Origin of the sequence: Parasphingorhabdus sp., assembly GCF_048269865.1 — a bacterium.
In the GTDB taxonomy this organism is placed as follows: Bacteria; Pseudomonadota; Alphaproteobacteria; order Sphingomonadales; family Sphingomonadaceae; genus Parasphingorhabdus.
The window spans coordinates 230,687-341,780 of sequence record NZ_JBLWUA010000004.1 but is presented as its reverse complement, the minus strand read 5'-3'; the positions used below and the strand labels follow the sequence as shown (position 1 = coordinate 341,780).

Below are 111,094 nucleotides of genomic sequence, written 5' to 3'. Positions count from 1 at the left end.
GGTGCTGTAGGTCCAGCCGGCCCTGTCGGTGCGACAGGCGCCAAGGGTGCTGATGGTGCCGATGGCGCAACCGGTCCTGCTGGTCCTGTCGGCCCTGCGGGTGCCGATGGTGCTGTAGGCCCCGCCGGTCCAGTCGGAGCGACGGGTGCAAAGGGTGCTGACGGTGCCGATGGCGCAACCGGTCCCGCTGGTCCTGTCGGCCCTGCGGGTGCCGATGGTGCTGTAGGTCCAGCCGGCCCTGTCGGTGCGACAGGCGCCAAGGGTGCTGATGGTGCCGATGGCGCAACCGGTCCCGCTGGTCCTGTCGGCCCTGCGGGTGCCGATGGTGCTGTAGGCCCCGCCGGTCCAGTCGGAGCAACGGGCGCGAAGGGTGCAGACGGTGCCGATGGTGCCACGGGCCCCGCTGGTCCTGCAGGTGCAGATGGCGCAGAGGGTCCTGCCGGCAAAGACGGTTCGGACGGTGAAGACGGGACGGATGGTCGAGACGGCGGCGATGGAGCAGATGGCAAGGACGGCAAGGACGGGGCCGATGGTGCGGTTGGTCCGCAGGGACCCGCCGGCGCCGACGGCAAGGATGGTGCTGACGGTGAAAGAGGCCCTGCCGGTCCGCAAGGTCCCGCTGGCCCCAGCGGTCTTTCACCGGCGCAGATGGAGAGCATCACCTCGGCGATCGCGGCTAATGCGCAGGCCATCGCCAATGTTCAGGGCAGCGTGGGATCCATCAGCGATCGGGTCGGCAATGTGGATGACATTCAGGTTCTGCAAGGCTCGAACACCGCTGCTGCAATGAATAATGCCAACTCTGCGATCAATTCAAACTTGCTGGTCGGTCCGCCACGAACCAACGGGGTGACCTTCACCTCGACCAATAATGTGGCGCGCCCGTTGGCAGCGACGGTCAGTGGCCCGACGATTGTGGATGGTATCAATCTCAACACCCAGCTGATCACGCAGAACAGTGCGGACATTCAGATCAACCGGTCGGCAATCACGCAAAGTGCGATCGAGATATTGGATAATCGACAGCGCGTGGAATCGCTCAGCGTCAAGCTGGATCAAATGGGGGCGGTGCTGGCGGCCAATACCAAAGCGATCGAGGAGCTGAATGGGGGGCTGGCAGCCGTTGTCGCTTTGCCAAATGTAACCCTTGGCAAGGACGAGGATTTTGCCCTGAGCGGCGGCTTCAGTCTTTATGGCGAGAAGATCGGCTTTGGCGGTGCCATTGCGATACGCGCCAGTGAGAACTGGAGCATCGGCCTGACCGTCGGCCATGGCGGAAGCAAAACGACCGGTGCAATCCGCTTCCGCTTCGCGAAATAGGCAGAATAGCTCCGGGATACGGACGAGGATGTCTGTCTCCCGGAGCATCGCTTATCGATCATGACAGGTGCGTAAAAGAGTATGGCAATGAGGCAATTGTGGCAAATGTGGCCGGGCGGTTTTCCGAGTGCGTCCATGGAACATATTGAAAAGGTCGCCGCCGAAAATGGCCGCCAAGACGGAATTGCTCTCAACGGAGGCGCTCTGCTGAATAACCATCGCCGAAGCAAAATCTGCTGGCTGAGCGAGCAATATTGGCTCCGGGATCAATTATACTGGTATGTGATGGAAGCCAATCGTGCCGCCTTCGGAGTTGATGTCTGCAATGTCGCTGCCTTGCAGTTTACCGAATATCACGGCGAAAACAAAGGCGGTTACGGATGGCACAGGGACGTTATCTACAGAACAGACCAGGCCTTTGACCGAAAAATAAGCATCGTCGTACAACTCAGCGATTCGGACGAATATGAAGGCGGCGATTTTGAATTTAGCGAGTGCGAAAACCCGTCCAATATCCGCCAGAAAGGAGCCGTTCTGGTATTCCCCAGCTATGTGACACATCGCGTAACACCGGTCACAAAAGGCGTCAGGAAATCACTGGTTGCCTGGTTCGAAGGGCCAAAATGGCGATGACGTTCTGAATGTCGCCGATGGAAGATTATGGACCATTTTCCACCGTTGCTGGAATGAGTCCGTCGCTCTCGACTTGGCATTTAATCGCAAGTCGTGGTGGCTAGATCCTGACCAATAGCTTGCCGGTATTGCCGCCGGTGTAAAGCAGATTTAGTGCTTTGGGAGCCGACTCCAGCCCATCGACAATATGCAGCGGCATGGTCAGCTTGCCTTCAGCAAGCCATCCCGCAAGCGCGGCCATGGCATCCGGAAAACGGTCTTCATGATCGAGGATCACGAAGCCGCGAACGGTGAGCCGGCGCATGATCAGGTTGCGAAACATATATGGGCCGGGGATCGGTTCGTTGCTGTTATAGGATGAAATCAGCCCGCAGATGACGACATGGCCGAAATCCTTCATATGGGTCAGCGATGCGTCCAAGATGTCGCCGCCAACATTTTCAAAGCACAGGTCGATGCCGTCAGGGCAGAGCGCGCCCAGCCGTTCGGTGACATTCTCGTTTTTGTAATTGATTGCGCCGTCAAAGCCGAGATCGTCGGTCAGCATCGCACATTTCTCGTCGCTTCCAGCAATGCCGATGACCGTGCATCCTTCATTCTTTGCAATCTGGCCAACCATCGTACCGACTGCGCCGGCCGCACCGCTGACAACGACCGTGTCACCGCTTTTGAGATTTCCGATATCGTGGAGGCCGACATAGGCTGTGGGTCCCGCGACGCTGAGGATGGCAAAGGCTTCAGCGAGGTCGATGCCGTCAAGTGAGGGAAATACAGAAAATCCCGCTCCATCCGTGACGATATAGTCCGACCAGCTGTGCAGCCCTGCGGCGTGCGCGCCGACCGGAAATGCGCTGTTTTTGCTCTCGACGATCTCTCCGAAGACAAAGCCGCGCATCGGTTCGCCAATGCGGACCGGCTCCATATAAATGTCCCAGTCGCTAAGCCAGACGCGATTGGTCGCATCGAGCGAGAGATAGAGGGTGCGGAAGAGGATTTCGCCTTCTTTCAGGTCAGGCACCGGCTCTTCGCGCAGGACAAGCGTGTTGTCTTCGATCATCTCTTCGGGGCGTTCGTTGAAATACCAGCGCCGTGCCGTCATTCCGCTCATCTCTGCTCTCCTGATCCTGTCGCCCGGGTTCAACGCCCGGCTCTATTTTCGTATAATGTGACGACGCAGGCGCCGCCGAGTCCGATATTGTGCTGCAGCGCCAGCCGCGCATCCTCGACCTGCCGTGCACCGGCGTCGCCGCGCAATTGCGTGGTTAGCTCGAAACATTGTGCGAGGCCAGTAGCGCCGAGCGGGTGGCCCTTCGATAATAGTCCTCCGGAAGGATTGGTAACGACTTTCCCGCCATAGCTATTGTTGCCGTCGCGGATGAACCGTTCCGCGGTGCCCGTTTCGGTCAATCCCAGAGATTCATAGCTGAGTAGTTCGTTGGCCGTGAAGCAGTCGTGCAATTCGACCACATCGAGATCATCTGGACCGATTCCGGCTGCTTCATATACCTGGTTTGCGGCGTTGCGGGACATGGTTGCACCAACGGTTGCGGCTAGATTCTCGCCGTCGAATGAATCCGGCCGGTCCGTGGTCATTGCCTGCCCGGCAATAACGATGTCGGTGCTAATGCCGTGACGGGCGGCGAAAGACTCGCTGCAGAGGATTGCGGCTGCCGCGCCGCAGGTTGGCGGGCAACATTGCAGACGGGTGAGAGGACCATACATAAGAGGCGATTCCAGGATCTCATCGGCAGACAGCACCTCCCGAAATACCGCGAGAGGATTATTTGCTGCATGGCGGCGCGCCTTTTCGGCGATCAGCGCAAAAGTGCGGTCTTCCGCGCCATATCGCTCCTGATATTCCAGAGCAGCACCGCCGAACAGACGCAGCGCCATCGGGCTATCGGAAGGGCCCAGCCGCGCTTCGCATGTATCGAGAAAATCGTCCAGCGGGTCTGGCCGGTCATCATATATGCTGACCAAAGCGCCGCGCTTCATCTGTTCGAAGCCCAGCGCAATGACGCAGTCCGCAGCGCCGTTGGCAATCGCCTGACGGGCCAGCCAAAGGGCCGTCGAACCGGTCGCGCAATTATTGTTGACGTTGATGATCGGGATACCGCTCAACCCGCTCGGATAGAGCGCGGCCTGACCGGAGGTGCTGTCGCCATAGACATAGCCAACATAGGCCTGCTCGATCAGCGGATAAGCGATGGTTGCGTCCGCTAGCGCGTCTGCGACCGCATCGGTCGCCATCGCGCGATAGTCACGGGCTTTGCCCGGCGTGGCAAAGGGGGTCATCGCTACGCCGGCAATGATCACGGACCGGGACATCATGCTCTCCTGTCAAACTTGGTCTTTAAACTATGGCCGGACTTTATGGCGACCTTGACCCTTGCCTGTGACCGGACCTAAGCCATCACACCACCCAAAAGGGTGGGGCACAGATCGGGCTGACCGCTAATATGGGTAGGAACGAAAAGAAAATCGGCCAAAAATGGCCGGAAATGGAGAGTGGGCCGGTGGATCTGCGGCGTGAGAGCCTTCTTGATCGTATCCAGTCGAGCAGCGCGCAACTGATCCTCGCGCAGGCACCGGCCGGCTATGGAAAATCGTCGCTGTTGCGCCAATTGGCGGCAACCGAAGTGGAATCCGGCGGCGCGGTCGGCTGGATTACGCCGGTTTCGCAGGACGGCGACCTGTCTCGCTTCGTGCAGATGTTTATCAGGACCTGCGAACGCCTGATCGAAGATACGGGTGGCAAGCTGCGGCGGACCACTCGCGATATTCCGACATTGATTTCCGCCATCAATGGTCCTGCTTTGCTGCTGCTGGACGAGTATGATCAGTTCGCCCATGGCCAGGCCGACGCGTTGCTTGGCAAGATTATCGAGCAATTGCCGCCGGGAAAACGGATCGCGGTTGCGACGCGGACAATGCCCGATCTCTCGAGTGCGCGGCTCAAACTATCTGGCCGGGCCATTGTGCTGGGGAGCATCGATTTGCGCTTCGATCTGGGTGAATCCTATCAGTTCCTGTCGGAGCGCTGCCGATTGGGACTCGAGGAAGTGCGCGAACTGCACAGCCGGATAGATGGCTGGCCGGCAGCGCTCCAGTTCATCAATCTTTCGCTCGCCTCACAGAAACAGGGCGCGGCAAAGGCGCTGAGAAGTGGCATGACGCAAGAGGTTGTCGATTACCTTGCTCAGGAAGTCTATCTTTTGCAAAATGCCGAAACGCGCAAGGCGTTGCTCGGTATCTGCCTGGCCGATCGGCTCTGTGCGGAATTGGTCAACCACAAGTTGGGCGGTACGAAAGGCCGCGCCCTGCTTAATCGTTTGTCAGAGGGCGGGCTGTTCCTCGATCCGGTGGACGGAGACCGGTACTGGTTCCGCTTTCACCCGCTTTTCGGCGATTTTCTGCGAACCCAGGTGCAACAGGAAAACAGCTCCGATGCGTTGACGAAGCGCCATGTCCGGATAGCGGACTGGTTCGCGGCGAAAGATATGCGCGAGGTTGCGATCAGCCATTATCTTGCGGCAGGGCAGCAGGAAAGCGCTGCTGCCTGTCTGGAGCAAGTGGCCGAGCAGCTTGTCCGGGAAGAGCGGCTGGGTCTGCTGGTTTCGCTGTTTGAGCAGCTCGACCAGGACGTGCTGATGGGAAGCACGAAGCTGCTCGACGCAGCGGTGATCGCCTATGGTTTCCGCCGCCAGTTCGCCAAGGCCCACCGGCTGCTCAATCACTGCGAGGCGGCGCTTGCCGGCTCCGATGCGGATCCGGTGGTTGCGGCGGAGCTCGAGGTCCGCCGGTGTTTCGTGCTTGCGGCTGAGGACCGGGTCGTCGAGATGGGCGAGCGCGCCCGGGATGCCGAAAAGTGGCTGGGCGAGGACCAGTCTTTTTCCAAGGCGGTGGCCTTTAACGCTTATGCGTTTTGGCTCGGCGCGCAGAGCGCGTTTCCGGAAGCGCACGAACTGCTCCTGCGCGCCCGCCCGCTCCATGAAAAAGCGCGCAATTATTTCGGCCGCTCCTACGCAAACGCCATCCATGCAAGTTTGAAAATTTCGCAAGGACTTCTGGGTGAAGCGATTGATGACCTGCGCCGCGCCTTGCGGGAGCTGGATGTCGAAGGGCCGGGCGGTATCATGGCCGGTGGCGTCGTCGCCGCGCCACTGGGCGAAGCTTTATACGAGCGCAACGAAATAGACGAAGCCGAACGGGTGATTACCGACTATCTTCCCCTGATCCAGCAGCAGTGCATTGTCGATCCGCTCTGTTCAGGCGTGGTGACGCTGGCCCGGATAGCCAGACTGAAAGGAAAGCCGGAATATGCCCATGAACTTTATGAGTATCTGATTGATTCGGGGCACAAATATGGCTTGAGCCGTCTTGTCGATTGCGGCCGGGCAGAACTGGTTCGCGAAGCCGTTTTGCTGGGCGACATCAGCACCGCCGAACGCCGCTTTGGAGCGCTGGGTCAAGAAGCGCGGCTGCCGACCGAGGGCCAGCTGATTTATTCCAGCGGTGAGCTTGAGGTGCAGCGGATCACCTATATACGTCTGCTCGTCCACAAGGGAGAGCATGCCGAAGCCCGGGCGATGATCCAGTCGGAAATTCGCACAGCCACGGTCAAGCACAGAGTCCGCCGGTTGATTCGTCTCAAGACATTGCTGGCGATCAGCCTGGAGATGGACGGACAGCTGGGCCATGCCAGGCGGGTGATGATGGAGGCCGTTGCGCTCGCCGCACCAGCCCGAATGTACCGGATTTTCCTCGACGAGGGTCCTGCGGCCATCCGTATGCTCAACCATCTGGCGAGCGACAATTTTACCCATGACCCCGATTGGGCCGTGGATGATGTTGCGCGCTATGTAAAACTGCTCGTCAAAGCCGCAGAGGGCGGAGGCAGTGAAGATGGCGCTCCGTCCGATCCAGACGAAGAGGAGACTATGGTCCCGGCGCGGCCGCACGAAAATCTGACCCCGCGCGAGATCGATATCCTACATTTCCTGGCCAAGGGGCATTCCAACAAGGACCTGGCTGATCGGCTGGCGGTATCCCAGAATACCGTCAAGTTTCATCTGCGGAACGTTTTCGCCAAGCTCGATGTCGGCAATCGCATGCAGGCGGTTCAGGCAGCACGGCATTTCAAATTGATTGAATAAGCCAAACCTACCCACTCGGGTGGGGTGGGGGGTAGTAGCGTTGTCCTAGGGATTCTCTCGAACGGCAGAAAAGGGTGGGATGACTCACCGGAGCCGCAAGGGAGGATGAGTGCATGGGTCTGTTGGTCAATATCGACAATGGCGGTACTTTAACCGATATCTGTGCTTTTGATGGGGAAAAGGTGGTTCACGCCAAAACCGTGACGACGCCCCACGACCTCACCGAATGCCTGATGAACGGTCTTCAGGCGCTGGGCGAGCAGCTTGGCCAGAACGAGGATTTGACGCGTCTGATCGCGTCGATCGATCATCTGCGCTATTCCACGACACAGGGTACCAACGCGATTGTTCAGCGCAAGGGGCCGCGCCTCGGCTTGCTGGTGTCCAGCGATGCGCAGATTGATGCAGCCCGGACTTCGGCCCCGGACCTGTTTGAGGCATTGGTCGGGGACCGCGTCGCGACACTGGGCGGCGCAACGGATGCCGAGGTGATCCAGGCTGTCCGCACGTTGATCGCGAAGGGTGCGAGCCGCCTGGTCCTGTGCCTCGACGGTGCGAGCGCCGCGCAAGACGAAGGCGCGTTGCGCCGCGCGCTTTACACCGCGTTCCCGCGCCATCTGCTCGGTGCCGTGCCCTTGCTCTTCTCGACCGACCTGGCACCCGGAGCTTCGTCGGACCGGCGTATCTGGTCAGGCCTGATCAACGCCTTCCTCCATCCTTCGATGGAACAGTTTTTGCACCATGCTGAGGATCGGTTGCGCCAGCATCGGACGCGCAATCCTCTACTGGTTTTCCGTAACGATGGCGGGTCGACCCGAGTGTCGCGGACCATCGCGCTGCACACCTATTCATCCGGCCCGCGCGGTGGGGCGGTCGGGGCGGCGATTCTGGCCGGACACTATGGCTTTGACCGGTTCACCTCGATCGATATTGGCGGCACAACGACAGACCTCGCCCTGTTTGAGGATGGCGAGGTCGCCGAACATCGTTTCGGCGATGTCGAAGGCGCACCCATTGCCTTTCCGCTCGCCGATGTACCAAGCGTAGCCGCAGGGGGCGGCTCCATCCTTCGCGTTGTGGACGGCGCGATTCAGGTCGGGCCTGAGAGCATGGGGGCATTGCCGGGTCCGGCCTGTTTCGGTCGCGGTGGCACCAATGCGACGCTGACCGATATCATGTTGCTCGCCGGTATTCTCGATCCTCACAGCTTCTTTGGCGGCAAGCTCACGCTTGATGTGGAACGCGCGAAAAACGCGGTGCGCACCCATATCGCCGAGCCGCTCGACATAGATCTGGATGCCGCGATTGTCGCCGCGAATGATGCCTATGAGGCCAAGGTAGCGAGTGCCATCACCGGCCTGGCGGGTGAGCAGGCGCTGGATGCCATGCTGGCCTTTGGCGGTGCCGGGCCGATGAGTGCTTGCGGAATCGCCGAGAAAGCCGGCATCGATCGCGTTCTTGTGCCGCGTTTCGCCGCTGTGTTCAGCGCATTCGGGATCGGATTCAGCCCGATCCGGCACGTCCATAACCAGGCCGTTTCGGCGTTCAGTTCCGATGCGGTGGGTCAAGCGAAACGACTGCTGGAAGAGCGGGCGGGCCGCGCGATGGAAAGCGAAGGCTTTGCGCTGCAAGATTGTCAGATCGAATGGCAGGCGGTGGTCGGTGAGGGCGATGACGCAAAAACGCTGCCGCTGGCCGACGTTCCCGCCGATGCAGCCGGATTTGTCGAAATGAATGTGGTCTGCGACATGCCTTCTATCGGCCTTGGCGCTGTCTCTGGCGATAACAGCCATGACGCAACCAGCGCAAACACCCGCGATGCGATGGGCGGGATGCCGCTCTATCGATTGGAAGAGCTTGAACCCGGCGCGACCGCGGCCGGCCCCTGCCTGGTCGAAGAGCAGTTTTTCACCGCCTGGATCCGCTCCGGCTGGCATTTCACCATCACCGGCAATCACGACCTGCTCATTGAGCGCAAGGGAGCTTGAATATGCATGTTTTTATCACAGACGCGCTGGTTATCGATCTTGAAAAAGAGACTTGGCAGTGCCGGGGCTGCGAGGCCGAGCTCGGTTCTGCGCGGGAAAATTACAAATCCTTCCTGCGGGTCCGTCCGCGCAACCCGCAGGATATTCATGCGCCGATCATTGACAAGGATCGCTATGAATTCACCTTCGCGCCTGATCCTGAATGGACGCGTATCGTTGAATATTATTGCCCGCACTGCGCGCGTCAGATGGAGGCGGAGTATCTGCCACCCGGCCATCCGCCCGCCCATGACATCGAACTCGATATAGACGCGTTGAAAGCGCAATGGGCGGACCGCGAAGCGCTGAGTGAACCGGCCATTGGCCCGGCCTTTGTCCCGCCACAGCATCATCATCGCAAGGGGGGCGAATAATGGAGCGGGTTTCGGTCGATATCGGCGGTACCTTCACCGATTGTTTCCTCGTCTGGGGCGATGACTACGTGTCCGCCAAGGCGCTCACCACGCATCAGAATCTGGCGCTCGGCTTTAACGCCGCGCTGGGACAGGCGATCGAGCAACTCGACCTCACGCTGGAACAGGTGATGGGCGAGGTAGACAGCGTCCGCTACGCCACCACGCTTGGCACCAATGCGCTGATCGAGCGCCGCGGGCCGACCATCGGGGTCATCACCACCGCGGGCTTTGAGAGCAGCGTCCCGCTCAGCCGTGGGCGCGGCTATGGCGAGGGCTTGCCCGACCGCTTCCGCAAGGATCTGCCGATGGCGCAGCGCCCTGAGCCAATTGTGCCCATTCCGTTGATCGCAGGGGTCCGGGAACGCCTGTCGGAAAAGGGCGAGGTCATCATGGCGCTGGACGAAGAAGATGTCCGTGCCCAGGTACGCAAGCTGGTCGATCGCGGGGCGCAGGCCTTTGTTGTCAGCCTTGTGAATTCTGTCGTCAATTCAGCCCACGAACTGCGCGTCGAGGAACTGATCCGCAGCGAATATCCCGAGCATATGCTTGGTTCCGCGCCAATCATCCTCGCCCATCTCGTGGCAGGTCGGAAGGGCGAATATGCGCGGACATCGTCCGCCATCGTCGACGCGTTTCTGCATAAAGCGATGTATCTTGGCCTTTCGACGCTGGAACTGAACCTGCGGGACAATGGCCATGAACGGCCGATGCAGGTTGTCCATAATTCGGGCGGCATGGCGCAGCTCAATTCCACCGATGCGCTACAGACATTGCACTCGGGTCCGGTCGCCGGGATCGGTGCTTCCGAGCATCTCGCGGCTGAGACCGATCTGGGCAATGTCGTGTGCAGCGATATGGGCGGCACGTCTTTCGATATCGGTTTGGTCGTTGAAGGCGGGGTGAAATTCTACGACTTCAATCCCGTCATTGACCGCTGGATGGTCAATATCCCGATGGTCCACCTTGTGACATTGGGCGCGGGCGGCGGTTCTGTTGCGCGCTATGATCGCCTGCGCCGAACAGTTGCGGTCGGCCCTGAAAGTGCTGGCTCCGATCCGGGTCCGGCTTGCTATGACAAGGGCGGCCGCGATGTGACGGTGACCGATGCCGATCTGGTGCTCGGCTATCTTGAGCCCGATAATTATGCGGGTGGGCAGATCGCGCTGAGCGAAAAGCGCGCGACCAACATGTTCAAGCGCAATATCGGCAAGCCGCTCGATATTGATGCGGTGGCGGCGGCGAAGCTTGTGAAGCAGAAGGTCGATAACGACATGGCCAATGGCATTGCGCAGGAATTGCGCGCCAGAGGCTATGAGCCGGCCAATTTCACCCTGCTCGCCTATGGCGGAAACGGCGCTCTCCACGCCTGCGGGATAGCCGATGCGATCGGGATCAAAAAGGTTCTCGTCCCGCCGTTCAGTGCGATTTTCTCGGCGGTCGGCGCGGGCAATATGGACCAGCTCCATATCCATGAACGCTCGGTCTATCAGCAAATCTATGACAGCGTGACGCGCGAGCTGATGTCCGATTTCGATGGCTTCAACGCCATTGTCGAACAGCTGGAAGAGCGCGGCCGTCTCGATCTCAAGCGGCAGGGCTATGGCGAGGACGAGATCGAGCACCGGCTGGAGCTCGATATGCGCTACGGCAATCAGCTCGCCCAGACCGCCGTTGTTGTCGGCCAGAACCGGATTACGCGCAGCAGCGAATTGCTGGAGCTGATTGCGCTGTTCGGTCGCGATTATGGCAAACGCTTTGGTGAAGGCAGCCAGGCGCCGGAAGCCGGCATCCGCATCAATACCGTGCGCGTGGCCAGCTTTGTCCGGGCACCGAAGTTGGCGTTCTCAAAAGTGTTGCCGGATCCCGAAACGCTGCGTCCGGCACCCGAACCGGCGGAGCGCAAGATCTGCCACTTTATCGGCCGGGATGAACCGACCGAGACCGGATTTTATCGACTTGAGTCGCTCGAGCCCGGCCATGTGGTCGAAGGGCCATCGGTCGTGATCTCGGAATCAACGACCTTCCTCGTGGAGCCCGGCTGGCGGCTGTCGGTCGGCGAATATGGCGCAGGCTGGCTGGAGCGTCAGGACATAGTTGGAGAAGCAGAATGACCCTCGACCAAAACGACGCCCAGAGCGGCGAAACACCTGAAGCCGGGGAGGATGAAGGCGTCAGCGAGTTCTTGCGCGACACGAGCCTGTTTCTCGCGCCCGATCCCGTGATCATGAACAATCACGGTGTCGAAGATCGCACGCCACTGGAGGAGGAAAGCCTGGCCGCCGAAAACGATCCGGCGCGGCTGGAAATCGTCCGCGAACGCCTGCTTGCCGGGGCCAATGAGAGCTTCGACATGCTGGAAAGCATGGGCGCGGCGCCGGGGGCCAAATGGGGCGACTGCGTTTCGGCCATCTTTACCGCCAGCGGCGATCTCAGCCTTGCCAGCACCGGCGGCGTCGTGATCTTCTGCAACCTCGTCCAATATCCGATCAAGTTCATCAACAAATATTGGACGAACGAACCGACCGTCGGCGTGCGTGAGGGCGACGCCTTTCTGGTCAATGACGCGCGCTATGGACAGGCGCATAATACCGACCAGTCGATGATGATGCCCGTCTTCTGGGAAGGCAAGCTCGTCGCCTGGGTCGGCGCGACCGTCCACGAGGGCGAGAATGGCGCGATCGAGCCCGGCGGCATGCCGTCCATGGCCGAACAGGTCTGGGATGAGGGGCTGAAAATGTCGCCCTTCCGCGTCGCCGAGAATTACACGCTGCGCCGTGATATCGTGACATTCCTCCAAAACTCCGTTCGCGAGCCCAAGCTGCAATATGCCGATATGAAGGTGAAGATGTTCACCTGTCGCCGGCTTGAACAGCGGATGCATGAGGCGATCAGCGAATTCGGGCTGGAAGCGGTCGTCGCCTGTCTGCGCTCGAACCTTGAGGACACCGATGTCGAGGTGCGCAAGCGGCTGAAGGAATGGCCGGATGGCACGGTCCGCCACAGCTGGTGGACCGACGGCACATTGCGCGAAAATGCGATGATCAAGATCAACCTGGCGCTGACCAAAAAGGGCGACCGGCTGATCTTCGACTATCGCGGCTCGTCACCGGAATTCACCAACCGTTCGAACAACTCGCTCGATATTACGCTGAAAGGGATGCTGGCGCAGCTTTTCCTCACCTATGTCTGGCCCGATCTCCCTCGCAACCAGGGGGTGCTCGCGCCGATCGAGTTCATCTTTGACGAGCGCTCGATCATCAAGCCGGATTTCGGCACGCCCAATGCACAAAGCATGATGTCGGTCTTCACCTCCTGGAGCGTCGCACAGGTCGCGGTGATGAAATATCTCTATTCGGTGCCCGACAAATATACCCGGGTGATCGCGCCCTGGTTCAACATGATCAACACCTTCCTGTTCGGCGGCGTGACCCAGCATGGCGAGATGGTCGGCAATGTCTGCGCCGATATCAACGGCATGGGCGGCGGTGCGCTCGCGGATCGGGATGGCCAGCATAGCTGCGCGCCGATCTTCGCGACCATGGCCGATCTGGGCGAGCAGGAATTCATGGAAGAGGAGATGCCGTTCGTGCAGCTCGTCTCCAAGAAACTGATGAAGGATAATCAGGGCTTTGGCCGCCAGCGCGGTGGCATGGGCTATCAGATGATCCTGGCGCTGCGCGACAGCCCGGTCTGGGGTTTCATGTTGACCGCAATCGGCGCGAAATTCCCCAACGTGCCGGGGCTGTTCGGCGGCTATGGTTGTCCGACCTATCCGCTCTGCCGCATTTCCAATGTCGATGTCTTTGACGCGATGCAGAGCGATCCGTCCCAGTTCCGCTATTCGATCGAGGAACTGATGAACGAGCGGCCTTTCCCGGAAGGCGAATATAGCACGCACCCGATGTTCATGCCCTATTCGCTGGCCGAACGCGGCGAGCTCTACATGATCGCGCAGGGCACCGGCGGCGGCTTTGGCGATCCGCTGGAACGTGACCCGGAAGAGGTCATGCGCGATTTCCAGGAAGATCTTGTTTCTGAGGATGTAGCTTGGCGCATCTATCGCGTGGTCTTTGATCCCGAAACGCGGATTGTCGATGAAGAGGCGACACAGTCGGCGCGGGATGAGGCGCGCAAGGAGCGGCTCGACGAGAGCGTGTCCTTCGAAGAGTATTGCGACGAATTCGTCACCGACGCGCCACCTGCGAACCTGCCTTACTATGGCTCATGGGAAGACCCGGCGATGGTCTATGCGGGATCGCCGGATCGCTATTATCCCGCAGGACAGGTCAACCCGCCGGTGGTGATGCCGAACCCGCTTGAGGTGAAGATCGCGAAGCTTGAGCGTCAACTCGCCGAAGCGCGTCAGGGCTGATCGATGGTGCGCACGCTGTGGCTGGATGCTTATGATTATGCCGTTGCCCTGTTGCGCGGCGGCGTGAATCCATGGTCGCAGCCAGACTCGATCGGGATATTCTGCGACGAGGCGATCACGCTGTTGGGGGCCGATTATTTGCTCTTGCCGCTTGCACCCTTGCTGGAGACCTATCTCGGCGAGGCGGGCGATGACGGGGAAGCGCGGGCAGAGGCTCTGGATGAAGCGGTCAGCGAGGGCGAATTGCCCGATACGATCAAGCGGGCGATGACCGCGTTGGCGGTGGCTTCTGGTGCTGCCAAAATCATTCCCGTCCTGCCGGGGCCAGCCGCGATTGGCGGTGATGATGCGGACGCACTCGACATCGCATCGATGGCACTGGGTGACATTCTCCGGGCGGTTGCGGCAGTCCAGTCCGGCATCGTGGGCATGGACGAACCCGATGAAGCGGGTCTCGAAGAATCAGGCTCGCTGTTCCGGATTGCCGAACATACGGGCTGCGCGATCGTGCTGCTCGGGCAGCCGGATCATGAGAGCGCGGCCTATTGCTTCCCGGCGGCGGAAACACTGTCGCCGCTCGGCAAGGGCGGGTGTCAGACCGTCGGTAGCGAGGCTTTTGCCGGCGATGCCGCACCAGATGTGTCCGCCGACCATATTCGCCTCCAGATCGCGCCCGATATGCCGCCAGAATATGTGCTCGAGCGCCTTGCTGCTCTGCGCGAGACGGAGGTGTGACAATGCAATCCGGCCTTCTTTTCCACGACATGTTTGACTTCCACGTCGCCAGCCGTCCGAACCAGATGTGCGTCGACGATGGAACGCGGGCGCTGAACTTTGCCGAGGCGGCGCAAGAGGTGAACCGCATCGCCAATGGGTTGATCGGCTTGAACCTCAAGAAGGGCGACCGGTTTGGCTATTTGTCCCGCAACTCTGCTGATATGTGGCTGATGTATCTGGCCGCATCGCGGACCGGCGCGGTGCCCGTCCCGCTCAACTATCGGCTCGCGCCCGCCGAATGGACGTTCATTTTGAACAATGCCGAGGCCCGGCTGGTCTTTGTCGGGCCGGGCTATGATGCGGCGATGGGCGAAGTCGTGGCCGAGCTTGCGACGGTCGAGCGGTTCATCTCTTTCGATGGCGGGTTGGATGGCGCGCTTGGCTATCATGACTGGCTGGCCGAACAGGATGCGTCGCCCGTGTCCTGCGATGTCCAGTCGGACGATATTTTCTACCAGATGTATACGAGCGGGACCACGGGCCTGCCCAAGGGCGTGATCGTCAGTCATGCCAATTATGCGGCCAATATTGCTCAGACGACGAACATGATCTCCCGGCTCCCCAATGCCGGGGATACGGCGCTGGTCGTCACGCCGCTCTATCATGCCGCTGCTGTCTGGATCGCGGCTTTCTGCACAGCACGCGGTATGTCGATCATTCTGAAAACCGATTTCGATCCGGTTGATGTAGTGGAGACGCTGGACCGGGAGCGCGTCGCTTTTACCTTCCTCGTTCCCGCCATGATCCAGGCATGCCTCACCAGTGTGCCGGACGTGACAGAGCGCGACTGGTCGGCTCTAAAAATGCTGATGTATGGCGCGTCCCCCATCGCCGAAGATGTGTTGCGCCGTGCCGTCTCCTGTTTCGGATGCGATGTTTATCAGGCCTATGGCCTGACCGAGACCACCGCGATCCTGACCCTGTTGGGGGCGGAGGAACACCGCCGGGCACTGGCCGGAGAAACCCATTTGCTGCTCGCCGCCGGCCGCCCCTTGCCGGGCACTCGGATGCGCATTGCCGATGACGAGGACCGCCCCTGTCCAGCGGGCCAGATCGGCCAGATCCTGGCGCGCGGGCCGCAGATCGTTCCCGGCTATTGGGCGCTGGAAAAAGCGACGGCGGATTTTCTCAAGGACGGCTGGGCGCACACAGGCGATGCGGGCGAGATCGACGCGGAGGGCTATCTCTATATCCGGGATCGGATCAAGGACATGGTCGTCAGCGGCGGCGAGAATATCTATCCGCGCGAGGTCGAAAACGCGCTGTTCGATCATCCCCGGATCGTCGATGCCGCAGTGATTGGCGTGCCGGATGAGAAATTCGGCGAAGCCCTGCTCGCCATTATCGTGACCGACACGGGCGAAGCGCTTTCGACCGACGAGGTCATTGCTTTTTGCCGGACAAAATTGGGCGGCTACAAGGTGCCGCGCCAAATCAGTTGTGTGACGGAGCTGCCGCGCAATGCGAGCGGCAAAGTGCTGAAACAGGAATTGCGCAAACCCTATTGGGGCGAAAGCGAACGGTCTGTCGGATAATGGCTGATGAAATGGTGCGGCAGCCTATCCGGCGCACAAGCTGATGGATTGCAAATGCCTACCCATCGGGGTGGGTTATTCCTCCCGCTACTGTTTCAATGAATAAATGCAGCACCGCCACATGGTGCAACAGAGCCCTTCTAGGGGCCGGATTATTAGGGAGGATTATTTGCAATGAGCACTATTCGCGCAGCACTTCTGGTCGGCACTACTTTGGCGTTCATGCCTGTGGCAGCACATGCCCAGGTCGAAGACGCTCCAGCAAAAGATGCTGGGCAGGAGGCGGAAACCGGTGGCCTCCGTCCGATCATCGTAACGGCCCAGCGCCGCGAGGAATCGCTCCAGGATGTGCCCCTGGCAATTTCTGCTCTTGATTCGCAGCGGATTACCGAAAGCGGTTTCAATGACGTCGAGGATCTTTCCTCAGCGGTCCCCAATCTGAACATCAGTGCGCTCTGGGGAACGTCCAGCCCGAAAGTCTTCATGCGCGGGATTGGCAATAACAATTTCAACCAGACGGCCGAGAGCAAGGTCGCGATCTATCTTGACCAGGTCTATCTGTCGGCACCGTCCGGCCAGTTGTTCCAGATGTATGATCTGGAGCGGATTGAAGTGCTGCGCGGTCCGCAGGGGACGCTTTATGGCAAGAACGCCACCGGTGGCGCGATTTCCGTCTATTCCAAGCTGCCCGAGGATTATCTCGAAGGCTATGTCCGCGCGGGCTACGGGAACTACGACGCGTTTGAAACCGAGGGCGCGGTCACGCTTCCGATGGGCGATACGGTGTCGATGCGCGTCGCAGGTACCTATCAGCGGCGCGACGGCTATGTGACAGATCTCGGAACAGGCGAAAAGGTCAACAATATTGACCAGTGGGCAGCCCGGGCCATCCTCCGCTGGCAGCCGAGTTCTGACGTCGATATTCGGCTGAATGTCCATGGCGGCGGTTCCGACACCACGCATAACAACAGTGTTCACCGCGGTATTTTTGACCCCGCGCAGCTTGCGCTCGGCAATACCGTAAAGCTTCCTGGCGATGCAATCGTTGACGGCCAGGGTGTCGATATATTTGGCTATCGAGATCCCAATCCGGATCCCTATGTAAACACCTATGAAGGCCCGACCTTCGCGAATATCGATCTTTTCGGCGTCTCGCTGGTTGGTGATTTCACCTTTGGCAGCGGCTATACGCTGACCTCGGTCACCGGCTATGAAACATCGCAGCGGAGCGTGTTGCAGGAAGGCAATGGAGCGCCGAGCACTATCTTCACCATCAACTGGGGGCCATCCGACTTCGAGTCCATCTCTCAGGAGTTGCGCCTGTCCTCGCCATCCGGCGATGCCTTTAGCTGGGTCATTGGTGGCTTCCTGTTCCACGAGCGCGGCGAGGTTGATAATTTCTACAATCTTACTGACGCCAGCTTTGCCTTGGGAGGGATTGAAGCCTTTGATCAATTTTATGTCCAGTCGACCGATACCTATGCGGCCTTTGCGCAAGCCGAACTGGAGATCACGGACCGGTTGAACCTTACCCTCGGCGGTCGCATAAACTATGAGAAACGCGATCTCGACCACAGCAGCTTTGGCACGGATCGCAATGGCACCAACCTGCTGCCCGGACCGCTGTTTGACATCAATTTGCAGGAAAGCTGGACCGAATGGTCGGGCAGGGCAGCCCTCAGCTTCGATTTCAGCGATGATATCATGGGCTTTGTTAGCATCAACCGTGGCTTCACCAGCGGCGGCTTCAATACCGGTGCATTCAACGATCCGGTCGGCGCGCTCAAGATCTATGATCCTGAAATTGTGATCAGCTATGAGGCGGGCCTGCGGACATCGCTGTTTGACAAGCGGGTCCAGTTTAACGTGACGAGCTTCCTCTATGACTATAGCGACCTGCAGGTTTTCACCTTCACAGCGGGCGGTCTCCAGTTCATCGAAAATGCTTCGGACGCCAGCATCATGGGCCTGGAATTTGAATTGCAGGCGCTGGTGACGGACAATTTTGAAGTGGGCGGCAGTCTCGGACTTCTCGATAGTGAATATAAGAATTTCATCCGTTCCAATGCAGGTGTCACCGAGGATCTGAGCGGCAACCGCTTGATCGGCGCCCCGAATTCGCAATTCAATCTCTATGGTCGCTATACCATTCCGACGGAAATCGGCGATTTCGTCCTCAGAGGTGATTTCACCTATACGGGCAATCGCTATTACGACGAGCGTGAACTGGTCGAACTCAGCAGTGAAGGCTCCACGGTCAATCTCGACGCCCGGCTTGCCTGGACGAGCAGGGATGAAGCCACCGAAGTTGCGCTTTGGGCCAAAAATCTCACCAACGAAGTAAATATCATCGACGTGGTGGAAGTGGGTCTCTTCGGATATCAGAATGTCTGGTATAACACGCCGAGAACCTACGGATTTTCGGTTGGATACCGGTTCTAGATAACGGAGTCCCTCGACCTGCGGCAAATAGTTTTGCATCGATTTGCACCGGGATTGTGTCGACCGTATCCAGCGCGTTCAAAGCCGTTCAGGGAAAGTCATTTTTCGCGGCAATGGTGCGCTGGATAACGGTGACGACGCACATTGCTGCGTAAATCATGGCGATCATGGCAAAATATTGCGGCAGGATGCACATCAGCACGAAGGTGATGATGGTCTCGGTTCCCTCGGCGAGTCCTGTATTGTAGAAAAAGCTCTTTTTGCCATGTGCTTCCGTCTCCCGGCCCTCTTTGGCCGCCATGACCGCATAGGCGAGAAAACTGATGCCGGTCAGGGTGAAGCTGCCCACCAGTATCAGTGCGAATGGGAGGTTGCCCGGTGCGGCAAAGCCAAAGCCAATCGGCATGGCAATGTAAAAGGCGAAATCGCTGACGATATCGAGATAGCCGCCAAAATTGGATTGCGTCGTTGCCCGCGCAACCGCGCCGTCCAGCCCGTCAAACAGCCGGCTGAGCAACAGCAGTGCCAGACCGAGCAGATAATAGCGAAATCCGATTGCCACGCCCGAGCCGATGCCGACTGTTGCGCCAGCCAGGGTGATCTGATTGGCGGTCACCCCTAGCCGGGCCAGTCGGGCACCGAGCGCATTGAGCGGCGGATCAATGATCGGACGGAGACGGGAATCAAGCATCTCTCATCTTCCCCAATCGCCGATCATCAGACAAGAGTGACAATACCGATGACCGCACCGGTCATCGCCGTGGCGCAATTGCCGGCGATCCAGCTTTTCATGCCGAGGCCCGCAACTTCGACCCGGCGCGATGGCGACAGGGTGCCGATCGTGGAGACCAGCAACCCGACACTGGCGAGATTGGCAAAACCGCAAAGTGCGTAAACGACAATCAGCTGGCTGCGCGGATCGAACGTGCCTTCCGGCAGCGAAGAAAGATCGAGATAGGCGACATATTCGTTGAGGATCGTCTTGGTGCCCATTAGTGCACCGGCTGCGGGCGCCTGGTCCCAAGGCACACCCAACGTCCACATCACTGGTGCGAACAGCCAGCCAAAGGCGCGTCTGACGGTCACAGCCTGACCGTCAACATAGGGCAATATCGTCAATATCTGGTCCATCAACGCGACCAGCGCGAACACCACCAGAATGATTCCGATCACCGCCAGAAAAACCTGTACGCCTTCCATCGTGCCGCGGACAATGGCGTCGATGCTGCCATCATATTTGAGGCCGGGTTCTTCCTCGTCGCTGGTCTCGGTCCTGTCATCGCCCGGCACCATCAGCCGCGCCAATAATATGGCGGCCGGCAGCGAGATAAGCGAAGCGGAGATCATATGGCCGACGGCGTTGGGAAAGGTGGCGGAAAGGGTGGACGCATAGAGGACGAGGATCGCACCGGAAATGGTCGACATCGCCAGCACCATTATCATGAACAGTTCCGCGCGGCTCATCTTTTCGAAATAGGCGCGCAATACCAGCGGGGATTCCACGACGCCGAGGAATATATTGGCCCCGCCGCTGAGACCCACCACGCCGCTGACTCCCATGGTCTTGCGCAAGCCCCAGGACAGACCGCGGACGATCCACGCCAGCACGCCCCAATGCCAGAGCAGGGCTGACAGCGCCGAGAAGACAATGACCAAAGGCAATATCTGGAAAGCGATGATCAGCGGTGGCTGCGCGCCTTCTTTCAGCACGAACGGCAATTCTGCCCCGCCAGCATAGCCGAACATATAGGATGATCCGACCAGAGTGGCTTTCTCAATCGCCATCACGCCCTGATTGGCGAGACCGATGAAATCCCAGACGAAGGGCACCCGGACGATCACCAGCGCGATGGTGAATTGCAGCAACAGCGCGCCGCCGATCCACTTCCAGCTTGGCCGCGCCTGCCGGTTTTCCGATAGCAGCCAGACAAACAGCAGAATCAGCGAGAGACCGATCAGGCCCTGGACTTGCTGCAGGGCGGCGATCATCCGCGCCTCCATCCATGGTAGCGCTCGACCCAGCGCAGCAGACCCTGCGGCGCATGGGCTCGTTTCCATTCGCCAGCGGCATATTTATTGGCTTCAGCCATGGTCGGATAGGTGTGAATGGTCCCCAATATCTTGTTCAGGCCAAGCTTGTATTTCATGGCCAGCACATATTCGGCGAGCAATTCTCCGGCATGATCACCAACGATGGTGACCCCCAGTATCTTGTCCTTGCCCGGCGGCGTCAACACTTTGACAAATCCCTGTGTAGCGCTTTCCGCGATCGCCCGGTCCAGTTCGTGCATCTGATAGGTCGTGACTTCATAGGCAACGCCCTGCGCTTTCGCGTCCTGCTCGTTGAGGCCAACCCGGGCGATTTCCGGATCAATGAATGTCGTCCAGGGAATGACCCTGTAGTCAGCCTTGAATTTGCGGAACTGCCCGAACAGGGCGTTTACCGACGCATACCAGGCCTGGTGTGAGGCGACATGGGTGAATTGATAGGGTCCCGCGACATCGCCCGCCGCGAAAATATTGGGATAAAGGGTCGCCAGATGTTCGTCGGTGACGACGGTGCGGTCGGTTTCGATACCCAGTTCTTCAAGGCCAAATCCAGACAATCGGGCGCTGCGGCCAACCGCGATGACCAGGGCGTCAAAGGCGATGCTCTTCTCTTCGCCATCTGCAGACAGGATCAGGCGCTTCTCGCCGTCGACCAGTTCGCAGCGGACCGCATCATGGCCGGTCAATATTGTGACGCCCGAGCTTTGCTGCGCTTCGAGAGCGAGTTGCGCCACCTCATCATCTTCCCGCGCCAGCAAACGATCGGCCCGTTCGATCTGCACGACCTTGGCGCCGAGCCGGGCAAAGGCCTGGCTCAGTTCGCAACCAATCGGGCCGCCGCCGAGAACGATCATGCGTTCGGGAATATCGTCCATCTGGCCGAATTCTTCCCACAGGGTGTCGCTGGTTACATAGCCGACGTCTTCAAGACCGGGAAGATCGGGTATAAAGGGCCGACCGCCGGTAGCGATCACAATGGAGCGCGTGGTCAGCCTTTGCGTCTCGCCATCTTCGCGCTTGATTTCGACCGTCCATGGATCGACGATGGTTGCATAACCTTTCACCACATCGACCCCGAGACCGGTATAGCGCTCAACGCTGTCATGGGGCTCAATGGTGGCAATGATATCGTGCACGCGCTGCATAACCGACTTGAAGCTATATTCGGGCTCGACCTTGTTCAGTCCGTAAACGTCCCCGTTGCGCATCTGCTCGGCGACTTTCGCGCTTTTGATCAGCGCCTTGCTGGGTACGCAGCCGTAGTTAAGGCAATCACCGCCCATTTTGGAACTCTCAACAAGCGTCACCTTGGCCTTCACCGTTGCGGCAATATAGGCGGAGACCAGACCGGCGGCGCCAGCTCCGATGACCACCAAATTTCGGTCGTATTTTTTTGGCTTGGACCAGCGCGCATAGACTTTTCGCCGCTTCATTCCCGACACGATCCATTTTCCAATCCAGGGAGTGACGCCGAGCGCAGCGAAAGAAAGCAGCAAAGCCGGTGAGCCGATATCGCTGACTTCATCGATATTGGCGAGCTGGGTCCCGGCATTTACATAGACCAACGTTCCCAGAAACATGCCGATCTGGCTCACGATATAGAAGGTCCGGGCCTTGATCGTCGTCAGTCCCATCAGCAGATTGATCAGGAAGAAGGGAAAAATCGGGACCAGACGGAGCGTGAGCAGGTAAAAGGGGCCGTCTTTATCGACACCCTTGTCAATCGCCTTCAGCCGCTCCCCGAACCGGGATTTGACGGCATCCCGAAACAGATAGCGCGATGACAGAAAGGCAATGGTTGCACCAATGGAAGATGCGAAGGACACAAGGATCGTGCCAGTGACCACCCCGAACAGCGCTCCGGCCGCAAGCGTAAGAATGAGGGCACCCGGTAAGGACGCTGCCGTTGTCACAACGTAAATGAGGAAGAAGATCGCGATGACCAGAACCGGATTCGCCTGATATTGCGCGTCAAAAGCCGCTTGCTGTTCTTTCAGATTGGCCAGTGTGAGCTGCGACCCGAGATCAAAATAGAAAAAGCATGCAATGGCGACGGCGAAGAGGACAAGTATCAGTAATTTTTTCATATGCTGCTTTCTGCCCGTTCGGCGCACCGTTGCACGGGGCCACCCGTCATGATCTTCTAGCGGGTTTTGCAATCGGCGCAATTGAACGATCGCCGATGGGGTCTATCGGCGATCCGCAAACCGCTTCTTCTTATGCGGATCAGCGAAGGGAAGCACCAGACTCCACCATAGTTCCGCCGGATGCTCCGACTGATATTCGGGCAGGCCGATGACCATAGCATCATGCCCGGCGATGGGCTGCGCCTTGTAGGTTCCGAATAATCTGTCCCATAACGCAATGCTGAAACCGAAATTGCTGTTGGTCTCTTCCGTGACCGTGGAATGATGGACGCGGTGCATATCGGGTGTCACCAAGAATCGCCGCAGGATGGCGTCGACCGGCTCCGGCAACCTCAGGTTGCTATGGTTGAACAACGCACACAGGTTGAGGATCATCGCAAAGGTAAACACAGCAAGGGGGCTAGGCCCGAGCGGCAACACCAGAGCGCATTTATACAGCATCGACAATATGATCTCGATCGGGTGAAAGCGCACGCCGGTGGTCACATCTATATCGCGATCGGCATGATGAACTTTGTGGATCGCCCAGAGCAACGCGATCTTGTGGGTCATAAGATGCTGCAGATAGAGCGCCAGATCCAACAATATCAGAGCCAAAGCGAACTCGAGCCAGCCGGGCAAGCTGGTCCAGTTGAACAGGCCGAAATCATTGTGCGCGGCAAACACCGCGGCAGAAATGGCGACAACCGGTCCCATCAGCCGGACGCCGACGCTGCCGATAAGGATGATGATGATATTTGTCCGCCAGCGCCCGCTGCGCGCCATTGATCGTTTCTTCCGTGGAAAAACCGTCTCCAGTAGAACCAAAAGGACGAACAGAAGCCCCGAACAGGCGAAGCCGTAGACTGCCAGATCATCGGTCATGGAAGATGTTTCTGCTGCGATATTGCTTTTTCTCGTTTCCAGAGTCTGATTGATCCGTTGGTAGCAAAAAGTGCGTCAAAAGAACATGAATTGAAAACAGCCTGCCGCCTTGCTTGCACGCACATCTGTTTTGCTGATTTTCCGCGTCTTGCTGTATGGGATGGGTTTGTGGGCCCGTTCCATAGACTGCCGTTGGCTACTCGCCGAAACCGGCTATTTTACCGCATTGCGGCCGCGACCACCGCTGCACAGTCCAGTGACTTTGGTTTTTGAATGAACGCTTCGTCCTGTTTCTTGCTTGATCCAATGCCCAAAGCACTGCCGATCGATTTGGTCGCGACTTTCAGGACATCGCCGAGCGAGGGTTTTTCTGCATCTTCTGCCTTGCCGAGACCCGCGACAGACACTTCTGGTGCGTTCAGCGTTCCGCTAATCCTGATCGGGTCGACAATGTGCAATGCGCTCTTCCCCTTGGTACCGCCGCGCAAGGTGAGAGAGATTTTTTCTCCGTCCAGATTGATCCGCCCTTCGCCGCGTCCGATCGACGTTGCGGTATCAACCGCCAGTGGGGAAGGGGTCAGTACGCCATTTTTTGCCTTGAAATTGGCGACCAGACAGCGAAGCGGCACCCGTGCCTTCGGGTCGTCGATAATTTCTTCGACCGCGCCGCTCAAATTCTGGCCCAGGACATGGGCGACTGTGGCGCGCACGCTGCCACCCGATGCTACCATCGCCGCCTTGCCGTCTGCTTTTTCGAGCGCAGCCCTGATGGTATCGCCGGACCCTGACAATTTGACGCGGCCGCGCATGGTGGCGGTCACAATGTCGCCATTGCCGATCAGGTCCGCAAGCGAAGCCCCTTTCAGCGTGAGGTCGGTCGAAAATTTAGGTGCGCCACTGCGATGGTCAACCTGCAAACTGCCGGTCATTTGCCCGCTCTTCAACCCGACAACGAGCTTGGTAATCTTTATCACGCGATGGTCCATCGCCAGTTGGCCTTTAAGGCTTCTGAAAACGGTTTCTCGGCGTGACAGAAGGCGATCAACGGTAAAGTCTATCTGGCCATCGGTTGCCCCCATTTTGGACAGATTGATGCGTGTGTTGGGAATGACGCGCGGGCCAATCCGGCGGGTCAGCGCTGCCGCTTTTGCCAGGCCTGCATCATCGGCGAGGTCATCGAAATCCAAGGCCGCGGCATCAATCTTTGCATCGATTTTTGTCCGCCCTTCGCGCTTCAGGACATCCGCTTGGCCAGACAATTTAGAACGGCCAATAGAGCCGCTCAACTTTCTGATAAACCAGTCCTTATCTTTATGCCGGACATTGGCGCGCAAATCGATAGGCTGGGTTCCGAACAACCCGGCTTCGATGACCTTATCCAGATTTTTCAGCGTTGGCGCTTGGGCTGACAGCGTCGCGGTGAAACGGTCGGTATTTAACACCCCCTGCATTTTTCCGTTCGCCGTCAGTTTCAAAGCTGGCGATTGCAGGGACATTTCGAAGGGATAGTCTGCCTCGGGATCAATGCCGGTGATGGCACCGCCGGTAAAAACCAGCCGAGCTTTGGTTTTCAAAAACGTGCCGCTTGCCTCAGCGCGCAGACCGTCTTCTGAATTCACCGAGACCGGGCCGTCGACAGTGAGCTCCCGTTTGCGATCGGTAAAACTGAAATGTGAATTGACGATATCTAGATCGGTCAGACCGGGACCGCGACTCTTTTGGCCATCATCATCGTCGGACCCGTCATCATTCCAGTTGGCGCGGCCCTCTTCGTTGCGGACGAGGGCAATGTCGAGCCCGTCGATCGATACGCGGTCCGGTCTCGCGTCGCCCAGGATGACGTCCAATATCGACACGCGTGCCGATATTTTTTGCAACTTTAGAAAATCGCCTTCACCCACCCAGTCTGGTTGGGCCACCCGCAGATCGTGGACGGTGATCACCGGAGAGTAGGAAAAGAAACTGTCTCTGGTAACGGCGCCTATGTCGACATCGCGGTCCGACGCGCCTCGCAATTCATTGCTAATCGCGGTGCGCATCAGGCTGGCCGGTACAGCGCCCAGAAATAACAGTATGAGGACCAGAATAGCTACGATGACGGCAACTATGTTGCGGACCCGTTTTGTTGCAAAAAAACTGGTCTGCCCGTCCATGTCCGCCATCGCTCAGTGCCCCGCCGCTGTGAGCGCGGGGCGATTGCCGCCGATGGGCGCATTAGCCGGGGATATGATCAATTTTCGCACTATGAACTTCCTATGCTGAACATCGATATCATCAGCGGAACATTTTATCTGTGCTGCTTGATCGCTGTACCGCTCATAATAAAGCGGCGCTGGATTTACGATTGGCCTCAGAAAAGGTTGCGTCTCCGCCAGCCGCGCCGCGAGTTGCGGACAGCCATGCGGCTTTTCAGTCCGGCCCATTCGCTACAAAACGGGCCGCTGACGGATCGCGCAGCCAGTCAAACGGCAGTTGAAAGGCCAAATTTCGACCGGACTCAGGGGCGTTCTAGCCCTTCCACGTCACCCGATACAGATCGAAGCGGCGGTCTTTCAAGTTCTGCACGGCCCCGGATTGTCGGCTGGTCAGCAGGCTTGTCATTGACAGATCTGCCAGCGCGATGGTCTCGGTATTGGGCGCTGTGTCCGCTGCCACGCCATCGCGCGCAAACGGGAAGTCGGACGGCGTCAAGATCGCGCTTTCGGCATAGTGGATGTCCATATTCTCGACATTGGGCAGATTGCCGACGACACCAGACATCACAACATAGCACTGGTTTTCCACGGCCCGGGCCTGGCAACAATAGCGCACCCGCAGATAGCCACGCCGTTCGTCGGTGCAGAATGGCACGAACAGGATCATCGCGCCCTGATCGACCAGATGCCGGGCCATTTCCGGGAATTCGCTATCGTAGCAAATCATCACGCCGATCGGCCCGCAATCGGTTGGAATAGCTTCCGCGCCATAGCCACCCTTGATGTTCCACCAGCGCACTTCGCTGGGGGTCGGATGCAGCTTGTCCTGCGTGTAGACCGCACCGTTGCGCAGGAAGACATAGGAAATATTGCGGATATCGCCATTGTCCATCCGCGTCGGATGGGAGCCGCCGATGATGTTGATATGATAGGAGACCGCCAGCTGCTCCATGAACCCCGTAAACCGCTCGGTATATTCCGCAATTTTCTCAATCGCTTGTGCCGGCTCCAGCTTTTCCCCTTCGAGCGAAAGCAGTTGCAGTGTGAACAGTTCCGGAAAAGTCACGAAGTCCGCGCCATAGTCCGCGGCAACATCGACAAAATATTCGACCTGTTCTTCAAATTCTGTCTGCGAGGCAATCTTGCGCATCTGGAACTGCACGGTCGCCACGCGTACCGATTGCGGCAGCCGGTCATGCGGTGTTTGGGTCTCAATCTTGGCGTCTGCGGCCAGCGGATTTTCCCAAAACATATGCACGGCATGGCCGCCTGACGGCGTGTCGCTTGGCATATAGTCTTTCAAAATCCCGATCGGCTCAAAACCCTGATTGAGCTGAAAATTGATCACCGGGTCACGAAACTGCTTGTCCATGACAGCGGCCAGATAGTCCGCCGGATCGGGATATTTGCGCTTGCGCCGGGCATAGCCAGGCAGGCGCCCGCCAAAGATGATGCCTTTCAGCCCCAGATGCTGACAGAGTTCGCGGCGCACCTTGTAGAAACGCAGTCCGATGCGCAATCGCCGGTAATCCGGATCAACGCTGACCTCCATGCCATAGAGGATCTCACCATCGGGATTGTGCCGTGCGGCAAAACCGCCACCGGTGATTTCGGCCCAGCTGTGGGCTGCGCGGGCGGTCTTTTCGGCAATCTGGAAGGTTGCGCAATGGCCGACAATCTTGCCTTCATATTCCGCGACCAGCTGGCCCTCGGCAAAATTGTTGATCTGGCCCCGGATTTCCTCGGTCGAATAATTCTCGCCCTTGCCATAGACCTTGCGCGACAGGGCCGAGATTTTTCTGGCATCTTCCAGTTCCGCCATGCGGATGATAAGTTTTGGTTTTTCTGCAGTCATGCGCGCCCATTAGCGGCCTTTTGACCCATGGGAAAGATTTGTTGTGACCAATGTTGTCTGGCGGGCTGCCGCCACCCGGAACGGGGCCGCCTGAACAGCGGCATTGCTCAAAACCGCCGCCTTGAGGAATCAGCCGCCGCCTCAATATTGGACGGGACTAATATCCCTGGACGGAACCACCATCGACCTGAATTGCGGTGCCCGTCATATAGCTGGCAGCCTCGGACCCCAGGAAAACCGCGAGATTGGCGATTTCTTCAGGCTGGCCGATTCGCTGCATCGGAATCTGTGCGGCCATGCCTGCTGCAATTTCATCGACGCTCTTGCCGGAAGCCGCAGATTGCTGCTCGAGGATTTGGGCGACGCGATCGGTCTGGGTAAAGCCCGGGCATACTGTATTCACGAGCACATTGTCAGCGGCTACCTGATTGGCGAGGGTCTTCGCCCAGCCCAATACAGCCATTCTGATGCTATTGGAAAGAGTCAGTCCGGGCACGGGCTGTTTGACCCCGGAAGACGAAATATTGACAATCCGGCCCCATTTTTGAGACCGCATGTGGGGCAGAACCAGTCGGGTCGCGCGGACGACAGACATCAAAGTCAACTCTACGGCCTTTTCCCAGTCATCATCAGCCATCTCGGCAAACAGTCCCGGTGGCGGTCCGCCCGCGTTGTTCACCAATATATCGATTCCGCCAAATTCCTTGGTCGCTGCATCGACGACCCGTTCGATATCTTGCGCCTGGGATACATCGCCGATCAGCGCCAGACAGCCCGGCATTTGGGCTGCAGCGGCATCAAGCTTGTCCTGAGACCGGCTGCAGATCGCCACTTTTGCGCCACACGCATGGAATCCCAACGCCGTCGCCAGTCCAATACCCTTGCTGCCAGCCGTAACCAGCACCACCCTGTTTTTCAGATTCAGTTCCATGGCTTCATATTTGGCGGAACGGCACGCGGATGTATAGCGATAATCAGGCCGATCCACGCAACACCTATGGCCAATATAGATAGTGGGGCACCCGATCTGTGCATTATCTCGCAGCGGTCAGGTTTTTGCCCAATATCGCGTAACTTCGGTGGCCCGCCTACCTGCATCGCGCCATTAGCGAGGTGTCACCCAGTCCCGAAGCGACGCGTTCAGATTGTCAACTATGATCGGCTTGGAAATATGGCCTTGCATGCCCGACTCCAGGCAATGGGCTATGTCTTCGGGGTAGGCGTTTGCGGTGATTGCCAGGATCGGTAGCCGCTCTTCGGTATATCCTTTGGCGCGTATCGCCCTTGTCGCTTCATGGCCGTCCATTACCGGCATTTGCACATCCATCAGCACCAAATCGAAGGGGGCGTGCGCGCGCTCTGCCGCTTCCACTTTTTCAACGGCGTCGGCGCCGTTGACCGCGAGGACAGCTTGATAGCCGAGCCTGTGAATCATCTCTGAAATCAGCGTTTGGTTGATGTCATGGTCTTCCGCGACCAAAATTCTGCCGTTACAGCCTTGTGTAAGCGGTTTGTCGACCTCCGTCTCTGGAAACTGTTCAACCACTATCTGACCCTTCTCAGGCTCATCGGACAATTGGCCCTGCGGCACGCCGACCGCGACCTGCAGATGAAAGGTCGTGCCCTTTTTTTCTGTGCTGCAAACGTCGATGGTGCCGCCCATAAGTGAGGCCAATTGCCTGCTGATTGTCAGGCCGAGACCACTGCCGCCAAAGTTTCTGGTCGTATTCGGGTCCGCTTGCTCAAACGGAGCAAATATCGCCTCAAGCCGGTTTGCCGGAATCCCGATTCCGGTATCTTCTACAAACACATGCAGATTGGTTTCGCCGTCAACAGGGTGATCCACTTCTACCGTCACGGTCACCGCGCCGGTCTCGGTGAACTTGACGGCATTGCCCAGCAGATTGAGGACTATCTGACGCAAAAGGCCGGCATCTGTCAGTATCTGGTCGGGTATATTGTCCTGGATCAGCAAATGAAGGCGGAGCTTTTTCTGTTCGGCGAGGGGCGCCATCAGACTCACGCAACTTCTGATCACATGGCGTATTGACATCGGTTCTATGGTGCAATTGGTCTGGCCGGCCTCCACCTTTGAAATATCAAGAATATTGTTGAGAAGTCGCATCATCGCGTTTCCGGAGTCCAATATCATCCGGGCATGATCTTCCTGTTCCGAGGGCAAGTCGCTGTCCAACAGCATTTGCGCAAATCCCAGGACCCCGTTCATTGGTGTTCTGATCTCGTGGCTCATATTGGCGAGGAACCTGGTTTTGGCCTCCGCTGCCCGTTCTGCACCATCGCGAGCGGCGATCAGTTTCTCTTCTATCTGTTTTCGTTCGGTTACGTCGGTGATGCTGCCGACAATCCCGACGAAGCTGCCATCTTCATCAACCAGTCTCGAAAAGCTCAACTCAACATCGACCATCGCTCCCTGCTGATGGTGTATGGATCCTTCGAAACGGGCGCGTTTGACGGCACCGGATTGAACATGAGCGAGATGAGTTTCCAACAACTCAAGGTTTCCACCATCGAATGTTTCGGTCACCGCCTCTCCCAAACTGTCGTCAACCGGCCTGCCCGTGAGCTTTTCCCATGCCGGGTTCAAAAACTGCCATTGCAGATTTTCATTCGTCCGAAAAATGACCTGGCTGACATTTTCCAGCATGGAGGCGCGCACTTCGTGGTGCATCCGCAGCGTTTTCCGGATTTTGGCCATTTCCGCCAGCATCGCTGAAGTGGGCATGCCTATTGCGAAGCAACTGAGCAGAAATACCTGCAAGATGAAAAACTTTGCGATCAGGGGAAGATCGACTGAGTAAAACGGACCAGTTTCAAAAGCCGCGCAAATAACGACCACAACGGCGATCAGGCCGATCGATACCGAAGTGCCGGGTGTGCCCAGTCTGAACGCATTCAGCAAGACGAGCGGCGCCACCAAAAAAAACACCGGGAAATCGAGAAAGCCAAAAATGAGGATTGCGGATGCCAGAGTGAAAGACTGAATCACCAGCCATTCTATCCGGCTGGCGGAAAGGTACATGCGCTGGACATAACCGCTCGTTTTTCGCGTTGGTCTGACAAGATCAATCACGACCATAATCGCTGGGCTGAGCAACAGCATGCCGAGGCCGTCAGTCGCGCTCCATTGCAGCCAGGACCAAAGGAATGACTCCCAGTTGCCGCTCGACAAAAGCATGCCTGCAAAAAACCCAGACGCCAGCGGGGCCGCCAGTCCGCCGACTAGACAAAATTTGCCAAGTTCGGACGGCTTTTGCATATCTGGTCGAGGATGCCCGAGCCGCCGCATGAGCTGCCAGATCAATATTATTTCAAACTGGTTCAGGCAGGACATCGTGATCGCCTGACCCAAGGGATCGCCCGTTAAAACATTCACCGCGATATTTGCGGCAAATCCCGCCGCAAGATAGTAAGGCACATTGCGCCGTATTGATCTCAGAATGACGGCGACCAGGAAGGCATTGGCCAACCAGACCACTGCAATTCCGCCGTCATCAGACGTCAGGCTGATCCCGCCCCATGCCAGCGCGCCAAAAATTGACGCGACGCCCAAAGCGGACAATCCGAGCATCCATGGGGTCTGGTGAGTCAGGAAAGCCTTCATTGGCCACCGCATAAATTTGATCTGTCCATCATGGTGAAAATGGCCGCCAACCAGATTGACTAGGCGCGGACTGTTGGAACTGCTGGACTTTGTAGCAGCAGTATCGTCGTGATGGCGGGCCATGAACCTGACGCGGCGTTTGCAGCGCCACTGCCTGTTTGGGAAAATTCTACAACACGATCATTCATATATCGTCTCCTGCCTTCGGCACCATGGGCGTTGAGCCCCAGTTTTGGTGCTCGTGCTGGCCTTCTTTCTCGCCCGTTCGCGTCTAGGCGAAATCGGTTAATATATTATCCAACACTCCGTGATACGGTTGGTACCGCGCCGCAACTCGTGCTTTCGGGACTGCAATAGACAGCAGTTGATCAGGCATTTGCATCTTGCTGCATTACAACCGGGGTTTGCAAAAAGCCGCTTGCCTTATTGATTGAATAAGCCAAAGCTGCGCGGCATGTCGGACGAAATAGACGCATTGGGGACCGCTGTCGAAGGCGGTATGATTGCCAAAGCATTAGAAGACGAGAGCTACGGAGCCGCTCTCGGCAAAGACGGAACCTGTCTCAACTGCGGTGCTATTGTAACAGGGAATTATTGTGGCAATTGCGGGCAGCCGTTGCACGTTCACCGCTCGATCGGTGCCTTCTGGCACGACATCCTGCACGGTGTGCTGCATTTTGAAGGAAAATTCTGGCGCACACTGCCATTGCTTGCTTGGCGTCCGGGTGACCTGACCCGGCGTTACATCCATGGTGAGCGTGCCCGCTTCATTTCGCCGATGGCACTGTTCCTGTTTTCGGTATTCATGATGTTCGCCGTGTTTTCTTTTCTGGGCGATCCGTTCTCGGCAGCCGATGCCGACACGGTTGACGGTAATGAAAGAGCGGCGATTATCACCGAAGCTGAACAGCTGGATGACCAGATCGATGCCAAGACAGCGCAACTGCCACAAGCGAAAGGGGCGGAAAAGGCCGAGCTGGAAGACGATATCCGGAATTTGCAAAAAGCCCGCAATATAATGGCCAATATGGCGGGTCAGGAACCGCCTTATCCCCATGTGAAGCTGACCGATGATGGCAGCAATGGGATCAATCCGTCTGCGGTGAAACCGGGTGAAGACCAGGGCCGGGACGCCGATGATTCCGGGGCGACTCAATCGGATGGCGAAGGCAATTTCCATACCGGCTCCCCTGAAGCCGACCGATGGTTGAAGCAGGTGGTAAAAAAGGTCACCGCCAATCCGGACCTTCTGCTCTACAAGCTCAAGGCCAATGGCTATAAATTCGCTTGGCTGTTGATTCCGCTGTCATTGCCATTTGTCTGGCTGACGTTGATTGGTCGCCGTGGTCACCATTTTTACGACCATGCCGTTTTTACAACCTATTCGATCAGCTTCATGTCGCTGTTGTTCATCACGTGCGCTGTGCTGGCCGCGATCGGTGTTTCGGTTAATCTGTGGGGCTTGCTGCTGTTTCTATATCCGCCCTTCCACATGTACCGGCAGATGCGCCACGCTTACGGAATGTCACGCTTCGAGGCTCTGGTCCGCACATTTTTCTTATTGTTGTTCACCGTCATAAGCCTGTCTTTATTTTTCGTTATTTTGCTTGCACTAGGCATTTTGGGATAAGATCATGACATTCAAAATCGATCGCCGCCAGTTGATGGCGCTGGGAACATTCGGCCTTGGCGCACTCAGCGTTCCGGCTTCGGCGGCGCTAATGGGCGCAAAGGGCTTCACGCATGGGGTTGCTAGCGGCGAGCCGTCGCAAAGTTCGGTGCTGCTGTGGACTCGCTATGTGGGCAATGGCGATGTTAAGCTGACAGCGGAAATATCGGCGAATGCAGACTTTTCCGGAGCGAACATAGCCGGTGAAGTCGAGGCGCTGGCCGATCGCGACCATATCGCAAAAATAACGGCGCAGGATCTGGATCCCAACGCTTGGTATTTTTATCGATTCGTTGCGCCCGATGGCTCGAAATCCCCGATCGGCCGGACGCGGACTTTGCCTGAGGGACCGACTGCCGAATTCAATATAGGCGTGGTCGGTTGTTCCAACCTGCCGTTTGGATATTTCAATGCTTACGCTCATGCCGCCCAGAATGCGTCGCTCGACCTGATCGTGCACACTGGCGACTATCTCTACGAATATCCGGTTGGAACCTATCCCTCGAAGGCGCTGGCCGGGCGGACCATTGATCCGGCCTCCGAGATTATCCATCTCGCTGATTACCGGCTGCGCTACGGTGCCTATCGCAAGGACCCGGATTTGCAGCGTTTGCACCAGGTGCTGCCAATGATCGCGATGTGGGACGATCACGAATTTGCCAATGACGCCTATAAGGGGGGTGCGCAAAACCACGATCCTAGCGAAGGCGACTGGGAAACGCGCAAGCGCGCTGCCGAGCAGGTTTACAGGGAATGGATGCCGGTCAGTGATAAGCCTTATGGCAGCCCGCGCTGGAGCGAATATCAGATTGGTGACCTCGCCACCCTGTTCCTGACCGAAAGCCGGATTACCGCGCGCAGCAAGCAGCTTGATTTGGGCGCGGCGCTGAAGGGGCAGGAAGATATCCAGAAGGCGCTCGAATCTTTCCGCGACAATGTCTGGCAGGACCCCGACCGGCAAATGATCGGCGGCGAACAGGAAGCCTGGCTGGCAACCGCGATGCAGAAATCGAAGGCGGCCGGCACCAAATGGCAAGTCTGGTCCCAGCAGTGCGTGATGGGTGAATTGAAGCTGCCCCAGGAAGCGACCAACTGGGTTGCTCCCGATGCACCGGCTTATGCGAAGGCTCGGCTGGCTGTTGGCGCACTTGCCGCCAAAATCGGGCTGCCGATAAATTTCGACAGCTGGGACGGCTATCCGCAGGCCCGCGAACGCGCGCTGCAGGCGGCGCAGGGTGTCGATGCTGACCTGATTGTCCTGTCCGGTGACAGTCACAATGGTTGGGCCTTCAATCTGGAAACCGCTGACGGCAAAGCAGGTGTGGAATTTGGCGGACACAGCGTTACCTCGCCGGGCCTTGAATCCTATCTGTCCGGAGCCAAGCCGGAAGTGGCAGCGAGGGCCCTGCAGGAGACCAATGGCCAGTTGCAATGGGCCGATACGTCGAATCGTGGTTATATGGCTGTTGCGCTTACTCCCGAGAAAGCGACCTCGACCTGGCATTTTCTGGACACGATCCGGGCCAAGTCGACGGCTTTGCGAGGCAGCAGCAGTCAAACGGTATTGCGGGGTGCGAACAAGCTCACCTGATGGCAGTTCAAAATTCTTTAGAGCACAGCAGGCCTCGACATTCGCACTAAAATTACGCAAAGGCACCACTCCTGATAACTTAGCTTAAGAGCCGACCGATAATGTCCGAAGAATTTTACCGCATAAAACGCCTGCCGCCCTATGTCTTCGCTGAAGTAAACGCGATGAAGGCGGAAGCGCGGGCCCGCGGCGAGGACATTATCGATCTCGGTATGGGCAATCCAGACGGCATGCCCGCGAAACATGTGATCGACAAGCTGTGCGAAACTGCCAACGATCCAACCGCGCATCGCTATTCCGCGTCGAAGGGCATCAAGGGCCTGCGTAAAGCGCAGGCTGCCTATTACAAGCGCCGCTTTGACGTGGATCTGGATCCCGAAAGCGAAGTGATTGTAACGCTCGGCTCCAAAGAGGGACTCGCCAATCTTGCACAAGCGATCACCGCGCCGGGCGATGTGGTGCTCGCGCCCAATCCGTCTTACCCGATTCACACGTTCGGTTTCATCATTGCCGGAGCCGCGATTCGCTCTATTCCCGCCGCGCCGGGGCCGGATTTCTTTACCCGGCTCGAATATGCGATGAGCTATTCCGTACCAAAACCTTCGGTACTGGTGATGGGGTATCCCAGCAATCCGACCGCCTATGTCGCTGATCTCGATTTCTACCAGAAGGTCGTTGATTTCGCCCGAGAGCATAAATTGTGGGTGATCAGTGATCTGGCTTATGCCGAGATTTACTTTGGTGATACGCCGACACCTTCGATGCTGCAGATTGAAGGGGCCAAGGATTGCGTGGTCGAATTCACCAGCATGTCGAAAACCTATTCGATGCCGGGCTGGCGGATGGGCTTCGCAGTCGGCAACCAGCAGCTGATCGGCGCGCTGACGCGGGTGAAATCCTATCTTGATTATGGTGCGTTCACACCGATTCAGGTGGCGGCTACCGCAGCGCTCAATGGTCCGCAGGATATCATTGAGGAAAACCGGACACTCTATAAAAAGCGGCGCGATATCATGGTCGAAAGCTTCGGTCGCGCCGGATGGGACATTCCGCCTCCGGAAGCCAGCATGTTCGCCTGGGCCCCGATTCCGGAACAGTTCAGCCATCTCGGGGCGATGGAATTTTCGAAACGGCTGATCGCCGAAGCGGGAGTGGCGGTCGCGCCGGGACCCGGCTTTGGTGACGAGGGCGAGGGCTTTGTCCGGCTGGCGCTCGTGGAGAATGAACAGCGCATTCGCCAGGCCGCGCGGAACATCAAGAAGTTCCTGAGCAAGGGCTGACCCGCTTCACGCATTTGGGGCCATCGAACATGATGGCCCAAACCGCTGGTGTTCAGGCTGTTTTCGGCTTCCACTGGCCGGCTGAATAGGGCCGGTCCGCTTGGTTGGATAGTCCGCCCAGCCACAAGGCGCCAATCTTGTCATCGAGCTCGGGAGGATCGAACGGATCCAGCCCCGAGCCTGGATAGAATGTGACTTCGCCGAATTTTGGCTCACCGGCGATTTCATAGAAATCGATGCGTGCGAAATCAAAATCGGCGGCGATCTTTTCGGCGCCATCAAGGATTCTGGCCAGAGAGGCAGGGGCCAAAGGCAAGGCGTCGTCCCCCAGGCGCGATAGCTGTTTCCATTGCCGGTCAAATAATATCCACCGATGGTCGGAATAGCGGTTCATATGGACCTGAACAAACGCTGCCTTGCCGCCAAACACGTAGATTTTATAATCGACAGGTACGGCGTGACCGGTACCGAGATAGGGTTCCACGATATAGCTTCGGGGAATGGCGCGGTAGGCCCATTCGTCCAGCCAAAGCCCGTAAGGTGCGCGCAGCCATTTGGCGGATGCTCGCCGCGCCTTCTTCCAGTCCGCCGGGTTGCGACAAATGAAATTCTGGTTGCAGCCATGGCTCGCCTTCAGAATGAAGGGATAGGGCCATGAAGGATGCTCGGGCAAAACCCGGCCGCTCCAGTAGGTCGGAATGATCCATTTGCCGCCGAGTTTCTGTTCGACATGTTTCTTTGCCGCAATCTTGTCGGCCATGACCGTCATCCTCGGATCGTGGTCGTAAAGTTTCCGCCACTGGACCAGCTCTGTGAAACGGCGCGGCGCGCGCAAGTCCGGCCATCGGCGGTGGCGCCAGAGATAAATGATATATATTCGCAAACGGGCGGAGGGGACGAGCCAGTGCGGCAGGGAGGGCAGATGCCGCAGGTTCATCATTCCATTACGCCTCCCGCGCGATCGCGTTCCCTCCGAAAACGGTCCGGTCCTTCGCATTGGCATATTTTGCTGTCCTACTGCCATGCTTTTATGCCAAGTTGCGGCATGATGTGGAACAACGCGATATATCCGTTTTTCAAGCTGTTAGCGCGGTTGTTCGCCCCATTCCGAAGTTTAGATTATAACCCTGTCAAGTTTGTAAAGTTCGTCCAGAAGGGTAGACACGCATGATCGACCTCTATTTTGCTCCGACGCCCAATGGCTGGAAAATCTCGGTGATGCTTGAGGAGTGCGGGCTCGATTATAATATCAAATGGGTGAATATCGGGGCGGGAGAACAGTTCACTCCCGAATTTCTTGCGATCAGTCCGAACAACCGGATTCCGGCTATCGTCGATCATGATCCGGCGGATGGCGACGAACCCGTGAGCGTGTTCGAGACCGGAGCGATCCTGATTTATCTCGCCGACAAGGCGGAGCGGTTTCTGCCGCACGATCTGCGCGGCCAGATCGCGGCCACCGAATGGCTGATGTGGCAGATGGGCGGGCTCGGACCGATGATGGGCCAGCACGGCCATTTCAAACTCTACGCGCCGGAGCGGATTGCCTATGCCACCGAGCGTTATCGCAAGGAAGTCTTGCGGCTGTTCGGTGTGATGGACCGGCGGCTGGCGGACAACGACTATCTGGCTGGTGAGGAGTACAGCATCGCCGACATGTCCTGCTTCCCCTGGGTGCAGACCTATAAGCGACAGGAAATTGATCTTGATGATTTCGCCCATGTGAAACGCTGGTACGAGACGCTTAAACAGCGTGAGGGCCTGCGGCGCGGCATGGCAGTCGGGCGCGACAAAATTAACCGCAACCCGCAAGACGATGCGCAGACGCGCAAGACCCTGTTCGGGCTGGAAGAGTAACGAAAACGCGCACTGTGCTCCGCACTTGATGCGGAGCTCTGGAGGCAATGCGCCGACCGCCAGGGTTCCGCATCCAGTGCGGAACACGGCAATGAATTAGGAGAAGTGATATATGAAAAAAGTCGATTTCTACTTCGATCTCTCGTCCCCCTGGACCTTTCTCGCTTTCCACAATATCCAGCCGATCATCAAAGAAAATGGCGCTGCGATTATCTGGAAGCCGTTTCTGGTCGGCGGGGTGTTCAACGCAGTGAACCAGGACGTCTATGCGGCGCGCGAGAATCCAGACAATCGCAAGTTCGTCCACAGTTTCCGCGTGCTCAAGGACTGGGCGGCGCTGGCCGGGCTGCCGATGAATTTCCCGAGCGAGCATCATCCGGTCAAGTCGGTGCATGCAATGCGGCTGTGCTGTGCGCTTGAGGACGATCAGGCAGCCCTGCATAAATTTGCGACCGCGGCGTTCAACGCTTATTATGGCGAGCAGCGCAATCTTGATGATCCCGAGGTGCTGATCGCAATCGCCAATGACGTCGGCCTGGACGGTTCGGCACTCGCGGCCCAGACGCAGGAGCAGGCGGTCAAGGACCGGCTGCGCGCCAATACCGAAGAAGCGATCGCGCGTGGTGCCTTTGGTTCACCTAGCATTTTCGTGCCTTTTGGTGAGGGCGAGAGAATGTATTTTGGCAATGACCAGTTGCCCCTTGTTAACTGGGCGATTAAACAGGGGCAATAAAGGAACCGAATCTTTATTTCCGTTCGTGTCGAGCTCCGTCGAGACATATTGGAAATATAAGGCTTCTCGACTTCGCTCCAAGCGAAGGGGGAAGAGCAAAGGATATAAAATGTCAGAACGCGTCACCATTTCCGTCGAGGATCATATCGCCGATGTCCGGTTCAACCGGCCGGACAAGATGAACGCGCTGGATGCCGAACAGATTGATGCGATCGTTGAGGCGGGCGAGAAACTGGCGGCGATGGAGGGCATAAGAGCCATTGTTCTGTCCGGTGAGGGCAGGGCCTTTTGCGCCGGGCTCGATATGGGGACCTTTGCCGCCTCTGCTGCCGCCGCTACCGAAGCCAGCGAAGGTGGTGACAAATCACCGCTCGCCACTACGCTGACCGATCGCAGCTTCGGCAATGCCAACAAATATCAGCATATCGTGCTGCTGTGGCGGAAGCTGAAAGCGCCGGTGATCGCGGCGATCCACGGCCCGTGCATTGGTGGCGGATTACAATTTGCCAGCGCGGCCGATATTCGCGTTGTCGCGCCGGACGCCAAAATGTCGATCATGGAAATGCGCTGGGGCCTGATCCCCGACATGGGCAGTTTTACAACGTGGCGTAATTTTGTCCGCGACGATATTCTGCGCGAGTTGACCTATACCAACCGGATTTTTACCGGCGAGGAAGGCAAGGAGCTGGGCTTCGTCACTCATCTGTCGGACAATCCGCATGCCAAGGCGATGGAAATTGCGCGCGAGATCGCCAGCAAGCATCCGCAGGCGGTACAGGTTGCCAAAGATCTGATCAACAAGCTCCCCGACATGAATGAGGACGAGATCCTGATGATGGAATCGGTAGGGCAGGAGAAGGTCAGCCGCACACCCAATCAGGTCGAGGCGGTGATGGCCTTCATGCAGAAGCGGACCGCGAATTTTACGGATTGAACGGGATTTGCCGCTGAACAGCGTTCGTTCTGAGCTCGTCGAAGACCAGTTGGCTTTTGTAGCAGCATTTCCACCGGCTCAGCACGAACGGCGCGGCTGACTATCCCGTCGTCAGCATCTTCTCCAGTTCGGCTAGCACCTCTGCCCGCAGCGGCTTCCCTTCGCCATCGGTGCGGCAGACGATAACCGAATCGCAGGTGGCAATACACTGGCCGTTCTGGAACATCGCCTGAGCGATCACATAGCTGGATGTGCCGATGGTGCTGACGCCCGAGCTGATCTCGACATCATCGGGATAGTGCCCTTCGCGCAGATAGTTGATCGTCACTGCCGCGACCATGCTTCGCTCGTTCTTCGGCCGGTCGGCCCACGGTCGCAGATTGCGGTTCAGCCGGACTCGGGCATTCTCAAACATCGACGCAAAGGCCACGTTGTTGAGATGCCGGTTCGGATCAATATCCTGAAACCGCGTCTGCATGACGACCGATACCGGATAATTTGCGGCGATCAGCCGCCAGGGTTCAGGGCGCGCCATCTGTGCTCAGCTCATCTTCGCGACGAGATCTTTCTGCAGGGTCTTGCAGATATAGATATACATGGCACCCGCGACCAAGAAGATGCCGACGATATAGATCATCGCCCAGCGCAGGCCTTCCGCGCTTGCGCTCATGCAGACTGCGGCCTTGGTTGCACCCAGCGTCGCGACAAGTTCTTCCGGACTGCCTTTGCAGATTTGGCCCGTCAATTCTGCCGCAAATTGGGAGCTGGCGAGATGGGCGTTCATCAGCATGTCGCTGACAATGCCCATGATCAGCGGGCCGCAGCCATAGCCGATCAGGTTGACGATAAACAGAAACAGGGCGACAGCGGTTGCCCGAGCTTGCGGACTGGCAACACCCTGGCAGATTGTATATTGGGCGCCCAGATATCCATAATGCAATACCGCCGCGAAGAGCAACGCGGTCAGGGCGAGGGGCACGCTGTCCGTGGTCAAGCCCAACCAGTAGAGCGGTACGCAGACAATCAGCATGACGCCCGGAAGCCAGGCGACGACATTGGGATAGCGACCGCTCAGCTTCTCGGTCAGATAGCCGGTAAAAAAAGCGCCGAAAGAGGCTGCCAGACCAAGCGGCACAGCGATTTGCAACGTGACTTCCGAGATCGACATTTCGTGCGCACGCTGGAAAAACGCGACCTGAAAATTGCTGATGCCGTAGCCGACAAATGCCACAAGCGCGGCAGCGAACATGTTGATCCAGAAACTGCGTTTCGCTGACAATTCTCTAACTGTATCCCCTATGCTCATTTTTTGAGGCTTGGTTGCCGTCGGAGGGTCGGCATAGCCGCGCGGTGGTTCCTCAACGGTGAACAGAAAAATCACACCGAAAATTATCCCCGGTACGCCGAGCGCCAGAAATGCCTCGCGCCAGGAAAATATTTCGGTGATCGGCCCGCCAAAGGCATTTGCCAGTACGCCGCCGAGCGTAATTCCCATCGTGTATATGGCAATCGCGCGGGCGCGGCTCCGTGGCGGGAAATAGTCGGAAATGATCGAATTGGCCGCCGGCGTCAGGCCCGCTTCCCCGATACCAACACCGACCCTGAAAACGAGCAACGCGATAAAGCTGCCAGCAATCCCGCACAGCGCGGTCATCAGCGACCACAATATGACGCTGGCGGCGATGATCCTGACGCGGTTCATATGCTCTGCAAGCCGAGCAATCGGGATGCCCAACACGGTATACATGAGCGCAAAACCAAAGCCCGACAGCAAGCCGAACTGCCAGTCCTGCAGCTTGAATTCTTCGATTATCGGTTGAGCAACCACGCCGATCAATATGCGGTCGATGAAGTTCAAGGTGTACAGGAGCATCAACGAGAGAATTACGTAGTTTCGATACCCACCCGACCGATAGGCTTGCCCGGTGTTCGTCACTGATGCCGCAGCTTGTGTTGCGTTCATGCTCTCTCCTTTTTTCAGGTTGATGGCCTGAACTTCGCTGCAAGTCCAGCGGACTTTGAAGCAATGCGACATCGCAATCGATCCCAAGACCCGGTCGTCTCAATGATGATTGATTTCACGAACCGGTGGATTTCTGCTAAAGTAGCATTTCGTATCAATCGCTCAGATCATGGAAATCAGGGGGCAGATATGGTGCCGAGAGCGCAATTCTTGCGATATTCGCCAGCTTCATGCTGCAAGCCGGGAGCCGGAAATTCTTCGCTTCGAAGGTTGGTCATCGAAGCGGATCGGCGAATCCGGACGTGACGAGCGCGGCGGTCACAAAGTTGAATGACGGACAGCGCGCATGCTTGCGGCTGGTATTGGCACATCTCAATTCCAAAGAAATTGCGCGGGAACTGGGTATCTCTCCCCATACAGTGGATCAGCGGCTGCGAACCGCGATGCGCATTCTAAACGCGCACTCCCGTTTTGAGGCGGCACGCATATTTGCCAGTTTCGACCAGCACAACACATATCAGCCATTGATATATCAAATGGCGGCTGTTGAGCCGGCCAGCAAAATCGTGGAACAGCAGGTCGCATCCGGAAGGCCAAGTAGCGAAAAGCTCGGGGTGATGGATGATGGTGGTAATGAGGAGAGCGGCGGCGCCAGCACGATTAGGGAGGAGTCCCGAATCAGACGCCGACCGCTGCCCATTCCCCGCTATCATGGTGAGAAAAACAGTCTCGCTGCGGTCGAACGATTGGGGTGGATATTGGCCATCGCGATCGGGGCTGCCTTGTCTTTCGGTGGACTGGTTGCGGGGCTGGAAGCGCTGTCTCGGCTCAAAGGCTGATCGCTGTGTTTCCGGGCCAGCACGTCCCGGGTTCGATAGAGAGCACTGGGGTGCCGGGGTTTCAAACGCTTGAGAAAGGGAACATGATGCTAAAGGACAGACGCACTGCCGCCGAAAATGTGGCGAAAAGATTATTTGCAACCGAGCAGGCGATAGATGACGCGATCAGCAAAATGGCCGATCTGGTCGGCTATCTGCCAATCGCCAGAGCCAATGCGCACTTGTCCGCCGTTGTCGGCCAGGACGCGATTTCGCAGGCAGCGGCCTCCCTGAATGCAATGGTTGAGGCCAGAAGAAGCCTGGTTGCAACGCACAACCGGCTGGCAGAAACGCGTGATCAAATTGGCTTGCAGACGCTTGCTATGGGACACACTGATACGAAGCCGCCGCTCCAGGCTGAGAATAGAAATATCGTCAATATGACCGATCATGCGGCGTGATCATTCGTGATATTAGTTTTGCCGAGGGTCAATGAAAAGCTTTTAGAGTGGGCGATCGCGTTATGATCTTTCACACGCTCTGGGCTTATCTCTATTATGCATTTCTACTCGTGTGCTGTGGATATGCAATTATGCGAGGTGGTCGCTCGGAATATTATGGTGCAGGGATCATGACGCTTGGTTCTTTGTCCACTCTTGCGGTTGCGCGCGCATTTGGCTCGTCTTGGAGCCAGGTAGAGGTAGGTATATTTGCGATCGATGTCGTCGGTCTCGTGGCACTGATTTTTCTCGCTTTTCGATCTGATCGTTTCTGGCCGATGTGGGCAGCCTCTTTCCAACTGCTTGCAGTGACCATTCATACCGTGATGCTGCTTGATCCGCAGATCACTCCTTGGGCTTTTGGTACTGGCGCCGTTTTCTGGGCCTATCCGATGTTGTTGGCGCTAGCGATCGGTTCCTGTGAGAACGTAGTTTTAGCGCCTGATCGAAGAGTCAGGGCCGGATAGTATCGGCTGTACGAGCCGCAGAGTTTCATCTTCATAGTTCAGATCTTCGCAGAAACCGCTTTCTGCGAAACCGCGGAGTATTGCCATGCCGAGCGAACCAATTTTGTCCTTTGTCGACTTTCTGCAAAAGGAATTGCTGCTATTTGGTAGTCTCTGTTTCCTGATCGGCTCAGCCGATGACTTGCTGTTTGACGGCCTGTGGATTTTCCACAGTTTAAAACGCAGGCTGCTTGTTTATTCCCGCTACGAGCGGGCCACAATAGAAAGTCTGAGACCGTCTCCCGCCGAATGCCGGATGGCGATCTTTGTACCCGCTTGGCAAGAGGCGCCCGTGATCGGCGCGATGTTGCGTCGCTGTTTGCAGCAATGGACATCAACCGAATATAGAATTTATGTCGGCTGCTACCCCAATGATGACGAAACTGTGGCCGCCGTCGCGGCGGCATCGGCGGGCAGCGACAGAGTGCGGCTGGTTATCTGTCAACGCCCCGGTCCCACAACCAAGGCGGATTGCCTGAATCATCTCTGGGACGCCTTGTGCCGCGATGAAATCGAAGAACATCGCAACTATGCCGCGATTATTCTGCACGATGCAGAGGATATCGTTCATCCCGATGCCTTGCGACTGTTCCAGCATCTGATTGGTCGGGCCGCTTTAGTTCAATTGCCAGTGATTCCACGACGCGCGAAAGGATCACGCTGGATCGCCGGGCACTATTGTGACGAATTCGCCGAATTGCACGGCAAGCAGATGGTGATGCGGGAAGCAATCGGCGCCTCGATACCGTCCGCTGGGGTGGGCTGCGCTTTCGCAAGGAACGCTTTGCAAAGACTGGCAGTTCAAACACAGGGAAAACCCTTTGACGCCAACAGTCTAACGGAAGACTATGAACTGGGCCTCAATCTGACGAGCGGTGGTTCTCGCGGCATTTTCGCCCGGCTCAAGGACCGACACGGGCAAATGGTCGCGACGCAGGAATTCTTTCCGGAAAAGCTCGAGGATGCGATTCGTCAGAAAAGCCGTTGGATGGCTGGCATTTCCTTGTCCGGCTGGGACCGACTTGGCTGGCAACAAAGCTGGCGAGAGAATTGGATGCGGCTGCGCGATCGAAAAGCCAGTTTTGCGGCGCTTGTGCTGGCGATCGCCTATGTTGCTTTCATTTTGACCGGCGTGATTACGGTCGCGGAGATCGCCGGCATTTATGATCCTCAGCCGATTTCTGAATTTCTGACCATGTTGCTGTATCTCAACGCCGGCTTCCTGACATGGCGGCTGTTAATGAAATTCTACTTTGTTTTTGCTCTTTATGGTCTGCGCGAGGCCTTTTTGTCATTGCCACGAACGATTGTGGCCAATTTTATCAATATAATGGCGGTTTGGCGCGCTCTTAACCAATATATCGATCAGCTGGGCGGTCAGCCTGCGCATTGGGACAAAACAACCCATTTCTATCCCGACGCACACAATATAAAGCAGCTCAGGCCGCAATATCTCGGCGACGGAAAAGGCTGATTTTTTGCTGGGTACCTCCGCAGGAGCGCCCTTGCGAGCAATCGCAATTCTGGCAGCGATTTGGATCGTGGCCCGGATAATCTCCTGGACCAGCCCCGTTGATATCCGGCCGTATCCCGTCAACTCGATGAATGACGCCGCTGCCCACGATGGTGCGAGTGAGAAACGAAAAAAGCTCGCAAAGCGTCGTTTGCCTGCGCCAGAGCAACACCAGCACTTGGTTGGTGCACAATCCGCCTATCACTCCAAGCCGGCCGCAAAGCCTCACTTGCTTAGGTCCGCGATAGAGCAATCGCCCACCTTTACGATGTCCGAACACGCCGCTTTTCATCGGCAGCATGAAAGGAACGAGCTGGGTTTTTCTCTCCCGACCAATACCGCAAAATCAGTTCCGACAGGAAAGCAGCCTGTCCGACCCCTGACGCTGTTGCCGAGCTCCGGGAACCCACGCCGCAGCAACAGGGTGGGTGGCTATTTCTGGATATATGCCCGAGCAAATCCGATGGTCCGGCAGCGAAGCGGCGTGGTCCCTGCGCGCTCCATATCGAACGGGCAATATGGTGGCAGTCAAGCGGGCGCGATATTGTCCTATCGGATATCGGATCGACCACATCCTGACCTATCGGTCTACACGCGCCTCTCCGCCGCACTTGCTCCATGGAGCCAGCAGGAAATCGCATTGGGAGCGCGCATGCGCCCCATTCCGGCCATCCCGCTTTCCGTCCACGCCGAACAACGCTTTGATCTCGGTACGGGCCGCGATACCGGCACTGCACTCTTTTTGACCGGTGGCAGCGGACCGGATCAGCTTGTTGAAAGGCTCTCACTCGAAACCTATGCGCAAGCAGGCTATGTTGTGGGACGCAATGAGACCTATTTTTTCGACGGGTCGGGGGTTCTTCAGCACCCGATAGCGGATCTGGGCCCGACCAAATTGCTGATCGGCTCGGGAGTCTGGGCTGGCGGTCAAAGGGGGATTGGCCGAATTGATGTCGGGCCACGAGCCACTGTGACGGTTCCGATTGGAAAGATATCAGCGCGTTTCGCAATTGACTGGCGCCTCCGAATTGCAGGCAATGCCCGTCCCGCCAGCGGCCCGGCCATAACCTTTTCCACAGGGTTCTGAGAGGCCCTGACTTCCGGTGATTGGAAGCGGTGCGTTCTTTTCTCGCTCTGCAGACGGCAACGCTCTTTATCCCGCAACAAAAAGAGATTAGTCGGTGGGGCCTATGGACATATACCTGCCAATTGCCAATCTCTCGGTTAATGCTTTCGTCATCATCCTGCTCGGTGGACTGGTGGGCATATTGTCGGGCATGTTTGGCGTAGGTGGCGGGTTTCTGACCACGCCATTGCTGATTTTTTACGGCATCCCGCCGACCGTTGCCGCCGCTTCTGCGTCGACTCAGGTCACCGGAGCCAGCATTTCGGGCGTCGCCGCCCATATGCGCCGCAAGGGAGTCGATTTCCGGATGGGCGGTATATTGGTCATCGGCGGAATCTTCGGCACCATGATCGGAACCGGGCTTTTCCAGATTCTGCAAAGCTGGGGGCAGATTGATACCGTAATCAACGTTCTCTATGTTTTGATGCTTTCGAGCATTGGTGGCTTGATGTTCAAGGAATCATTACAGAGCGTCCGCGCCGTGCGTTCCGGTAAGCCTCTGCCGGCGCGGAAAAGGCGGCATCACCCCTTGGTCGCCAACCTGCCGTTCCGATATCGATTTTATCGTTCTGGTCTTTATATTTCGCCGATCGCACCGTTCATACTCGGCCTGCTTACCGGCATTCTGACCATGTTGCTCGGGGTCGGTGGTGGTTTCATCATGGTGCCGGCGATGCTCTATCTGCTCGGGATGGGCGCGCAGGTGGTTGTCGGCACTTCTCTGTTCCAAATTCTCTTTGTCACCATTGCGTCCACGATGATGCACAGCATGACCACGCGCGCGGTCGATATTGTTCTGGCCTCGCTGCTGCTGGTGGGAAGCGTAACCGGCGCCCAGCTCGGTGCGAAATTCGCCCAGCGGATGCGGCCGGAGTATCTGCGGCTGGCTTTGGCAAGCATGGTGCTGGTTGTGGCGATCCGAATGGCGCTCGGATTGGGTTTTCAGCCGGACGAAATTTACACGGTTCAGCCACTGTGACGCGGTCCCGTATCTTTTTTTGCAGACTGTTCGCGATGTTCGCCATCGCCACCCTGACCATCGGTGCGACGCCGGTTCTGGTCCCGGAGGTCTCGCAGGACCGGATCAGCATCCGCGGCGATTTTAACGGTGCACAATTGCTGCTGTTTGGCGCAATTACCTATCCACCGGGAACTCAAAATACCGATCAGGCCGATATCGTCGTCGTGCTCAAAGGGCCCGTGGAATCGATTGTCGTGCGCGAAAAACAGAAGATTGCCGGCATCTGGATCAATGCAGCAAGCAGTGAATTCCGGTCTGCACCGGGCTTCTACGCGGTGGCTTCTTCCAAACCGATCGATGATATCGTCGACGGCAAGACAGCTGATATCTACGAATTGGGACTGCATCATTTGCAGCTTTCGCCTGCCGGCGCGATTGACAGTCGGGAACTGGCCCGCTTTGTCGACGGATTGGTCGATGTCAATTCTCGCAGCAATCTTTTCAAAAATTTGCCCAACAGCGTCAAGATCACCAACAGTGTATTGTATCAGGCGCGCATCAATCTTCCCGCCAGTGTTCCAGTCGGTGATTATACGGCAGAAACCTTCCTGATTATTGATGGTCGGGTAGAAGCTGCTGAAGTCAAGGATATTACGATCGAGAAGATCGGAATGGGCCGTTTCATTACTAATCTTTCGCAGAAGAATGGCTTTCTCTATGGCCTGATCGCTGTATTCATTTCGGTTTTCCTCGGCTGGTCCGCTGGTTATCTCTTCCGGAAAATGTGACCGCCGTGTCCCGCCGGGCGACTTGTCTCGTGCTGGTGCTGGTGCAGTAAATCTTCCTTAACCATGCGCCGTTAATCCTGCACGTTCGAACGAAAAACAGGAAAACGGTAATGTCCGATATGAGTTCTCATAACTTCTCCGACGCGAGACCGCTGACGGTTCCTCAGCCAGAGAAGCAGCTCGATGAGGGCGGTGTACCGACTCCGACGCGCCGGCAAGGCCACAAAATCGGGGAAATAATCGAGATCGCCGGATCGAGTTCGAAAGTCGTCATGGATGTGGAGGTGCTTGCGAGCTTGCTCGATCATCCGGACGTAACCGTGCAAATGGCTGGTCAGGTCGGCAGCCAGGTGAAAATTCGGGTTGGCCAGACCTGGTTGCTGGCGAACATCCGGACGCAGAGACTTTATGAAGGGCAGTCCGGATTGGTGGTTGCCGAAATCGATTTCCTTGGCGAAGGCGACGAAGAAAAACTGACCGGCAAAATTTATCAATTTCGCCGTGGGGTTACTCGCTATCCTACACCCGGTTCAGATGTTTACGCGGTGACAACCGCAGACCTGAAGCAGGTCTATGCGTCGGACGGCCGAGCCAATATCGAGGTCGGCATGGTCTATCCCACAAAAGACATTCGCGGCGCACTCTATGTCGACGCTATGCTCGGCAAGCATTTCGCTTTGCTCGGCTCGACCGGTACCGGCAAGTCGACCGCGGCTGCGCTCATTCTCCACAAAATCTGCGATCTCGCGCCCGAGGGGCACATCTTGATGATCGACCCCCACGGCGAATATGCGTCGGCTTTCAAGGATAATGGCAAGCTTTTCGACATCAACAACCTGAACCTGCCCTATTGGCTGATGAACTTTCGGGAACATTGTGAAGTGTTTGTCCAGTCGAAAGGCGATGCCAAGCAGATGGATTGTGATATTCTCGCAAAATGTCTGCTTGCCGCAAAAGTCAAAAGTCAGGGTTCGTCCGGAACGGGCAAACTGACCGTAGATTCGCCAGTGCCCTATTTATTGTCCGATCTGACATCGATCCTGCAGAATGAAATGGGCAAGCTCGACAAGGCGACCAATAGTGCGCCCTATCAGCGTCTGAAAAGCAAGATTGAGGAGATAAAGGCTGATCCGCGGTACAGCTTCATGTTCTCCGGCATGCTGGTCGGGGACACGATGGCGGCCTTCCTTACCAAGATTTTCAGGCTGCCGTCAGAAGGCAAACCGATTTCGATTATCGATGTGTCCGCCATGCCATCCGAAATCACCCCGACCGTGGTATCGGTACTGAGCCGTCTGGTGTTTGACTATGCGATCTGGGCCCGCGAAGAAAAACAACGCCCGATGCTTCTGGTCTGTGAGGAAGCGCATCGCTATATCCCCAATGACGATTTTGCCGAGGAAAGCAGCGTCCGCGACATTCTCAGCCGTATTGCCAAGGAAGGCCGAAAATACGGGGTTTCATTGGGCCTGATTACCCAGCGTCCATCCGACCTCGCCGAGGGTGTGCTTTCACAATGCGGTACGATCCTGGCGATGCGGCTCAACAATGACCGTGACCAATCTTTCGTGAAAGCAGCCATGCCGGAAGGTGCGCGGGGTTTCCTCGACTCGATCCCGGCTTTGCGGAATCGCGAAGTGATCTGTTGCGGCGAAGGCGTTGCGATCCCGATCCGCGTCTCGTTGGATACGCTGGTCGAGGAACGCCGCCCGGCTTCCGAAGATCCGATTTTCACCGACCTGTGGCGCGAACATGGCGAAGAAGAAGAGAGTGTCCAGCGGGTCATCAAGCGCTGGAGAGCGCAAGGGCGATAAAGGCGCGCCCGTTTGTCCATGGGTTTCGGCGGTTGATCGATCCCCGCTTATAAATTATCCGGTTTCGATTACATCTGTAGTCAGAGGGCCGCGCAGAGGGCGGGGCCAACTGATACGGAGCATTACATGATTAACCGTCATATCATCCCGTTGCTCGCGGGATTGGGTCTTGTCGCTGGCTCTTTTTTGCCAGCCATGGCTATTCGTGCGCACGACGCCAAGCATTCGGATAAAGATGTGGAGTGGAGCGAATCGCTTGCCCGGAGTGTCAAAGCGCAAGTCAAAGCTGGTCTGGCCCAAGGCGCCATTGGTATGGAAAAGGGCGCGGTAGAGATGCGGCGCGGGGCGGAAAAAATGGAGGCCTATGCGTACCGGCTAGAGCGGGATGCTGAATTTCGGGAGAGGGAAGCGTTGCGGCAAACTGCTAGCCAGGCCGAGAAAATCACTGCCGACCAATTGCTGGAAAGCGTTCCCAAAATGCGGCGTGGCGCAGAAAAGATGCGCGAAGGAGCCGAGAAAATGCGCGCCGGTGCGGAAAAAATGCGGCGCGGCGACGACAGCTAGGAGATATCAATAGGCGGCGTCCCCGCCAGAGCGGGGGCGCATTTTCCTGATGGTGCCGGATTCGGTCATGGTCGGTATCGACCGGCCCCACACGGGAGCGCCCTTATCCTAGCCGATCAATAGCCGCTTGCAGCCGCCCGGCTTCAGCTTCCTTGTCGGCCAGATCCGCCCGTGCCTTTTCAACCGCTTCCGGCTTCGCTTTCTCGACGAAATTGGGGTTGCCCAGACGACCGGACAGCGATTTCGCTTCCTTCCGCGCCGCTTCGAGGGCTTTGTTCAGCCTGCCTTTTTCCGCTTCGACATCTATTACGCCATCCAAAGGTACATAATACGAAGTATCATCGATAATGAGCTGAAAATTAGCGCTGTAATCAGGATCATACTTTGTTCGATCGACATTCTCGCCCGTTGCTAGATTAAATGCTGTTCCAGTCATAGAAAATTGAACCACGTCCATCCTTCCGACTTTATTCAGCATCGGGCCGAAAGTTCTAAATCGTTCAACCAAGTCAGTTCTTTGACCTACAACCACGTTGTCGCCATCGAATTTTTGGTCGTTCATAACGAACAGGTCAGTTCTGGCACCGGGAGATACATTCAACTCGCTTCGGCTTGAGCGCAATTCCTGTATAAATTTGATCAACCAGTCGACTTCAGCTTTGGCCGCTGCGTCGATTGCCGCGTTGGGCACCGGCCATTTCGCTACGATCAGATCATAATCTCTGTCACCCATCGCATGCCACAATTCTTCCGTGATAAATGGCATGAACGGGTGGAGCATCACGATGATCTGGTCGAGTACCCAGCCAGCAACCATCCGGGTTTCATCTGCCGCGCTGCTATCCTCGCCCTGTAAAACGGGCTTGATCAGTTCCAGATACCAGTCGCAGAACCGGTCCCAGGTGAAATGATAAATGGTGTTCGCTGCCGCATCGAAACGCAGATCGGTCAGCGCCTTGTCCAGCGCCTGCTGTGTTTCCACAACCTCGCTGATGATCCAACGGTTGACGGGGAGGGCGGCTTCGGGCGCCGCAAGTGTTTGGCTCGCGCCAATCCCGTTAGCTTCACAGAAGCGCGACGCATTCCACAGCTTGGTTGCAAAATTGCGATAGCCCTCGACGCGCTTGTCATCCATCTTGATGTCGCGGCCCTGGCTTTCCATCGCTGCCATGAAGAAGCGCAGCGCATCCGCACCATATTGGTCAATCAGCCCCAGCGGATCGACGACATTGCCCTTGGACTTGGACATTTTGGAGCCATCTTCGGCCCGCACCAGCCCGTGCAGATAGAGCCGCTTCCACGGCACTTCCTTCATGAACTGGATCCCCTGCATCGCCATCCGTGCATCCCAGAAGAAAAGAATGTCGAAGCCGGAGATCAGCAGATCGTTGGGATAATGGCGTTCAAGATCCTTGGTCTGTTCGGGCCATCCTAGTGTGCCGAAGGGCCACAGGGCGGAAGAGAACCATGTGTCGAGAACGTCTTCGTCGCGCCTCATTAGCACGGTATTATTGTCTATCGGTTCGCTTATTTCGATATCTTTAGCTACGCCGACTCCCCCGATGCGCTGATTTCCGTAGAACTTTTGCTTTAATTCTCGAAATTTAATTTTTGGATCATTCAAGCCAGTTGATTTGTAATGCGCAATTGCGAGTTTTTCAGCTTCACTTTCACTCTCGGCGACAAAGATTTTGTCGTCGGGACCAAACCAGGCCGGAATGCGATGCCCCCACCAAAGCTGCCTCGACACGCACCATGGCTGGATATTCTCCATCCAGTTGAAATATGTCTTTTCCCAGCTTTTTGGGACGATCTCGATTGCGCCAGACTTCACCGCCTCAATCGCGGGCTGGGCCAATGTCTCCGCATCGACATACCATTGATCGGTCAACCATGGCTCGATCACCACGCCGCCTCGATCGCCGAATGGCGTCGCGATGGTGCGGGGTTCGGCATCATGCTCGATCTCTTCACCATCTTTGTTCTTGGAGACATGCGGGATCAGGAGGCCTTGTTCCTTTAGCTGCTGCACGACAAGCTCGCGGGCACCGTCGACGCCATCCTTCTTGAAGCGGTGCAGCCCGATATATTCATCCGGCACCAAAGCGTCGGCGGTCTGGCAAACATTGGCCTCGCCATCCAGCATATTGAGCATATCACCAGCCGCAAATCCCGCGCGCTTGCCAACCTCGAAATCGTTGAAGTCATGGCCCGGCGTGATCTTCACCGCTCCGGAACCCAGTTCAGGATCCGCATGTTCGTCGGCAACGATCGGCACGCGGCGTCCGGTAATCGGCAGAACAACTGCCTTGCCAATCACGCTCTTGTAGCGGTCATCGCTCGGATGCACGGCCACCGCCATGTCGGCCAGCATGGTCTCCGGCCGGGTGGTTGCGACCTCGATATAGTCGCGCCCGTCATCCAGCGTTACGCCATCGGCCAGCGGATATTTGAAATGCCAGAAGCTGCCCTTGGTATCGACCGTTTCCACTTCCAGATCGGAAATCGCGGTTTTCAGCGCCGGGTCCCAGTTGACCAGTCTTTTGTCGCGGTAGATCAGGCCGTCGTTATAGAGATCGACAAACACCTTGAGCACGGCCTCGTTCATGCCGTCGTCCATGGTGAAGCGCTCGTTCGACCAGTCCATCGAACAGCCCAGACGGCGTAGCTGTCCAGTAATCGTGCCGCCGCTTTCCTCTTTCCATTCCCAGACTTTTTCGACAAATTCCTCGCGGGTGAAGTCGGTGCGCTTCTGCTGCCGCTCGTTCATCTGCCGCTCGACAACCATCTGCGTCGCGATCCCGGCATGATCCATACCGACGACCCACAGCGCATCCTTGCCCTTCAGCCGCTCATGCCGGATGACGATATCCTGCAGCGTATTGTCGAGCGCATGGCCGATATGCAGGCTTCCCGTCACATTGGGGGGCGGGTTCACGATAGTAAACGGTTCGCAGTCATCGCGTTCGGGGCGGAACAGGCCCTTGCTTTCCCAATGCTGATACCAGCGCGCTTCGATGGCCGCCGGGTCGAAATTTTTATCTAAGGTCATGGCAGGGTCTTTGGCACTGGATGTGGAGAGAGACAACACCCTAATAGGGTATAGCGCGTCATCCTGAACTTGTTTCAGGACCCCGTGAGATTGTAAATTGCCGGTGGAGATCCTGAAACAAGTTCAGGATGACGAAGATACTATCCCGTCAATTTCGGCATTGGCCTTGGCGCGCAGCTGGCGCTTGCACGCCGCAAATCCGGGTTGTCCATTCAGCGCCTGCACCCGCATGACGGCTTCATCGAGCAGTTGGTCGGGCATGCAAAGCTCGTCGGCCAATCCGGCAGTCAGGGCCTCGGCCGGATTCAGCAGATGCGAAGACAGCGCGAGCCGCCGACGCCATACCGGATCGAGCCAATGGTCCAGAATTGCTTGGGGGACCGCCGGGAAGGGGAGGCCGGCTTTGGCTTCCGGCAAACCAATCTTGTAATCGCCCTGCGCGGCGATAACCCAGTCACAGGCCAGCGCCATGATCCCGCCGGCACCGATCGCATTGCCATTGATCGCGCCGACAACAGCGCAGGGCAGGCGGTGAAGGGAAGCAGCAAAAGCATTGATGGCGGCAACCGCGCGTTTTTGTCCTGCTGCATCGAGCGCGGCCGCGACTTTGGTATCCATGCCGCACGTGAAATGCTGGCCGGCACCGGTTAGGACGACACCGGCCTCCGGGGGATTATCGGTCAGCGACCGCATCGCCTCAACGCCTTCCTCCAGCAAGTCAGGATTGAGTGTATTGCGCTCACCGTTTGTCAGCGTGATGATGGTGGTCCCGCCACGATCTTCGGTCGGAAAATAGGTCATTTCCCTGCGCCAGCCTGATCGCCCTTCGTCCATTTTTCCAGCCAGTCGAACACCGTTCGATACCATTGCACGCTATTCTTGCCTTTCAATACCCAGTGGTTTTCATCCGGGAAGATCAGCAGCTTGGACGGAATGTCCATTTCCTGCGCGACGGTGAACGGCATGATGCTCTGGGTATAGGGTATCCGGAAATCCTTCTCGCCATGGATGAAAAGCGTTGGCGTTTTCCAGTTGGTAATATAGTTCACGGGGTTCCATTTTTCCGGATGGGGGCGTGTCCACCATGGTCCGCCTTGATCCCATTGATCGAACCAGAGTTCCTCGGTGCTGAGAGCCATGGACCGTAAGTCGAAAACCCCAGCGTGATTGACCAGACAGTCAAACCGGTCGGGCCAGTTTCCGGCAATCCAGTTCATCATATAGCCGCCATAAGAGCCGCCCAGCGCGCAGGACCGCTCGCCATCGATTTGGCTATCTACTGCCAATGCTGCGTCATAACCAAACTTCAGATCCTGCAACGGTTTGCCGCCCCAGTCCAGATTGATGCTGTCGGTGAATTCCTGCCCGTATCCGGTCGAGCCGTGAAAATCGACAGTGACCACCGCATAGCCCTGCGCTGCCATGACTTTGGGATTCCAGCGTGTCGACCAGCTGTTGCCAAAACTGCCCTGCGGGCCGCCGTGGACCAGAAACGCCATCGGCAGTTTGCCCGTTGCGCCTGCCGGTTTGATAATCTGGCCCCAAACTTGATCGTCATCAGCGCCGGTGAATTCAAAGCGCTGAACATCGACGGGATCAATCTCGTTCAGTTCGGGGCCGTTGATATCCGTAAGCTGTGTGACCGTGCCGTCTGGCGCACGGCGATATAGATCGGTCGGTGCCTGCAGGCTGTTCAATGTGTAAATCAGCGAGCCGTCCCGCAGAGGGATGGTCGCACCGACATTGCCGCCTTGGGTGAGGCGAGAGACCTTGCCGGTCGCCACTTCGATCTCGAAGGCGGGATGGTCCAGCACCTCCTGCGCGGTGACAATCAGCTTTTGATTGTCGGGCGTCCAGACGATCGAGCCAACCGATCGGTCCCAGTCCTTGGTCAACGCTATGGCTGTGTCCTCGTCGCTGCCCTGTTTGCGCAGCTTGACTACCAGTCGGTCGGATTCATAGCCGGGGCGTTCCATCGCGGCCCAGGCCAGCCATTCTCCATCCGAAGAAAAGGCAGGCAGGGTGTCGGTTGCCTTATTGGAGGCAGTAAAATTGACAGTCTCCTGACCGTCCGCTTTTGCCCCGTAAATATCGAGATTGGTGGACTTGGGTTCGTTTCGGTCAGCGATGCGGAGGGTGAAGAAAACACCGTCTTCGCCTGGCACCCAGGCGACTTCCTCTCCGCCGCCAAACGGTTTCGACGGGCTGTCACCAACCAGATCACCATCCAGCGCCGCTCCGTCACCCGTGATTTTTCCGTCATCGAGATCAAAAGCGAATATACGGCTGTAATTGCCCGGTGTTTCCCAACTCGACCAGTGCCGGATGAACAGCTCGTCATATTCGCGGCCAGTCCCCGGGCCGGGTTCTGCACGGTTTCCGTCTTTGTCGCAGCCAAATGTCGGGCAGTCTCTGGCAATATCGCCCCACAGCGCAATCTTTTCACCGGTTGGCGACAGTTTGAAGCCGGCAATATCCGCTTTCAGATCACTGGCCTGAACAGGCGTGCCGCTTTCGCCATTTGGCGCTATATCGACATGCCAAAGCTGTTCCGAACCGCTCGCGTCGCTAAGATAGTAAAGGCTGCCGTCTTCGGAAAACGCGGGGCTATGTTCGCTTTTTCCCGGCTTGTCTGCAACCCGGGTCGGGGTCGCCGCAGGATCGTCGAGCGCTAACAGGTAGAGCGCGTTCGATCGTTCATAACTGTCCGCTTCGGTTTCGGTGACATCAAAAGCCGCCCATTTCTCGTCCGGAGAAACCGTCACCGACCCCATTCGTTTCAGCGTCGCAAGATCCTCCGCCGTCATCGGTCTTGCGGCAGATACAGTTGGGAAAATAGCGGCTGTAACGAACAGCGCAGTTGTGAGTCTTTTGAAAATTTTTGTCATGCACAGGAGTTTAGCACGCCTGTCCAACAAGGCAATTCAGATTAGGTTTGAACGTCTATTTCTCGTGTAGCCGCTGGATTTCTCGCGCTACGAGTCTCTCGACCAGGTCCGGCAGATTGTCATCCAGCCATTGCTTGATCATCGGGCGCATCAATTCCCGAGCCAGATCTTCGAGCGACGTGCCATTGACGGGCATCGCCGCTGGTGCACGCTCCATCGCTTCTTTTTCGACCAATGCCGAAAGCGACTGGCGCATGCTGTCCAGCTTGTCGTCATCGATCAATCGTTCGTCTTCGCCAAGGCGACTTCTTGCGGAAGCGTTGCGCTGTTCCCGCAATTCATCGGTTAGTTCGAGGATTTCATCATTCTGATCGTCCGGTGTTACATCGGGAACAGCCTGCAAGGCCGGTTTTAGAGCAGGCTTGCGGCGTTGTAGCGGGCGATCCTCATCAATCGCCTTGTCCTCGGCGATGATGCGTTTGATCGACGAAAGAATCTCTTCCATCGACGATTCCCTGTTTTGCTCAGCCATATCCGAACCCCTTAAACGCTATGCCCCGTTGCCGGTCCGATCGATCCTGTTCGCCTTATCGGCGCGATGGTCTCACCGGCAATGGCTCTATGTCCGCTTTTTGCGCCTGAGTGTCAACGGTCCTGGTCGCTTGCGGCTCGGGATTGGGATCGCTTTGATAGTCATAGAACATATCGTCGACCCGCTCGTAATTGACGTCGGGATCATACAGTGGCCCGCCTTCCAGGCCCAGATCTCGGGCCTCCGCTCGGCCCATTGCCGCGAGCAGGGAAAATCCCGCGACGTAGCTGTTCCGCCGCGCCGTAACCAGCTGGACCTGAGCGTTTAGCAATTCCTGCTCTGCGTTCAAAATGTCCAATATTGTGCGATTGCCAACGGAGTTCTCCGCACGTACGCCCTCTAGCGAAAGGCTTGCGGCAGAGACAGCTCGCTCCGATGACTGGATCACCCGTTCCGACGCGCGCCAGCTCGAATAGGCCGCACGAGTCTGAGCAATGACATCTCGCTCTACTGCAATCATTTGCTCGTAAGCCTGACCGGATCGCGCTTGTGCCTGCCGGATGCGAGCGGCCGGACCGCCACCCTGATAGATCGGCATGGTTGCTCGAATGCCGACTTGAGCGGTGGATTGTTCCTGAATGAACGTCGTACCGGCGACACTGCCGCCTAGCGTCCCGTGATAATTCAAATAACGCCCTTCGGCATAGGTCGAAACCCGCGGTTTATTGGCCGCGCGCGCCGTCTTTATATCAAACTCGGCAGCATCGCTGCGCTCCTTGGCGGCAAGCAAATCGGGGTTATAGCTCAATGCCAGATCAACCGCCTGGTCAGGTGTTTCCGGCAGATTCGGCAGCGGTGGTGGTGGCTCCAAATCGCCTGGCTCGTTACCGACCAGCGCGATATAATTTTCCTTGCTGCGGATCAGGCTGGCTCTCGCGGTTTCCAGATCACTCTTGGCAATTTCAAGCCGGGACTCGGATTGAGCAACATCGGTGCGGGTCAAATCACCGATTTCAAACCGGTCGCTGGTCGCTTCGAGATTAACGGACAGAACGCCGACATTGGCGCGATTCAGTTTGACGATGGCCGAATCACGGATGACATCCATATAGGTGGCCACGACATTGCTGAACAGGCTGGCTTCGGTCGCGCGCAGATCGAACTGGCCTGCTTCCACTCGCGTCCGGGCGGCGCGGACCGCGTTTTTGACGGCCCCGCCGGAATAGATCGGAACCGTTACGGATCCCCCCGCAGTCGACTGGCGCAGCGGTGCCGTGAAGCTGTTGGCGCTGCGCAGGAAATTTTCTTGAAAGCCAAAGTCGCTTGTGGCGCTGGGACGACCATCGGCTTTTGCTATGGCCACATTCTCGTCGGTCGCCCGCTGAGCGGCACGGGCGCCAGTTAAGGTTGGATTGGTTTGATAAGCGGCTTCCAGCGCGTCGCGCAAGGTTTCGGCTTGCACTGGAGCGGACAGCAACGCAACAATCGCTGTTCCAAGGGAAAGACTGCGTCTAGTCATTTCATTACTCTCCAGAACGCCTTAAAATTTAAAGCTTTTTGCCATTTCGAAGCCGGGCAACGGGCATCCTCCACCGTCGGCAAAATATTGATAGCCAACATGACCGCCAGCCGTCCTGCCCAATGCGAGGCGGGCAACGCCGTCATGCATCATCGACGCGACGATTCTGCCTTCGGGCGCGAGCTGATCGATCAAGGTTTGCGGAATCTGCTCAACCAATCCGTCGATCACGATTACAGAATAGGGTGCCGCTGTCGGCCAACCGTCTGCGTGATTGCCGGTCTCGATCTCGACGTTGTCGAAAGTCGCCAAATTTTTCGCGGCCGTTTCTGCAAACGTGGCATTTTGTTCGACCGCGGTAACAGATCCGGCCAGTTCTGCCAGCAATGCTGCCGTATAGCCCGTAGCTGCGCCAATCAGAAGAACCTTGTCCGCTTTCGTGATGCGAGCGACATTCAACAGTCGTCCCGTTGTGAGCGGCGGATTCAAGGCTCGGCCTTCGCCGATAGGCACGCCGCGATCGGCATAAGCAAAGCTCCGTTGAGCAGCCGGAACAAAATCTTCACGAGCAATATGGCTCATAACCGCAATGACGCGTGGATCGCTGACTTCGGTTGTCCGCAACTGGCTGACCACCATGGCTTTGCGCATCTGTCTGAAATTTTCCTGGCCCAAGCGTCGATCCTCGCAATGATATAGTCTGTCGTCCATGCCACTTCTGTATTATGAATACAATACACTATGGCGGAGAATTTGTGCTTCTAGCTCGCCTTGTGACCCGCGCCAAGATGGATTCCGGCGAATTTGTCCCGATTGCGTCTTTTGCGCGACAGCTACTCCATTATGCCCATCGATGAGGTCAGTTGCCGCCGACGCAACTTTGGGTTGACTTTCGTTCCAAACCGAAGCAATTCGCGCGCTCTCTCCGGCCCGATGGCGGAGTGGTGACGCAGCGGATTGCAAATCCGTGTACGCCGGTTCGATTCCGGCTCGGGCCTCCAGACATCTCTCAAATCCTGAATAGAATAGTGGACTATCCAACTTCGGTTAGCGGCTGTGCCACGCATTTGCGCTGTGCCGATCCGGACTGCAGGGGTCGGCGCGCCCGCATAAGAGCCTGATAAAAAGAGCATATTTCAAACAATGTAGATATTTTACACTTATGTTACAGTTTTATTGCAAGGTATGTCATATAAGTGTAATAAACGGATATCGGATTAGGAGAATATGCTATGAAAACCGCTAAAATTATCGGAATCGCAGCTGGGTTGATGTTGATCGGAACCCCGGCAATTGCCCAGGATTCAGGCGAAATTGGATATGCAAAAGGTGCCTTGGGCTATGACGCCTTGATGGCTGGTCAAAACGAGATCGCTCTCCAGCAGCTGGAGGCGGCGGAAAAGGTCGATGCCAATGACCCCGCTCGGCTGATCAATCTTGGCCAGGTCTATGCCCGGATGGGGCGCACCGGCGATGCTGCCCGCATGTTTATGGCTGCGATGAAAAGCGATACCAATTTCGATCTGGTGCTGGCCAACGGTACCGTCGTCAATTCCAGAGACGCAGCGGATCAGGCTTTGCAGAATCTTAACAGCCAATATGCCGGTCGGTAGGCTTTGATTCCAGCCGGAAATTCATTTCCGGACCGTGTGAATTTTGAAAGGTGGTCGTTATAGCGGCCGCCTTTTTTTGTGTTTTTCGAACCGCTTCGCTCATTTCACCTCTGTAATGCGCGCTTATTGGCGGTTGCGGCTGTCAGTGCAAAATATGTGTAATATTTGTGTCTCCAAAGCGTCATGCAAACGGCATCGCAGGGTCACCTCCTATCCCTAGAGCCCTTCGCTGAGGGCGATGGGGAGCTTTTGATTCGATTCCGCATCGTTTGATTCGAACGTTTCAAACCAGTTATTTTTGCGGAGACCAATCCCATGTTGAATAAGCAAATCCGTTCCTTCCTGTTTGCGGGCGTCGCTGCCGTTGCAGTGACCGCCTGTGGCGCCGATGATGTTGCATCGCCAGGCGAGGGCAATATCGTCGTATTGCCTACTCCAGCTCCTGCACCGGCCCCTACGCCTACGCCAACGCCGACACCAACTCCTGCCGGTACGCCAGCAACCGATTGCCCCACCGGCACGGCAAATGTCGGCACGATCACGACGGGCAATGGTGAACAGGCGCGCAATTGTCAGGTATCTGGTATCATTCAGGGCAATCTGGTGCTGCCCAAGCGACCGAATACCGCAAATACAATCTATTCACTGTCCGGCGCTGTTGAAGTGGGCGTTGATGGCGGTGCTCAGGGTATTCTGACCATCGAGCCTGGTGTCACTATATTCGGTTCTTCGGGTGGAGACTTTCTGCTCGTCAATCGCGGGTCCCAGCTTTTTGCTGAAGGCACTGCTTCCGCTCCGATCATTTTCACGTCGCGTCAGAATATTGATGGGTCCGCGGGTGTAGACAGCATCGGCCAGTGGGGCGGCATCGTCATTCTGGGGCGTGCACCAATCTCTGACTGCGCAACCGGCGGTGCATCCAATCCAGATGGAACCCGGACCGATTGTGAAGCGATTGTGGAAGGGCCATCCAATGCCGTCTACGGCGGAACGCTGCCAAACGATTCCAGCGGTCGCCTCTCCTATGTACAGGTTCGCTATCCCGGCTTCGAAGTTTCCCCTGGTAATGAACTGAACGGCATCACCATGGCCGGCGTTGGTCGTGGAACATTCTTCCAGAACATCCAGATTCACAATAGCTCCGACGATGGTGTCGAATGGTTTGGCGGACGGGTCAACGGCAAGAATCTTGTCATGACCGGTATCGACGATGACTCGGTCGACTCCGACTCCGGGTTCAAGGGTCACAACCAGTTCGTCCTCGCTGTTCAGCGCGCCAATGGCGGCGACCATGTGATGGAAGCAGATTCAAATGGCGATGAAGATGCCGAACCACGCCAGGATCACAAGCTTGCAAACGTGACCTTCGTCTCCAACGGCGGCGATCATGTTATCCTGTTGCGCGGGGGCGGTGATTATGCCTTCTACAACTCGGTCTTCAACAGCCCTGCGGCATGTATCGATATCGATAGTGCCACTACCGTTCAGGCTGCTGGCGCCGCAGCGGACGAAAACGGACCACCGGTATTTGAGTCGGTGTTCATGAGCTGTGCGACCCCCTTCGTTGATGATGGTAATATCACCGTTGCCCAGATCCAGACGATCTTCAATGCTGGCAGCAACAACACGTCAGACGGTACATCCACCCTGGCCAATGCTTCTGCCGCATTCCCGTTCATCAATGGTGCAAATGAGAATGCCGTGACCGCAACGGCCGTCAACAGCATCAACAGCTTCTTCGAAGATGTTGATTATATTGGCGCTGTCCGGGACGCGAACGACACGCGCTTCCAGGGATGGACCTGCGGACTCTATGCAAATGATTGCGTGATTGCACCCACCATCGGTTGAGCAGCAATTTTGTCATGGGATGGTGGCCGGTTCCGGTCGCCATCCCATTTTTACCATTATGAAGGAAGATCCGATGACGAAGCGGACAGCGATAATCACCAGCCTGCTCCTCGGCACCGCGCTGGTGTCGCCTGCGGCATATGCACAAACCACAGCGACGGAGGATCCGCCGACTGAAACCGCGCAGCCCGACGATGATATCATCGAAGATGACGTAGATATTTCCGCGCCGGGCGGTGACTTCAGCGGCGAGATCATTGTCCGCGGAAAATATATTCCCAACCCCATTCGCGCGACATCGGAAGTCGTCTCGGTGCTCGGGGAGGCGGAAATCGCCCGCGCAGCCGATGGCGATATTGCCGGATCATTGCAGCGCGTAACGGGCCTCAGCGTGGTCGGCGGCCGTTTTGTTTTCGTCCGTGGCCTCGGCGAACGCTATTCTCTGGCTCTGCTCAATGGCCTTCCCTTGCCTTCGCCAGAACCTCTGCGGCGCGTTGTCCCGCTAGACCTTTTCCCGACCAGCGTGATTGCCTCAACGGTCGTGCAGAAGAGCTATTCGGTCAATTACCCTGGCGAATTTGGCGGCGGTGTGATCAACCTGACCACCAAGTCCACACCAGAGGAGCCGTTTCTCAAGATCAATTTCGGTGTCAGCGGTGATAGCGAGACCACTGGTAAGCTTGGCTATACCTACGATGGCTCGGACACGGATATCATCGGTTATGACGATGGCGTCCGCGACATTCCTGGCGGCTTGGCGAACGCGATCGCCAAAAATATCCCGATTTCGGTGGGCACGGAATTTTCCAGCCAGGATTTGCAGCAATTTGCGGCAAGTCTCAACAATGCCGAAACCAACCTGATTCAGCGCAATAGGGACATTCCGGCCAACTTCTCCGCGGACATTACCGGCGGGACCAGCTTTGATGTTGGCGATGCATTTGTCGGGATTGTCGCTACGGCCGGGTTTGAAAACAGCTGGCGCACGCGCGGCGGTGTGCAGCAGACAACGCAGGGGATCGTCAACATTGACGGGGAGCCTGGCCTGCGTCCGGACCAGAATTTCAATTTTGTGACGACGGAGAACCGGATTGTCGTCAATGGCCTGCTCGGTCTTTCGGCAGAAATTGGCGAGCACAAGCTCCGCTTTACCAATCTCTATATTCATGACACTTCGAAAGAAGCGTCGATCAAGGCGGGTATTGACGCGATCAACGTTGACGAAGAGACCTTGCTGAATCAGGGCCGCACGAGCTGGTTCGAACGGCAATTGTTTACCACCCAGTTTGTGGGTGAATTCAAGTTTGACGAATTGTCGCTGGATGTCCGCGGTTCGTGGGCGAACTCACAGCGCGATGCGCCTTATCAACGTACTTACAGCTATGCGTTTGACAAAATTATCGCGAATGATTTCGTCAACGACCTGACATCACCTGGTCAGTCCGCTCGCGTGCAGTTTAGCGATCTCAATGATGACGTTTACGGTGCCGGTGTCGATCTGGGCTATGAAACCAATATCGGGGTCCCGGTCAATTTCAGCGTCGGCTACAGCTATTATCTCAACGACCGTCAGGCCCAGCGCCGTGATTTTCGGTTCGTTCCGGCCAATGGCTTGCCCAATCCGATCGATCAGGAACGGATTGATTTCCTGCTCTCTGATTTCAATATCTTTACCCACGAGATCGAATTGCGTGAGGTTGCTGCCCAGACATCGGTGCCGGCCTATGAGGCGCAGCTGGAAATACACGGCGGCTACGGCCAGTTTGATGCCGAGCTGGCAGACGGTCTTCGGCTGAACGTAGGTGTTCGGTACGAAGATGCCAAACAGTCCGTCCTGCCGATATTGTTGCAGGGTGGCTCCGCATCTGTCGCAACCGGGATAAGCAACGATTATTGGTTGCCGGCAGGAACACTGACCTGGAATTTTGCCGACGACATGCAGCTCCGTTTTGCCGCATCGAAAACAGTCGCGAGACCCCAGTTCCGTGAACTGGCGCCGCAACAGTTTCTCGATCTCGACACCGACCGCACCTTTATCGGCAACCCGTTGCTGACCGATAGCGAACTGCTCAACTTTGAGGGGCGCTACGAATATTATATTGGTCGCGGTGAGCGCATCACTCTTGCCGGTTTTTACAAGAAGATCGACAATCCGATCGAGAACGTAGCCTTTGTACAGGGTGGCGGAACGTTGTTCACCGGCTTTTCGAATGCACCCAGCGCTACGCTCTATGGCGGTGAAATCGAGCTGGTGAAATATTTCCCGCTTTACGATCTGGGCGGCAGCTTCTTCGAAGACCGGCGCATTATGATCGCGGCCAACTATACCTATACCAAGTCCAAAATCGAGGTCGCGGCTGGCGATCAGGCTATCAACCCGGTGACCTTGTCGGCAACCGATGCTTCCAATCTGTTCAATGATGGTGACCGTTTGACCGGCCAATCCACCCATGTTGCAAACTTGCAGTTCGGGATGGAAAAGGAGGAAGGCCTTTCTCAGCAAACCGTTCTTCTGACCTACAACAGCCCCCGCGTCACAGCACGTGGCCCTCAGGATCAGCCTGATCTTGTCGAACGTACCGGCTGGAAGCTGGATGTGGTGCTGCGTGAAGAGATGAATATCGCTGGCCAGGACTTCGAGCTGAAATTCGAGGCGCGGAATCTGCTCGGCACCGACTATCGTGAATCGCAGACGCTGGGGGCCACGGAAATCCTGAACAATGCCTATGATGTCGGAACCCGTTTCTCGATGAGCATCGGCCTGAATTTCTAGGACGAACGTTGTAATCTATCTGTCAAACAGGAGTCGCCGTAGCGTCACATTATTTTCCTATTCCGTCTCAGGATAGCAGCGGGAAGGTAATCGTGATGCACGGCGGATTTCCCGAGACTTTCGTCTCGTGCCGACCAAATTCAGGCAAGCAACGGGTTGGCACCAGCCAGATCATATCACAGTGAACGCGGAAAATTTCTCTACGGCGGATAGCCCGTCGGATGATACGGTTGCTCTGGGGTCCCAGCTGCCGTTACTGGATTTGCCTTATAGCTATGCCCGCGAGAACGGTGTTCTGTTGCTTTCGATGGATGGCGACCGCGCCGCGCTCGCGCTGCGTGCCGGCTCCGATCCATCGGCCCTTCTGGAGGTCCGGCGTTATCTGGCCTTGCCGTTTGATGTGGAACTGGTGGATGGCCCGGCGTTCGAGAAGCTGCTGAGTGCCCATTACGCCATGGACGGATCGGCGGCGGCGATGGCGGGCGATATGGCGCTGGCCGGAGAAGGGCTGGATGATATTGCCGGGGATATTCCAAGCGCAGAAGATCTGCTCGACAGCGCCGATGATGCGCCCACGATCAGACTGATCAACGGGATCATCGCAGAGGCGGCCCGGCAGGGCGCGTCCGATATCCATATCGAGCCCTATGAGACAGGGCTGGTGGTAAGAATGCGCGTCGACGGTGTGCTCACGGAAAAGCTGAGGATGCCGCCGCATGTCGCCGGGGTGATCGTCAACCGGATCAAGGTGATGGCGCGGCTGGATATTGCCGAGCGCAGAATCCCGCAGGATGGCCGGATCAGCCTGACGCTGGGCGGCAAGCTGCTCGATGTCCGCGTATCCACTTTGCCCAATAGAGCCAGCGAACGGGTGGTAATGCGGATCCTGGACAAGGAGAGCGCGGGCATATCATTAGATCTGCTGGGCATGTCGCAAAGCACGCATGCGATCCTGACCGACGCGCTTTCAGAACCCAATGGCATCATTCTCGTCACCGGCCCCACGGGCTCGGGCAAGACCACCACGCTCTATGCAGGGCTCAAGCAGCTCAATGACGGCAGCCGCAATATCCTCACCGTCGAGGACCCGGTGGAATATGCGATCGAGGGCATTGGCCAGACGCAGGTCAATAGCAAGGTCGGTCTGACCTTTGCCGCTGGCCTCAGAGCGATCCTGCGCCAAGACCCGGATGTGGTGATGATCGGCGAGATCCGGGATAGAGAGACAGCCGAGATCGCCGTGCAGGCGAGCCTGACCGGGCATCTGGTGCTCTCCACGGTGCATACGAATGACGCAGTAGGGGCGATCACCCGGATGCGCGATATGAAGGTGGAGCCGTTTCTGCTGGCCTCGACCCTGCGCGCGGTGGTTGCGCAGCGTCTGGTCCGCAAGCTGTGCGAACATTGCCGCACGCCGATTCAGGCCGATGGCTCTCTGGCGTCGCTGCTCGGCTTTGACAATGGCACAGTGGTCTACCGCGAAACCGGTTGTGAACATTGCAACCAGACCGGCTTTCAGGGCCGGATCGGCGTGTTCGAGGCCATCCGCATCGACGACAGCCTGCGCAAGCTTATCAATGATGGCGGCGATGAGGCGCGCATCGCTTCCCATGCCTTCTTGCGCCAGCCCAATCTCGGCTCCGCTGCCAGAGCGCTTGTCCGTGAAGGACTGACCACCGCCGAAGAAGGGATCAGGATCTCCCGCCGCGAAAGCGTAGGGCTGATCGGGTAGCTCTTCCCATCAACCGATTGCAGCGTTACACTTCCGCATGACCGATCAATCTACCATGACCTATGCGCGCTATCTGGCGCTCGATACATTGCTGGACGCGCAGCATCCCCGATCCGATCTGGACGACGAAATGTTGTTCATCATCATCCACCAGACCAAGGAGCTGTGGCTCAAGCAGATCATTCGCGAGATGCGCTTCGCCAAGCAGGAGATCAACGCGGACGCACTCGTTCCAGCCTATAAGGCGCTGGCGCGGATCAGCCGGATTCAGGCGGTGATGACGCTCAGCTGGGATGTGTTGTCGACGATGACGCCGAGCGATTATACGCGCTTTCGCCATGTTTTGGGTCCCAGTTCCGGCTTTCAGTCTGATCAGTTCCGGACTGTGGAATATATGCTTGGCCTCAAGGACAAGGGGTTTCTGAAATATCAGGAGGATCGTCCGGAGGCGCAGGCGGCGATGCAGGCTGCACTGGATCACCCGAGCATCTGGGACGACGCGATATCAGCGCTGGCGCGGGCCGGTTTTGATATTTCGCCGGACCTGCTGGACCGGGATTTCGCCAAGCCTCATCAACCATCCGAGCAGGTCGAGACGGCTTTTCTCGAGGTTTACCGCAATCCCGAACAATATTGGGAGCTGTATCAACTGGCCGAGAAGCTGGTCGATATTGACGATGCCATGGCGACCTGGCGGCACAAGCATGTGCTGACGGTCGAGCGGATCATCGGCGGGAAGATGGGCACTGGGGGAACGGCGGGCGTCTCTTACCTGCAAACAACCCTTGGCAAACGCGCTTTTCCTGAACTTTGGTCGTTGCGAACCCAATTATGAACTGGAAATACCTGTTTTCACAATCTCTCGCGTCCAATAGCGAGCGTCTGCATTTCGCCGCGCATAGCCATCATCTGTGGCCCGATGCCAGCCAGAAGGGGCAAATGGCTGCCTGGCAGGATGCTGCGACGCTGGCGGACCATAAATGGGAAAAAATCATGGGGCCGGTCTGGTCCGAGGCACAGCAGCATGTTGCAGATGAGCTTAATCTGCCAGACCCGGCGACAATATGTTTTGCGCCAAACACCCATGATTTTCTGGTGCCGCTGGTTTCCACCATCGCGGCGCATCCCGTGCGCGTGCTGGCGACCGAAGGCGAGTTTCACAGCTTTGGTCGGCAAATGGCCCGCTGGGTGGAGGCGGGGAAGGTGGTGCTGGAAACGGTCCCGCCAGCAGCCTTGCTCGAAACCGCGCGGGCTGCGCCGTTTGATCTGATTTATACCAGCCATGTTCTCTTCAATTCCGGCACCGTTGTGTCCGATCTGGATAAACTGGCGGACCTGGCCCATCCTCAAGGGCCGTGGGTGGTGATCGATGGCTATCATGGTTTCATGGCGATGGAGACTGATCTTTCAGCCATAGCGGACCGCGTGTTTTATGTGGCTGGCGGCTATAAATATGCGATGGCCGGAGAAGGCGTGTGCTTTCTCCATGCACCTCCCGGCTATGCTGAGCGGCCTGTGGTGACGGGATGGTATGCTGTGTTTGATGATCTTGCGCGATCACCCGGTGAGGTTGGCTATGCGCCCGATGGCCGGCGGTTTCTGGGCAGTACCTTCGATCCCTCCGGCCTCTACCGGTTCAATGCGGTGCAGAACATGCTGCGGGACGAGGGGCTGACAACAGCCGTGATTTCAGACCATGTTGCGAGTTTGCAAGAGCAGTTCCTCGCTGCGCAACCGCTTAAAGATTTTGTGTTGCTCAATCCGATAAATCAGCAGCCGCACGCGCGCTTTCTGGCCTTCAAGGGGGAGCGGGCAGCGATGCTCCACCGATCGCTGACCGAGCAAAATGTCACGACCGACGTTAGGGGCGACGTTCTGCGCATCGGCTTCGCGCTGTACCATGATCCTGAAGATGTAACGCGTTTGATAAGGATATTGGCTGAATTGGACTGAACGGCCCGCTGCTGATGGTGGATCCGCTCATTGGCAGCGATGCTCATTTTATGGAATCAGCCGCTCAACGATGCTGGTCGATGAGGATCGGATTGCCGTCCGGGTCGGTCAACATGATGCTGCCCGGACCTTCTTTGCCCTCCGCTTGACTGTCGAGCTCCACGCCCGCTGCCAGCAATGATTGCTGAATAGTGCGGACGTCGTCAAAATCATCCAGATTTTGGGCGTCCTGATCCCAGCCGGGATTGAACGTTAGCAGATTCTTGGGAAACATGCCCTCGAACAGACCGATCAGGGTCTCTCCATTTTTCAGGACGAGCCATTTCTGGTCCTCGTCACCGTGAAATTTTGCAAAGCCAAGCTGTTCGTAAAAGGCTTTGGAGCGGGCGATATCCTTGACTGTGAGGCTGATCGAAAAAGCGCCAAGTTTCATGATTTCTCTCCTTTGCGAAATGTTATTGGCGGGCGGGCAGAATTTTGGGGTTTTGCAATACGGCTGCCGACAGCAGCGCGATGATCAGACCCACCGGAAAAATCTCGAGAAAGGTCATCGGCATGCGAATGTAGATTTTGCCGTAATCAGACCGCATCTCTTCCAACGCCGCAATGTCCTCGGCCAGTTTTTCGGGAGCCAGGCCAGCTGTTCTTTTTGCCTCGATCGCGGCGTTCACATAGTTGTTGATAAAGTCGTGGCCGCTCGCCATCAAATAGAGTTCCCAAACAATCGTGTAGATAATCGCCGCCGTGACCGCGATAGCAAGCCCCATGGCAAAAGCGGGCAGAAACCGGATTACCCCGCCCAGTTCCTGATCGCGATAACGCTTGATGCCGATGAAGATCATCGACAATGCGACGAGCATGGTCAGATAGCCGAACAGTTCGGACGATAGAAAGCTGCCGCCGTCGCTGACCACCAGACCGAGGATCAATGTCACGATGGTGATGGTTCCGGAAAGCACCCCATAGGTTAAGGCAATTTTCTGCATAGTCGTACCTCCGCTTGTGCGGCGGTTATGGCACCCGTAGCCGTTATTGGAAATCACCCAGGTGGGTGATTGGGCCGGAATCACCCCGAAAGATCAGGGGATCAGATGCAAGCTCTTCGCGGCCTCAATCGCCCGCACGCGGCCGTTGACATCCAGTTTTGCATAGAGTTTGGCGATATGGGTTTTGACGGTATTCGGCGAAATGGCGAGCGTCCGGCCAATCTCCTTGTTCGACTGACCCTCTGCCAAAGCCTCCAGTACTTGCAGTTCACGCTCCGAAATCCCAAGCGATTTCAGGGCCGCGCGGTTCCGTTCAAAAGGGCCGCGCGGGTTTTGCAGGGTCAGCCGACGGCCGACCCAGAGACCAAGCGCGGCAAAGCCCAGAGCGATCAGCACGATGTAGATTTCAACCGAATAGGCTTTCGTAAAATATTTATATTCTAGCCATTCCAGCGCAAAGCTGGCGGCAGCCAAAGCGATGGCAGAAAGGATAACCGTCCGGGCCATCGCGCGCGGCATGATCAGGCTACACCGCAGGGTACGAGGCGGATACGGCCCCGCATCACGACCAGACCGGCGACCGCATCATCATTGCGCGTCGTCCAGCAGATATTTCTGCCAGAATAGCAGGCTCGCCCAGAACTGGTAGTCGGCATTGGCTTTCTTGCGGAAGCCATGGCCTTCGTTCTCTGCCAGCAGATGCCAGGCGGGGCGACCGCTTGCACGAACTGCGGCGACGATCTGATCGGCTTCACTGGCGGGAACGCGGGGATCATTGGCCCCAGTGACGACCATCAACGGTATGGCAATCTCGCTGGCGCGAACCAGCGGGCTGATCTCTTCCAGCTTGGCCCGCTGCTCAGGATTGCGCTCATCGCCATATTCGACGCGCCGAAGATCACGGCGATAGGCCTGCGTATTCTCCAGAAATGTGACGAAATTGGAAATACCCACCACTTCCAGTCCTGCCTGCAGCTGTTTGCCATAGCGGAGCATCGATGCCAGCGTCATATAGCCGCCATAGCTGCCCCCGGTGACGGCGATCCGCTTCCGGTCGATCATCCGGTCGCCGCGCAGGCGATCGAAAAAAGCGCCAATATCGAGCACGCTATTCTCGCGCAGCCACGGACCGTTGTCGAGCGCAACGAACCGTTTGCCGAAGCCAGTCGATCCGCGGACGTTGGGATAGAAGAGAGCGATCCCCAGCTCGTTGACGAGATAATTGTTGCGGCCGAGGAACCGCGGCTTCGCCTGGCCTTCCGGACCGCCGTGGATGCTGATGATCAGTGGCCGTTTCCCCTTATGCTTCGCAGGATCGGGGCGGTAGAGAAATCCTGACATTTTCTCGCCGTCAAAGCTGGTAATTTCAACCAGTTCCGGGGCGACATTGTCCGCAGCATCCAGCCCGCCGGTCTCGCTCTTTGTCCAGCGGGTGACCGCCAGCGTTTCCGGATTGATGCTATAGGCGTCGGTGCCGGTCCGGTTGCTGTTCAGCGTGATTCCGAGCTCGCCCCAGGGCGCAAATTTAATACCGCTGATCACTCCGGCAGGCAGCGCATCAATGCGGCGCACCGAACCGTTTTGTAGGTCGTAGAATTTGAGCACCGACCGACCGGCCTGATTGACTTCAAAGGCAATCCAGCGGCCATCTTTGCTGATATCAAAACCGGTGATATCCCAGATTTTCTCGTCGATTATCGGTTCGAATAGTGAGGTTTCCAGATTGAGAATGCCGAGCCGCTTGACGTCGCTGCCATCGTCCGAGGCCGCCCAGAGGCTGCCGTCGGGCGCAAATTTCAGCCCTTCGTAGGCGACCGGCTTGTTGCTGTCGGTCAGCTTGTGCGAAGTGCCCTGTTCGATATCGACCAGATAGAGCTGATTGTCGGACACCGAGACATAGTTGAACACCAGCAACTGCTTGTCATCCGGAGAAAAATCGATCGGGAACCAGCCGCCTCCGGTCGATGCGATCAGCATCTTGGCGCTGTCGGGGTTCGCCGGATTCATCAGATAGATGTCATTGTAAAGCCCGGTCCGCTTGTTCGATCCGAAGGCGACCAGCTTGCCGCTGCTCGACCACGGGCCCAAGCTGTTCCGGCTGCTGCCATCGGTGAGTATCCGTGGGCGACCATTGGTCAGCGCATAGATCTGGTCGACCTCGTTGCCGCCGCTATCCTTTTCAAAAAGCAGCGACGAACCGTCCGGTGCGTAGCGGGCCGAATAGACCGGCTCGCTGCCAAAGGTCAGCTGCTCCCGCTGGCCCATCGGGGTTGCGACGCGGTGCAGCTGATTGGTGTCCCCAAAGCGCGTGGAGACCAGCATCGCCCGGGTTTTCGGGTCCCAGTCGACAAAGCTGGCGGTACGATATTCCATATAGGGGCGAGTCCGCTCGACCATGTCCAGCGGCACGGCGGGGACCTGGTCGGCGACCAGTGCCGCCGGTTTGGGGGCAGCGTCCTCGGCCAGCGCTGGCGAAGGGCCGACGATCATCGCTGCTGCCATTGTCAGTCCGGCCCACCATTTGCGTATCATGCAATCGTCCCCTTGTTTCGATTGTGCGATGTTTATGGACGAAGCGGGAGAAAAGCAATTAGAGGGGAGCATGTTTTCTACCGATCATCCCTTTGTGCTGCTCGATGATGCGCGGGCCTGTGATGCCGCTCCGGCGCGGCTTTACCGCGATCCGGTGGGGGTGATCCGGGCCGACAGAGTGGAAGAATTGGAAGCATGTCTTGCGGCTCTGTCGCGGGCGCGATCGGCGGGGCAGCATGTGGCCGGCTATCTGGCCTATGAGGCGGGACTGGGGCTGGAAGAGCGGTTGCGGGGCAAAGTGCCGGGCGATTTGCCGACGCCGCTGGCTTGGTTTGGAATATTCAATGATTACAAAGAGTTAACGCAAGAAGAGGTGGCCGAAGCGCTGCCTGACCGCGATGGTGCCTGGCTGGGGCGTCTCCGGCCGCAGGTGTCGCGCGCAGACTATGATGCGGCGTTCAAAAAGGTACAAAATTATATCATTTCCGGCGATATTTATCAGGCCAATCTCACCTTTCGAGCAGAAATGGACTTTTCTGCTCACCCTCTGGCGCTTTATGCCGCGATCCGGGACCGGGCGCAGGCCGGTTATGGCGGCGTGGTTTTTGACGGGCAAAACTGGATGCTGTCCTTCTCGCCGGAACTGTTCTTCGCGCTGAAAGACGGCCGGATCACGGCCCGGCCGATGAAGGGGACGGCGGCGCGGCTCGCCGATCCGGAAGCAGACGCGGCGGTCCAGACAGAATTGCAGAGCGACCCCAAACAGCGCGCGGAAAATCTGATGATCGTCGACCTGCTGCGCAACGACCTGTCGCGGGTGGCCGAGCAGGGCAGCGTGAAGGTGCCGGAGCTGTTCCATGTCGAGAGCTATCCGACCATCCACCAGATGACCTCGACTGTGACCGCCGCGCTCCGGGACGGGCTCGATGCGGTCGATATCATCCGGCAGATTTTTCCCTGCGGCTCGATCACTGGCGCGCCGAAAATACGGGCGATGGAGATTATCGACGAACTGGAGCCGGATCCGCGCGGTATCTATTGCGGCTCGATCGGCCGGATCGACGCGCCGGACGACTTGGGCCGCTCCGACGCCGCCTTCAATGTCGCGATCCGCACCTTCTTCCTCCCCCCTAACAAAGAAACGCTTTTCATCGGCCTCGGCTCTGGCATAGTGGCGGACTCAAACGGGGATGATGAGTGGCGGGAGTGCCTCGCCAAGGGGAGATTTGCGAAGGTGGATGTCAACGCACAGGATGGCCATACGGTCGACCTGATCGAGACGATGGCTTTTGCCCCCGCCAGCGGCATCGGGCGGCTCGAGGCGCATCTGGAACGGATGAAGGCGAGCGCCCGCGCCCTGCAATATGAATTCGACCGGCACGCCGCGCGCAATGCGATTCAGGCGGTCACCTTTCACCAGGACAGCGCCGCGATGGTCCGGCTCCACCTCGGACAGTCCGGCGCACTGGCGATCGAGCTGAAGCCGCTGCCCCAGACGCCGGACGGTCCGGTTCGCTGCCAGCTGGTGCCGATGCAGGCCGAGCCGCAGGATTTCCGCCTGCACCACAAGACCAGCGACCGCCGCGTCTATCAGGTGGAGGGACTGGCGGGCGGCGTGCACCCGATCTTCGTCGATGGCGACGGCTTTGTCACCGAGGGCGCGATCTGGAATGTCTTTGTCGAGCGCGACGGCAAGCTTTTGACCCCGCCACTGGCGCGCGGCGTGCTGCCGGGCGTGTTGCGAGCGGAACTGCTGGCCAGCGGGCAGGCGGTCGAGGCGGATTTGCGCGCCGAGGATCTGGCGGACGGGTTTCTGCTGGGGAATAGTGTGCGGGGGTTGGTTGAGGCTATAATCCCCGATTGACTTTTGCTCGAAAATGTGTATATAAATACACATGGAGCGGAGCAGCAAGCAGATCATCCGGCGGCTCCGCAAGGAGGGCTATGAGCTGGTTCCGATCAAAGGCTCTCACCATGATATCGCAAGGATGATCGTACGATCATTGTCCCGCATCCCAAGAAAGACCTGCCCGTCGGGACGGCGCGCAGCATCGCGCGGATGGCAGGCTGGATTTGAAAGGCCGAACCCATGTTCTATTTTGCCGTCGTGCATAAGGATGAAGACAGCGCTTTCGGAATTTCCTTTCCGGATGTGCAGGGCTGCTTTTCCGCAGCCGACGAGGAAGGCGATATTATCGCCAATGCGATCGAGGCGCTCTCGCTCTATTTCGAGGATGAGGAGATGGTCCCCGCCAGCCCGATCAGCGAGATCCAGAAGCGCGCCGCCGACGATCTGAAGCAGGGGGCGTTTCTGGTCCAGATTCCCTATCTGCAGCGCACCGGCCGGACCGGCCGCTATAATGTCTCGCTCGACACCGGCATCGTCAAAATGATCGACAGCGCCGCCCGCACCCGCAAGATGACCCGCAGTGCTTTTCTGGAGAATGCAGCGTTGAAGGAAATTGGGGTAGGGTGAGTGCGCACCTAATTCGGTCAGCAGTGCCGTGTCAGCGTAATTCCCGCTCGGGCTAGTGGGTCCCGTCCAGCGTCAGGGTCTCGAAGTGCCAGCGTAGTTGCTTGGGCGTCGCGCCGTCGACGTCATTGACGCGGCGCAGCACGGCTTTGCCTTCGATTCGCAGCGGGCCCCCGTCCTTGCTTTCGCTGGTGATGGTGACGGGCGCGCTGTAATAGAGCGAGCCGGCGGCGCCTTCGATGGTGCCCTCGGGCAGCGAAACCGTGATGTTGGACATGTCCGCAAACAGGGCCGCAAAGTCGGCCTTGCTCCACTTTTTCTGGTCCGCCGGGCTGAGCATCGCCCAGGCCTGATCAAATTTTCCCAGCTCAATCGCTCGCCCGAAGGACAGCAACAGATTGCGCGCGCCTTTTTCGCCGCGTTCGGCCTCCGGGGTCAGCTCGGCGGGCGTCAGGTCGGAGGTGCGATCACTGGCGGCGGTGGCCGGGCCGGTGGAAGTGCCATCCGGTGAGGGCAGGGCGTTCGCGCTCGGCTCCGTTTCGGTCGATGGGTCGGCGGTCTGTTCGTCATTGGCAGGGCTCTGCGTCTGGCCACAGCCAGAGAGGATCACAGCGAGCGCCAGGGCGGCGGAAATGTTGCGGTGGGTCATATCTGCAGAACCCGCGACGGTCGCAAGAGTTCCGGTCGCGCGCGACCGGATGATTAGCGGTTGCGTCATCCTGCGGATTTGGCCAACGATCAGTCATGACCATTGCCGGCCACCGATTGACAAGACCAGCGCCGGGGCGACTGGTTATGGCGGGCGGCGCGGTTCTGCTGCTGCTCTATGGCGCGATCCTGCTGTTTGCGAACTATGATCCGGCGCTGATCGGCCAGCTTTGGTTTCTGCCGGGGATCGGCATGCTGGCGGCGGTGATTGCCAATACATCGGGCACCGGCGGCGGCGTGGTGTTTGTGCCGGTGTTCAATGCGCTGCGCGAACATGGGGTGATGACGCTCGATCCGTTGCGCGTCACTGCGGCGTCGATGGCGATCCAGAGCTTCGGCATGACCGTCGGCGGCCTGCGCTGGACCGACCGCCTGCTGCACCAGCCAGCCCCAGCGGTTTCCTCCGGGCAGGTGCCGGTGCGTCCGCGCGACTATGCGCTGGTTATCAGGGCGGTGCTCGCGCTGGCGCTGCCCGCGCTATGGGCGATGCAGCGGCTGACCGTGGTCGACGGGCATATGATCCTGCTCGGCTACAAGGGCTTTTCGATCTTTCTGGGACTGGCGCTGATCATCACCACCTGGACGATCAATCACAAGCGCCCGGAACGCGCTCGGCTGGAGCCGGTCGATATCGCGGTGCTGCTGCTGATCGCGGTGCCCGGCGGCGCGCTGACCGCGCTGTTTTCGGTCGGCATCGGCGAGCTGGTCGCGCTCTATCTGTTCATCCGCCACTATCCGGTGCTGCTGTGCACCGGCACCGCCTGCGTGATCTCCTCGGTCAGCGCGCTGGTCGGCAGCATCTGGCATATCGAGGCGGGCACGATGCCGTGGGAGATCGTGCTGCTGGCCGGACCGGGCGCGATATTCGGCGCCTTTCTGGCCCGCCCGATCGCGCTGTGGCTGGGCGCGAAAAGGCTGAAGACGCTGGACGGGACGTGGATTGTGCTGTCGGCGGTTTATCTGATTGTGTTGAATTGGGTTTATTAAACTACAATGCGTTGTAGTTTGCAGCGAGTCGCTATCTCTGAAGGGCCTTGTGCGCTAGGTTTGGAAGAAAATCGTACAGAATATTTGTTCCGACGAGGCCTTTGCTAGCTCATGCGTTTCGATGTTTTGCTCTATCCCAAACTGACAATAGATATGAGATAAAGGAAGTTTAAGGCAGTAGGCTAATTAGGGCGTCCTAAGGACGCCCTAATTAGCCTACTGGTGTAATGTTTAATGTCAAGCCCTAAATCAGGATCTTGACTCTTGTTGTAAAACCCTATATACTGTGTCCTTAGGACACAGTATATAGGGTTTTAGGGTTAAGTGGCAAATGTGTTGAGATCACGAAGCAGGAAGGTAAGCTTGTTTGGCGAGGCTGTTGCGCGTGCATTGGATGCACAAGAAAAGCCTTTACTCACCAATGGTGATCTTTATCGCGTGATGTGGCAAGTGTTTGAGCAAGGTGATGTAAAATATCTACGCGGCGATATGATGACGAAATCCGCCTTTCGCAGAACGCGCTACCAGCTATCCCGCGAAGGAATAATTCGAGAGGACAATGATTATCGCTCTTGTTGGCGTGTCATGACCAAAGCCGATGCTCCGGCAGAAGATATTATCTGTTCCGTCGACTCTTTTTGTTATGTCTCTCACATCTCCGCCATGCAGCAATATGGGTTAACCAATCGTCGGCCCAATGCATTGCATATGACACGTCCCACTGACACCATGCGAAGGTCATGGCTCAAAGCTGACGCAGAGGAGTTTTTCGGAGAGCCTTATAAAGAAAACTTTAAAGAAATTGAACAACCCAAAGCCGTTGTTCACCGTGAAAGGGTTAGAGGCCGCCCAGTTCAATTTACTGTTACCCGCAAATTTGGTGACCATCTCCCCATCAAAGGCAGGATTGCCAAAATTGCGACCATCGGGCAAACCTTTCTTGATATGCTTGATGAACCAGATGCCTGCGGCGGCATGGCTCATGTCCTAAAGATTTGGCCAAAGCATGGGAGAACCTACCTTGACGAAATAATGTCAATCGTTGACCGTAGTGACCGTCCTATACTTAAAGTGCGAGCGGGCTATATCCTAGATGAAGTTATGGGCGTGGGCGATGAGCGGATTGAGAAATGGTTGAAACTTGCTCAGCGTGGGTCATCGCGCGTACTTAATTCGGGGAAACCTTTTATGTCCGATCATTCCGAAAAATGGATGCTGTCCCTAAATGTGTGAATCGGTGACCCTCGAAAATACCATAACCGTTGAGATCAACGAATGGATAGACAAAGCTAAAGCGGACCCTAAAGCCTACATGGAACGCCAGGCCACAGAAGTTTTCCTGACTGCACTAGGAATGACCAAACCCTATGCGCACGAAATATATCTCAAAGGAGGTGTATTGATGGGGGTTGTTTATAACAGCCCTCGGCAAACAGGCGATATCGATTTTACTGCCATATCAGATCCTGATCCCAAAATAGCAGACGAAATTAGGGAAAAACTTAACGCTAGCTTTCCAAGAGCTGCGGCCGAACTAGGTTATCCTACACTTATGTGTGCAATCCAATCCTCGCGCTACTATCCGTCTGAAAAGATGTTTCCCAAGGCAACAGGGCCAGCCCTTAAACTTCATGTGGGTTATGCCCACCGTGGTAGTCCACAGGAAAAAGGATTTGAGAGAGGAAAAGCGACCGATATATTGGAAATCGATATTTCATTCCGAGAACCGGTCAACGCCATTCAGCTCGTGAGGATGGGAAAAGGTGGTGGGGAGGTTCATGCTTATTCCTTGAGTGACTTGATAGCTGAAAAGCTTCGCGCTTTGCTTCAGCAGGAAAAGCGGAATCGTAATAGACGGCAGGACATCTATGACGTTGACAGCCTTATCGGCACTTTTACGCTTAATGAACAGGAAAAAGAATCCCTTCTCAAGCTATTACGTATCAAGTGCAAAGCACGAGATATCGAGCCCGAAAGAAACTCCTTGGGCCGCGAAGAGATCCGCACACGAGCTCAAAAGGAATGGCAGACGATGAAGCTCGAAATCGGTGAGGTTCCAGATTTTGATGAATGTTTTGAACGTGTGAATGACTTTTACTATTCGTTGCCTTGGAGTCATTAGCCTTCAAACCAAGTCAAATACACTGGAAATGACGGTGACAACTCACCAAACATACCCAAGATTAATCTCCCCATCCTCTACAATCTGACGATCGATTATTTGACATAAAAGGGGGAACCGATAACAACGGCCAGAGTTTCTCACTGATGGCCGATCAAACACAAATAACCTCCCGAAAACTGGTCCAGCGCAAGGATAACAGATTCACCTGGCCTCTTGTCGACCTGCAAGACCCGACAGTTGCAGGACCAAAATCGTGATCCGCACCACCCAAAACGGCACCGAACTCCGGATCCCCCGCCTCGTCTATACCAGCGACGAGCAGCCGGGTATCTCGCGGGTCAGGCGGGGGCGGGGGTTTCAGTATCTGCTGCCGGACAAGAGCCATCTGAAGGACCGGGTGGAGCTGGCGCGGATCAGGAAGCTGGGGGTGCCGCCGGCCTATACCGATGTGTGGATCTGCGTGCAGGCCAATGGCCATATTCAGGCGACCGGCTTTGATGCCGCGACGCGCAAGCAATATCGCTATCATGACCAGTGGCGGGTCTTTCGCGACCAGCAGAAATTTGACCAGCTGGCGGAATTTGCCACCACCCTGCCGCGCATCCGGCGCAAGGTGAACGCGCTGCTCCATCCGGACCAGAAAGCCGATGTGCTGAGCAAGGAGGTGGCGATTGCGGCGCTGGTCCGCCTGATCGACCGCACCGCGATCCGGGTCGGCGGCAGTTCGAAGATGAGCAAGGGGGCGACGACGCTGGACAGGAAGAATGTTAGCTATGGTGAGGACCGGCTGAGCCTGCGCTATCGCGCCAAGGGCGGGAAAAAGGTGAGCTGCAGCCTGCGCGACAGCCGGCTGCAGAAGATCCTGGAGCAGATTGACGATCTGCCCGGCAAGCGCCTGTTCCAATATATCGGCAGCGACGGCGCGGTGCATCCGCTGGACAGCGGCGATGTCAACGACTGGCTGAAAGACGTGTCCGGCATGGACACGCTGAGCGCCAAGATGTTCCGCACCTGGCACGGCAGCGTCGCCGCGATGGATGCAATCGCGAGCGAGGAGACGCCGACGATCAAGCAGGCCTGCGAAGCGGCCGCCGCGACCCTGCGCAACACCCCGGCGATCTGCCGCAAGAGCTATGTGCATCCGGCGGTGTTTGATCTGATCGAGATGGAGGCGGCGGAGCGGATGGCGATGATCGACAGCGGGAGCGCCTCTATTAGCGGGCTGCGGGTGGGGGAGAACCGCTTTGCCGGGCTGATTGCGGACGGCGGCTGAGCGGGCTTTACAACGCGCTTTCGGGAGGCCTGACAGTCTTTTGCCAGACACAGAAAAGCCGGGCGAAATTGCTTTCGTCCGGCTTTCTTGTGTTCGTTTTGTATCGCTTGTCGGCGGTCCGTTCAGGCGCGGCCTTGCGTCCTAGTCATCGCCGTCGACTGTCTCCGGCAGATCATCGTGATCGGCGCTGGCATAATCTTCCAGCTCCTCTTCACTCATGCTGTCATACATGTCCTTCGACGCACCCTGCAGGTCGCTGACCCTGGTCTCGCCGCGCTTGGCGGACAGGGCCGCACCGGCGGCACGTTGCTGGGCTTTGGACTGGGCAGGCATGATTTGCTCCTGTGCTGGACGGGCGGCAGCGATGCTACCGGTCAGGGGTTACAGCGCGACCTTTGCATGGTCGCCCATTTCGTCGCCCTTCATCGTCATGCCGGTCATCATCTTGAACATGCCGACGACGCCGGGGTCGGCTTCCCAGACCTCTGCATCGTGCAGGTCCATGCGCAGCATCAGCAGGCTGGGGTCCTGCCGGCCCTGTTCATACCAGGCTTCAACGGCGTTGCTCCAGTGCTTGTCCTTGCGTTCTTCGCTGGTCTCTTCGCTCAGCGTGCCGGATATGCAGGCAAACATGTCGTGGCCCTTGGCGACAAATTGCATCATCGCGGGGCCGCCCTTGGCGAGGCGATTGTCGCGCGAGGTGTAGAACCAGATCGCGCTGTTGGCGTCCTTGTCGAGCTGCGCCCGCATCGGGATCGCATGGCGGTGGTCGCTTTCCAGCGCGATCATCACGAACGGGCTGTCGGCGAATGTTTCCCAGAATTCTTCACGGATTTCGTCGGCGTCGGGGGTTTGGGTCATATCTTTGTTGCTCATGGCGGGTTTCCTTTTTTATCTTCACACCATCAACGCACAGCTTCCAGAAAGTTTCATAAATACTTAAAAATCGGTCAAAATTCCGGAGCATTGCCGATGGACCAACCGGCATTGGCGGGGACCGCGCGATTCCCGTCGCCAGCCCAACTATCTGGAAGTTTTTCGGAACAAAACACGCGGCCAGCCGTTGATGAAATATAGCCGCATGCGCTTGGTCTTCCCCCTTTATACAGGCCGCGATGCGGCAAGCCCCTGAACCCGAGAGGAGAGACATATGTTATTACAGGAAGAACAGAACCAGCTGGTCATCGGCAGCGACCGCGTAGATGGCACCACTGTATTCGGTATCGACAAGGACAAGATCGGCAAGGTCGACAAATTGCTGATCGACAAGCGCCGCGGGAACGTCACCGACGTGATTATTTCTGCGGGCGGTTTTCTGGGCATCGGCGACGAGAAGCACAGCATTCCCTGGTCGAAGCTGGATTATGACACCGAGCTCGGTGGCTATCGGATCGACGTGACCAAGGAACAGCTGATGGACGCTCCGCGCTTTCGCGGGGACGATCCTGACCGCGCCTTTGATCGCACCTATCAGACCACTGTCTATGATTTCTGGACGGTTGCGCCTTACTGGTAAGGCGGTACAGCCAGTCAGATGACACAAGCCGGACGCATCGATTGCGTCCGGCTTTTTTGTGTCTGTAGGTAGTCGGTTGGGAGAAGGCGGCTGTTATTTGCCCGCCATCGCTGCCTGCCACGCCTTCACGCCGGCCAGAGCGCCCGGCACATGGCCTTTGACATTCAGCGACGCATGGCTCCAGATGATCTTGCCATCGGGGGCGATGATATAGGTGGTGCGGTTGGAGCCGCCCATCACCGGCAGATTGGCGTCATAGGCCTTGATCACCTCTTTGCTGCCGACCGCGACCGCGAACTTGTTGCGGCATTCCTCGACCGAGAATTTCTTCAGCGTTTCGATATCGTCGGCGCTGATGCCGATGACGGTCGCGCCCATGGCGTTGAATTCCGGGGTCGCCTCGGCAAACTGGTTTGCCTCGATCGTGCAGCCCGAGGTGAACGCCTTGGGATAGAAATAGAGAACCACGGGGCCTTTTTTCAGCGCCTCTTTTAGATGGAAGGTGAACGGCTTGCCGGCGAGCACGGCCTGCGTGGTGAAGTCCATCGCCTCCGCTCCGTTCTTGAGCGCAGCCATAGCCGAGGGCGCGGCCAGCGGGGTGAGGGAACAGGCGGCGAGCGACAGGTAGAGAGCGGCTTTGCGAAACATGGGGTTTCTCCGGTTGAGATTGGGGCAGGTGCTTTTCCCGGCGCATTATGATGGAAATAGGCCGACGTTGATAGGGGGATTGTGTATCGGCGAGTAGATGTCTCAAAAGCCGTCATCTCCAGCCAGGCGATTGCGGCTTTCGGCCGACGGGCCGGGCGGTCGCCGGCAATATTTTTCCCGAAAATGGCCGGAAGCCTCTGGTAAAACGCGCCGCGATCCCATAGCTCGTGCCGATATCAGCAACGGAGCCTTTCAATGACCGATCCTATCGCAACCCCTCACCTCGAGACCATGGCCGTGCACGCTGGCACCGAGCCGGATCCGACGACCAACGCCCGGATCACGCCGATCTACCAGACGGCATCCTATGTGTTCGATGATGTCGATCATGCGGCGGACCTGTTCAATCTTGATGCTTTCGGCAATATCTACACGCGGATCATGAACCCGACCAACGGCGCGCTGGAAGGCAAGGTTGCGGCGATGGAGGGCGGCGTTGCGGCGCTTGCTGTGGCTTCCGGTCACGCGGCGCAATTGATCGTGTTCCACGTGTTGATGGATCCCGGCGCGCATATCGTTGCCGCGAAAAAGCTGTACGGCGGCTCGCTCAACCAGCTTGCCCACAGCGTCAAGAAGTTCGGCTGGAATGTGACTTTTGTCGATGCCGATGATGTCGGTGCGGTCAAGGATGCGATCACCGACGATACGCGCTGCGTGTTCATCGAAAGCCTCGCCAATCCCGGCGGCGTCGTCCAGGATATTGCGGCGATCGCCGATGTTGCGCACGCCGCCGGTATCCCGCTGGTCGTCGACAATACGATGGCCTCGCCGGTGCTGTGCCGCCCGATCGAGCATGGTGCGGATATCGTCGTCGAAAGCGGCACCAAATTCCTCGGCGGCCATGGCAACAGCCTCGCCGGGCTGATCGTCGACAGCGGCAAGTTTGACTGGACCAAGAGCGAGAAATTCGCCTTTCTCAACCAGCCCAACCCGTCCTATCACGGCAAGATATTCACCGAGGCCTTTGGCGAACTGGCCTTCATCCTCGCGGCGCGCGCGCTGTCGCTCCGTGATCTGGGACCGGCGCTGTCTCCGCAAAATGCCTTCTACATCCTGACCGGCATGGAAACGCTGGCGCTGCGCATGGAGCGGCATTGCGACAATGCGCTGGCGCTCGCAAAATGGTTGCAGGGCCGCGACGAAGTCGAGTGGGTCTCCTACGCCGGATTGCCGGACAGCGACTATCATCCGCTGGCGCAGAAATATCTTGGCGGCAAGGGCGGCGCGGTGTTCACCTTTGGCCTGAAGGGCGGCTACGACGCGGGTGTCAAACTGGTCAGCGCGGTGAAATTGTTCAGCCATCTCGCCAATATCGGCGACACGCGGTCGCTGATCATTCATCCTGCCTCGACCACCCACAGTCAGTTGTCGGGTGAAGAACTGGTAGCGGCCGGTGCCGGACCGGACGTGGTGCGGCTGTCGGTCGGGATCGAGCATATCGACGATATTATCGCGGATATGAAGCAAGCACTGGAGTCCCTGGCATGAGCGATACGACCGGCGACTATGTCTATGATGAAGAGAGCGGCGAATGGCTGAGCCCAGAAGAGGCGGCGGCGCGTTCGGCGGGACCGGAGGTGCTCGACGCGGTCGGCAATGTGCTGGCCGATGGCGACGCGGTCACCCTGATCAAGGACCTGAAGGTCAAGGGCGCGGGGCAGACGCTGAAACGCGGGACGCTGATCAAGTCGATCCGGCTGACCGGCGACGCGCAGGAGATCGATTGCAAGCATGACGGGATCAAGGGGCTCGTGCTGCGGGCCGAATTTGTGAAAAAACGTAGCGGCGGCCAATAGCGCTGTTGCAGTGCAGCACGTTTCTGATTAGGCAAACGACCGCTAACTCCTTGCGACAGGATTTTCGATGACCAATATTTCCAAAGCTCTCGGCCGTATCCAGCCTTCCGCGACTCTCGCCATGTCGGCGAAAGTCTCTGAACTCAAGGGGCAGGGCGTGGATGTTATCGGCCTGTCGGCAGGAGAGCCTGATTTTGATACGCCGGACTTCGTCAAGGATGCGGCGATCCAGGCGATTCGGGACGGCGACACCAATTATACGGTGGTTGACGGGACAGCCGCACTGAAGGCTGCGATCATCGGCAAGTTCAAGCGCGACAACGATCTGACCTATGAGGCGAACCAGATTACCGTGAGCAATGGCGGCAAGCACACGCTGTTTAATGCGCTGGTGGCGACGCTGGACGAGGGCGACGAAGTGATCATTCCGGCGCCTTATTGGGTCAGCTATCCCGATATCGTCAATTTCGCCGGCGGTACGCCCGTGTTTATCGAGGCCGGAGCGGACCAGTGTTACAAGATTACGCCAGAACAGCTGGAAGCAGCGATCACGCCGAAAACGAAATGGCTGATCCTCAACTCGCCGTCGAACCCGACCGGCGCTGCCTATAGCGCCGAAGAACTGAAGGCGCTGGCCGAGGTGATCCTGCCGCACAAGGATCTGATGGTGATGACCGACGATATGTATGAACATATCTGGTATGCCGATTTCGCGTTCGCGACGATCGCGCAGGTCTGCCCGGACCTTTATGATCGCACGCTGACGGTGAACGGAGTCTCCAAGGCTTATGCGATGACCGGCTGGCGGATCGGCTATGCGGGTGGTCCGGCCTGGCTGATCAAGGCGATGGCCAAGTTGCAGTCGCAGTCGACGTCCAACCCGAGCTCGATTTCGCAGGCGGCTGCGGTTGCCGCGCTCAACGGTCCGCAGGAGTTTCTGATCGAGCGCAATGCCGCTTTTGAACGCCGCCGGGATCTGGTGGTGTCGATGCTGAACGATACGCCGGGTCTGGAATGCCCGACCCCGGAAGGCGCTTTTTACGTCTATCCCGACGCCAGCGGTGTGATCGGGAAGACCACGCCAAAGGGGCAGGTGATCAAGACCGACGAAGATTTGATCACCTATTTTCTGGAAGAGGCACAGGTCGCCGCTGTCCATGGCGCGGCCTTCGGTCTGTCACCGGCTTTCCGGATCAGCTATGCGACGTCCGAAGAAATGCTGACCGAGGCGTGCACCCGGATCCAGCGGGCCTGTGCGGCTTTAACTTAGGCCTCAAGCGCCGGGCGGGCGCATCCGCGCCCTTGGCTATCCTCGCTTGCGCTGCGGTCGCGCAGTCGCGCTTGCCTCCGCTTCGCGTCGGTTTGGCGATCGCAATCGTGGTTGGTTTCTAACCGAGGCGCAGCCGAGGCAAGGCCGACCGGCCGCCGCGCCTTATGGCGCGAAAGCCAAGGGCGCGGATGCGCCCGCCCGGCGCTTGAGGTTAAATAAATATTTCCTAATAGAAAAGCTATTCGCCAGCGAAGGGAATATGGCTCTGTGATCAGGTTCACACCGGCGACAGGAAAACTATATTATGGATGTAACCAACAGGCGGGATGGCGCGAACAGCTAGTGACCCCCAAGGAACAGAGTATGAAGAAGATATTCAAATCCGATTTGACCTACAGTCTCGGCGGCGGCTTCATCGTCGGCGCGTTGATGCTGTTTTTTATGCAACCCGCGGAGCAACGCACCGATTTCAGTAACAGTCTGTCGGCTACCGTTAGCGCTGCGAGTCATTTGCTGAGCTAGGCAAAGATGAATCCGGTCCTCTCCCGCACCATCGCATTTGGCGCAGCGTTTGCGGCCTTTGGAGCCATCTGGGCGGGTGTTCAGCTGACGACTCCCGGTGAGCAGGCTCCGGTATCGGCCTTCGTCAGCGAAGCCCATGCCGCAGAAAAAGCCACCGTCGTCCCGATGCCGCGCTTGGATGCTGCGGAAAAGGGCAAGCGCGCCGTCGCTATTTTTGCCGGTGGCTGCTTCTGGGGCGTGGAGGGCGTTTTTCAGCATACGAAGGGCGTTCTGAGCGCTTCGTCCGGCTATCATGGCGGCACTAAAAAGACTGCCTCCTACCCGCTGGTTAGCGCCGGTATCACCGATCATGCCGAAGCGGTGCGGGTTGTCTATGATCCGCAGAAGGTCAGCTATGGCAAGCTGATGCAGATTTTCTTTTCGGTTGTAGCAGATCCGACAATGCTGAACGCGCAGGGCCCAGATCGCGGGAAGCAATATCGCAGCGCGCTGGTGCCGATGAATGCGGCTCAGGCCAAAGCGGCCCGTGCTTATGTCGCGCAGCTGTCAAAGGGCCGCTATTGGTCGCGCCCGATCGTCACCCGGATCGAGCCGTACAAGGCCTTCTACCCCGCCGAAACCTATCATCAGAATTTCATGCAGAAAAACCCGCGCCAGGGTTATATCGTCCGCTGGGACAAGCCCAAAATTGCCAATTTGAAGCGTCTCTATCCGGACCGGTACCGGACCACGCCGGTCAGCTGAAATAATCTGCTGGCCTTAATCAGGCGTTAGCCGTCGGCTGCTAGAGCTATCATCATGGTCAATCACGAATTTGAAATATTGCTCTCCTGTGCGGTTCTCGTCGTTGGGGTTGGCATGTTGTGGATGGCACGGACTTCGCCCGACTGATCTGGCTGTGTGTCGGCCCGGTCGTTTTGGTCAGGCGCCCTGTCAGAAGCTCAGCTTCAGTCCCGCCGTTGCCCGCCAGCGCCATGCATCCGTCATGCCCAGCCGCGTGGTTTCGCCTTGCAATATCTGGTTCCCGGAACTGGGATTGATGATTTCTGCTGTGTCCGAGAGATAGCTGGCGTCCGCTCCAATCGAGAATTTGAGGTCCGGAGTCACGTCAATTTCCAGGGCTGCCGAAAGCTGGCCGGCAAAGGCGGTGCCGGAGTCCGATTGATTAAATTCCAGAGAGAAATTCTGGTCAGCGGGCGGGCACAGGGCGCAGCTGTTCCATTCCATGGCATGGAGGTCACTGTCGCGATAATAGAGCCCACCGGCTGCGGAAGCGGTGATGGCGACGCCCGGACCGACGTCCCGACGGATGCCGAGACCGCCGCCGATCCCCAGATAGCTGCTGCTAATGCTCTGGTCGCGGCTCTGTTCGAGCACGGAACCAAAGACCGTCGACTGTGCGCTGCTCTCGAAGTCGATGTCAAACAGCAGAACATTGGCGAATATTGACGCGAAGGCGCTGAATCCGTCCTGGTTGGCAATCGGCGTCGACACGCCGAACTTGATCTCGTGCAGGCGGAATTCGGATTCGTTGAAACCGGTCAGTCCGCGATTGCCGATGGCAAGACCAGTCGATCCGCTGGGCGACGTTTCGCCATAGACAAAGCCGACATCCGTAGGTCCGCCCGCCGCTATGGCAAATTCCGAGCGCGCATTGCCTTCGCTATACCCATAGCTGCCGTAGAGACTGATCTTGTCATCCAGTCCATAGGTCAGCCGGGCAGACAGGCTGGCGCTGTCAAATTTTGTGGTTGCGACGTCGGCAAAGGTTTCGGTCCCCGGCCCGTTGCGCTGAAAGCCGATGCCGGTCTGGTTGCTGGCCACATCAAGCTGACCCAGACCGCCTGAAACACTGATATCAAAAATTCTTTCGCCATATCCCGGGCTGGTCCCGGTTCCCGGGCCGGGGTCGCTTTGGTCCTCGAAAACCGGGCGTATTTCATTCGTGGTCGATGTCTCCGGTCTGAAAACGATTTCGCGCTGATCACCCGCAGGCGGTTGATTGATGTCAGGCACCAGTCCGGCCTGCTGTACGAGATAGTTGGTGCCAGCGGTGACCGAATATTCCCGGTACAGGGTTGCCGGATCCGATCGCGACTGCGCCAGTTCCTCTGCCGTTGGCGGGCATTTCAGCTGGCTGGGAAAGACCGCTCCGTCCACGGCAGGATCAAGCTTGCGGAGCTGGTTGATCGCATCCTCCTGATTCAGGTCCGGGTCGTTGCTGAGCAAACGTTCCCGCAAGTCGTCCCTGATCGCTCTGAACTCCCGCAACTCACCGAACAGTCTGTTATACCGCTCGATCCTGGAGTCACTTGTTTCCTGGTCGGCGTCATCGCGGCACAGGCGTACGAGGGCATCCAGTTCCGCCCGGACTTCTGCCGGCGTTCGGATGTGGCGACCGGACTGGACGTCCGGCGGCAGGGCCTGGACATCCAGTGCGGGGTCGGATGGCGTTGGTGCTGGCGGAATGCCGCCCCCCGCAGCGGCTGCGGTCACATCGGGGAAAACTTCGCAATTCAGTTGCTGGGGCGTTTGCAGAATTTCGATCCGCTGCAGTTGCAGAGCCGACAAGGCGCTGACATCGAATGCGGCGGTCGCTTGTTTCGTGACCGGCAGACCATTCAATATCGTTGCATAGCGGTCACCATATTCTGACTTGAATCCCCGTATGTTGATTGCGGGCATTTTGCCGGGCGTTGCATTGACACCATAGGCCGGGTTGCCTCTGTTGCGGCCGCACAAGGTCGTGATGTCGTTCAGCCTTTCCAAATTTCTCTCCAGGCTTTCGGTTCCGATGACGGCGACCGGGACTGCAGATTCGATATCAAGCCTGTCCCGTGCCTGGGCCTGCATCGCAGTGCCGGCCAACAATAATGCGATCGCCATCCGCTTCGTTTTCATGAATCACTCCCTGATTGGACAAACGAGACCCGTGCCAACCGGGTTATGGGAGCGGACCAGACCCCGCATCATGCATTTTCATTACATGCAATGGCTATTGAGCTGGTATGAGCTAGTGGCCGAAAACTTTTCGCAGCAGATCCGTCTGCCGCCTGGAACCGGTTTTTTCCAGCACCCGCTGCATGTGGACGCGGGCCGTGTTGACCGAAATATCATGCGCTTCGGCATGTTCCGGTACAGAAAGACCGCCAGCAATGCTGTCGACCAGCTTGATTTCGGCGGGGGTCAGGCCATGGGTTTCACCAAAGGCGGTGAAATCGACAAGTTGATTTTCACTCGATTGCCGGATTCGGCTGACGATGTCATCGAGGGTTTCCTCGGGAAGGTTAGCAAAAATTTCCTCGACCCGCTCCGCCCACACCGGCTCCGAGCTGATTTTTATGCCATCACCACGAAACTGGTTGAGGAAGGGGCGAATATAATCGACCTGAGCATCCCTGTGCTTTTGGTTCTTCGGGTCGTCTACCATAGCGCTCCTCTAGCATTTTTTGCGCTGCTGGAATAGAAGCAGGGCTATGGACGCCTCTATCCCGGGATATCCCGCTAATGCAGGTAGCGATATTGATCTTCGGCTGGTCCAGCTGGAAGCCAAAAAAATTGCCCACGCGATCCAGTCACAAATGGTGCCATTGGCAAAAACCTTCTCGGATTTTGGCGCGCGGATTGAAAATCGCATCATCCAGGCTTTTCTGATTCGCAGTCTGAGGCCCGCGATCGACAAGGGCGCCGATCCGGTGGAGCGCGCGCGGCTGCTTTCCGCATACCGGACCGCCGCCGCGCGGGGCACTTTTGCGATTTTCAATCCGGTGATGCAGCCACCGCCCGACGCACAATTGCTGTTCGATCCCGCCTCGCCGCTCGCCGCGGATTATGCCGACGCCGACTGGACGGAGGAAAGCGCCGATGAGCCGATCCTGTTCTATGTGCCGGGCGGCGGGTTCATATTGCCGCCGTCACCCAAGCAGGTGGGGCTGGCGTTCCGGCTGGCCGAACATTGCGGCTGCGAGGCGGTGATTGGAAAACACCGGCTGGCACCGGAATATCCCTTTCCTCAGCCAGCGAGGGATCTGGCGGATCAATATGAAGCGATTCTGAAATCGGGGAAATCACCGGAACGGATCATCCTGTCCGGCGACAGTGCCGGTGCCACCTTGATTTTGGCGATGATGCTGGAATTGCGCGAGCGCCGATTGCCGATGCCGGGCGGAGCGATCCTGTTCTCCCCGTGGGGAGATCTCGCCATGCGGGGCTGGTCCTATATTTCCAAAAGCATGAGCGGGAGCAGTCCGTTCCGGATGGAAACGGCGGCGTTCAGTGCAAAACTTTATCTTGGCGACGCCTTGCCGACAGACCCGCGCGCCTCTCCGGTATACGCGGACTTACGCGAGTTTCCACCTTTGGCCATCCACTGCAGCCGGCACGACATGCATTTTGATGATGCAGTCCAGCTGACCGAAAAGGCCAATGATGCGAATGTACCCGTGACGATGAACTATTGGGACAGCCCGCGGCATCATCTGGAGCGGTTCGGCTCGAAAGACGCAAACAAAAGCTTTGATCTGGTCGCGGAATTCATCAACGCGCGCTTCAAACGCGCAGCCTGAGCTATTTCGGGCTGAGCACCATCAGCATCTGACGGCCTTCCAGTTTCGGATAGGCTTCGACCTTGGCGGTTTCCTTCATGTCTTCCTGCACCCGGACGAGCAATTGCATGCCCAGTTGCTGATGCGACATTTCACGGCCGCGGAAGCGCAGGGTGACTTTCACCTTGTCGCCATTGTCGATGAACTTGTTCACGTTGCGCATTTTCACGTCATAATCATGATCGTCGATATTCGGACGCATCTTGATTTCCTTGACGTCCTGGACCTTCTGGGTCTTGCGGGCGGCATTGGCCTTTTTCTGGGCCTCATATTTGAATTTGCCGACGTCGAGATATTTGGCGACAGGAGGCTGCGCATTGGGCGACACTTCCACCAGATCAAGGCCAACTTCCTTGGCTCGCTCGATCGCTTCGCGTGTATTCATAACGCCAAGGTTATCGCCCTTGTCGTCGATAACCCTGACGGAGTCGGAATTGATCAGTTCGTTGAAGCGCGGGCCACCTTTGACGGGTGGCATGGGGCGGCGAGGGGGTGCAGCTATGTTAAATACTCCTGAGTGTTTGTTTATGCTGGCTCATTAGACGCAAAGCCTGCGGGAATAAAGCCTTCTTGACAGCGAAAGGGACATAAGCCCCGAAAGCCGTGGTGAGAATGCAACATTCCGCAACCTATATCGTCATTGAGCGGTTGATTTCAAGTCCGGCGGGAGCGCCTCTTCCTGCAGCTTGGTGACGACTTCGTCCAGCGTCAGAAATTCCTGCTCCTTCTGGCCCAGCCGGCGCAATGCCACTTTGCCTTCTTCCGCCTCGCGCATGCCGACGACGAGGATATTGGGCACCTTGCCGACCGAATGCTCGCGAACCTTGTAGTTGATCTTCTCGTTGCGGAGATCTGCGTCGACCCGGATCCCGACCGCTTTCAGCCGCTGGACAACCTGTTCAGCATAGGGATTGGCGTCGGTGACAATCGTCGCGACAACCGCCTGAGTCGGGGCCAGCCAGAGCGGCATCTTGCCGGCAAAATGTTCGATCAATATGCCGATGAACCGCTCATAGCTGCCGAAAATGGCCCGGTGCAGCATGACCGGGCGATGGCGGTCGCCATCTTCGCCGACATAGCTGGCGTCAAGCCGTTCCGGCAACACCCGGTCCGACTGGATCGTGCCGACCTGCCAGGTCCGGCCAATCGCGTCGGTGAGGTGCCATTCCAGCTTGGGCGCATAAAAGGCGCCCTCGCCGGGAAGCTCTTCCCAGCCATATTCTTCGGTTGCCATGCCTGCATCGACCACGGCCTGGCGCAGCTCGGCCTCGGCCTTGTCCCAGTCGGCATCCGAACCGAACCGTTTCTCCGGGCGCAGCGCCAGTTTGATGGCGAAGCCCTCGAAGCCCATTTCCTTGTAGACGCGTTCGGCCAGCGCGCAGAATGCGCGTACTTCATCAACGATCTGATCTTCGCGGCAGAAAATATGGGCGTCGTCCTGCGTGAACTGACGCACGCGCATCAGGCCGTGCAGCGCGCCATGCGGTTCGTTGCGGTGGCAGCAGCCGTGCTCGAACAGGCGCAGGGGCAGGTCGCGATAGCTTTTGATGCCCTGACGAAAGACCAGCACATGGGCCGGGCAGTTCATCGGCTTGATTGCCATCATGCCTTCGGTTCCGGTGACAACCGGTCCGTCGCCCTCGGCGTCGGGCACTTCGTCGGGGACTGCGAACATGTTTTCGCTATATTTGCCCCAGTGACCGGATTGCTCCCACTGTTCGACGTCCATCAACTGCGGCGTCTTGATCTCGTCATAGCCGGCGCCATCGATCGCGCGGCGCATATAGGCCTCCAGCTCGCGCCAGATGACAAAGCCCTTGGCGTGCCAGAAAATGCTGCCCTGCGCCTCGGACTGGATATGGTACAGATCCATCTCCTGACCGAGCTTGCGGTGATCGCGCTTGGCCGCTTCCTCGAGTCGCACCAGATGGGCATTGAGCTGTTTCTTGTTGAGCCAGCCGGTGCCGTAGATGCGCGACAGCTGCGGATTGCGCTGGTCGCCGCGCCAATAGGCACCGGACACGCGCATCAGCTTGAACGCCTGCGGATCGAGCTTGCCGGTCGACGCGAGATGTGGCCCGCGGCACATGTCCATCCAGTCGTCGCCCGACCAGTAGACCGTGATCTCGTCGCCTTCCGGCAGTTCGGCGGCCCATTCGGCCTTGAACGTCTCGCCATCCTTCTCCCAGCGGGCGATCAGGTCATCGCGCTCCCAGACTTCCCGGCGCAGCGGCTTGTCGGCGGCGATGATCCGTTTCATCTCCTGCTCAATCGCTGGCAGGTCCTCGTCGGTGAACGGGTCACCGGCGGGCGCGAAATCATAATAGAAACCGTCCTCGGTCGAGGGGCCAAAGGTGATCTGCGTGCCGGGGAACAGATTTTGCACCGCTTCGGCGAGCACATGCGCATAGTCGTGGCGCGCGAGTTCGAGCGCGTCTTCCTCGTCGCGGGAGGTGACCAGAGCGAGGTCGGTATCCTGCTCCAGTGGCCGCATGATGTCGCGCAGTTCACCGTCAATTTTCGCGGCAAGCGCGGCTTTTGCCAGACCCGGTCCGATATCGGCGGCGATCTGTGCGGGGGTAGTGCCCATGGCCACTTCGCGCGCGCTGCCGTCGGGAAGGGTGATTTTAATCATCTCGGTCATGGGTTCAGGTCATTCTCAAAATTTGTCAAAATGTGGGCCTGGCATGGCCGTGATCCGGCCAGTGCGAGGTGGATTGGACTTAGTCTTTTGGGGTTCCAAGTCAACCAAATCAGCAGCCGCATTGTAGGCGGGAGGAAAGTAATGGCGACATAATGTAATGGACACTTGACATACCGGAGCGAATCGATCATTAAAGTCAAGTAAGCATGACATTATGTCTATGTAGCTTGATGGAGATTGATGATGATGAAATTCAAACGCTGTTCGGGCCGGGCGATGACGCCCCATGAAAATATCGCGATGTGGGCGGCGCTGGCTATCCTGTTCCTGTCGGCCTTGTGAAATCCGTGGAACAGGAGCCGCGCAAAAATCTCTGGTCCTGGATGAGCGGTTGGCTCAAGCCGGACTGGCTATTCGTGATCATGCTGTTCGCCAGTGTCTTTCTGGCGGTATCAGACGGTTTGCAGACGGATGTTTACCAGTTTGTTCCACCGCCTCTGTTCCCCAAGCTGGCGCTGTTGACGGGAGCAATGGTCCTGTTTTCTGTGCTCGCCACTCTCGGTGCCAAGCTCGATCGGCGGCACTTGGATGATTATATGTTCCAGATGGTTGCCAACGGGGCGGTGATCGCCATCATCACGACGATTCTGGTCAATATGGTTTGGGAAATCGCATCCGGTTCATTGCCGCCGATTACCCGGAACGACCTGATCGCAGTGATGATGGGCAGCTGGAGTCTCGGCTATTTCTTTTACCGCTGGCGTGGACTCAACGCATGAAGAACCGTCTGAAAGTGCTGCGCGCGGAGCGGGACTGGTCTCAAGCCGACCTTGCCGAACGGCTCAAGGTCTCCCGGCAAAGCGTCAATGCCATTGAGACCGGGAAATATGATCCGTCGCTGCCGCTGGCCTTCAAGATCGCCGAACTGTTCGAGCTCCGTATCGAGCAGATATTCCTGCACGATTGAAAAAGATTATGGTGCGCGTGGTTAAAAGTTGATTTAGGTTCGCGCCATGTCTGATCCTGCGAACGTCTGGCTTATTGATGACAAAAGCGCCCTCAAACGGCCAGTGCGGATTGAGGTGATTGGCAGCACCTTTTTGCTCTATGAGCCGCAATGGCGCAGCGATGCCTTTTATCTCGAGGATCTGGTGTATCGCGGTAAGGAAGGCCAGTCACATGTCTTCGGACTGGAGGACGGCTTCAAGGACCGACCGAAATGGAAGCTGGGTTTCAGGGGCGATATTCCTCCCGAAATTTCGGCGCTGCTGCCGCAGCCCAAATCGCCTTTGCTTTCCAATATCGGGATGTTGATTATCGCCTTTCTTTGTCTGGGCATTGTCTATTTTGCTGCTGCCTAGCGTCTCGCCGACTGGTGGGTGCTAGTCCAGAAAAACGGCATCGCGGGAGGCGCGCGCCCGGACTCTCCACCGCTGCACCTTCTCACATCGCATTTATTGACTATATGGCAGGAGATGGACCCCCGCCTTCGCGGGGGCATGAATTGGGGACCATATGGAAGACGAGATTCTGTATCTTGACCGGCCGGGCGGTGCTTCGCTGGCTTATTGCTACACACCGCCGAGACCGGGCGTGAAGGGGACAACGCTGGTCTTTCTGCCTGGCTATATGTCGGAAATGGAAGGCAGCAAGGCGCTGGCGCTGGATGCCTGGGCGAAAGCGCAGGGTCGGGCGATTCTGCGATTCGACTATGCCGGATGCGGCGCCAGCGGCGGCGCATTCGAGGACCAGAGCCTGACCTCGTGGCGCGAGGACGTGATGTTCCTGATCGACAAGGTCACCTCCGGTTCGGTCACGCTGGTCGGCTCGTCGATGGGCGGCTGGCTGATGCTGCTGGTGGCGCTGTCGCGTCCGATGCGAGTGAAAAATCTGGTCGGCATTGCCGCTGCGCCCGATTTCACCGACTGGGGCTTCACGCAGGAGCAGAAAATGACGATCCTGCGCGAAGGCAAGCTGGAAGAGGACAGCGAATATTCCGACGAGCCCTATGTCACCACGCAGCTTTTCTGGCAGTCGGGCGAAGCGAGCCGCCTGCTTCATACGGAGATTGCTTTTGATGGCGCGGTGCGGCTGCTGCACGGGCAAAAGGATGCCGATGTGCCGTGGGAATATAGTCTCGAGACGGCGAAAAAGATCCGTTCAGATGATGTGCAGATCCATCTGGTAAAAGACGGCGACCACCGCCTGTCCCGGGATCAGGATATTGCCTTGCTGATTGACGTGGTTTCGCGACTGGGGTGAGCTCTGGCCTTGTTGATAATCGTCTAGAACGGATATTCCCTCCATGATTTCGTCGCTACTCCTTCCGCTGTTGATCCAGTCGGCAACGCCTTATGGTTCGCCGATCGACCCGGTGCTTCGTCCATCCGAGCCAAAGCCGGAGGCTTCTGAAGTACCGCCACCGCCGCAACAGGTCGTGCCCAAACCAAAGAGTCCGGAGGATATCCGCTTTGACCAGTGCATTGATCAGGCTGCGGAGGATTCGGGCCGCGGTTTGCTGGATGCGAACAAATGGCAGATTGAGGGCGGCGGATATCTTGCACGCAATTGTCTGGGCTTTGCCTATGCGGAGTTGCAACAATGGGACAAGGCCATCCCGGAATTTGTCCAGTCCGCAGAGGGCGCTCAGGCTGCCGGAGACGATCGCGCCGCGATCTTCTGGTCTCAGGCCGGCAATGCGGCGCTGGCGAAAGCCGATTATCCGCTTGCTCTGGACTATCTTCGCGCGGCGCTGAACCAGGGAACGCTGGACGGACTGCTGAAAGGCGAAATTCATCTGGATATGGCGCGCGCCTTTGTGGCCCTGGATCAATATGATCAGGCGAAGGCGCAATTCGCCTGGGTCCATGAGATTGTTCCGGAAGATCCGCTTGGCTGGCTATTGTCAGCGACGCTGGCGCGCCGGATGGGGGATCTTGCGCTGGCCAAATCGGATATCGCGGTCGCCGCAAAACTGGTCGCAACCGATCCGGCCATTGCGCTGGAAGCCGGCAATATCGCCTATGAAGCCGGCGACGTCCTGAGCGCTAAGAGCAACTGGGAACAGGCGGTCAAATTTGGACCGGACAGCGAGCCGGCAAAGGCCGCTGCCCGGTATCTCGCGCAGTTGGTCGACGGGGTTGAAGATTGACCTGAGCGCGATGGTGATATGGCCGCACGGGTTGGCGGCGCCGACTTAATCCAGGTAAAAATTGACCGTCGTGACCACTCGCACCTTTTTGTACGGCGTGTCGGTTACACCATAGCCGCCGGCGTCGCCATCGCGGCTGTTGATGCTGAAGTAGCCCTGGGTGGCGGATTTGATGCCGCCAACGTCAGTGCCGCTGTCTTCGGCAAACTGTTCTGCTGATTTTCGCGCGTCTTTGGTCGCTTCGGCGACCATTTCGGGTTTGATCTCGTCCAGCTTGGTGAAGGTGTAGCTCATGCCGGAACCGTCCTCGAGCACAACGCCGCGGCGAACCAGATCGAACTGGCGGGCGACGGCGGCCTGGGCCTTGTCGATATCATTGGTCCGCAGGCTGAGCCGCTGACGAATGGTATATTGGGGAATGCCGTTGTTGGTATATTGGTTCACGTTCGCACCGGTCGGTTTCAGCGCGTCCGCCTTGAAGCCAAGTTCCTTGAAAAACGCCGTGATCGCTGTGGTGTCGCGATCGATATCGGCCTGTGCGCTTTGCAGGTCGGTGGATTGCGCGCTGTAGGCAATGGTCCAGGTGGCCAGATCGGCAGTGACTTCGCGCTCGGCAAGCCCGCGCACGGTGACGCTGCGGTCCGCCATTTTCGCGCGCAGCAAGCCATCACCGAGCAGATAGCCGCCGACAATCAGGCCAATCATCAGCAAGACAGCGCTCGCCAGCCAGACCTTGTTTCTGCTCTCGATAAATTTCTCGCTCATCGCTCTTTCCCTCCATGCAAAAGCCGCTTAGGCTTGTTTAAATGACCCGGTTCGGCTGTGCTACAACTGCGATGAACCGTTTCTGAATAGCGACGAATGGAGGCTGTCCGTGACGATAAAATATCTGCATACCATGCTGAGAGTCAGCGATCCCGAGGCGACGGTCGCCTTTTTCGGGCTTCTGGGTCTTGAAGAGGTGCGGCGCTATGACAGCGAGCAAGGGCGCTTCACGCTGATTTTTCTGGCCGCGCCAGGGCAGAAGGATGTGGCGGAGGTGGAGCTAACCTACAACTGGCCGCCGGAAGATGGCAGCGCGCCCGAAGAATATGACGGCGGCCGCAATTTCGGGCATCTCGCCTATGCCGTCGACGACATTTATGCCTTGTGCCAGAAACTGATGGACGCCGGCGTGACGATCAACCGGCCGCCGCGCGACGGTCACATGGCTTTCGTCCGCTCGCCCGACAATATTTCTGTGGAGCTGCTGCAGAAGGGCGACCGGTTGCCGGTTCAGGAACCCTGGGCGAGCATGGAGAATATCGGCGAGTGGTAGCGCGTATCGATTGCTAGCAATGGATCATGCCTGGCGCTTTCTCCGCCAGGGGATCCGACAGGTCGATCCAGACTATCTGGTTACGGCCTTTGTGTTTTGCGTGATATAGCCGTCCGTCGGCAATCGCCATCACGTTGCGGAGAGAGTCCCGCCTGGATATTGCCGCGACGCCCACGGAAAATGTCACGGCCTCCAGAATTTCGGGCACTTTTTCGTGCACCGTCTTGATCAGATGTTCGCAAATTTCGGTCAGCGCATTGATCGGATAATTTATCTCGTCTTTGGCAGCGTCCTGTTGCATCAGCAGCGTGAATTCCTCGCCGCCGATACGCGCGGCAAAATGCGGGGTGGCATCAAGTTCTCTGCCTACGATGCGCAAAACCCTGTCGCCGATCTCATGCCCGTATCGATCATTGACGCGTTTGAAGAAATCAATGTCGAACAGGGCGAGGTGACTATAGCGGAGTTCTTTTTGGCTGCGCCGAAACTCCCGTTCAAACGAGCGGCGATTGTTCATCATCGTCAAGCCATCGGTATCGGCGAGCAGAGTGAGCTCGGACTGTTTGCGCAATGTGACTTCATGCGTTTGCCGCAGACGCAGGATCCGGTACGCAACGCCGAGGGCAAGGACGATCGATTCGACCACCAGCAGAAAATACATCCCATAATCGAGCATCGCCCAGCCGATGTAGAGATCCATGCCCCGGGCGACCCGGTCCATCGCGAAACACAGAATAGGAGTCCAGCCGGCAATCTGGAACCAGACCGCCTTGCTGCCCCGGCGCAGGGCATGTCCCATCGTATAGAAAATCACCAGAGCGACCGGCAAAAATGCCGCGTGATAATAGTTTCTTGCCTCCAGAGTGGCCGTCTCGTCGACCCGTATCACGAGCGCGGTGACGATGACCGGCAGCATCGCGGTCAAATAGATCGTTTTCTGCAGCCAGCGCTCTATCTTGCCTTGCTCAATGAAGCTGACCAGGAAGAACCCGCAGGCAGCGACGGCAACGGCCGGTGCCCAATAGTTGATCAGCATCTTTGTAGCCAGGGTCGTCTCCGGAAACGCGACGAGTATCAGGCCCGATGAGCTGAAAGTGTAGGTAACGGCGGCAGCGATCATCAGGCTGTGCCACGGCATGAAACTGTACCCGAGCGCGCCGTAGAAGAACATATTATAGATCAACGGCATGATCGCCATGCCGCACAGCGCCGCGAACATGACGAGAAGCGGCAGCTGCAGCGCCTCCCACTTCTGAGTCGATGCCAGTTCGAGCAGCGAGATCGACGGCGTGACTTTCAGATCATCAATCGCGATATAGACGGTCCGGATATGGTTGCGAATGTCCGGATTCTCTGAGCCCGGGACCGGCAAGGCATAGCGGCCTTTCGGTCGCCAGCGTTTTTGCACGTCCTGCGTTGAGAATTTCGACGACAGGATTTGCCCGTCATCGAGAACGCTATGCACCTGCATGGTGGTCAGCCCGTTATTGTCGGCCTGAACTTCAACCGGACCGTCGGGCAGACCCTGATCCAGAAACGGGATTTTCACCCATACCCTGGGGCCGTCGAGATCATATTTGCTGGCGGAGCAGTCGAAGGATTTGCCGGCTTTCAACAGCGCCGAGATCGTCATATTTTTGCCGCTGCTTTGCGTACACAGCTGATCCGACATTTCGACATTTGCAAAAGCCGGAGAAGCGAGGCACAAATAAACCAGAAACGCGACGAACAAACGCAAAAGACGAATCCTTTTCAAAAACCCTGCTGCACAGCTAGGTCCGTTAGGAGAGAATCCTTATTTTGCGGTTAACCATCGCCGCTATTATGTGAGGGGAGTAATTTGCCTGCCATGCTTGAAATCATCCGCATACCCGTATTGTCCGACAATTATGTCTGGCTGGTGCACGAGCCGCAGTCGCAGGAGACGATGGTCGTCGATCCGGCGGTGGCAGAACCGGTACTGGCCGAAGCCGAACAGCGCGGCTGGACCATCACCCAGATATGGAACACCCACTGGCACCCCGATCACACCGGCGGTAACGCTGCGATCAAGGAGGCGACCGGCTGCAAGATCACTGGTCCGGAAGCGGAGCAGGAGCGGATCCCGACGCTCGATATTCTGGTCAAGCAGGGCGACACGGTGAAACTCGGGGACGTAACCGCCGAGGTCATTGATGTGCCGGCCCATACGGCGGGCCATATCGCGTTCCATATTCCGTCGGAAAAAGTGGCTTTTGTCGGCGACACATTGTTCGCGATGGGCTGTGGCCGGCTGTTCGAGGGAACGGCCGAGCAGATGTATGAGAATATGCGCAAGCTGGAAGCGCTACCCGGCAGCACCAAGGTCTATTGCGCCCATGAATATACACAGGCCAACGGTGAATATGCGCTGGTCGCCGAGCCGGATAATCTGGCGCTCAAGGAGCGGATGGCGGAGGTGTTGACCCTGCGCGAGCGGGGCGCAGCGACGGTGCCGACGACGATCGACCGGGAGCGTGCCACCAACCCGTTCATGCGGGCGTCTTCGGTGGAAGAACTGGCCGAACGCCGGACCGCGAAAGACAATTTCTGAAGCACGGGCATCGCTTCATGGCCGGTTCAGCCTTTTCCATGCTATAATCGCTCTCAACAGACGACTGGGAACAGGAGACAGGTTATGAACAAACTGCTTTTTGCATTGCCAGCAGCGATGCTGCTCGCGGCCCCCGCTATCGGGAGCGAGACCAGTACGCTCAACGAGAAACAGCAGGCCAAGCTCGACCAACATCTGGAAGGCCGGACCGCTGGCGAACCTATGTCCTGCATCGGGCGCAACGATCAACGCAATATGACGGTGGTCAGCGACGACATCCTGATCTTCTCGTCCAGCCGCCATGCCAAGACGATCTATGTCAACAAGCCTTATGGTGGCTGTCGGGACGCCAGCCGCAATATTCTGTCCTACAGCCGACCGACCTCGCAGCTGTGCCGTGGCGAACCGATCACGCTGGTCGACAATACCATCGGAATGTCGGTTGGCAGCTGTGCCTTTGGCGAGTTCGTGCCCTATACGAAGAACGCCGACTGAGCCTCCGCTAACCCGAAAACAAAAGCCCCGGCCGCGCGATGCGAGGCCGGGGCTTTTTTTGTCGGGACAGGCGCTAGGCTATTTGTCTTCTTCGAACATATTCACCGCATTTTCGCCGGTTGCCGAGAGACGGACCTTGTCGCCTTCGACTTCTGCCACCAGACCGATCGGCAGATAGTGGTGCGAGGCGCCTTTGCCGCCTTCGGTCTGCGGGCTGTCTTTCTTGGTCAGCTTGATCCGCTCGCCGCTGTCGTCGAGATGGTCGACCACGCCAACATGCACGCCGTCGGCGCCGATGACTTCCATATGTTCCTTGATCTGGCTCTTATCTACCATGTTCCATTCCTTTGCTTTCTCTGTTCTGTACAACCAACGTGCGAGACGCGATCCTGTTCCAGGATATCTCCAAGGGAAGCAAATAGCCTGCCTTCTCCCGTGAGGGAGAAGGATACGCAGCCTTGCCGCCGAAGCCCTGGCGAAGGCGGCTAGGCGCAGTTGGATGAGGGTGTTCCGCTAGCGGGTTGCTGAGCCAGTTAGGTCCGGTACACCCTCACCCAGCTTCGACTAGGCAGCAAGTTGCCAAGTCTGCGCAACCAGTTTGGTCCCGCATCAGGTCGAAGTGATCCCCCGGATCACTTCAAAACATGCTGGGAGCATGTTTTACCTGCAGCAGAACCAAACTCCCTCAAGGGAGAGGGAACCGGTCTATTCAATAAGCTGTCACGGCAATGAATTCGTAGCATGGCGCTAGCGGCAATAATGCGAGCCGCCGCGCGGGGCCTGGTCAAAATGCAGATGGTCGGCGTGGGCCTTGTTATAATCCGGAGACAGCGTCGTCGCGAAAATCTCGCAGCCACCATCGCGCACGGCCTTCAGGAAGAGCGACCGCTCGTCGTCCGCATCCCAGTGCCCGGCGACCGAGACGGTGCGGCCGTCGGCGAGGCGGAAGGCGGCGATATCGATGGCGTTGGCGGTGGCATGTTCGCTGAAATTGCCGGTCTGTCCGCCGCCGATCCGGCGGCAGCTGTAGCTGCCAAAGGTGGTAATCGCCTCGACCGTGGTGCCCAGATGCTCCCGCGCGGCGGCGTCGACGATCTGCTTCTCCCAGAGCACCAGACTGACCGCCACCGGGCAGCTGGTCCGGGCGGCGGGGCGGTAGGCGATGGCTTGCGGCTGATCGCGGGTGAGAGTGACGCCGTTGTCATAGCTGCAATTCGGACCGGCGGTGACGGGCGGCAGCGGCGTATAGCCGATACTCGCCTCCTCGAGCAGCTGGTGGCAGCGCGGGGTGTCGTCGGCGAGGGCGGCGATCTTGCGGGTAGTGAACGGGCCAATCGGCGCGGCCAGCGACAGCGGTGTCCAGGGCATGCGGCTGTCGTGCGCGATCCATTCATAGCCGCGCAGGAGAAGAGCGAGCAGGATGACAAAGAGGATCAGGCGCATCGGCGGGACCGTTCGGGGGAAGCTATATGGGGCAAGGCTTTGCTGGATGCGGGCAGGGACGCGGGGGGCAGACTGTCTCTCCGGTTTGGGGGACTCTGTGGTTCAACTTGTGGGGGAGGGGAAAGTTCCGCTTGGAGTGTTTGCGGGGAGGGTGCGTTTATGGGACTCGCGCGAAGCCACGAAGGCGCGAAGCGAAAGACGCCAAGCGTTGTGCCCCTTCTCCCGTGAGGGAGAAGGATACGAAGCCTTGTTCGCGAAGCGAATTAGGCGAAGTTGGATGAGGGCGTTCCGCTGGTGGGTTGCCGTTAGTGGTGAGCCTGTCGAACCACGACTCTCTTTGCCAACCGTTGAGCCGAGTCTCTCTCACGTTTTTTCCGACAATTTTTAAATAGCAGCCCCAGAACGGCGACCATAGGAATCCATCGCCAGAATCGACAAAAACACATCATTATTCATTTAATTCTCTCGACGTAGAAAATCCAAGTCAGTAATATTCGATAGAGTTGGTCTACTAAGTCCGCCGTCAACTAGTGATCCGCGTTGATGGGACATCCACGGCAAGCGTTTCTCAATATTGTTTGTAACATCTTCATCTGTGATAGAAATGGTGATCCGCTTAAGCGCGTAGCCTTCGCCAAAAGTGGCCGCGAGGTTTTCAACGTCAAGCAACTGCAATGACCTAGGATCACTTCTATCGGCAAATCTTACAAATTGGGGATAGTTGGAAAGACGTTTGGGGCGCTTGCGAAGGCGATAGCCTGGCTCCCACCGATCAGGTGGTAAAGTAAATACCTTGCCTTTGCTGGCCATGATTTTTTTGATCTCCGCTCTATAATATTTCTCACCTTTTGGTGGTGCCCAACCGTCGGGGATAATCGCCCATCTTTCCGAGTAGTCGTCAGAATATTGACCGTCAGAGATTAACGCAAATAGGGTCGTATTGTTCGGCAAGTCTATTGCGACTGCTTCACCATAAATCCTTCGGCTAATCGCGCCGGGGTCCGTGATATTTAATTCTCCCAAATCATCAACTACGACACGACGAACAGCGGAACCCTTCCGCAGCCCCTCTGGCGTCTCCACTTCAATGGTAATCTTGTAGTGATAATCGGCCACCCGCTGCGAGCACCCTGCGATAAGCAGACCTGCGACCAATAGCGGTAATGCTATCGTGAAACGCGTCATCGTAGCTAGCGCAGCCTGCAATGATGGTTGTTTGATACCCACTGGATTACGGAGACAGTCCACGAATTTTTCTCAAATCTTGGTAAAAGTGCGCTGTCGCCGTAATCCCATTCGGCAAATTAAACAACATGACCATATTGGCAAGCTACCAGGTCAACGCGACCCTCTCCTTTGAGGGAAAGGGATTTGTGCATTTGGTAAACTGTCGCCGTAATTCCCACCTTCTCCCGTGAGGGAGAAGGATACGCAGCCTTGTTCGCGAAGCGAATTAGGCGCAGTTGGATGAGGGTGTTCGGGTGGTGATTGTCCGTTAGTGGTGAGCCTGTCGAACCACGCCTTTCGTCCGAGAAGCGTCGTTAGCTTCGCTGACCTTCGGTTCGACAAGCTCAGGACTAACGGGTAAGTGTTGGGATTGTAAACCCTCGGCCAGCTCCGGCTAGGCAGCAAGCTGCCAAGTCTGCGTAACCCTCTCCCTCAGGGAGAGGGTTAGGTGCATTTAGTTAACTGTCACCGCAATCCTTATCCGATGCGAGAACAAATTGGTGCACTGTCACCGTAATTCCAGATCAGATCAAAGCGTTCTTTGAGTATCTTTCAGCCGCTCCTGCTTGGCTGTCTAACCTTTTGACAATCCTGATACTAGGGTCGGCCGTGGAGAAGGGCGTGGTCAGACCGGTCAAAGAGATTGTCGAGATCGTTAAAAGCGATGCTTGAATAAATCCATGAAAAGTCCTATATAGTTATCAGTGGCTGAAAGCCGCGAAAGATAAGGTGCTGTTAGCACCTATGAAATTGGACAGGGCAGATTTTGAGGGCGTTATACCCCCATGCAGACCTGTTGGCATGGCGATAACCGTTGAAGATTTTCGAGTAACCAAACTCTCCAACCGTTTTAGCTTCCGTTTCCCATGCCAAGGCTAAAACATAATCGCGAAAGCGAGGGGTGTTATGGCTGCTGATGACAAAAAACTCACAATAGTTTCAGGAGATTTGGACCATTCGGTCAGTGAACCGAAAGAGCTTCCAAATTACCCAATTATAATCGATCATAGGGTCACTGAAACAAAATGGCATCTGATAGCTAAGCCGGTTTGTTGGATGATAACTTTGATCACAATTGCATATCTACAGTTTGGATGAGCAGAGATTTTTGAATCTCTGCTCATCCGACATCTATTGTGTGTCAGAATGGTTTTCCAACATATGACATGCCAGTTATATAGCTTACCTCGGGAACTGTTCCGGTGATCACTCTGTCTTTCATTTGCTTGTAAGAGGCTTTAATATCAGCCGACAGACTCAAAAAACCCGCTTTTGTCTCGAAAGAATCGAAGGATTCAACAATACGCGTTTTCGTCCAACTGCCATCGACAGTGATTATTGATAACCCAGTTATCATATATTGGTTTCGCCCTAATGTTGATCGGCACGGGGCAATTTGAGCATCTATATACGGAATGTTTTTAGCGTAAACGCTTTTATAGCTAACATCAAAACTTTGATCTAAGCTACGATCTACGTTCTCTTTCACTTCAGCACCAATATCTGCCTTCACCTGATCGGGAAGGCTTAGTCCAGCCGCAGTATCCAATATTTCTGTTACATCGGCGTCAACTTTAATCAGAAATTTGCTTTTACTTTCGTCATCGACTGTAACGCTAAATGGGCGTGGGGCAGCGTCCTCTAGAATATCATTGGCAGTCACCGTCGTACCGCAAGGCTGCGTATCATAAATACCGCTATTGCCAAAATAGCCTTTTGTGAGCAGGAATTTTCGACCAATGAACTCTTCTGGGTTTTGATTGTAAGGGATCAAGTCTCGTAATGGGGCTGCTTTACCCGATTTTGTTGGGAGACAGTTTTTTGAAAAACCTCCGCAAACATCGACCGCCGAATATTTGCCGAGATAAGGCAAGTAAACGCCGCCCCGCGCACAACCAGAAAGCATCGCCAAACTCAATGAGAGAAATGCGGTAGACTTAATCAAACCATTGGCCATATTTAATTCCTTAAATTTACTTGAGGTTTGATACTAATCACAAAATTTGAAAAGTCAAAATTACTTACGTGGTTCAGCGCGGATCCTGCATCTCTCCACACATATACGTGTATTCGCCAGAGACATCACTGCTAATTCATTTTCTACTTAACAGTTCCGGATTTACGGGGATTTACGGTGACAGTGCATTCTATCCGACGCGAGAACAAATTAGTGCGCTGTTCAAATTTAACATGATCACATCGCCGACAATAAATAGATGGCGTTTCCGTGGGCGCTACGGTGACACGTGCAACAATGCACTTATTTCAAGCCCTATTGGTGATTGTTGCAACTGTCACCGGAAGGCAGATTAGGGACTGTTGCAACTGTCGCCGTAATTCTAATCCCTCAAATACGCCCCATATAATTACTTGTAGTTTTATCATAGCAAAATACAGATTCTGGTCCATGCAGGATGACATTCCGTTTTCGAGGTAGAACCACGATGCACGCCTTCTTCTGCCCTTCGAAATAGAATCCCATTATATCATCGGGTCCTTGGAAACCTAACCGAAGCTGTTCCGGTTGCGAGAGGCGTGTTACAGCGTCATCAAAAAAAGGATAACCCGCCGTCACAAATATTGAGTCAACCTTGCTACCGTTACAGCCAGTTAACAAGGCAACGGTCGCCAAGACAACAATGTACTTTAAAACGGTCATTGTGCTACTCCGCAATATTTCTGGCCCGCTTCGGTCATTGCTACCACATTCCAATCACCTGGAACTGGGCTCATGTCAGAAAACGGGCCCCGCTCGGACCTGGACCGGTTGGGCATTGTTGCAACTGTCGCCGTAATTCCACTTTATTCAAAGCCAAAGCGCTGGAATTATGGCGACAGTGCACTAATTTGAACGATAGTGAAGTTGAGTAATTCGCAATCCCCAACCCCTCACTTCTTATACAACCCCTCCATCCGCTCCAAATACCGCTCCCGGATCACATGCCGCCGGATCTTCATGCTCGGGGTCAGTTCCTCGTTTTCAATCGCAAAGGGCTCGTCGGCGAATGCGAAGCGGCGGACTTTTTCGATCACGGACAGGTCCTGGTTGACCCGGTCGATCGCTTCGCGGACTGCGGACTTGAACGCGGGATTGTCCTGTAGTTCGATGAAGTCATAGGGCACGTCCTGTTCGCGCGACCATTCCAGGGCCCATTCCGGGTCGGGGACGATCAGGCCGACCATATAGGGCTTGCGGTCGCCGGTGATCATCGCCTGCAGGATTTCCGGTTGCAGGGTCAGCATGCCCTCGACCTTTTGCGGTGCGACATTGTCGCCCTTGTCGTTGACGATCAGGTCCTTCTTGCGGTCGGTGATTGCCAGCCGGCCGGCTTCGTCGATATGGCCGATATCGCCGGTGTGGAGCCAGCCGTCCTTGAGCACCTTGTCGGTCTCTTCCTGGTTGCGCCAATAGCCGTGCATGACCAACTCGCCGCGGACCAGGATTTCGCCGTCGTCGGCGATCCGCACTTCGGTGTCGATCATCGGCGGGCCGACGGTGTCCATTTTCAGGCCGGTGCTCGGGCGGTTGCAGGCGATGATCGGGCCGGATTCGGTCTGGCCATAGCCCTGCAACAGCGTCAGGCCGAGTGACTGGAAGAAGGTGCCGATTTCGGGGTTGAGCGGCGCACCGCCGGAGACCATCGCCTTGATCCGGCCGCCGAAGCGTTGCTGCACTTTGGGGCGCAGGGTCTTGTCGAGCACCAGGTCCATCAGCTTGTCACGCCTGCGGCCCTTGCCCTCGGCTTCGCGGCCGCCGATGGCGAGTGCCTTGCCGAGCAGATAATTGGGCATCTTGCCCTGTTTCTGGACGGTCTTGATCAGACGGGCGCGGAGCACTTCGAACAGGCGCGGGACGACGACCATGATCGTCGGGCGGACTTCCTCGATGTTGGAGGCGAGCTTTTCCAGCCCTTCGGAATAATAGATCTGGGCGCCGAGGCCGATCGGGAAGAACTGGCCGGCGCTGTGCTCGTAGGCGTGGCTGAGCGGCAGGAAGGAGAGGAAGACTTCGTCATCCCAGCCGAAGTCGGTCTCGATCACTTCTGCCGGGCCCTTGGTATTGTGCAGGATCGCGCCGTGGTGCTGCATGACGCCGCGCGGCTTGCCGCCGGTGCCGCTGGTGTAGATGATGCAGGCGGTCTCCTCGCGGCTGATGCTGGCGACCTGTTCGGTGACTTCGGCGACATCCGCATCGGTGCCATCGACCAGATCACCCCAGCGGTAGAGGTCAAAGTCGCCGGATTGGCCGATGCGCAGATCGGCGATGCCGATGATGATATTGGCGTCAGAGGAGTTGATCACCGACGGCAGCAGGTTTTTCGCCAGCTTGCTGTCGGAGACGATGACGGCATGGGCGCCGCTATTGTCGAGAATATGCTGGTGATCTGAGGCGGTGTTGGTGGTGTAGGTCGGCACGGTGATGCAGCCGGCGGCCATGATGCCGAGATCGGCGATGCACCATTCGGGGCGGTTCTCGGAGACCAGCATCACCCGGTCGCCCTTTTTCAGGCCGATCCGCTGCAGCGATTTGGCCAGCGCCGCGACTTGCCGCGCGGCGTCGGCCCAGCTGGTCGCCTGCCAGGCGCCGTCGATCTTGGCGTGCAGAAACGGTTTGTCGCCGCCCTGACGGGCGCGATCGAAAAACATCGATACCAGATTTTGATAATGGTCGATTTCCAGGTAACGGTTTTTTGCCTTTTTCCGGGCCACGCGATGCTTCCTCTCTCAATACTCCGGATGTCTCCGGGCTTGGATCATTGGCAGGGGGACTAGCGCGGTTCGAACGAGCGGGCAAATATTTTGGTGCAAAGGAGCCAGTCGTGCCGATTGCCAGCGGCGGCCGTACTGTCGATGGACATCGCCGTTCGACCTGGTCTATAGCTTTGCCCCATGAAAATGTCCCGTCTCGTCGCTGCCGTCGCAGCGCTGCTCACCGCTTCCTGTACCCAGACCAGCATGCCCGAACCGGCTTCTGCTTCGGCGCCGGAAGCTGCTGTCACCCAGAAGGTGGAGCCGTTCGTGATCGCTGCCAATCCGCTGGCCGCCAAGGCCGGGCAGGAGGTGCTGGCGCGCGGTGGCAGCGCGATCGACGCGGCTATAGCGGTGCAGGCGATGCTGTCGCTGGTCGAGCCGCAGAGTTCCGGCATGGGCGGAGGCGCTTTCCTGACCTATTATGACGGCAGTACCGGCAAACTGACGGTCTATGACGGGCGGGAAACCGCACCGGCGCAGGCTAGCCCGACGATGTTTCTTGACGCCGACGGCCAGCCATTGGGCTATCGCGAGGCCGTGACCAGCGGACGCGCAACCGGTGTACCGGGGGCAGTGGCGATGCTGGCAATGGTACACGAAGATCATGGTGTGCTCGACTGGAGCAGCCTGTTCGGAGCGGCCGAGCGAACCGCTGAGGAAGGATTTGTGATCACGCCGCGGCTGGGCCGTTTTCTGCAGCGGGGCTTCCCGCAGCTGGAGACTCCGGACGCCTCGGCCTATTTCAGCGATGCCAACGGCAAACGGCTGACCACCGGCGACCGGATCAAGAATCCGGAATATGCCGACTTTCTGAGACGGCTTGCGGCCAATGGTCCGGCAGCGCTCTATAGCGGTTCCACCGCCGCCAAGATCGTCGCCAGGACCCGGGCAGCGCCGCTCGAAGGCCGGATGACGCTGGCCGATATCGCAAATTACAAGCCGATCAAGCGCGAGGCGCTGTGCAATCCCTATCGCGTCTATCTGGTCTGCGTGCCGCCGCCGCCGTCGAGCGGCGTTGGCCTGCTGCAGCTGCTGTCGATGCTCGAGAAAACCGATATCGCCGATCGCGGCCCGGATGACCCGCAGGCCTGGTTCCTGTTCGCTGAAGCCAGTCGGCTGATGTACGCTGACCGCGATCAATATGTCGGCGATCCCGCGTTCGCTTCGGTACCGGTCCGGGGTTTGCTGGATCCGGTCTATGTCAAATCGCGGGCGGCGCTGATCGGCGAGACTGCCTCGGCGCCTCCGCAGGCCGGTGTTCCGCCGGGAGCGGTGCCAGCGGCGAAGGATAATACCAAGGAGCCCGCGGGTACCTCGCATTTCATTGTCCGCGACGGGCAGGGCAATGTCGTGTCGATCACCACCACGGTGGAATCGATCTTCGGCAGCGGCCGGATGGTTGACGGTTTCTTTCTCAACAACCAGCTGACCGATTTCTCGTTCAGCCCGGTTGATGCCGCCGGCAACCCGGCAGCCAATGCGGTTGCGCCCGGCAAGCGGCCCCGGTCATCGATGACCCCGGCGATCCTGCTTGACCGTGACGGCAAGTTTGCCGGGGCGATCGGCTCAGCGGGCGGCAACTCGATTCTAGCTTATGTTGGCAAGTCGCTGGTCGGCGCGATCGACTGGGACCTGTCGATGCAGGAAGCGCTGGCGCTGCCCAATCTGGTTGCGCGGGGCGCGGCCATTGGCGGCGAAGTGGACGAGTTCGCTCCAGGGGTTGTGGCCGGTCTCGCCGCTCGCGGTATGGATCTCAAACCGGGGCAGGGCGAAGATAGCGGCGTCCATGCGGTGATAATCCGCGATGGCAAGGTCGATGGCGGGTATGATCCGCGGCGTGAGGGCGTCGTGCTGATTGGTACGGGCGACTAACGAAACGCTACGCGGTGCCGACGGCTTCGCTGACCGAGGCAAAGCCGTCGCGCTTGAGCAACTTGGCCAACTGGCAACTTATCGAAGCAGCAATCGTCGGCCCTTCGTAGATCATCGCAGTATAGAGCTGGACCAGCGAGGCCCCGGCGCGAATCCGTTCATAGGCATCTTCGGCGGTGGCGATCCCGCCAACCCCGATCAGCGGAATCTTCCCGCCGCTGGCCTGACGGAAATCCTTGAGCCTTTGCAGCGCCAGATCCTTCAGCGGCGCACCCGACAGCCCGCCGGTCTCGGACTGGTTTTTGGAGCGCAGCGCGGGGCGGCTGATCGTGGTGTTGGAAATGATCAGCGCGGCGATCTCCTGCGCCGTGGCAACTTCGACAATATCGTCGATATCCGCTGGTTCGAGATCGGGAGCGACCTTCAGGAAGACCGGGGTTTTCGACTGGCCCATCGCCGCTTTCACGGCAGCGAGCAGTTCCGCCAGTGCGCCCTTGTCCTGCAGCGCACGCAGGCCCGGCGTGTTGGGCGAACTGATATTGACGGTCAGATAGTCGGCCAGCGGCGCCATATTTTTGGCGCCGATCACATAGTCCGCGATCCGGTCGCTGCTGTCCTTGTTGGCACCGATATTGATGCCGAGCACGCCCTTGCCCATCCGGCCGCGCATTCGCTTCAGGCGAGGAATAGCTTCTTCCTGACCGCGGTTGTTGAAGCCCAGCCGGTTGATCACTGCCTTGTCCTCGACCAGCCGGAAGATACGGGGCTTTGGATTGCCTGCCTGCGGCAGCGGGGTCAGCGTACCGACCTCGGCAAAGCCGAAGCCCATGCGGATCAGCGCATCGGGAACCTCGCCATTCTTGTCAAAACCGGGGGCCATGCCGACCGGATTCACGAAGTCGAGTCCGGCGAGGGTGCTGGCCAGGACCGGATCGGATTTCGGGGCAGGGCCCATAGGAAGAGTCTTCAGGCCAGCGATGGTCAGACCATGGGCGCGTTCCGCCTCGAGCTGGAAGATGAAGGGTTTGGCGAGATTGTAGAGCATGGGTGGGCTATGGCATTTGACGGGATATTGGGCAATGCAAAACGCCTGTTTCCCCGCGTAGGCGGGGATCCATCTCCCGGCCTGTGTTCTTGACGCGACGGCAGGAGATGGACCCCTGCCTGCGCAGGGGAACAAGCTCTAGAAAACAGCTAAAATTCTGCTACACGATCAGCAAACACACAAAGGATTGATGATGATCGCCACGCCACAATTTGACTTCCAGCTCGGTGAAATGGCCGACCAGATCCGCGATACGACCCGGCGCTTTGCCGAAGAGAAGATCATGCCGCTGGCCGAGAAGATGGACCGCGAGGACTGGTTTCCGCGGGAGCTGTGGACGCAGATGGGCGATCTCGGCCTGCATGGCATTACCGTCGAAGAAGCCGACGGCGGGCTTGGCCTGGGCTATCTGGAACATGCGATTGCGGTCGAGGAAGTCAGTCGCGGTAGTGCTGCGCTGGGCCTCAGCTATGGTGCGCACAGCAATTTGTGCGTCAACCAGATCCGGCGCTGGGGCAATGCCGAGCAGAAAGCCAAATATCTGCCGAAACTGATTTCCGGCGAACATGTCGGATCGCTGGCAATGTCGGAAGCGGGAGCCGGCTCAGACGTGGTTTCGATGAAGCTCAAGGCGGAAGCGGTGCAGGGCGGCTATGTGCTCAACGGCACCAAATTCTGGATCACCAATTCAACCGATGCCGACACGCTGGTGGTGTACGCGAAAACCCGGCCCGAGGCCGGCTCGGGCGGGATCACCGCCTTCCTGATCGAAAAGGGCATGAAGGGCTTCTCCATCGGCCAGAAGATCGAGAAGGTCGGCATGAAGGGCAGCCCGACCGCCGAACTGGTGTTCGATGATTGCGAAGTGCCGGAAGAAAATGTCATGGGCCCTCTGAACGGCGGCGTCGGCGTGCTGATGTCCGGCCTCGATTATGAGCGCGCAGTGCTCGCGGCGATTCCGCTCGGCCTGATGCAGGCCTGCCTCGACACGGTCATTCCCTATGTCCGCGAGCGCAAGCAGTTCGGCAAGCCGATCGGCACGTTCCAGCTGATGCAGGGGAAGATCGCCGACATGTATGTCCGCCTGAACAGCGCGCGCAGCTATGTCTATAATGTCAACAAGGCCTGCGATGCC

Annotated in this window: 94 protein-coding genes, 1 tRNA gene and 1 pseudogene (1 of these 96 only partly in view); 56 read left to right on the top strand and 40 right to left on the bottom strand. The window is 57.4% G+C overall.

Translation table 11 applies throughout. From position 1 onward, the window contains the following. Window positions 1-1,320 (top strand): annotated as a pseudogene (locus ACN0WW_RS07760) (hypothetical protein); the annotation flags it as partial. A gap of 135 nt (window positions 1,321-1,455) precedes the next feature. Next, complete coding sequence (locus tag ACN0WW_RS07755; RefSeq protein ID WP_417611097.1) at window positions 1,456-1,953, top strand: 2OG-Fe(II) oxygenase; 498 nt, start codon at window positions 1,456-1,458, stop codon at window positions 1,951-1,953. Between the two features lie 100 nt (window positions 1,954-2,053). On the opposite strand, the gene ACN0WW_RS07750 is transcribed toward ACN0WW_RS07755, so the two are convergent. Further along, window positions 2,054-3,061 carry an NADP-dependent oxidoreductase gene (locus ACN0WW_RS07750; RefSeq protein WP_417611095.1) on the bottom strand — a complete coding sequence of 336 codons (1,008 nt, stop codon included), beginning with the start codon at window positions 3,059-3,061 and terminating at the stop codon, window positions 2,054-2,056. Between the two features lie 29 nt (window positions 3,062-3,090). Beyond that, entirely contained in the window at window positions 3,091-4,284 is a 1,194-nt protein-coding gene (locus ACN0WW_RS07745) for a lipid-transfer protein (RefSeq protein ID WP_417611093.1), read from the bottom strand. Window positions 4,285-4,412: 128 nt separating this feature from the next. Between ACN0WW_RS07745 and ACN0WW_RS07740 the strand changes: the two genes are divergently transcribed. The 8 genes from ACN0WW_RS07740 to ACN0WW_RS07705 all read left to right on the top strand — a co-directional run bounded on the left by ACN0WW_RS07740 (window position 4,413) and on the right by ACN0WW_RS07705 (window position 18,678). Then, a complete protein-coding gene (locus tag ACN0WW_RS07740; protein ID WP_417611091.1) occupies window positions 4,413-7,109 on the top strand; it encodes a LuxR C-terminal-related transcriptional regulator in 2,697 nt (898 codons plus the stop codon). Between the two features lie 113 nt (window positions 7,110-7,222). Beyond that, entirely contained in the window at window positions 7,223-9,097 is a 1,875-nt protein-coding gene (locus ACN0WW_RS07735; RefSeq protein WP_417611089.1) for a hydantoinase/oxoprolinase family protein, read from the top strand. Between the two features lie 2 nt (window positions 9,098-9,099). After that, window positions 9,100-9,510 (top strand): acetone carboxylase subunit gamma, encoded by a 411-nt coding sequence (locus tag ACN0WW_RS07730; protein WP_417611088.1) that lies wholly within the window; start codon window positions 9,100-9,102, stop codon window positions 9,508-9,510. Continuing rightward, window positions 9,510-11,663: a hydantoinase/oxoprolinase family protein gene (locus tag ACN0WW_RS07725; protein ID WP_417611086.1), complete on the top strand. Its 2,154-nt coding sequence runs from the start codon at window positions 9,510-9,512 to the stop codon at window positions 11,661-11,663. The genes ACN0WW_RS07730 and ACN0WW_RS07725 overlap by 1 nt, the downstream gene beginning before the upstream one ends. Beyond that, window positions 11,660-13,924 carry a hydantoinase B/oxoprolinase family protein gene (locus tag ACN0WW_RS07720; protein WP_417611084.1) on the top strand — a complete coding sequence of 755 codons (2,265 nt, stop codon included), beginning with the start codon at window positions 11,660-11,662 and terminating at the stop codon, window positions 13,922-13,924. The genes ACN0WW_RS07725 and ACN0WW_RS07720 overlap by 4 nt, the downstream gene beginning before the upstream one ends. A gap of 3 nt (window positions 13,925-13,927) precedes the next feature. Beyond that, on the top strand, window positions 13,928-14,659 hold the full coding sequence (locus ACN0WW_RS07715) for a hypothetical protein (RefSeq protein ID WP_417611082.1): 732 nt from the start codon (window positions 13,928-13,930) through the stop codon (window positions 14,657-14,659). A gap of 2 nt (window positions 14,660-14,661) precedes the next feature. Then, complete coding sequence (locus tag ACN0WW_RS07710) at window positions 14,662-16,236, top strand: long-chain-fatty-acid--CoA ligase (protein ID WP_417611080.1); 1,575 nt, start codon at window positions 14,662-14,664, stop codon at window positions 16,234-16,236. Window positions 16,237-16,410: 174 nt separating this feature from the next. After that, on the top strand, window positions 16,411-18,678 hold the full coding sequence (locus tag ACN0WW_RS07705; RefSeq protein WP_417611079.1) for a TonB-dependent receptor: 2,268 nt from the start codon (window positions 16,411-16,413) through the stop codon (window positions 18,676-18,678). Between the two features lie 88 nt (window positions 18,679-18,766). Here ACN0WW_RS07705 and ACN0WW_RS07700 read toward each other — a convergent pair whose 3' ends face one another. From ACN0WW_RS07700 to ACN0WW_RS07665, 8 genes are all read right to left on the bottom strand, one after another. Next, window positions 18,767-19,369 (bottom strand): CDP-alcohol phosphatidyltransferase family protein, encoded by a 603-nt coding sequence (locus ACN0WW_RS07700; protein ID WP_417611077.1) that lies wholly within the window; start codon window positions 19,367-19,369, stop codon window positions 18,767-18,769. A gap of 26 nt (window positions 19,370-19,395) precedes the next feature. Further along, on the bottom strand, window positions 19,396-20,667 hold the full coding sequence (locus ACN0WW_RS07695) for a NupC/NupG family nucleoside CNT transporter (RefSeq protein ID WP_417611075.1): 1,272 nt from the start codon (window positions 20,665-20,667) through the stop codon (window positions 19,396-19,398). Then, a complete protein-coding gene (locus ACN0WW_RS07690) occupies window positions 20,664-22,814 on the bottom strand; it encodes an FAD-dependent oxidoreductase (protein WP_417611073.1) in 2,151 nt (716 codons plus the stop codon). Before ACN0WW_RS07690 ends, ACN0WW_RS07695 begins: the two co-directional genes overlap by 4 nt. Window positions 22,815-22,916: 102 nt before the next feature. Then, window positions 22,917-23,738 (bottom strand): sterol desaturase family protein, encoded by an 822-nt coding sequence (locus ACN0WW_RS07685; protein ID WP_417611071.1) that lies wholly within the window; start codon window positions 23,736-23,738, stop codon window positions 22,917-22,919. Between the two features lie 218 nt (window positions 23,739-23,956). Next, a complete protein-coding gene (locus ACN0WW_RS07680) occupies window positions 23,957-25,900 on the bottom strand; it encodes an AsmA family protein (protein WP_417611069.1) in 1,944 nt (647 codons plus the stop codon). Window positions 25,901-26,246: 346 nt separating this feature from the next. Next, window positions 26,247-27,788, bottom strand: a complete 1,542-nt coding sequence (locus ACN0WW_RS07675) for a GNAT family N-acetyltransferase (RefSeq protein ID WP_417611067.1) — start codon at window positions 27,786-27,788, stop codon at window positions 26,247-26,249. A gap of 157 nt (window positions 27,789-27,945) precedes the next feature. Continuing rightward, complete coding sequence (locus tag ACN0WW_RS07670; RefSeq protein WP_417611065.1) at window positions 27,946-28,776, bottom strand: SDR family oxidoreductase; 831 nt, start codon at window positions 28,774-28,776, stop codon at window positions 27,946-27,948. A gap of 117 nt (window positions 28,777-28,893) precedes the next feature. Then, window positions 28,894-31,422, bottom strand: a complete 2,529-nt coding sequence (locus ACN0WW_RS07665) for an ATP-binding protein (RefSeq protein WP_417611063.1) — start codon at window positions 31,420-31,422, stop codon at window positions 28,894-28,896. 442 nt (window positions 31,423-31,864) lie between these two features. Between ACN0WW_RS07665 and ACN0WW_RS07660 the strand changes: the two genes are divergently transcribed. From ACN0WW_RS07660 to ACN0WW_RS07650, 3 genes are all read left to right on the top strand, one after another. Further along, a complete protein-coding gene (locus ACN0WW_RS07660; protein ID WP_417611061.1) occupies window positions 31,865-33,040 on the top strand; it encodes a DUF3667 domain-containing protein in 1,176 nt (391 codons plus the stop codon). Window positions 33,041-33,044: 4 nt separating this feature from the next. Then, the gene (locus ACN0WW_RS07655; protein WP_417611059.1) at window positions 33,045-34,670 is read left to right on the top strand and encodes an alkaline phosphatase D family protein; all 1,626 of its coding nucleotides are present in this window, start codon (window positions 33,045-33,047) and stop codon (window positions 34,668-34,670) included. Window positions 34,671-34,771: 101 nt separating this feature from the next. After that, window positions 34,772-35,950: an LL-diaminopimelate aminotransferase gene (locus ACN0WW_RS07650; RefSeq protein WP_417611057.1), complete on the top strand. Its 1,179-nt coding sequence runs from the start codon at window positions 34,772-34,774 to the stop codon at window positions 35,948-35,950. Between the two features lie 52 nt (window positions 35,951-36,002). On the opposite strand, the gene ACN0WW_RS07645 is transcribed toward ACN0WW_RS07650, so the two are convergent. Beyond that, complete coding sequence (locus ACN0WW_RS07645; protein WP_417611055.1) at window positions 36,003-36,890, bottom strand: ATP-grasp fold amidoligase family protein; 888 nt, start codon at window positions 36,888-36,890, stop codon at window positions 36,003-36,005. Between the two features lie 227 nt (window positions 36,891-37,117). Here ACN0WW_RS07645 and ACN0WW_RS07640 point away from each other — a divergent pair, with 227 nt between their 5' ends. The 3 genes from ACN0WW_RS07640 to ACN0WW_RS07630 all read left to right on the top strand — a co-directional run bounded on the left by ACN0WW_RS07640 (window position 37,118) and on the right by ACN0WW_RS07630 (window position 39,474). After that, window positions 37,118-37,807 carry a glutathione binding-like protein gene (locus tag ACN0WW_RS07640; RefSeq protein WP_417611053.1) on the top strand — a complete coding sequence of 230 codons (690 nt, stop codon included), beginning with the start codon at window positions 37,118-37,120 and terminating at the stop codon, window positions 37,805-37,807. Between the two features lie 112 nt (window positions 37,808-37,919). Further along, window positions 37,920-38,540: a 2-hydroxychromene-2-carboxylate isomerase gene (locus ACN0WW_RS07635; RefSeq protein WP_417611051.1), complete on the top strand. Its 621-nt coding sequence runs from the start codon at window positions 37,920-37,922 to the stop codon at window positions 38,538-38,540. Window positions 38,541-38,649: 109 nt separating this feature from the next. Beyond that, window positions 38,650-39,474, top strand: a complete 825-nt coding sequence (locus ACN0WW_RS07630) for a crotonase/enoyl-CoA hydratase family protein (RefSeq protein ID WP_417611049.1) — start codon at window positions 38,650-38,652, stop codon at window positions 39,472-39,474. Window positions 39,475-39,574: 100 nt separating this feature from the next. Here ACN0WW_RS07630 and ACN0WW_RS07625 read toward each other — a convergent pair whose 3' ends face one another. After that, the gene (locus ACN0WW_RS07625) at window positions 39,575-40,009 is read right to left on the bottom strand and encodes an acyl-CoA thioesterase (protein ID WP_417611047.1); all 435 of its coding nucleotides are present in this window, start codon (window positions 40,007-40,009) and stop codon (window positions 39,575-39,577) included. 6 nt (window positions 40,010-40,015) lie between these two features. Then, window positions 40,016-41,437, bottom strand: a complete 1,422-nt coding sequence (locus ACN0WW_RS07620; protein WP_417611045.1) for a spinster family MFS transporter — start codon at window positions 41,435-41,437, stop codon at window positions 40,016-40,018. Window positions 41,438-41,667: 230 nt separating this feature from the next. Between ACN0WW_RS07620 and ACN0WW_RS07615 the strand changes: the two genes are divergently transcribed. The 9 genes from ACN0WW_RS07615 (at window position 41,668) to ACN0WW_RS07575 (ending at window position 50,027) form a co-directional block, all read left to right on the top strand. Beyond that, window positions 41,668-42,276, top strand: coding sequence for a helix-turn-helix domain-containing protein (locus ACN0WW_RS07615; RefSeq protein WP_417611043.1), 609 nt, complete (start codon window positions 41,668-41,670; stop codon window positions 42,274-42,276). An 83-nt stretch (window positions 42,277-42,359) separates the two neighbouring features. Beyond that, window positions 42,360-42,716: a hypothetical protein gene (locus tag ACN0WW_RS07610; RefSeq protein ID WP_417611041.1), complete on the top strand. Its 357-nt coding sequence runs from the start codon at window positions 42,360-42,362 to the stop codon at window positions 42,714-42,716. Window positions 42,717-42,778: 62 nt separating this feature from the next. Beyond that, entirely contained in the window at window positions 42,779-43,222 is a 444-nt protein-coding gene (locus ACN0WW_RS07605) for a hypothetical protein (RefSeq protein ID WP_417611039.1), read from the top strand. Between the two features lie 85 nt (window positions 43,223-43,307). Continuing rightward, window positions 43,308-44,735 carry a glycosyl transferase family protein gene (locus ACN0WW_RS07600; RefSeq protein WP_417611037.1) on the top strand — a complete coding sequence of 476 codons (1,428 nt, stop codon included), beginning with the start codon at window positions 43,308-43,310 and terminating at the stop codon, window positions 44,733-44,735. A 502-nt stretch (window positions 44,736-45,237) separates the two neighbouring features. Next, on the top strand, window positions 45,238-45,861 hold the full coding sequence (locus ACN0WW_RS07595; protein ID WP_417611035.1) for a hypothetical protein: 624 nt from the start codon (window positions 45,238-45,240) through the stop codon (window positions 45,859-45,861). Window positions 45,862-45,964: 103 nt separating this feature from the next. After that, window positions 45,965-46,879, top strand: coding sequence for a sulfite exporter TauE/SafE family protein (locus ACN0WW_RS07590; protein WP_417611033.1), 915 nt, complete (start codon window positions 45,965-45,967; stop codon window positions 46,877-46,879). A gap of 35 nt (window positions 46,880-46,914) precedes the next feature. Further along, on the top strand, window positions 46,915-47,649 hold the full coding sequence (locus ACN0WW_RS07585; protein ID WP_417611031.1) for a TIGR02186 family protein: 735 nt from the start codon (window positions 46,915-46,917) through the stop codon (window positions 47,647-47,649). 110 nt (window positions 47,650-47,759) lie between these two features. Next, on the top strand, window positions 47,760-49,463 hold the full coding sequence (locus ACN0WW_RS07580) for an ATP-binding protein (protein ID WP_417611029.1): 1,704 nt from the start codon (window positions 47,760-47,762) through the stop codon (window positions 49,461-49,463). Between the two features lie 126 nt (window positions 49,464-49,589). Then, on the top strand, window positions 49,590-50,027 hold the full coding sequence (locus ACN0WW_RS07575; protein ID WP_417611027.1) for a hypothetical protein: 438 nt from the start codon (window positions 49,590-49,592) through the stop codon (window positions 50,025-50,027). A gap of 103 nt (window positions 50,028-50,130) precedes the next feature. Here the strand turns inward: ACN0WW_RS07575 and ACN0WW_RS07570 are convergent, their stop codons facing one another. From ACN0WW_RS07570 to ACN0WW_RS07545, 6 genes are all read right to left on the bottom strand, one after another. Beyond that, a complete protein-coding gene (locus ACN0WW_RS07570; protein WP_417611025.1) occupies window positions 50,131-53,079 on the bottom strand; it encodes a valine--tRNA ligase in 2,949 nt (982 codons plus the stop codon). 123 nt (window positions 53,080-53,202) lie between these two features. Then, a complete protein-coding gene (locus ACN0WW_RS07565; protein WP_417611023.1) occupies window positions 53,203-53,880 on the bottom strand; it encodes an enoyl-CoA hydratase/isomerase family protein in 678 nt (225 codons plus the stop codon). After that, entirely contained in the window at window positions 53,877-55,886 is a 2,010-nt protein-coding gene (locus ACN0WW_RS07560; protein WP_417611021.1) for a prolyl oligopeptidase family serine peptidase, read from the bottom strand. The genes ACN0WW_RS07565 and ACN0WW_RS07560 overlap by 4 nt, the downstream gene beginning before the upstream one ends. Window positions 55,887-56,022: 136 nt before the next feature. Continuing rightward, window positions 56,023-56,499, bottom strand: a complete 477-nt coding sequence (locus ACN0WW_RS07555) for a PopZ family protein (protein ID WP_417611019.1) — start codon at window positions 56,497-56,499, stop codon at window positions 56,023-56,025. A gap of 55 nt (window positions 56,500-56,554) precedes the next feature. Beyond that, complete coding sequence (locus tag ACN0WW_RS07550; protein WP_417611017.1) at window positions 56,555-58,018, bottom strand: TolC family outer membrane protein; 1,464 nt, start codon at window positions 58,016-58,018, stop codon at window positions 56,555-56,557. A gap of 21 nt (window positions 58,019-58,039) precedes the next feature. Continuing rightward, on the bottom strand, window positions 58,040-58,729 hold the full coding sequence (locus ACN0WW_RS07545; RefSeq protein ID WP_417611015.1) for a protein-L-isoaspartate O-methyltransferase family protein: 690 nt from the start codon (window positions 58,727-58,729) through the stop codon (window positions 58,040-58,042). A 216-nt stretch (window positions 58,730-58,945) separates the two neighbouring features. Between ACN0WW_RS07545 and ACN0WW_RS07540 the strand changes: the two genes are divergently transcribed. From ACN0WW_RS07540 to ACN0WW_RS07510, 7 genes are all read left to right on the top strand, one after another. Further along, a tRNA-Cys gene (locus ACN0WW_RS07540) sits at window positions 58,946-59,019 on the top strand. A gap of 231 nt (window positions 59,020-59,250) precedes the next feature. Then, window positions 59,251-59,631 carry a hypothetical protein gene (locus ACN0WW_RS07535; protein ID WP_417611013.1) on the top strand — a complete coding sequence of 127 codons (381 nt, stop codon included), beginning with the start codon at window positions 59,251-59,253 and terminating at the stop codon, window positions 59,629-59,631. 315 nt (window positions 59,632-59,946) lie between these two features. After that, window positions 59,947-61,482 carry a hypothetical protein gene (locus tag ACN0WW_RS07530; RefSeq protein WP_417611011.1) on the top strand — a complete coding sequence of 512 codons (1,536 nt, stop codon included), beginning with the start codon at window positions 59,947-59,949 and terminating at the stop codon, window positions 61,480-61,482. A 73-nt stretch (window positions 61,483-61,555) separates the two neighbouring features. After that, entirely contained in the window at window positions 61,556-64,255 is a 2,700-nt protein-coding gene (locus ACN0WW_RS07525; RefSeq protein ID WP_417611009.1) for a TonB-dependent receptor domain-containing protein, read from the top strand. Between the two features lie 235 nt (window positions 64,256-64,490). After that, on the top strand, window positions 64,491-65,987 hold the full coding sequence (gene gspE, locus ACN0WW_RS07520; RefSeq protein WP_417611123.1) for a type II secretion system ATPase GspE: 1,497 nt from the start codon (window positions 64,491-64,493) through the stop codon (window positions 65,985-65,987). Window positions 65,988-66,024: 37 nt separating this feature from the next. After that, window positions 66,025-66,822: a tryptophan 2,3-dioxygenase gene (locus ACN0WW_RS07515; RefSeq protein ID WP_417611007.1), complete on the top strand. Its 798-nt coding sequence runs from the start codon at window positions 66,025-66,027 to the stop codon at window positions 66,820-66,822. Beyond that, entirely contained in the window at window positions 66,819-67,940 is a 1,122-nt protein-coding gene (locus tag ACN0WW_RS07510) for an aminotransferase class V-fold PLP-dependent enzyme (protein ID WP_417611005.1), read from the top strand. Before ACN0WW_RS07515 ends, ACN0WW_RS07510 begins: the two co-directional genes overlap by 4 nt. Before the next feature lie 64 nt (window positions 67,941-68,004). Here the strand turns inward: ACN0WW_RS07510 and ACN0WW_RS07505 are convergent, their stop codons facing one another. The 4 genes from ACN0WW_RS07505 to ACN0WW_RS07490 all read right to left on the bottom strand — a co-directional run bounded on the left by ACN0WW_RS07505 (window position 68,005) and on the right by ACN0WW_RS07490 (window position 71,458). Beyond that, a complete protein-coding gene (locus ACN0WW_RS07505; protein WP_417611003.1) occupies window positions 68,005-68,373 on the bottom strand; it encodes a VOC family protein in 369 nt (122 codons plus the stop codon). 22 nt (window positions 68,374-68,395) lie between these two features. Continuing rightward, entirely contained in the window at window positions 68,396-68,926 is a 531-nt protein-coding gene (locus tag ACN0WW_RS07500) for a DUF4199 domain-containing protein (protein ID WP_417611001.1), read from the bottom strand. A 93-nt stretch (window positions 68,927-69,019) separates the two neighbouring features. After that, entirely contained in the window at window positions 69,020-69,445 is a 426-nt protein-coding gene (locus tag ACN0WW_RS07495; protein ID WP_417610999.1) for a response regulator transcription factor, read from the bottom strand. Window positions 69,446-69,514: 69 nt separating this feature from the next. Further along, the gene (locus ACN0WW_RS07490; protein ID WP_417610997.1) at window positions 69,515-71,458 is read right to left on the bottom strand and encodes a S9 family peptidase; all 1,944 of its coding nucleotides are present in this window, start codon (window positions 71,456-71,458) and stop codon (window positions 69,515-69,517) included. Window positions 71,459-71,528: 70 nt separating this feature from the next. Here ACN0WW_RS07490 and pabB point away from each other — a divergent pair, with 70 nt between their 5' ends. From pabB to ACN0WW_RS07475, 3 genes are all read left to right on the top strand, one after another. Next, window positions 71,529-73,322, top strand: coding sequence for an aminodeoxychorismate synthase component I (gene pabB / locus ACN0WW_RS07485; protein WP_417610995.1), 1,794 nt, complete (start codon window positions 71,529-71,531; stop codon window positions 73,320-73,322). 135 nt (window positions 73,323-73,457) lie between these two features. Next, entirely contained in the window at window positions 73,458-73,535 is a 78-nt protein-coding gene (locus ACN0WW_RS07480) for a hypothetical protein (protein ID WP_417611121.1), read from the top strand. 12 nt (window positions 73,536-73,547) lie between these two features. Beyond that, a complete protein-coding gene (locus ACN0WW_RS07475) occupies window positions 73,548-73,934 on the top strand; it encodes a type II toxin-antitoxin system HicB family antitoxin (protein ID WP_417610993.1) in 387 nt (128 codons plus the stop codon). 52 nt (window positions 73,935-73,986) lie between these two features. Here the strand turns inward: ACN0WW_RS07475 and ACN0WW_RS07470 are convergent, their stop codons facing one another. Continuing rightward, complete coding sequence (locus ACN0WW_RS07470) at window positions 73,987-74,649, bottom strand: hypothetical protein (RefSeq protein WP_417610991.1); 663 nt, start codon at window positions 74,647-74,649, stop codon at window positions 73,987-73,989. A gap of 77 nt (window positions 74,650-74,726) precedes the next feature. Here ACN0WW_RS07470 and ACN0WW_RS07465 point away from each other — a divergent pair, with 77 nt between their 5' ends. From ACN0WW_RS07465 to ACN0WW_RS07450, 4 genes are all read left to right on the top strand, one after another. Next, window positions 74,727-75,626: a sulfite exporter TauE/SafE family protein gene (locus ACN0WW_RS07465; protein WP_417610989.1), complete on the top strand. Its 900-nt coding sequence runs from the start codon at window positions 74,727-74,729 to the stop codon at window positions 75,624-75,626. Window positions 75,627-75,989: 363 nt separating this feature from the next. Continuing rightward, window positions 75,990-76,859 (top strand): hypothetical protein, encoded by an 870-nt coding sequence (locus ACN0WW_RS07460; protein ID WP_417610987.1) that lies wholly within the window; start codon window positions 75,990-75,992, stop codon window positions 76,857-76,859. A gap of 4 nt (window positions 76,860-76,863) precedes the next feature. Further along, a complete protein-coding gene (locus ACN0WW_RS07455) occupies window positions 76,864-77,748 on the top strand; it encodes a nucleotidyl transferase AbiEii/AbiGii toxin family protein (protein WP_417610985.1) in 885 nt (294 codons plus the stop codon). A 256-nt stretch (window positions 77,749-78,004) separates the two neighbouring features. After that, window positions 78,005-79,024, top strand: coding sequence for a DNA topoisomerase IB (locus ACN0WW_RS07450; protein WP_417610983.1), 1,020 nt, complete (start codon window positions 78,005-78,007; stop codon window positions 79,022-79,024). 141 nt (window positions 79,025-79,165) lie between these two features. On the opposite strand, the gene ACN0WW_RS07445 is transcribed toward ACN0WW_RS07450, so the two are convergent. Together ACN0WW_RS07445 and ACN0WW_RS07440 are read right to left on the bottom strand one after the other, a co-directional pair. Further along, window positions 79,166-79,357 carry a DUF3008 family protein gene (locus ACN0WW_RS07445; RefSeq protein ID WP_417610981.1) on the bottom strand — a complete coding sequence of 64 codons (192 nt, stop codon included), beginning with the start codon at window positions 79,355-79,357 and terminating at the stop codon, window positions 79,166-79,168. A 48-nt stretch (window positions 79,358-79,405) separates the two neighbouring features. Next, the gene (locus ACN0WW_RS07440; RefSeq protein ID WP_417610979.1) at window positions 79,406-79,900 is read right to left on the bottom strand and encodes a pyridoxamine 5'-phosphate oxidase family protein; all 495 of its coding nucleotides are present in this window, start codon (window positions 79,898-79,900) and stop codon (window positions 79,406-79,408) included. A gap of 274 nt (window positions 79,901-80,174) precedes the next feature. Between ACN0WW_RS07440 and ACN0WW_RS07435 the strand changes: the two genes are divergently transcribed. Further along, window positions 80,175-80,540 carry a PRC-barrel domain-containing protein gene (locus ACN0WW_RS07435; protein WP_417610977.1) on the top strand — a complete coding sequence of 122 codons (366 nt, stop codon included), beginning with the start codon at window positions 80,175-80,177 and terminating at the stop codon, window positions 80,538-80,540. A 93-nt stretch (window positions 80,541-80,633) separates the two neighbouring features. Here ACN0WW_RS07435 and ACN0WW_RS07430 read toward each other — a convergent pair whose 3' ends face one another. Beyond that, on the bottom strand, window positions 80,634-81,188 hold the full coding sequence (locus ACN0WW_RS07430; RefSeq protein ID WP_417610975.1) for a peroxiredoxin: 555 nt from the start codon (window positions 81,186-81,188) through the stop codon (window positions 80,634-80,636). Between the two features lie 255 nt (window positions 81,189-81,443). Here ACN0WW_RS07430 and ACN0WW_RS07425 point away from each other — a divergent pair, with 255 nt between their 5' ends. The 5 genes from ACN0WW_RS07425 (at window position 81,444) to msrA (ending at window position 85,580) form a co-directional block, all read left to right on the top strand. Then, window positions 81,444-82,736, top strand: a complete 1,293-nt coding sequence (locus ACN0WW_RS07425; protein WP_417610973.1) for an O-acetylhomoserine aminocarboxypropyltransferase — start codon at window positions 81,444-81,446, stop codon at window positions 82,734-82,736. Beyond that, window positions 82,733-83,044, top strand: coding sequence for an alkylphosphonate utilization protein (locus tag ACN0WW_RS07420; protein ID WP_417610971.1), 312 nt, complete (start codon window positions 82,733-82,735; stop codon window positions 83,042-83,044). Before ACN0WW_RS07425 ends, ACN0WW_RS07420 begins: the two co-directional genes overlap by 4 nt. Before the next feature lie 67 nt (window positions 83,045-83,111). Continuing rightward, the gene (locus ACN0WW_RS07415) at window positions 83,112-84,314 is read left to right on the top strand and encodes a pyridoxal phosphate-dependent aminotransferase (protein ID WP_417610969.1); all 1,203 of its coding nucleotides are present in this window, start codon (window positions 83,112-83,114) and stop codon (window positions 84,312-84,314) included. Between the two features lie 363 nt (window positions 84,315-84,677). Further along, window positions 84,678-84,836, top strand: a complete 159-nt coding sequence (locus ACN0WW_RS07410; RefSeq protein WP_417610967.1) for a hypothetical protein — start codon at window positions 84,678-84,680, stop codon at window positions 84,834-84,836. Between the two features lie 6 nt (window positions 84,837-84,842). Beyond that, complete coding sequence (msrA, locus tag ACN0WW_RS07405; protein ID WP_417610965.1) at window positions 84,843-85,580, top strand: peptide-methionine (S)-S-oxide reductase MsrA; 738 nt, start codon at window positions 84,843-84,845, stop codon at window positions 85,578-85,580. Between the two features lie 189 nt (window positions 85,581-85,769). Here the strand turns inward: msrA and ACN0WW_RS07400 are convergent, their stop codons facing one another. Both ACN0WW_RS07400 and ACN0WW_RS07395 read right to left on the bottom strand, forming a co-directional pair. Then, window positions 85,770-87,737 (bottom strand): TonB-dependent receptor plug domain-containing protein, encoded by a 1,968-nt coding sequence (locus tag ACN0WW_RS07400; protein WP_417610963.1) that lies wholly within the window; start codon window positions 87,735-87,737, stop codon window positions 85,770-85,772. Window positions 87,738-87,849: 112 nt separating this feature from the next. Continuing rightward, window positions 87,850-88,266 carry a helix-turn-helix transcriptional regulator gene (locus tag ACN0WW_RS07395; protein ID WP_417610961.1) on the bottom strand — a complete coding sequence of 139 codons (417 nt, stop codon included), beginning with the start codon at window positions 88,264-88,266 and terminating at the stop codon, window positions 87,850-87,852. Between the two features lie 46 nt (window positions 88,267-88,312). Between ACN0WW_RS07395 and ACN0WW_RS07390 the strand changes: the two genes are divergently transcribed. Beyond that, window positions 88,313-89,401 (top strand): alpha/beta hydrolase fold domain-containing protein, encoded by a 1,089-nt coding sequence (locus ACN0WW_RS07390; protein ID WP_417610959.1) that lies wholly within the window; start codon window positions 88,313-88,315, stop codon window positions 89,399-89,401. Between the two features lies 1 nt (window position 89,402). Here ACN0WW_RS07390 and infC read toward each other — a convergent pair whose 3' ends face one another. Then, window positions 89,403-89,918, bottom strand: coding sequence for a translation initiation factor IF-3 (infC, locus tag ACN0WW_RS07385; protein ID WP_417610957.1), 516 nt, complete (start codon window positions 89,916-89,918; stop codon window positions 89,403-89,405). A gap of 159 nt (window positions 89,919-90,077) precedes the next feature. Beyond that, window positions 90,078-92,084: a threonine--tRNA ligase gene (gene thrS, locus ACN0WW_RS07380; protein WP_417610955.1), complete on the bottom strand. Its 2,007-nt coding sequence runs from the start codon at window positions 92,082-92,084 to the stop codon at window positions 90,078-90,080. Between the two features lie 338 nt (window positions 92,085-92,422). Between thrS and ACN0WW_RS07375 the strand changes: the two genes are divergently transcribed. From ACN0WW_RS07375 to ACN0WW_RS07355, 5 genes are all read left to right on the top strand, one after another. Then, window positions 92,423-92,863 carry a hypothetical protein gene (locus ACN0WW_RS07375; protein ID WP_417610953.1) on the top strand — a complete coding sequence of 147 codons (441 nt, stop codon included), beginning with the start codon at window positions 92,423-92,425 and terminating at the stop codon, window positions 92,861-92,863. Then, entirely contained in the window at window positions 92,860-93,051 is a 192-nt protein-coding gene (locus tag ACN0WW_RS07370) for a helix-turn-helix transcriptional regulator (RefSeq protein WP_417610951.1), read from the top strand. The genes ACN0WW_RS07375 and ACN0WW_RS07370 overlap by 4 nt, the downstream gene beginning before the upstream one ends. Window positions 93,052-93,097: 46 nt before the next feature. Further along, on the top strand, window positions 93,098-93,445 hold the full coding sequence (locus ACN0WW_RS07365) for a hypothetical protein (RefSeq protein ID WP_417610949.1): 348 nt from the start codon (window positions 93,098-93,100) through the stop codon (window positions 93,443-93,445). A 154-nt stretch (window positions 93,446-93,599) separates the two neighbouring features. Further along, on the top strand, window positions 93,600-94,346 hold the full coding sequence (locus ACN0WW_RS07360; protein WP_417610947.1) for an alpha/beta hydrolase: 747 nt from the start codon (window positions 93,600-93,602) through the stop codon (window positions 94,344-94,346). 43 nt (window positions 94,347-94,389) lie between these two features. Then, window positions 94,390-95,235, top strand: coding sequence for a hypothetical protein (locus tag ACN0WW_RS07355; RefSeq protein ID WP_417610945.1), 846 nt, complete (start codon window positions 94,390-94,392; stop codon window positions 95,233-95,235). A 45-nt stretch (window positions 95,236-95,280) separates the two neighbouring features. Here the strand turns inward: ACN0WW_RS07355 and ACN0WW_RS07350 are convergent, their stop codons facing one another. Continuing rightward, window positions 95,281-96,000, bottom strand: a complete 720-nt coding sequence (locus tag ACN0WW_RS07350; protein ID WP_417610943.1) for an SIMPL domain-containing protein — start codon at window positions 95,998-96,000, stop codon at window positions 95,281-95,283. Between the two features lie 133 nt (window positions 96,001-96,133). Between ACN0WW_RS07350 and ACN0WW_RS07345 the strand changes: the two genes are divergently transcribed. Further along, entirely contained in the window at window positions 96,134-96,553 is a 420-nt protein-coding gene (locus ACN0WW_RS07345; RefSeq protein ID WP_417611119.1) for a VOC family protein, read from the top strand. Between the two features lie 13 nt (window positions 96,554-96,566). Here the strand turns inward: ACN0WW_RS07345 and ACN0WW_RS07340 are convergent, their stop codons facing one another. Further along, window positions 96,567-98,291, bottom strand: a complete 1,725-nt coding sequence (locus ACN0WW_RS07340; RefSeq protein WP_417610941.1) for a diguanylate cyclase — start codon at window positions 98,289-98,291, stop codon at window positions 96,567-96,569. A gap of 111 nt (window positions 98,292-98,402) precedes the next feature. On the opposite strand from ACN0WW_RS07340, the gene gloB reads away from it, so the two are divergent. Together gloB and ACN0WW_RS07330 are read left to right on the top strand one after the other, a co-directional pair. Beyond that, on the top strand, window positions 98,403-99,125 hold the full coding sequence (gloB, locus tag ACN0WW_RS07335) for a hydroxyacylglutathione hydrolase (protein ID WP_417610939.1): 723 nt from the start codon (window positions 98,403-98,405) through the stop codon (window positions 99,123-99,125). Between the two features lie 84 nt (window positions 99,126-99,209). Next, a complete protein-coding gene (locus ACN0WW_RS07330) occupies window positions 99,210-99,620 on the top strand; it encodes a hypothetical protein (protein WP_417610937.1) in 411 nt (136 codons plus the stop codon). Window positions 99,621-99,698: 78 nt separating this feature from the next. On the opposite strand, the gene ACN0WW_RS07325 is transcribed toward ACN0WW_RS07330, so the two are convergent. The 6 genes from ACN0WW_RS07325 to ACN0WW_RS07300 form a co-directional block, all read right to left on the bottom strand. Continuing rightward, window positions 99,699-99,956, bottom strand: a complete 258-nt coding sequence (locus ACN0WW_RS07325) for a DUF2171 domain-containing protein (RefSeq protein ID WP_417610935.1) — start codon at window positions 99,954-99,956, stop codon at window positions 99,699-99,701. Between the two features lie 411 nt (window positions 99,957-100,367). Next, window positions 100,368-101,063: an extensin family protein gene (locus ACN0WW_RS07320; protein ID WP_417610932.1), complete on the bottom strand. Its 696-nt coding sequence runs from the start codon at window positions 101,061-101,063 to the stop codon at window positions 100,368-100,370. Window positions 101,064-101,519: 456 nt separating this feature from the next. After that, the gene (locus ACN0WW_RS07315; protein WP_417610930.1) at window positions 101,520-102,248 is read right to left on the bottom strand and encodes a hypothetical protein; all 729 of its coding nucleotides are present in this window, start codon (window positions 102,246-102,248) and stop codon (window positions 101,520-101,522) included. Between the two features lie 1,183 nt (window positions 102,249-103,431). After that, window positions 103,432-104,247 carry a hypothetical protein gene (locus ACN0WW_RS07310; RefSeq protein WP_417610928.1) on the bottom strand — a complete coding sequence of 272 codons (816 nt, stop codon included), beginning with the start codon at window positions 104,245-104,247 and terminating at the stop codon, window positions 103,432-103,434. A 390-nt stretch (window positions 104,248-104,637) separates the two neighbouring features. Then, the gene (locus ACN0WW_RS07305; protein WP_417610926.1) at window positions 104,638-104,949 is read right to left on the bottom strand and encodes a hypothetical protein; all 312 of its coding nucleotides are present in this window, start codon (window positions 104,947-104,949) and stop codon (window positions 104,638-104,640) included. Between the two features lie 230 nt (window positions 104,950-105,179). After that, on the bottom strand, window positions 105,180-106,937 hold the full coding sequence (locus ACN0WW_RS07300; RefSeq protein ID WP_417611117.1) for an AMP-dependent synthetase/ligase: 1,758 nt from the start codon (window positions 106,935-106,937) through the stop codon (window positions 105,180-105,182). 243 nt (window positions 106,938-107,180) lie between these two features. Here ACN0WW_RS07300 and ACN0WW_RS07295 point away from each other — a divergent pair, with 243 nt between their 5' ends. Further along, window positions 107,181-108,914 carry a gamma-glutamyltransferase family protein gene (locus tag ACN0WW_RS07295; protein ID WP_417610924.1) on the top strand — a complete coding sequence of 578 codons (1,734 nt, stop codon included), beginning with the start codon at window positions 107,181-107,183 and terminating at the stop codon, window positions 108,912-108,914. A gap of 7 nt (window positions 108,915-108,921) precedes the next feature. Here the strand turns inward: ACN0WW_RS07295 and ACN0WW_RS07290 are convergent, their stop codons facing one another. Continuing rightward, window positions 108,922-109,959, bottom strand: coding sequence for a quinone-dependent dihydroorotate dehydrogenase (locus ACN0WW_RS07290; RefSeq protein WP_417610922.1), 1,038 nt, complete (start codon window positions 109,957-109,959; stop codon window positions 108,922-108,924). A gap of 193 nt (window positions 109,960-110,152) precedes the next feature. Here ACN0WW_RS07290 and ACN0WW_RS07285 point away from each other — a divergent pair, with 193 nt between their 5' ends. Then, window positions 110,153-111,094, top strand: partial view of an isovaleryl-CoA dehydrogenase gene (locus tag ACN0WW_RS07285; protein ID WP_417611115.1) — the 5' portion only. The gene runs 222 nt beyond the window's last position; 942 of the gene's 1,164 nt are visible here — the first part of the coding sequence; its start codon is at window positions 110,153-110,155; the stop codon falls past the right edge of the window.

What these genes read in the sequence shown, in the direction of transcription:
- ACN0WW_RS07755 (WP_417611097.1), top strand. Translation starts at nt 1,456, where the DNA reads ATGGAACATATTGAAAAGGTCGCCGCCGAAAATGGCCGCCAAGACGGA.
- ACN0WW_RS07750 (WP_417611095.1), bottom strand. Translation starts at nt 3,061, where the DNA reads ATGAGCGGAATGACGGCACGGCGCTGGTATTTCAACGAACGCCCCGAA.
- ACN0WW_RS07745 (WP_417611093.1), bottom strand. Translation starts at nt 4,284, where the DNA reads ATGATGTCCCGGTCCGTGATCATTGCCGGCGTAGCGATGACCCCCTTT.
- ACN0WW_RS07740 (WP_417611091.1), top strand. Translation starts at nt 4,413, where the DNA reads ATGGGTAGGAACGAAAAGAAAATCGGCCAAAAATGGCCGGAAATGGAG.
- ACN0WW_RS07735 (WP_417611089.1), top strand. Translation starts at nt 7,223, where the DNA reads ATGGGTCTGTTGGTCAATATCGACAATGGCGGTACTTTAACCGATATC.
- ACN0WW_RS07730 (WP_417611088.1), top strand. Translation starts at nt 9,100, where the DNA reads ATGCATGTTTTTATCACAGACGCGCTGGTTATCGATCTTGAAAAAGAG.
- ACN0WW_RS07725 (WP_417611086.1), top strand. Translation starts at nt 9,510, where the DNA reads ATGGAGCGGGTTTCGGTCGATATCGGCGGTACCTTCACCGATTGTTTC.
- ACN0WW_RS07720 (WP_417611084.1), top strand. Translation starts at nt 11,660, where the DNA reads ATGACCCTCGACCAAAACGACGCCCAGAGCGGCGAAACACCTGAAGCC.
- ACN0WW_RS07715 (WP_417611082.1), top strand. Translation starts at nt 13,928, where the DNA reads ATGGTGCGCACGCTGTGGCTGGATGCTTATGATTATGCCGTTGCCCTG.
- ACN0WW_RS07710 (WP_417611080.1), top strand. Translation starts at nt 14,662, where the DNA reads ATGCAATCCGGCCTTCTTTTCCACGACATGTTTGACTTCCACGTCGCC.
- ACN0WW_RS07705 (WP_417611079.1), top strand. Translation starts at nt 16,411, where the DNA reads ATGAGCACTATTCGCGCAGCACTTCTGGTCGGCACTACTTTGGCGTTC.
- ACN0WW_RS07700 (WP_417611077.1), bottom strand. Translation starts at nt 19,369, where the DNA reads ATGCTTGATTCCCGTCTCCGTCCGATCATTGATCCGCCGCTCAATGCG.
- ACN0WW_RS07695 (WP_417611075.1), bottom strand. Translation starts at nt 20,667, where the DNA reads ATGATCGCCGCCCTGCAGCAAGTCCAGGGCCTGATCGGTCTCTCGCTG.
- ACN0WW_RS07690 (WP_417611073.1), bottom strand. Translation starts at nt 22,814, where the DNA reads ATGAAAAAATTACTGATACTTGTCCTCTTCGCCGTCGCCATTGCATGC.
- ACN0WW_RS07685 (WP_417611071.1), bottom strand. Translation starts at nt 23,738, where the DNA reads ATGACCGATGATCTGGCAGTCTACGGCTTCGCCTGTTCGGGGCTTCTG.
- ACN0WW_RS07680 (WP_417611069.1), bottom strand. Translation starts at nt 25,900, where the DNA reads ATGGCGGACATGGACGGGCAGACCAGTTTTTTTGCAACAAAACGGGTC.
- ACN0WW_RS07675 (WP_417611067.1), bottom strand. Translation starts at nt 27,788, where the DNA reads ATGACTGCAGAAAAACCAAAACTTATCATCCGCATGGCGGAACTGGAA.
- ACN0WW_RS07665 (WP_417611063.1), bottom strand. Translation starts at nt 31,422, where the DNA reads ATGCGGTGGCCAATGAAGGCTTTCCTGACTCACCAGACCCCATGGATG.
- ACN0WW_RS07660 (WP_417611061.1), top strand. Translation starts at nt 31,865, where the DNA reads ATGTCGGACGAAATAGACGCATTGGGGACCGCTGTCGAAGGCGGTATG.
- ACN0WW_RS07655 (WP_417611059.1), top strand. Translation starts at nt 33,045, where the DNA reads ATGACATTCAAAATCGATCGCCGCCAGTTGATGGCGCTGGGAACATTC.
- ACN0WW_RS07650 (WP_417611057.1), top strand. Translation starts at nt 34,772, where the DNA reads ATGTCCGAAGAATTTTACCGCATAAAACGCCTGCCGCCCTATGTCTTC.
- ACN0WW_RS07645 (WP_417611055.1), bottom strand. Translation starts at nt 36,890, where the DNA reads ATGATGAACCTGCGGCATCTGCCCTCCCTGCCGCACTGGCTCGTCCCC.
- ACN0WW_RS07640 (WP_417611053.1), top strand. Translation starts at nt 37,118, where the DNA reads ATGATCGACCTCTATTTTGCTCCGACGCCCAATGGCTGGAAAATCTCG.
- ACN0WW_RS07635 (WP_417611051.1), top strand. Translation starts at nt 37,920, where the DNA reads ATGAAAAAAGTCGATTTCTACTTCGATCTCTCGTCCCCCTGGACCTTT.
- ACN0WW_RS07630 (WP_417611049.1), top strand. Translation starts at nt 38,650, where the DNA reads ATGTCAGAACGCGTCACCATTTCCGTCGAGGATCATATCGCCGATGTC.
- ACN0WW_RS07625 (WP_417611047.1), bottom strand. Translation starts at nt 40,009, where the DNA reads ATGGCGCGCCCTGAACCCTGGCGGCTGATCGCCGCAAATTATCCGGTA.
- ACN0WW_RS07620 (WP_417611045.1), bottom strand. Translation starts at nt 41,437, where the DNA reads ATGAACGCAACACAAGCTGCGGCATCAGTGACGAACACCGGGCAAGCC.
- ACN0WW_RS07615 (WP_417611043.1), top strand. Translation starts at nt 41,668, where the DNA reads ATGCTGCAAGCCGGGAGCCGGAAATTCTTCGCTTCGAAGGTTGGTCAT.
- ACN0WW_RS07610 (WP_417611041.1), top strand. Translation starts at nt 42,360, where the DNA reads ATGATGCTAAAGGACAGACGCACTGCCGCCGAAAATGTGGCGAAAAGA.
- ACN0WW_RS07605 (WP_417611039.1), top strand. Translation starts at nt 42,779, where the DNA reads ATGATCTTTCACACGCTCTGGGCTTATCTCTATTATGCATTTCTACTC.
- ACN0WW_RS07600 (WP_417611037.1), top strand. Translation starts at nt 43,308, where the DNA reads ATGCCGAGCGAACCAATTTTGTCCTTTGTCGACTTTCTGCAAAAGGAA.
- ACN0WW_RS07595 (WP_417611035.1), top strand. Translation starts at nt 45,238, where the DNA reads ATGGTCCGGCAGCGAAGCGGCGTGGTCCCTGCGCGCTCCATATCGAAC.
- ACN0WW_RS07590 (WP_417611033.1), top strand. Translation starts at nt 45,965, where the DNA reads ATGGACATATACCTGCCAATTGCCAATCTCTCGGTTAATGCTTTCGTC.
- ACN0WW_RS07585 (WP_417611031.1), top strand. Translation starts at nt 46,915, where the DNA reads ATGTTCGCCATCGCCACCCTGACCATCGGTGCGACGCCGGTTCTGGTC.
- ACN0WW_RS07580 (WP_417611029.1), top strand. Translation starts at nt 47,760, where the DNA reads ATGTCCGATATGAGTTCTCATAACTTCTCCGACGCGAGACCGCTGACG.
- ACN0WW_RS07575 (WP_417611027.1), top strand. Translation starts at nt 49,590, where the DNA reads ATGATTAACCGTCATATCATCCCGTTGCTCGCGGGATTGGGTCTTGTC.
- ACN0WW_RS07570 (WP_417611025.1), bottom strand. Translation starts at nt 53,079, where the DNA reads ATGACCTTAGATAAAAATTTCGACCCGGCGGCCATCGAAGCGCGCTGG.
- ACN0WW_RS07565 (WP_417611023.1), bottom strand. Translation starts at nt 53,880, where the DNA reads ATGACCTATTTTCCGACCGAAGATCGTGGCGGGACCACCATCATCACG.
- ACN0WW_RS07560 (WP_417611021.1), bottom strand. Translation starts at nt 55,886, where the DNA reads ATGACGGCGGAGGATCTTGCGACGCTGAAACGAATGGGGTCGGTGACG.
- ACN0WW_RS07555 (WP_417611019.1), bottom strand. Translation starts at nt 56,499, where the DNA reads ATGGCTGAGCAAAACAGGGAATCGTCGATGGAAGAGATTCTTTCGTCG.
- ACN0WW_RS07550 (WP_417611017.1), bottom strand. Translation starts at nt 58,018, where the DNA reads ATGACTAGACGCAGTCTTTCCCTTGGAACAGCGATTGTTGCGTTGCTG.
- ACN0WW_RS07545 (WP_417611015.1), bottom strand. Translation starts at nt 58,729, where the DNA reads ATGGACGACAGACTATATCATTGCGAGGATCGACGCTTGGGCCAGGAA.
- ACN0WW_RS07535 (WP_417611013.1), top strand. Translation starts at nt 59,251, where the DNA reads ATGAAAACCGCTAAAATTATCGGAATCGCAGCTGGGTTGATGTTGATC.
- ACN0WW_RS07530 (WP_417611011.1), top strand. Translation starts at nt 59,947, where the DNA reads ATGTTGAATAAGCAAATCCGTTCCTTCCTGTTTGCGGGCGTCGCTGCC.
- ACN0WW_RS07525 (WP_417611009.1), top strand. Translation starts at nt 61,556, where the DNA reads ATGACGAAGCGGACAGCGATAATCACCAGCCTGCTCCTCGGCACCGCG.
- ACN0WW_RS07515 (WP_417611007.1), top strand. Translation starts at nt 66,025, where the DNA reads ATGACCGATCAATCTACCATGACCTATGCGCGCTATCTGGCGCTCGAT.
- ACN0WW_RS07510 (WP_417611005.1), top strand. Translation starts at nt 66,819, where the DNA reads ATGAACTGGAAATACCTGTTTTCACAATCTCTCGCGTCCAATAGCGAG.
- ACN0WW_RS07505 (WP_417611003.1), bottom strand. Translation starts at nt 68,373, where the DNA reads ATGAAACTTGGCGCTTTTTCGATCAGCCTCACAGTCAAGGATATCGCC.
- ACN0WW_RS07500 (WP_417611001.1), bottom strand. Translation starts at nt 68,926, where the DNA reads ATGCAGAAAATTGCCTTAACCTATGGGGTGCTTTCCGGAACCATCACC.
- ACN0WW_RS07495 (WP_417610999.1), bottom strand. Translation starts at nt 69,445, where the DNA reads ATGCCGCGCGCGATGGCCCGGACGGTTATCCTTTCTGCCATCGCTTTG.
- ACN0WW_RS07490 (WP_417610997.1), bottom strand. Translation starts at nt 71,458, where the DNA reads ATGATACGCAAATGGTGGGCCGGACTGACAATGGCAGCAGCGATGATC.
- pabB (WP_417610995.1), top strand. Translation starts at nt 71,529, where the DNA reads ATGTTTTCTACCGATCATCCCTTTGTGCTGCTCGATGATGCGCGGGCC.
- ACN0WW_RS07475 (WP_417610993.1), top strand. Translation starts at nt 73,548, where the DNA reads ATGTTCTATTTTGCCGTCGTGCATAAGGATGAAGACAGCGCTTTCGGA.
- ACN0WW_RS07470 (WP_417610991.1), bottom strand. Translation starts at nt 74,649, where the DNA reads ATGACGCAACCGCTAATCATCCGGTCGCGCGCGACCGGAACTCTTGCG.
- ACN0WW_RS07465 (WP_417610989.1), top strand. Translation starts at nt 74,727, where the DNA reads ATGGCGGGCGGCGCGGTTCTGCTGCTGCTCTATGGCGCGATCCTGCTG.
- ACN0WW_RS07445 (WP_417610981.1), bottom strand. Translation starts at nt 79,357, where the DNA reads ATGCCTGCCCAGTCCAAAGCCCAGCAACGTGCCGCCGGTGCGGCCCTG.
- ACN0WW_RS07440 (WP_417610979.1), bottom strand. Translation starts at nt 79,900, where the DNA reads ATGAGCAACAAAGATATGACCCAAACCCCCGACGCCGACGAAATCCGT.
- ACN0WW_RS07435 (WP_417610977.1), top strand. Translation starts at nt 80,175, where the DNA reads ATGTTATTACAGGAAGAACAGAACCAGCTGGTCATCGGCAGCGACCGC.
- ACN0WW_RS07430 (WP_417610975.1), bottom strand. Translation starts at nt 81,188, where the DNA reads ATGTTTCGCAAAGCCGCTCTCTACCTGTCGCTCGCCGCCTGTTCCCTC.
- ACN0WW_RS07425 (WP_417610973.1), top strand. Translation starts at nt 81,444, where the DNA reads ATGACCGATCCTATCGCAACCCCTCACCTCGAGACCATGGCCGTGCAC.
- ACN0WW_RS07420 (WP_417610971.1), top strand. Translation starts at nt 82,733, where the DNA reads ATGAGCGATACGACCGGCGACTATGTCTATGATGAAGAGAGCGGCGAA.
- ACN0WW_RS07415 (WP_417610969.1), top strand. Translation starts at nt 83,112, where the DNA reads ATGACCAATATTTCCAAAGCTCTCGGCCGTATCCAGCCTTCCGCGACT.
- ACN0WW_RS07410 (WP_417610967.1), top strand. Translation starts at nt 84,678, where the DNA reads ATGAAGAAGATATTCAAATCCGATTTGACCTACAGTCTCGGCGGCGGC.
- msrA (WP_417610965.1), top strand. Translation starts at nt 84,843, where the DNA reads ATGAATCCGGTCCTCTCCCGCACCATCGCATTTGGCGCAGCGTTTGCG.
- ACN0WW_RS07400 (WP_417610963.1), bottom strand. Translation starts at nt 87,737, where the DNA reads ATGAAAACGAAGCGGATGGCGATCGCATTATTGTTGGCCGGCACTGCG.
- ACN0WW_RS07395 (WP_417610961.1), bottom strand. Translation starts at nt 88,266, where the DNA reads ATGGTAGACGACCCGAAGAACCAAAAGCACAGGGATGCTCAGGTCGAT.
- ACN0WW_RS07390 (WP_417610959.1), top strand. Translation starts at nt 88,313, where the DNA reads ATGGACGCCTCTATCCCGGGATATCCCGCTAATGCAGGTAGCGATATT.
- infC (WP_417610957.1), bottom strand. Translation starts at nt 89,918, where the DNA reads ATGCCACCCGTCAAAGGTGGCCCGCGCTTCAACGAACTGATCAATTCC.
- thrS (WP_417610955.1), bottom strand. Translation starts at nt 92,084, where the DNA reads ATGACCGAGATGATTAAAATCACCCTTCCCGACGGCAGCGCGCGCGAA.
- ACN0WW_RS07370 (WP_417610951.1), top strand. Translation starts at nt 92,860, where the DNA reads ATGAAGAACCGTCTGAAAGTGCTGCGCGCGGAGCGGGACTGGTCTCAA.
- ACN0WW_RS07365 (WP_417610949.1), top strand. Translation starts at nt 93,098, where the DNA reads ATGTCTGATCCTGCGAACGTCTGGCTTATTGATGACAAAAGCGCCCTC.
- ACN0WW_RS07360 (WP_417610947.1), top strand. Translation starts at nt 93,600, where the DNA reads ATGGAAGACGAGATTCTGTATCTTGACCGGCCGGGCGGTGCTTCGCTG.
- ACN0WW_RS07355 (WP_417610945.1), top strand. Translation starts at nt 94,390, where the DNA reads ATGATTTCGTCGCTACTCCTTCCGCTGTTGATCCAGTCGGCAACGCCT.
- ACN0WW_RS07350 (WP_417610943.1), bottom strand. Translation starts at nt 96,000, where the DNA reads ATGAGCGAGAAATTTATCGAGAGCAGAAACAAGGTCTGGCTGGCGAGC.
- ACN0WW_RS07345 (WP_417611119.1), top strand. Translation starts at nt 96,134, where the DNA reads ATGCTGAGAGTCAGCGATCCCGAGGCGACGGTCGCCTTTTTCGGGCTT.
- gloB (WP_417610939.1), top strand. Translation starts at nt 98,403, where the DNA reads ATGCTTGAAATCATCCGCATACCCGTATTGTCCGACAATTATGTCTGG.
- ACN0WW_RS07330 (WP_417610937.1), top strand. Translation starts at nt 99,210, where the DNA reads ATGAACAAACTGCTTTTTGCATTGCCAGCAGCGATGCTGCTCGCGGCC.
- ACN0WW_RS07325 (WP_417610935.1), bottom strand. Translation starts at nt 99,956, where the DNA reads ATGGTAGATAAGAGCCAGATCAAGGAACATATGGAAGTCATCGGCGCC.
- ACN0WW_RS07320 (WP_417610932.1), bottom strand. Translation starts at nt 101,063, where the DNA reads ATGCGCCTGATCCTCTTTGTCATCCTGCTCGCTCTTCTCCTGCGCGGC.
- ACN0WW_RS07315 (WP_417610930.1), bottom strand. Translation starts at nt 102,248, where the DNA reads ATGACGCGTTTCACGATAGCATTACCGCTATTGGTCGCAGGTCTGCTT.
- ACN0WW_RS07310 (WP_417610928.1), bottom strand. Translation starts at nt 104,247, where the DNA reads ATGGCCAATGGTTTGATTAAGTCTACCGCATTTCTCTCATTGAGTTTG.
- ACN0WW_RS07305 (WP_417610926.1), bottom strand. Translation starts at nt 104,949, where the DNA reads ATGACCGTTTTAAAGTACATTGTTGTCTTGGCGACCGTTGCCTTGTTA.
- ACN0WW_RS07300 (WP_417611117.1), bottom strand. Translation starts at nt 106,937, where the DNA reads ATGTTTTTCGATCGCGCCCGTCAGGGCGGCGACAAACCGTTTCTGCAC.
- ACN0WW_RS07295 (WP_417610924.1), top strand. Translation starts at nt 107,181, where the DNA reads ATGAAAATGTCCCGTCTCGTCGCTGCCGTCGCAGCGCTGCTCACCGCT.
- ACN0WW_RS07290 (WP_417610922.1), bottom strand. Translation starts at nt 109,959, where the DNA reads ATGCTCTACAATCTCGCCAAACCCTTCATCTTCCAGCTCGAGGCGGAA.